Annotated in this window: 87 protein-coding genes, 1 tRNA gene and 1 rRNA gene (1 of these 89 running past the window's edge); 44 read left to right on the top strand and 45 right to left on the bottom strand. The window is 60.6% G+C overall.

Going from position 1 to position 115,343, the window contains the following annotated elements:
* Positions 1–215: 215 nt before the first annotated feature.
* The 4 genes from rrf to AC1Q9F_RS00020 all read left to right on the top strand — a co-directional run bounded on the left by rrf (position 216) and on the right by AC1Q9F_RS00020 (position 3,807).
* Positions 216–331: ribosomal RNA gene (gene rrf, locus AC1Q9F_RS00005) — 5S ribosomal RNA — on the top strand.
* 124 nt (positions 332–455) lie between these two features.
* Positions 456–911: a VOC family protein gene (locus AC1Q9F_RS00010; RefSeq protein ID WP_492619428.1), complete on the top strand. Its 456-nt coding sequence runs from the start codon at positions 456–458 to the stop codon at positions 909–911.
* A gap of 79 nt (positions 912–990) precedes the next feature.
* Positions 991–2,535, top strand: a complete 1,545-nt coding sequence (locus tag AC1Q9F_RS00015; RefSeq protein ID WP_492619427.1) for a methyltransferase regulatory domain-containing protein — start codon at positions 991–993, stop codon at positions 2,533–2,535.
* A gap of 129 nt (positions 2,536–2,664) precedes the next feature.
* Positions 2,665–3,807, top strand: a complete 1,143-nt coding sequence (locus AC1Q9F_RS00020; RefSeq protein WP_492619426.1) for a GGDEF domain-containing protein — start codon at positions 2,665–2,667, stop codon at positions 3,805–3,807.
* A 90-nt stretch (positions 3,808–3,897) separates the two neighbouring features.
* On the opposite strand, the gene AC1Q9F_RS00025 is transcribed toward AC1Q9F_RS00020, so the two are convergent.
* The 3 genes from AC1Q9F_RS00025 to AC1Q9F_RS00035 all read right to left on the bottom strand — a co-directional run bounded on the left by AC1Q9F_RS00025 (position 3,898) and on the right by AC1Q9F_RS00035 (position 7,279).
* Positions 3,898–5,343 carry a DUF2971 domain-containing protein gene (locus AC1Q9F_RS00025; RefSeq protein WP_492619425.1) on the bottom strand — a complete coding sequence of 482 codons (1,446 nt, stop codon included), beginning with the start codon at positions 5,341–5,343 and terminating at the stop codon, positions 3,898–3,900.
* 142 nt (positions 5,344–5,485) lie between these two features.
* Positions 5,486–6,424: an AraC family transcriptional regulator gene (locus tag AC1Q9F_RS00030; protein ID WP_207985840.1), complete on the bottom strand. Its 939-nt coding sequence runs from the start codon at positions 6,422–6,424 to the stop codon at positions 5,486–5,488.
* Positions 6,425–6,445: 21 nt separating this feature from the next.
* Positions 6,446–7,279: an oxidoreductase gene (locus AC1Q9F_RS00035; protein WP_492619424.1), complete on the bottom strand. Its 834-nt coding sequence runs from the start codon at positions 7,277–7,279 to the stop codon at positions 6,446–6,448.
* Between the two features lie 30 nt (positions 7,280–7,309).
* On the opposite strand from AC1Q9F_RS00035, the gene AC1Q9F_RS00040 reads away from it, so the two are divergent.
* Together AC1Q9F_RS00040 and AC1Q9F_RS00045 are read left to right on the top strand one after the other, a co-directional pair.
* Entirely contained in the window at positions 7,310–7,474 is a 165-nt protein-coding gene (locus tag AC1Q9F_RS00040) for a hypothetical protein (protein ID WP_273903676.1), read from the top strand.
* Positions 7,471–8,454, top strand: coding sequence for an alpha/beta hydrolase (locus tag AC1Q9F_RS00045; protein WP_492619423.1), 984 nt, complete (start codon positions 7,471–7,473; stop codon positions 8,452–8,454). Before AC1Q9F_RS00040 ends, AC1Q9F_RS00045 begins: the two co-directional genes overlap by 4 nt.
* Positions 8,455–8,621: 167 nt before the next feature.
* Here AC1Q9F_RS00045 and AC1Q9F_RS00050 read toward each other — a convergent pair whose 3' ends face one another.
* Positions 8,622–10,481 (bottom strand): ABC transporter ATP-binding protein, encoded by a 1,860-nt coding sequence (locus AC1Q9F_RS00050; RefSeq protein ID WP_492619422.1) that lies wholly within the window; start codon positions 10,479–10,481, stop codon positions 8,622–8,624.
* Between the two features lie 167 nt (positions 10,482–10,648).
* Here AC1Q9F_RS00050 and hchA point away from each other — a divergent pair, with 167 nt between their 5' ends.
* From hchA to AC1Q9F_RS00065, 3 genes are all read left to right on the top strand, one after another.
* Complete coding sequence (hchA, locus tag AC1Q9F_RS00055) at positions 10,649–11,527, top strand: glyoxalase III HchA (protein WP_492619421.1); 879 nt, start codon at positions 10,649–10,651, stop codon at positions 11,525–11,527.
* Positions 11,524–12,243, top strand: a complete 720-nt coding sequence (locus AC1Q9F_RS00060; protein ID WP_492619420.1) for a PA1136 family autoinducer-binding transcriptional regulator — start codon at positions 11,524–11,526, stop codon at positions 12,241–12,243. The genes hchA and AC1Q9F_RS00060 overlap by 4 nt, the downstream gene beginning before the upstream one ends.
* Before the next feature lie 121 nt (positions 12,244–12,364).
* Entirely contained in the window at positions 12,365–15,247 is a 2,883-nt protein-coding gene (locus AC1Q9F_RS00065) for an ATP-binding protein (RefSeq protein WP_492619419.1), read from the top strand.
* On the opposite strand, the gene AC1Q9F_RS00070 is transcribed toward AC1Q9F_RS00065, so the two are convergent.
* The 3 genes from AC1Q9F_RS00070 to AC1Q9F_RS00080 form a co-directional block, all read right to left on the bottom strand.
* Positions 15,234–15,848: a response regulator transcription factor gene (locus AC1Q9F_RS00070; RefSeq protein ID WP_492619418.1), complete on the bottom strand. Its 615-nt coding sequence runs from the start codon at positions 15,846–15,848 to the stop codon at positions 15,234–15,236. The two genes, AC1Q9F_RS00065 and AC1Q9F_RS00070, sit on opposite strands and share 14 nt — an antisense overlap.
* Before the next feature lie 78 nt (positions 15,849–15,926).
* Positions 15,927–16,298, bottom strand: coding sequence for a response regulator (locus tag AC1Q9F_RS00075; RefSeq protein WP_039771030.1), 372 nt, complete (start codon positions 16,296–16,298; stop codon positions 15,927–15,929).
* The gene (locus AC1Q9F_RS00080; protein WP_492619417.1) at positions 16,298–17,902 is read right to left on the bottom strand and encodes a PAS domain-containing sensor histidine kinase; all 1,605 of its coding nucleotides are present in this window, start codon (positions 17,900–17,902) and stop codon (positions 16,298–16,300) included. The genes AC1Q9F_RS00075 and AC1Q9F_RS00080 overlap by 1 nt, the downstream gene beginning before the upstream one ends.
* Positions 17,903–18,240: 338 nt before the next feature.
* Here AC1Q9F_RS00080 and AC1Q9F_RS00085 point away from each other — a divergent pair, with 338 nt between their 5' ends.
* Entirely contained in the window at positions 18,241–19,206 is a 966-nt protein-coding gene (locus tag AC1Q9F_RS00085) for a quinone oxidoreductase family protein (RefSeq protein WP_492619416.1), read from the top strand.
* Here the strand turns inward: AC1Q9F_RS00085 and AC1Q9F_RS00090 are convergent.
* Positions 19,193–20,422, bottom strand: a complete 1,230-nt coding sequence (locus AC1Q9F_RS00090; RefSeq protein WP_492619415.1) for an MFS transporter — start codon at positions 20,420–20,422, stop codon at positions 19,193–19,195. The genes AC1Q9F_RS00085 and AC1Q9F_RS00090 overlap by 14 nt on opposite strands.
* Before the next feature lie 216 nt (positions 20,423–20,638).
* Here AC1Q9F_RS00090 and AC1Q9F_RS00095 point away from each other — a divergent pair, with 216 nt between their 5' ends.
* From AC1Q9F_RS00095 to AC1Q9F_RS00110, 4 genes are all read left to right on the top strand, one after another.
* The gene (locus AC1Q9F_RS00095; protein ID WP_492619414.1) at positions 20,639–21,973 is read left to right on the top strand and encodes an epoxide hydrolase family protein; all 1,335 of its coding nucleotides are present in this window, start codon (positions 20,639–20,641) and stop codon (positions 21,971–21,973) included.
* 71 nt (positions 21,974–22,044) lie between these two features.
* Positions 22,045–23,088, top strand: a complete 1,044-nt coding sequence (locus tag AC1Q9F_RS00100) for an alpha/beta fold hydrolase (RefSeq protein WP_492619413.1) — start codon at positions 22,045–22,047, stop codon at positions 23,086–23,088.
* A 24-nt stretch (positions 23,089–23,112) separates the two neighbouring features.
* Complete coding sequence (locus AC1Q9F_RS00105; protein ID WP_492619412.1) at positions 23,113–23,622, top strand: cytochrome P460 family protein; 510 nt, start codon at positions 23,113–23,115, stop codon at positions 23,620–23,622.
* Positions 23,623–23,645: 23 nt separating this feature from the next.
* Complete coding sequence (locus AC1Q9F_RS00110) at positions 23,646–24,422, top strand: alpha/beta fold hydrolase (RefSeq protein ID WP_085688145.1); 777 nt, start codon at positions 23,646–23,648, stop codon at positions 24,420–24,422.
* Positions 24,423–24,468: 46 nt separating this feature from the next.
* Here the strand turns inward: AC1Q9F_RS00110 and AC1Q9F_RS00115 are convergent, their stop codons facing one another.
* Complete coding sequence (locus tag AC1Q9F_RS00115) at positions 24,469–25,683, bottom strand: MFS transporter (protein WP_492619411.1); 1,215 nt, start codon at positions 25,681–25,683, stop codon at positions 24,469–24,471.
* 134 nt (positions 25,684–25,817) lie between these two features.
* Here AC1Q9F_RS00115 and AC1Q9F_RS00120 point away from each other — a divergent pair, with 134 nt between their 5' ends.
* The 3 genes from AC1Q9F_RS00120 to AC1Q9F_RS00130 all read left to right on the top strand — a co-directional run bounded on the left by AC1Q9F_RS00120 (position 25,818) and on the right by AC1Q9F_RS00130 (position 29,002).
* On the top strand, positions 25,818–26,633 hold the full coding sequence (locus tag AC1Q9F_RS00120; RefSeq protein WP_492619410.1) for an AraC family transcriptional regulator: 816 nt from the start codon (positions 25,818–25,820) through the stop codon (positions 26,631–26,633).
* A 134-nt stretch (positions 26,634–26,767) separates the two neighbouring features.
* The gene (locus AC1Q9F_RS00125) at positions 26,768–27,517 is read left to right on the top strand and encodes a creatininase family protein (RefSeq protein ID WP_115077463.1); all 750 of its coding nucleotides are present in this window, start codon (positions 26,768–26,770) and stop codon (positions 27,515–27,517) included.
* Between the two features lie 66 nt (positions 27,518–27,583).
* On the top strand, positions 27,584–29,002 hold the full coding sequence (locus tag AC1Q9F_RS00130; protein WP_492619409.1) for an aldehyde dehydrogenase family protein: 1,419 nt from the start codon (positions 27,584–27,586) through the stop codon (positions 29,000–29,002).
* Between the two features lie 57 nt (positions 29,003–29,059).
* On the opposite strand, the gene AC1Q9F_RS00135 is transcribed toward AC1Q9F_RS00130, so the two are convergent.
* The 3 genes from AC1Q9F_RS00135 to AC1Q9F_RS00145 all read right to left on the bottom strand — a co-directional run bounded on the left by AC1Q9F_RS00135 (position 29,060) and on the right by AC1Q9F_RS00145 (position 31,491).
* On the bottom strand, positions 29,060–30,493 hold the full coding sequence (locus AC1Q9F_RS00135) for a catalase (RefSeq protein WP_492619408.1): 1,434 nt from the start codon (positions 30,491–30,493) through the stop codon (positions 29,060–29,062).
* A gap of 136 nt (positions 30,494–30,629) precedes the next feature.
* Complete coding sequence (locus AC1Q9F_RS00140; protein WP_492619407.1) at positions 30,630–31,046, bottom strand: organic hydroperoxide resistance protein; 417 nt, start codon at positions 31,044–31,046, stop codon at positions 30,630–30,632.
* Positions 31,047–31,086: 40 nt separating this feature from the next.
* Positions 31,087–31,491 carry a hypothetical protein gene (locus AC1Q9F_RS00145; RefSeq protein WP_492619406.1) on the bottom strand — a complete coding sequence of 135 codons (405 nt, stop codon included), beginning with the start codon at positions 31,489–31,491 and terminating at the stop codon, positions 31,087–31,089.
* 813 nt (positions 31,492–32,304) lie between these two features.
* On the opposite strand from AC1Q9F_RS00145, the gene AC1Q9F_RS00150 reads away from it, so the two are divergent.
* The 6 genes from AC1Q9F_RS00150 to AC1Q9F_RS00175 are packed head-to-tail and all read left to right on the top strand — an operon-like array spanning position 32,305 to position 56,296.
* Entirely contained in the window at positions 32,305–41,313 is a 9,009-nt protein-coding gene (locus AC1Q9F_RS00150; RefSeq protein WP_492619405.1) for a non-ribosomal peptide synthetase, read from the top strand.
* Positions 41,310–45,422 (top strand): non-ribosomal peptide synthetase, encoded by a 4,113-nt coding sequence (locus AC1Q9F_RS00155; protein ID WP_492619404.1) that lies wholly within the window; start codon positions 41,310–41,312, stop codon positions 45,420–45,422. The genes AC1Q9F_RS00150 and AC1Q9F_RS00155 overlap by 4 nt, the downstream gene beginning before the upstream one ends.
* Positions 45,422–54,526 (top strand): amino acid adenylation domain-containing protein, encoded by a 9,105-nt coding sequence (locus AC1Q9F_RS00160; RefSeq protein ID WP_492619403.1) that lies wholly within the window; start codon positions 45,422–45,424, stop codon positions 54,524–54,526. The genes AC1Q9F_RS00155 and AC1Q9F_RS00160 overlap by 1 nt, the downstream gene beginning before the upstream one ends.
* Positions 54,523–55,212: a hypothetical protein gene (locus tag AC1Q9F_RS00165; protein WP_492619402.1), complete on the top strand. Its 690-nt coding sequence runs from the start codon at positions 54,523–54,525 to the stop codon at positions 55,210–55,212. The genes AC1Q9F_RS00160 and AC1Q9F_RS00165 overlap by 4 nt, the downstream gene beginning before the upstream one ends.
* Positions 55,205–55,411 carry an MbtH family protein gene (locus AC1Q9F_RS00170; RefSeq protein WP_492619401.1) on the top strand — a complete coding sequence of 69 codons (207 nt, stop codon included), beginning with the start codon at positions 55,205–55,207 and terminating at the stop codon, positions 55,409–55,411. The genes AC1Q9F_RS00165 and AC1Q9F_RS00170 overlap by 8 nt, the downstream gene beginning before the upstream one ends.
* 15 nt (positions 55,412–55,426) lie before the next feature.
* Positions 55,427–56,296 (top strand): TauD/TfdA dioxygenase family protein, encoded by an 870-nt coding sequence (locus AC1Q9F_RS00175; RefSeq protein ID WP_492619400.1) that lies wholly within the window; start codon positions 55,427–55,429, stop codon positions 56,294–56,296.
* A 55-nt stretch (positions 56,297–56,351) separates the two neighbouring features.
* Here AC1Q9F_RS00175 and AC1Q9F_RS00180 read toward each other — a convergent pair whose 3' ends face one another.
* The 4 genes from AC1Q9F_RS00180 to AC1Q9F_RS00195 all read right to left on the bottom strand — a co-directional run bounded on the left by AC1Q9F_RS00180 (position 56,352) and on the right by AC1Q9F_RS00195 (position 59,346).
* Positions 56,352–57,041 (bottom strand): hypothetical protein, encoded by a 690-nt coding sequence (locus AC1Q9F_RS00180; protein WP_492619399.1) that lies wholly within the window; start codon positions 57,039–57,041, stop codon positions 56,352–56,354.
* Positions 57,010–58,050, bottom strand: a complete 1,041-nt coding sequence (locus tag AC1Q9F_RS00185) for a GSCFA domain-containing protein (protein ID WP_492619398.1) — start codon at positions 58,048–58,050, stop codon at positions 57,010–57,012. The genes AC1Q9F_RS00180 and AC1Q9F_RS00185 overlap by 32 nt, the downstream gene beginning before the upstream one ends.
* 37 nt (positions 58,051–58,087) lie before the next feature.
* On the bottom strand, positions 58,088–58,603 hold the full coding sequence (locus AC1Q9F_RS00190) for a GNAT family N-acetyltransferase (protein ID WP_492619397.1): 516 nt from the start codon (positions 58,601–58,603) through the stop codon (positions 58,088–58,090).
* A 164-nt stretch (positions 58,604–58,767) separates the two neighbouring features.
* Positions 58,768–59,346: a hypothetical protein gene (locus AC1Q9F_RS00195; RefSeq protein WP_492619396.1), complete on the bottom strand. Its 579-nt coding sequence runs from the start codon at positions 59,344–59,346 to the stop codon at positions 58,768–58,770.
* Positions 59,347–59,464: 118 nt separating this feature from the next.
* On the opposite strand from AC1Q9F_RS00195, the gene AC1Q9F_RS00200 reads away from it, so the two are divergent.
* Positions 59,465–60,313: a hypothetical protein gene (locus AC1Q9F_RS00200; RefSeq protein ID WP_207985868.1), complete on the top strand. Its 849-nt coding sequence runs from the start codon at positions 59,465–59,467 to the stop codon at positions 60,311–60,313.
* Positions 60,313–61,743 carry a hypothetical protein gene (locus AC1Q9F_RS00205; RefSeq protein ID WP_207985869.1) on the top strand — a complete coding sequence of 477 codons (1,431 nt, stop codon included), beginning with the start codon at positions 60,313–60,315 and terminating at the stop codon, positions 61,741–61,743. The genes AC1Q9F_RS00200 and AC1Q9F_RS00205 overlap by 1 nt, the downstream gene beginning before the upstream one ends.
* A 34-nt stretch (positions 61,744–61,777) precedes the next feature.
* Here AC1Q9F_RS00205 and AC1Q9F_RS00210 read toward each other — a convergent pair whose 3' ends face one another.
* The 4 genes from AC1Q9F_RS00210 to AC1Q9F_RS00225 form a co-directional block, all read right to left on the bottom strand.
* Complete coding sequence (locus AC1Q9F_RS00210) at positions 61,778–63,340, bottom strand: MFS transporter (RefSeq protein WP_492619395.1); 1,563 nt, start codon at positions 63,338–63,340, stop codon at positions 61,778–61,780.
* Positions 63,337–64,428 (bottom strand): HlyD family secretion protein, encoded by a 1,092-nt coding sequence (locus tag AC1Q9F_RS00215; protein WP_492619394.1) that lies wholly within the window; start codon positions 64,426–64,428, stop codon positions 63,337–63,339. The genes AC1Q9F_RS00210 and AC1Q9F_RS00215 overlap by 4 nt, the downstream gene beginning before the upstream one ends.
* Before the next feature lie 71 nt (positions 64,429–64,499).
* Positions 64,500–64,913: a cupin domain-containing protein gene (locus AC1Q9F_RS00220; protein WP_207985872.1), complete on the bottom strand. Its 414-nt coding sequence runs from the start codon at positions 64,911–64,913 to the stop codon at positions 64,500–64,502.
* Between the two features lie 31 nt (positions 64,914–64,944).
* The gene (locus AC1Q9F_RS00225; RefSeq protein ID WP_207985873.1) at positions 64,945–65,700 is read right to left on the bottom strand and encodes an SDR family oxidoreductase; all 756 of its coding nucleotides are present in this window, start codon (positions 65,698–65,700) and stop codon (positions 64,945–64,947) included.
* Positions 65,701–65,951: 251 nt separating this feature from the next.
* On the opposite strand from AC1Q9F_RS00225, the gene AC1Q9F_RS00230 reads away from it, so the two are divergent.
* Entirely contained in the window at positions 65,952–67,520 is a 1,569-nt protein-coding gene (locus tag AC1Q9F_RS00230) for a winged helix-turn-helix domain-containing tetratricopeptide repeat protein (RefSeq protein ID WP_492619393.1), read from the top strand.
* A gap of 4 nt (positions 67,521–67,524) precedes the next feature.
* Here AC1Q9F_RS00230 and AC1Q9F_RS00235 read toward each other — a convergent pair whose 3' ends face one another.
* From AC1Q9F_RS00235 to AC1Q9F_RS00255, 5 genes are all read right to left on the bottom strand, one after another.
* Positions 67,525–68,574 (bottom strand): NAD(P)-dependent alcohol dehydrogenase, encoded by a 1,050-nt coding sequence (locus AC1Q9F_RS00235; protein ID WP_492619392.1) that lies wholly within the window; start codon positions 68,572–68,574, stop codon positions 67,525–67,527.
* A 120-nt stretch (positions 68,575–68,694) separates the two neighbouring features.
* Complete coding sequence (locus AC1Q9F_RS00240) at positions 68,695–69,210, bottom strand: phage infection protein (protein WP_207985876.1); 516 nt, start codon at positions 69,208–69,210, stop codon at positions 68,695–68,697.
* An 82-nt stretch (positions 69,211–69,292) separates the two neighbouring features.
* Positions 69,293–69,547 carry a transmembrane sensor/regulator PpyR gene (locus tag AC1Q9F_RS00245; protein ID WP_207985877.1) on the bottom strand — a complete coding sequence of 85 codons (255 nt, stop codon included), beginning with the start codon at positions 69,545–69,547 and terminating at the stop codon, positions 69,293–69,295.
* A 227-nt stretch (positions 69,548–69,774) separates the two neighbouring features.
* Positions 69,775–70,413, bottom strand: a complete 639-nt coding sequence (locus AC1Q9F_RS00250; protein WP_492619391.1) for a response regulator transcription factor — start codon at positions 70,411–70,413, stop codon at positions 69,775–69,777.
* A 153-nt stretch (positions 70,414–70,566) separates the two neighbouring features.
* Positions 70,567–72,534, bottom strand: a complete 1,968-nt coding sequence (locus AC1Q9F_RS00255) for an alkyl/aryl-sulfatase (RefSeq protein ID WP_492619390.1) — start codon at positions 72,532–72,534, stop codon at positions 70,567–70,569.
* A gap of 104 nt (positions 72,535–72,638) precedes the next feature.
* Between AC1Q9F_RS00255 and AC1Q9F_RS00260 the strand changes: the two genes are divergently transcribed.
* The 5 genes from AC1Q9F_RS00260 to AC1Q9F_RS00280 all read left to right on the top strand — a co-directional run bounded on the left by AC1Q9F_RS00260 (position 72,639) and on the right by AC1Q9F_RS00280 (position 75,731).
* Positions 72,639–73,562 carry a LysR family transcriptional regulator gene (locus AC1Q9F_RS00260; protein WP_492619389.1) on the top strand — a complete coding sequence of 308 codons (924 nt, stop codon included), beginning with the start codon at positions 72,639–72,641 and terminating at the stop codon, positions 73,560–73,562.
* 91 nt (positions 73,563–73,653) lie between these two features.
* Positions 73,654–74,865, top strand: coding sequence for a colicin E3/pyocin S6 family cytotoxin (locus AC1Q9F_RS00265; protein ID WP_492619388.1), 1,212 nt, complete (start codon positions 73,654–73,656; stop codon positions 74,863–74,865).
* Positions 74,862–75,092: a DUF7683 domain-containing protein gene (locus AC1Q9F_RS00270; RefSeq protein WP_492619387.1), complete on the top strand. Its 231-nt coding sequence runs from the start codon at positions 74,862–74,864 to the stop codon at positions 75,090–75,092. Before AC1Q9F_RS00265 ends, AC1Q9F_RS00270 begins: the two co-directional genes overlap by 4 nt.
* Before the next feature lie 71 nt (positions 75,093–75,163).
* Positions 75,164–75,415 carry a pyocin S6 family toxin immunity protein gene (locus AC1Q9F_RS00275; RefSeq protein ID WP_492619386.1) on the top strand — a complete coding sequence of 84 codons (252 nt, stop codon included), beginning with the start codon at positions 75,164–75,166 and terminating at the stop codon, positions 75,413–75,415.
* A 70-nt stretch (positions 75,416–75,485) separates the two neighbouring features.
* Positions 75,486–75,731: a colicin E3-like toxin immunity protein gene (locus AC1Q9F_RS00280; protein ID WP_492619385.1), complete on the top strand. Its 246-nt coding sequence runs from the start codon at positions 75,486–75,488 to the stop codon at positions 75,729–75,731.
* 62 nt (positions 75,732–75,793) lie between these two features.
* Here the strand turns inward: AC1Q9F_RS00280 and AC1Q9F_RS00285 are convergent, their stop codons facing one another.
* On the bottom strand, positions 75,794–77,125 hold the full coding sequence (locus AC1Q9F_RS00285; RefSeq protein WP_492619384.1) for an amidohydrolase: 1,332 nt from the start codon (positions 77,123–77,125) through the stop codon (positions 75,794–75,796).
* Between the two features lie 193 nt (positions 77,126–77,318).
* Between AC1Q9F_RS00285 and solA the strand changes: the two genes are divergently transcribed.
* The 3 genes from solA (at position 77,319) to AC1Q9F_RS00300 (ending at position 82,795) form a co-directional block, all read left to right on the top strand.
* Positions 77,319–78,482 carry an N-methyl-L-tryptophan oxidase gene (gene solA, locus AC1Q9F_RS00290; RefSeq protein WP_492619383.1) on the top strand — a complete coding sequence of 388 codons (1,164 nt, stop codon included), beginning with the start codon at positions 77,319–77,321 and terminating at the stop codon, positions 78,480–78,482.
* A 400-nt stretch (positions 78,483–78,882) separates the two neighbouring features.
* Positions 78,883–80,493, top strand: a complete 1,611-nt coding sequence (locus AC1Q9F_RS00295) for a DUF6119 family protein (protein WP_492619382.1) — start codon at positions 78,883–78,885, stop codon at positions 80,491–80,493.
* Between the two features lie 466 nt (positions 80,494–80,959).
* Positions 80,960–82,795, top strand: a complete 1,836-nt coding sequence (locus AC1Q9F_RS00300) for an AAA family ATPase (protein WP_492619381.1) — start codon at positions 80,960–80,962, stop codon at positions 82,793–82,795.
* Between the two features lie 285 nt (positions 82,796–83,080).
* On the opposite strand, the gene AC1Q9F_RS00305 is transcribed toward AC1Q9F_RS00300, so the two are convergent.
* Together AC1Q9F_RS00305 and AC1Q9F_RS00310 are read right to left on the bottom strand one after the other, a co-directional pair.
* Positions 83,081–83,770, bottom strand: coding sequence for a hypothetical protein (locus AC1Q9F_RS00305; RefSeq protein WP_492619380.1), 690 nt, complete (start codon positions 83,768–83,770; stop codon positions 83,081–83,083).
* A gap of 386 nt (positions 83,771–84,156) precedes the next feature.
* A complete protein-coding gene (locus AC1Q9F_RS00310; RefSeq protein WP_007958158.1) occupies positions 84,157–84,519 on the bottom strand; it encodes a DUF6124 family protein in 363 nt (120 codons plus the stop codon).
* 572 nt (positions 84,520–85,091) lie between these two features.
* On the opposite strand from AC1Q9F_RS00310, the gene AC1Q9F_RS00315 reads away from it, so the two are divergent.
* The gene (locus tag AC1Q9F_RS00315) at positions 85,092–86,306 is read left to right on the top strand and encodes an aldose 1-epimerase family protein (protein ID WP_492619379.1); all 1,215 of its coding nucleotides are present in this window, start codon (positions 85,092–85,094) and stop codon (positions 86,304–86,306) included.
* 170 nt (positions 86,307–86,476) lie between these two features.
* On the opposite strand, the gene AC1Q9F_RS00320 is transcribed toward AC1Q9F_RS00315, so the two are convergent.
* Together AC1Q9F_RS00320 and AC1Q9F_RS00325 are read right to left on the bottom strand one after the other, a co-directional pair.
* On the bottom strand, positions 86,477–87,361 hold the full coding sequence (locus AC1Q9F_RS00320) for a PDZ domain-containing protein (RefSeq protein ID WP_492619378.1): 885 nt from the start codon (positions 87,359–87,361) through the stop codon (positions 86,477–86,479).
* 183 nt (positions 87,362–87,544) lie between these two features.
* Positions 87,545–88,093, bottom strand: a complete 549-nt coding sequence (locus tag AC1Q9F_RS00325) for a P-loop NTPase family protein (protein WP_492619377.1) — start codon at positions 88,091–88,093, stop codon at positions 87,545–87,547.
* A gap of 303 nt (positions 88,094–88,396) precedes the next feature.
* Here AC1Q9F_RS00325 and gabP point away from each other — a divergent pair, with 303 nt between their 5' ends.
* Together gabP and AC1Q9F_RS00335 are read left to right on the top strand one after the other, a co-directional pair.
* Positions 88,397–89,803: a GABA permease gene (gabP, locus tag AC1Q9F_RS00330; protein ID WP_492619376.1), complete on the top strand. Its 1,407-nt coding sequence runs from the start codon at positions 88,397–88,399 to the stop codon at positions 89,801–89,803.
* A 65-nt stretch (positions 89,804–89,868) separates the two neighbouring features.
* Entirely contained in the window at positions 89,869–90,315 is a 447-nt protein-coding gene (locus AC1Q9F_RS00335; RefSeq protein WP_492619375.1) for a GNAT family N-acetyltransferase, read from the top strand.
* A gap of 15 nt (positions 90,316–90,330) precedes the next feature.
* On the opposite strand, the gene AC1Q9F_RS00340 is transcribed toward AC1Q9F_RS00335, so the two are convergent.
* The 3 genes from AC1Q9F_RS00340 to AC1Q9F_RS00350 all read right to left on the bottom strand — a co-directional run bounded on the left by AC1Q9F_RS00340 (position 90,331) and on the right by AC1Q9F_RS00350 (position 93,208).
* Positions 90,331–90,906 carry an eCIS core domain-containing protein gene (locus AC1Q9F_RS00340; protein ID WP_492619374.1) on the bottom strand — a complete coding sequence of 192 codons (576 nt, stop codon included), beginning with the start codon at positions 90,904–90,906 and terminating at the stop codon, positions 90,331–90,333.
* An 88-nt stretch (positions 90,907–90,994) separates the two neighbouring features.
* Positions 90,995–91,501 (bottom strand): peptide-methionine (S)-S-oxide reductase MsrA, encoded by a 507-nt coding sequence (msrA, locus tag AC1Q9F_RS00345; RefSeq protein WP_085604879.1) that lies wholly within the window; start codon positions 91,499–91,501, stop codon positions 90,995–90,997.
* A 105-nt stretch (positions 91,502–91,606) separates the two neighbouring features.
* Entirely contained in the window at positions 91,607–93,208 is a 1,602-nt protein-coding gene (locus AC1Q9F_RS00350) for a sensor domain-containing diguanylate cyclase (protein ID WP_492619373.1), read from the bottom strand.
* A 220-nt stretch (positions 93,209–93,428) separates the two neighbouring features.
* On the opposite strand from AC1Q9F_RS00350, the gene ycaC reads away from it, so the two are divergent.
* Positions 93,429–94,061, top strand: a complete 633-nt coding sequence (gene ycaC, locus AC1Q9F_RS00355) for an isochorismate family cysteine hydrolase YcaC (RefSeq protein WP_007958138.1) — start codon at positions 93,429–93,431, stop codon at positions 94,059–94,061.
* Positions 94,062–94,149: 88 nt separating this feature from the next.
* On the opposite strand, the gene AC1Q9F_RS00360 is transcribed toward ycaC, so the two are convergent.
* Complete coding sequence (locus AC1Q9F_RS00360) at positions 94,150–95,139, bottom strand: zinc-dependent alcohol dehydrogenase family protein (protein WP_492619372.1); 990 nt, start codon at positions 95,137–95,139, stop codon at positions 94,150–94,152.
* 126 nt (positions 95,140–95,265) lie between these two features.
* On the opposite strand from AC1Q9F_RS00360, the gene AC1Q9F_RS00365 reads away from it, so the two are divergent.
* From AC1Q9F_RS00365 to AC1Q9F_RS00375, 3 genes are all read left to right on the top strand, one after another.
* Entirely contained in the window at positions 95,266–96,147 is an 882-nt protein-coding gene (locus AC1Q9F_RS00365) for a LysR family transcriptional regulator (protein ID WP_085604866.1), read from the top strand.
* A 107-nt stretch (positions 96,148–96,254) separates the two neighbouring features.
* Positions 96,255–96,329 (top strand) — tRNA-Arg (locus AC1Q9F_RS00370).
* Positions 96,330–96,353: 24 nt separating this feature from the next.
* On the top strand, positions 96,354–98,630 hold the full coding sequence (locus tag AC1Q9F_RS00375; RefSeq protein ID WP_492619371.1) for a hypothetical protein: 2,277 nt from the start codon (positions 96,354–96,356) through the stop codon (positions 98,628–98,630).
* Positions 98,631–98,690: 60 nt separating this feature from the next.
* On the opposite strand, the gene AC1Q9F_RS00380 is transcribed toward AC1Q9F_RS00375, so the two are convergent.
* From AC1Q9F_RS00380 to AC1Q9F_RS00400, 5 genes are all read right to left on the bottom strand, one after another.
* Positions 98,691–99,953, bottom strand: coding sequence for an NAD(P)/FAD-dependent oxidoreductase (locus tag AC1Q9F_RS00380; RefSeq protein ID WP_492619370.1), 1,263 nt, complete (start codon positions 99,951–99,953; stop codon positions 98,691–98,693).
* Complete coding sequence (locus AC1Q9F_RS00385; RefSeq protein ID WP_492619369.1) at positions 99,943–101,535, bottom strand: aldehyde dehydrogenase (NADP(+)); 1,593 nt, start codon at positions 101,533–101,535, stop codon at positions 99,943–99,945. The genes AC1Q9F_RS00380 and AC1Q9F_RS00385 overlap by 11 nt, the downstream gene beginning before the upstream one ends.
* A gap of 80 nt (positions 101,536–101,615) precedes the next feature.
* Positions 101,616–102,563: a dihydrodipicolinate synthase family protein gene (locus AC1Q9F_RS00390; protein ID WP_492619368.1), complete on the bottom strand. Its 948-nt coding sequence runs from the start codon at positions 102,561–102,563 to the stop codon at positions 101,616–101,618.
* Positions 102,564–102,618: 55 nt separating this feature from the next.
* The gene (locus AC1Q9F_RS00395) at positions 102,619–103,545 is read right to left on the bottom strand and encodes a 4-hydroxyproline epimerase (protein WP_492619367.1); all 927 of its coding nucleotides are present in this window, start codon (positions 103,543–103,545) and stop codon (positions 102,619–102,621) included.
* 22 nt (positions 103,546–103,567) lie between these two features.
* Positions 103,568–105,199, bottom strand: coding sequence for an APC family permease (locus AC1Q9F_RS00400; protein ID WP_492619366.1), 1,632 nt, complete (start codon positions 105,197–105,199; stop codon positions 103,568–103,570).
* A gap of 239 nt (positions 105,200–105,438) precedes the next feature.
* Here AC1Q9F_RS00400 and AC1Q9F_RS00405 point away from each other — a divergent pair, with 239 nt between their 5' ends.
* Both AC1Q9F_RS00405 and AC1Q9F_RS00410 read left to right on the top strand, forming a co-directional pair.
* Positions 105,439–106,209 (top strand): AraC family transcriptional regulator, encoded by a 771-nt coding sequence (locus tag AC1Q9F_RS00405; RefSeq protein WP_207985901.1) that lies wholly within the window; start codon positions 105,439–105,441, stop codon positions 106,207–106,209.
* 61 nt (positions 106,210–106,270) lie between these two features.
* Positions 106,271–106,552 (top strand): hypothetical protein, encoded by a 282-nt coding sequence (locus tag AC1Q9F_RS00410; RefSeq protein WP_492619365.1) that lies wholly within the window; start codon positions 106,271–106,273, stop codon positions 106,550–106,552.
* A gap of 56 nt (positions 106,553–106,608) precedes the next feature.
* Here the strand turns inward: AC1Q9F_RS00410 and AC1Q9F_RS00415 are convergent, their stop codons facing one another.
* Positions 106,609–107,037: a hypothetical protein gene (locus AC1Q9F_RS00415; RefSeq protein ID WP_207985903.1), complete on the bottom strand. Its 429-nt coding sequence runs from the start codon at positions 107,035–107,037 to the stop codon at positions 106,609–106,611.
* Positions 107,038–107,181: 144 nt separating this feature from the next.
* Here AC1Q9F_RS00415 and AC1Q9F_RS00420 point away from each other — a divergent pair, with 144 nt between their 5' ends.
* Positions 107,182–109,308, top strand: a complete 2,127-nt coding sequence (locus tag AC1Q9F_RS00420) for a TonB-dependent receptor family protein (protein WP_492619364.1) — start codon at positions 107,182–107,184, stop codon at positions 109,306–109,308.
* Positions 109,309–109,318: 10 nt separating this feature from the next.
* Here the strand turns inward: AC1Q9F_RS00420 and AC1Q9F_RS00425 are convergent, their stop codons facing one another.
* The 5 genes from AC1Q9F_RS00425 to AC1Q9F_RS00445 form a co-directional block, all read right to left on the bottom strand.
* Entirely contained in the window at positions 109,319–110,074 is a 756-nt protein-coding gene (locus tag AC1Q9F_RS00425; protein WP_207985905.1) for an ABC transporter ATP-binding protein, read from the bottom strand.
* Positions 110,068–111,129, bottom strand: coding sequence for a FecCD family ABC transporter permease (locus AC1Q9F_RS00430; protein ID WP_221533471.1), 1,062 nt, complete (start codon positions 111,127–111,129; stop codon positions 110,068–110,070). Before AC1Q9F_RS00430 ends, AC1Q9F_RS00425 begins: the two co-directional genes overlap by 7 nt.
* Entirely contained in the window at positions 111,126–112,313 is a 1,188-nt protein-coding gene (locus tag AC1Q9F_RS00435) for an ABC transporter substrate-binding protein (RefSeq protein ID WP_492619363.1), read from the bottom strand. The genes AC1Q9F_RS00430 and AC1Q9F_RS00435 overlap by 4 nt, the downstream gene beginning before the upstream one ends.
* A 64-nt stretch (positions 112,314–112,377) precedes the next feature.
* Positions 112,378–114,792 carry a TonB-dependent siderophore receptor gene (locus AC1Q9F_RS00440; RefSeq protein WP_492619362.1) on the bottom strand — a complete coding sequence of 805 codons (2,415 nt, stop codon included), beginning with the start codon at positions 114,790–114,792 and terminating at the stop codon, positions 112,378–112,380.
* 93 nt (positions 114,793–114,885) lie between these two features.
* Positions 114,886–115,343 carry the end of a FecR domain-containing protein gene (locus AC1Q9F_RS00445; protein WP_492619361.1) on the bottom strand. Its footprint extends 520 nt past the window's final position, so only the last 458 of its 978 coding nucleotides appear in the window; its start codon lies off the right edge, out of view — the gene reads right to left on this strand; the stop codon is at positions 114,886–114,888.

Raw genomic sequence — 115,343 nt, forward strand, 5'->3', positions numbered from 1 at the left:
TGTAAGCGCTGTGAGGCGTTGAGCTAACCAATACTAATTGCCCGTGAGGCTTGACCATATAACACCCAAGCAATTTGCGAACTCGAGAGAGACCAGATTGCGGTGTGTGAAGACGAAAATGAACCGAAAGTTCGACGCTCACAAAACACCGAAAGCTGTCACATACCCAATTTGCTGAAGCGAGGCCGTCTGGCCACGACTCAGTACCCGAATTTCTTGACGACCATAGAGCGTTGGAACCACCTGATCCCATCCCGAACTCAGAAGTGAAACGATGCATCGCCGATGGTAGTGTGGGGTTTCCCCATGTGAGAGTAGGTCATCGTCAAGATTAAATTCCGAAACCCCAATTGCGAAAGCAGTTGGGGTTTTGTTTTGCCCGCAGGAAAGTTTTTGCTCGCGTCAGAGAATACGTTGATGGTTACCATGAGCGTCCATTCGGCAGGAGGAAGACAATGCAACTCAAGTTCAGTCACGTCGATGTACTCGTCAATAACCTCGAAGAAGCCTGTGCGTACTACGCGCAGATATTGAAGGGAAGAATCTCCAGAACTCTGGTGTGGGAGCGGGGTGGCCTGCATGTGCATTATGCGATTGCGTTGATCGGGCAGGAGCGTTTCATGCTGGTTCAGCCATTGGCCGGGAATCTGCGGGAGCTCCTGGATAGCGCAGGCGAGGGCATGATCTACCGTCACTGCTATTCGACTCCCGACATCGAAAAAGCTTACGACGAACTGGTCGCCGAAGGCGTGCAGCCAGAAGATGAAAACGGTAAACCGCTGGCCCGCGAACACCTGCAGTCGCCGGCTGGGGCACGCATCATCTGGTTGCCCAAACGCTTCGGTCACTTCTCGATCGAAATCCTCGAAGAAAAAACGCTGGAGGCGTTTATCGAGGAGGCGTTTGTCTGACGTTTTTCCTCTTGTGATACGCCACGACTACCCCGTATAAGAGCGACTTTCACTTCCGATATAAGAAAAGGGTGCACGCATGAGCAATGCCTGGAACGAGGGATATTTCACGGACGAAGGCTACACCTACGGGTATAGCCGGGAAATCAATCCGGTTTTCCAGCGTTATTGTCTGTTGCTGCGCGGTTTCGCCACGCTGGAAAGCACTGACGCTTACCACTGCGAGCTGGGCTTCGGTCAGGGCGTCTCGATCAACATCCATGCCGCAGGCAATCCGGGTCCTTATGTCGGCACCGACTTTCACCCGGGCCAGGCGTCTCATGCCATCGCTCTGGCCAGAGACTGGGGCAGCGATGCGCGACTGTATGACGACAGCTTCGAGCAGTTGCTGGCCCGCCATGACTTGCCCCAGTTCGACAGCATCAGCCTGCATGGTATCTGGACCTGGGTCAGCCGCGACAACCATAAGCTGATCGTGGAATTCGTCCGTCGTCATCTCAAGCCTGGTGGTCTGCTCTACGTCAGCTACAACTGCTTCCCGGGCTGGTCGCCTCAAGCACCCCTGCGCCAACTGTTCAGCCTGCACGACCGTTTCGCCAGTCAGGCCTCTGCTCGTCCTGATCAGCGTATCGACGCTGCGCTGCAATTTTCGGAGGCGTTGCTGGCGGCAAATCCTAAATATGCCAACTCCGCATCGGGTCTGGACGCCAAGCTTCAGAGCATCAAAGGCCAGGATCGCCAGTACGTCGCTCATGAGTATTTCAACCGCGACTGGAACTGCATGTATTTCACCGACGTGGTTGATGCCCTGGCACCCGCCAAGCTCGATTACGCCACGACAGCCGTACCGCTGGACTCAGTCGACCCGCTCAACCTGAGCGCCGAAGGCATAGACTTTCTGGAAGGTATCGAGCACCCCGTCATGCGCGAGCAGGCGCGTGACTACTTCGTGAACCAGAGTTTCCGCCGGGATCTTTATGTCCGCGGCGCCAACAGACTGTCCGCCACCGAGCACCGCGAGCGCATGCTCAGCACGCGTTTCGTCCTGTTGCAGGCGGCTGAAAGCGTCCCGGTCAACGTCATCGGTCCAGCGGGTGCAGCCACGCTGCAGGCAGAGATCTATGGCCCGGTACTCGCCGCACTGTCGGATGCCGCCCATGTGCCAAAGACGTTGCGACATCTGCTGGATCTAGTGTCCCCGTTAACGTATGGCGACGTGGAGCAGGCTCTCAATGTTTTGATCGGCATGGGGGTCGTGGCGCCCTGTCAGAGCGAAGCGGCCGAAAAACTGGTGCAGGCCCGCTGCAACACGCTCAATCTGCAGTTGTGCAGGCGCTCTCTGTATGACCACAAGATTCAAGTGCTGGCGAGTCCGGTGACCGGTGGTGGCGTGACGGTCAGTCGCTTCCAGCAGTTGTTCCTGATATCGATCAAGCAAGGCAAAACACACCCGGCCGAATGGGCGCAACTGGCATGGAGCATCATCGGCGGCCAGGGCGAAGGTCTCCTCAAAGACGGCAAGGCCTTGACCACCGCTGAGGAAAACCTTGTCGAACTGACCGCGCAGGCTCAAGCATTTGCCGAGAGTGCGCTGGTCATTCTCAAGGCGCTGAAAATCGCTTAGGCAGGGTATTCGAAACAGGGCAGGCGGCAGGTCGGGATCCTGTCGCCTGTATTTGACGGCACTGCCAGGCGCGGTGCTGGCCAGGGGGCTTTTGTCGGGTTTTGTTGCAGTCAGGCTTGGATGGATCGAATGGAATTATCAGATCTTCGGCATGAGCAGGGCGCTTCGATCGACGAGCAGGTCAACACTGATCGATTGCATCAGTTGTTTCGCCAATCCGTTTCAGCCGTTGTCGGCAGCTACCTGGCCGCGCTCATGCTCTGCGGGCTGTGTTGGGATCGTTTTGAGCAGGCCTGTATTTTCTGGTGGCTCGGCCTGCTGACGGCGTCTACGTTGTTGCGCGTTTCGATGTTTGTCGCCTGGTTCCGCAGCGATGAGAGCGTGCGGACCCCCAAGCGCTGGGAGCGCAAATACTGGGCGACCCTGGTGCTGTCTGCCGGCATCTGGGGCGCGGGTGCGTTGATCATCATGCCGGCCGACGACCAGTTAGCGCAGGCATTGGTCATGCTCTTCACGGTCGGGATGTCGGTCAGCGCAGTGTCCTGTTATTCAGCCTATCGATACATGACGCTGGTCTCCATGGCGCTGGTATTGCTGCCGTGTACGTTCTGGCTGCTGTTTCAACCGACCACGCTTCAGGTTGGAATGGCGCTGGCGGTCCTTGTCTTCGCCTCGTTCGTCGCCCGTGCTACGCGCAAGATGTCCGAAGCGCTGGAGGCCGCCTTTCGCCTGACCCGGGAAATGGAGCAGGCACACAATATCTCAAGGCTTGCCGCGCGGACCGATGAGTTGACCGGCCTGAACAACCGGCGGGCATTTTTCGAGCGGGCGCAGCAACTGTTCGATGAATGCCGGCGGCGTCAGTCGAGCCTGTGTGCCGTCATGCTGGACATGGATCATTTCAAACACATCAATGACACCTACGGCCACCAGGTCGGGGATCGTGTTCTGCAGCAGATGGGAAGCATCATCTGTACGTACTTTCGGGACACTGATGTGCATGGTCGGTTGGGTGGCGAAGAGTTCGCGATCCTGCTTCCGGACACCTCGATCGAGGTGGCGGTGGAGCTGCTGGAAAACCTGATCGTAACCATGCCCAGGAGCATGACGGGCCCGGTTCATCGCATCACCGCCAGCCTCGGCGTTGCTTCGATGCAGAACGAAGACTCGGACCTGCACAGCCTGATGAACAATGCCGACAGGGCCTTGTATCGAGCCAAGGCCCTGGGACGAAATCAGATCGCGGTGGCCGAACAGGCCTGGTGTCGTTGAGATTGATCCGGCTCGACGCCAACCCTGCGCAGGCCAAGCATCCCGGACCTCAGTGTGATATCGGGATTTCAGGATTTGCTTGGGTGCAAACTATTTTTCGCTTTCGGGAGACTTGTCGATGAAGTCGGCAGGGCTTGAATTCAGCAGCGTAGAAAGAAGCTCCATTCTCTTGTGCCGGATGGTCTTTGTCTCTCTGTCGAAATAGGCTTGGTAGAAGTTGAAGTCTGTTCTTTGCGAACGGGCGATGTGTGGAGAAAACTTCTGAATCAAGGATTTCTTGTCTTCTTCGCTGGTTTTTATTCCAAAAATGATGCCGTCGAGTGCGTCGAAGCTGTAATGAAAAACTCTGTGTTTTGGGTCGGAAATGTTGGCGAAGGGCGTCAGAACAGCCCGATGTTCGTTTTCATGTTTCCAGGCGTTGAGCTTTTCTGTGACTGAGACATTGAAGGCTGAATTGTATTTTTGAATGGAAAATTTTTCCGGAATCATCCAGTTCTGGATGGGGCTGGTCTTTCCGTTATCCGTGTACCAGTCATTCAGTGACATCCGTTGAGGAATGTTTGCAATGCATTCGAAGAAATTGTATTCGGCAAATTCGGGTTCATAGGACACCGGCTGAAGTTTGAAAACCCAATCCTGAGCGGGTTCCGGGTAACCTTGCGGTGGCTTCAACTCCATTGTGAAGTTCTCTGCGGTTTTTCCCGGCTTGAATTTAAGGCAGACACTTTTGTGGTCTGCACCATACGTTCCCCAAATAGAAGAGTCTTCGCACTCGGACATGAAGCAGGCGACGTACCAGTCCGGATACATCAGTTGTTCGAGGGCCTTGACATAGGTGCGAGTGAAGTGGACCTGCAGGAAGTGAAGGGTTTTCTGAATGTTGTTGTCCAGCGCCTCCTTGTTCATGAAGCTGAAAAGATTGATCTGGTCGGCTGCGAATCTCATGTCGTCATAGCTTCCCCTGATAGATTCAGCTACTTCTTCGGACGCCGAGGAAAGGATGTTCAAGCCATCGATCAATTGATTCAGTCTGATCTTTCTTTCGCTTTGAAACGATTCGCCAGCGCTCAGATCAAGCACCAGGACACCTGCGTCGACATAGGCTTTGCAGCAACAGTGAAGTGCAAACTGGTGGCAGGCATAAAGATAGGTCAGTAACTCGTCTTCATAAATTTTCCTGTTTGAGGAAGACAGGAGCTTTATGAATTTCGAGGTGATTTCGTCATCGAAAAACATGGCCAGTGCACGTTGCTCTATCACTTTCATGTCGTCAGGCAGCCGACCCCAGTCGAGTGTCGTGGGAATGGTCGGCGAATACGACTCGGTAGTGATGTCGCGTAGTTTAAGCGCCAGGCATCTGATGTAGTGTTTGAAAAGGTTTTTCCATACGATCTCATCCCCCTGCCAGAAGATGTTTTTCCTTCCTTCAAGAGGGTCGTTCAGTTGATCGGGCGCTGCGAAATATAGGGTCAGGTGTTCAATTTCGGACTCGAGTAGTCTCTTGACGGGTCTGAATCGATACAGATATTCACTCATGAGGCAATCCTTGGCGGGAGATGATTGTCCTCTATCGGCATGTCGCGGGAAAAATGAAGGTCTGGCCCGGTGAACCATAAGCAAAGGTGGTGGGTGCACCAAGCCCGTCGTCAGTGCTCGCAAGAGCTCGCGTGATCAACGGCTAATGCGAAGAAACATAAACCGAGGGCGAAGTCGGCGCAGGCAACGCATACGTTGCCTTCATCCACTCAATCTCCGCCAGCGGTGTCCTGCCAAAGAACCGTTTGAACTCCCGACTGAACTGCGAAGCGCTTTCATAGCCGACACTGAACGCCGCCGCTGACGCAGTCATGGCGTGGCGCAACATCAAAAGTCGCGCCTGATGCAGGCGCGTCGACTTCAGGTATTGCATGGGCGAGGCGTCCGTCACGCTGCGAAAGTGCAGGTGAAAACTGGGCACGCTCATGCTCGCTTCGCGGGCCAGTTGCTCGACGTCCAGGCGTTCCTGATAGCTGCTGTGGATCTTGCGGATCGCCCGCGTCACCTTGCCGAAGTGTCCCTGTCGATTGAGTGCGGCGCGCATCGAGCCGCCTTGTTCGCCGGTCAGGATGCGGTAATAGATTTCCCGCAACAGCGACGGCCCCAATATCTGCGCCTCACCCGCATTGCTCATGGCTTCGAGAAAACGCAGCGTTGATGCGCGCAGGCGATTGTCCATCGGTGAGGCGAACATGCCTTTGGGTGGCGCATCACTCGGGCCGTGAACCTCATCCACCTGCTGCATCAACTCGCTGGCCACCTGGAAATCGAGCTGCATATAGATCGCGAGCATTGGCTCGTCTTCAGAGGCATCGGTCTCCATGGTGAAGGGGATCGGAACCGACACCACCAGGTAATGCTGGGCGTCATAGACGTAGACGTCATCGCCCAGATACCCTCGCTTCCGACCCTGACAGAGAATCACGATGCCGGGGTCGTACAGCACCGGCGTGCGGGTCAGTGGCCGGTTCGAGCGCAGGAAGCGCACGCCCTCCAGCGCGCTGAGGTTGTAGCCCTCGACCGGTGCCAGCGTCTCCATGAGCTGCACCATGCGCGAAGTGCTTGGGTCGGCCTGTTTCATTGCGTTCTCTCTGTGGGCCGTTCAATGGTCGGTGGAACGGGTCAGCGCTTCCCATTGGTCGATCTCGCTGGCGGCGCGTTTCAGCTTGTCGCGCACCAGGCTCAATGCATCGCTGCCCAGCAATAGATGCGCTGGCGGAGCAGGGCAGGCGATGATCTGCAACATCGCCTGCGCCGCTTTGCGCGGATCGCCGAGCTGCTTGCCGCTCTTGTCTTCGCGCGCCTTGCGCACCGGATCGAAGCTGGCGTCATAGTCGGCGATGCTGCGGGGCGTACGCTGCATCGAGCGCCCGGCCCAGTCGGTTCGAAATGAACCGGGTGCGACGGCGGTCACGAAGATATTGAACGGCGCCAGTTCCTTGCTCAGGGTATCGGAGATGCCTTCGAGCGCAAACTTGCTGCCGCAGTAGTACGCGATACCCGGCATCGTGATCGTGCCGCCCATCGACGTGATATTGAGAATATGACCCGCCCGCCGCTGGCGAAAGAACGGCACAAACGCCTTGGTCACGGCGACCGCGCCGAACACATTCACGTCGAACTGGCGGCGCATGTCCTCCAGCGGTGATTCTTCGAAAATGCCTTCGTGGCCGTAGCCGGCGTTGTTGACCAGCACATCGACCGGGCCGTGGGTCGCTTCGGCGGACGCCACGACGCTATCGATCCGCTCGAAGTCCGTGACGTCCAGCAGCACGCCGTACGCGTTGTCGATGGACAGCGCCTGAAAGGTTTGCAGGTCGGCTTCGTTGCGCACGGTGCCGATGACGCGGTGACCGGTAGCCAGCGCTTCCTTGGCCAGCGCGTGGCCGAAGCCGCTGCTCACGCCGGTGATGAAAAGGGTTTTGGTGGTGGTCATGACGGGCTCCAGTGAATGCGGTTTCAGCTCATGGTATCCATCGAAGAAACACTCACCTATGTCGGTTTGTCTTTGATCATTGCCTATTCCTATCACCGGGGCGGGATGACGGCCGATGAACTTTTTGCGTTGCTCCAGGCATCCAGGCTGGAACAGACCGCAACCGCTGATATCCTGCGCAACAACCGCCGATGAGCCAGGACGAAATGAAGACATCAACCCGTTGGCCCGCAGACGATAACGAGTTGGCGCAATTGCGCGCGTTCAACCGCAAGCTTGCCCGGCTGCCGCGCTTTCGCATCCGCAATCGCATTACGCCACGGGCGATTCAGTTGCTGTTGCGCCTAAGCCAATTGGGCGGCGCAAGAAAGTTGCTCAAGCACGGGCTCGAGGCCGAACGAAAAGTGGTGGGTGTCGACGGCGCGTCAGTGCCGGTGCGGATTATTCGGCCAAAGACAAAGGCCAAAGGCGTGGTGCTGGATTTCCATGGCGGCGGCTGGGTCATCGGCAACGCGCAGATGAACGACCCCCTCAATATCGCCATGGTGAAATCCTGCGACGTAGCAGTGATCTCGGTCGACTATCGGCTTGTGGTCTCGACTCCGATCGAGGGCGTCATGCAGGACTGTCTCACGGCTGCCCGCTGGCTGCTGAGCGATGACTGCCGCGAGTTTGCGAGCCTGCCCGTCATCGTCGTGGGCGAGTCGGCTGGCGGCCACCTTGCCGCCGCGACCCTGCTGCAACTCAAACAGTGGCCGGACCTGCTCGAACGGGTGAGCGGGGCGCTGCTGTATTACGGCGTCTACGACCTGACCGGAACCCCCAGCGTACGCACCGCCGGGCCCGATACCTTGCTGCTGGATGGGCCGGGGCTGGTTGAAGCGCTGCAAATGCTCACTCCGGGATTGAACGATGAAGAGCGCCGGCAGGCGCCCTTGTCTCCGCTGTACGGTGACTTCACCGGTTTTCCGCCAGCGTTGATGTTTGCTGCGGAACTGGATCCGCTCAGGGATGACACGCTTGAGTTGGCTGAGCGTTGGGGGCGGGCGGCGGAAGTGGAGGTACATCTGTTGCCGGAAACGGCTCATGGGGTGATTCATTTCCCGCTGGGGTTGGCGGGGAGGGTGCTTGGATATAGTCGTGCCTGGGTTGGGGGGCGGGTTGCTGAGGGGTAAGTGGCGGAGGGCGGATTTGGAGCTGATTGGAGGGTTTTATGGAGGGCTGTTTTCGGCCAGAAGCGGACGCTCGCGATTGTTGATGTTTCGGTTTGTCTTTGAGCCTTGCCTAATCCTCTCAGCGCCAATCAGCCCCGCAATCGTTATCGCGGGGCTGATCAAAGGACTCACGCCTGATCCATCGCCTCGGCCACGCCCTGATCCTCACCCAGAAACCCGCCACTCTGATGCTGCCACAGCCGCGCATAGGTGCCGTTTTTCGCCAGCAATTCAGTGTGAGTGCCTTGCTCGATGATGCGCCCTTCATCCATGACAATCAGTCGATCCATCGCGGCAATCGTCGACAGTCGATGGGCGATGGCGATCACGGTTTTGCCCTGCATCATTTCATCGAGGCTTTCCTGGATGGCGACTTCGACCTCGGAATCCAGTGCGCTGGTAGCTTCGTCCAATAGAAGGATCGGAGCGTTCTTGAGCATCACCCGGGCGATGGCGATACGTTGGCGCTGGCCACCGGAAAGCTTGATGCCGCGTTCGCCCACCAGCGTGTCGTAGCCAGTATGGCCTTGACGATCGCTGAGCTGGTTGATGAAACCGTCGGCCTGGGCGTTGGCCGCAGCGCGCTGGATCTGCGCGTCGGTCGCGTCCGGTCGGCCGTAGGCGATGTTGTCGCGAATCGACCGGTGCAGCAGGGACGTGTCCTGAGTGACCATGCCGATCGCGCTGCGCAGACTGTCCTGTGTCACCTGCGCGATGTTTTGTCCGTCGATGCGAATCTCGCCGCGATCGACGTCGTAGAAGCGCAGCAGCAGGTTGATCAGCGTGGATTTACCGGCACCGGAACGGCCCACCAGACCGATTTTTTCCCCCGGCTGGATGCTCAGGCTCAAGCCGTCGAGCACCTGGCGTTCGCCGTTGTAGTTGAAGCTCACGTTGTCGAATTCCACGGCGCCGCCGGAAGGCACCAATACGCCGGCGTCCGGTGCATCCTGCACCTTGGGGCCACGGGTCAGGGTGCCCATGCCGTCCTGCACGGTGCCGATGTTTTCGAACAGCGACGTCATCTGCCACATGATCCAGTGCGACATGCCATTGATGCGCAACGCCATGGCCGTGATTGCCGCCACCGCCCCGGTGCCGACTTCGCCCTGATGCCACAGCCACAAGGCGTAGCCGCCGGCGCCCATGATCAACCCGACGACCAGCGCCTGATTGACGATTTCGAACTGGCTGACCAGACGCATCTGGCGAAAACCGGTCTGCTTGAAGTCCTCCATTGCTGCCCGCGCAAAGTGCGCTTCACGTTTGGAGTGGGAGAACAGTTTCACCGTGGTGATGTTGGTGTATGCATCCGAAACCCGGCCCGTCATCGATGACCGTGCATGGGCCTGTTCCTGTCCGACCTGGCCCAGGCGTGGCACGAAATACAGCATCGCCAACCCGAACAGCGCGACCCAGGCAATGAACGGCAGCATGAGTTTCAGGGCGAAACCGCCGGCCAGGGCGATGATCGCAATGAAGTAGACGCCGATGCCCGGTGCGATTTCGATGACGGTGAACAGCACCTCGCGCACGGCCAGCGCCGTCTGCATAACCTTGGTCGTGACCCGGCCGGAAAACTCATCGGAAAAGAACGAAAGGCTCTGCCGCAGCATCAGTCGATGGAAGTCCCAGCGCAGGCGCAGCGGCAGATTGATCGCCAACACCTGGTGCTGAACCATAGTGCGCAGCGCCACCAGCCCGACGCTGGTCAGCAATACGATGCCGATGCCCCACAGCACGCGGCTCTCCTGGCCGTTCACATCGCCGCCGGCCTGCCAGGTCGAAAGCAGGTCCACAACCTGACCGAGAAAGGAAAACAACCAGGCTTCGTAGATCGACACACCGGCACTGAGCAGCGCCAGCGCGAGGATATAACCGCGGGCACCGCGGGTGCAGGCCCACAGGAATCGCGCCAGACCGACCGGCGGTGGCGGCGCTTCGTCGGGCGGGAAGGGGTCGAGCCGTTGTTCAAACAGGCGAAGCATTGTGGGTCTCCGAAATGATCAATTGCGGGGATTCTGCCATTTAACGACGCTCTTGAGGGTTTGCAGGTTCCCGGGGATGTCCTCGTTGAGGGAAAACCCTCATTGCCGGAACACCGTCGCGTTACTAGCATGGGTCTCGGCAATCGACCCATTCGATGGAGAGCACCATGGCTACCACGCAGACTGACGACAAGCGCCCGACCCCCGATCCGGCCGAGGACAACGCGTTTTTCCCCTCGCCGTATTCCCTCAGCCAGTTCACCTCGCCCAAATCCGATCTCAGTGATGCCGAGTACCCCAACTGTTACAAGGGCGGGCGCTGGAAGGTCCTGATGATCGGCGCGGACGAGCGCTATCTGTTGACCGACAACGGCACCATGTTCTCCACGGGCAATCATCCGGTTGAAACCTTGCTGCCGATGTATCACCTGGACAAGGCGGGTTTCGGCTTCGACGTCGCGACGCTGTCGGGCAATCCGGTCAAGTTCGAGTTCTGGGCCATGCCCTCCGAAGACGCTGAAGTGAAGGGCTTCTACGAGCAATATCGCGATCAGTTCAAGCGCCCACTCAAGCTGTCCCAGGTGATCGAAGAAGCGCTGGGCGAGGACTCGGACTATATCGGCGTGTTCATCCCCGGCGGCCACGGTGCGCTGATCGGCCTGCCGGAAAGCGAGGATGTGAAGAAAGTCCTGCAATGGGCCGTCGCCAAGGACAAATTCGTCATTACCCTGTGCCACGGCCCGGCGGCGTTGCTGGCGGCCGGTCTCGGTGAAACAAAAGATTCATGCATCTTCAACGGTTACCGGATCTGCGCGTTTCCCGATGCCCTGGACGCGACAACCCCTGACATCGGTTACATGCCCGGCCACCTGACCTGGAAGTTCGGCGAGCAGTTGCAGGCACTCGGTGTGGAAATCACCAACCAGGGCATTTCCGGGGCGACGCTTCAGGATCGCAAACTGCTGACCGGTGACAGTCCGCTGGCGGGCAACGCGCTAGGCAAACTGGCGGCGGCCGCGCTCCTGAAAGAGGTCACGTCGGGGTGAGCCCCGGACCTGCCGAAGCACTCTTGCGCGCCGCCCTCGACATTGAGGCGGCGCCCACGCTGGTGGCGATCCAGAAGGCCGTCCGCAGTTTCGCGGGGGCCTATGGTTACGATCGATTCGTCCTGTTCTCCGCGACCTCGGCGTCGGAGGACGTGGTCGAGCGCATTTACTGGGTGGAAGGCGACTGGTTCGGCGACGGCATCACTGTCGACGCCCAGACCTACGTTCAGCGCTGCCCCGTGACTCGCCACCTGCTGGACACCCGCGAATCCTTCTTCTGGAGCAAAGTGCAGGAGGAGAGCGGCGAACTCTATCGAGTCGTTCGTGTGCCAAGTGGCCCGGGCGTGCATGGCTTGCAGATTCCGGTCTTCGGTCCGCAGGGGCTTGAAGGCGCCATGAGTCTTGGGGGCGAGCAGATCGATTCGTCGGCTCGGATTCGTCTGGCACTGGGCATGCTCGCCACAGTGGCGTTTTCCTCTGCACGACGCTTGCTCGAAGCGCCGCTGGATGAGACTGCGGGAAAGCTCTCGACCCGCGAGCGCGAAGTGCTGGCGTGGGTCGCTGCCGGTCGGCGGCAGGCCGACATTGCCGCCACGCTCGGCTTGTCCGGCCGTACAGTGGAAAATCACCTGCGTTCGGCCCGTCGGCATCTCGGCGTGGCGACCACCGCTCAGGCCATCAAAATTGCCATTCGCAAGGGTGAAATAAAGGGGTGAGGTTCTCACTCTGCCGGTGCCGTGCTTGAACGTCGGTGCAAAACTCCTATGATGCAAAGGGCCCGCGCCGGCTGTCTGTAACCGGCGCCGCCCCCTACGTTTTTTAGAGAGATCGATCCTCGTGGAGTCTTTTCCGGACGCATTGCACGAATCCCTCACGACCCAATTCATTTTCGGTCCTTTCTGCGTCGTTCCGGGCAAACGGCTGCTGACCCGCAACGGGGTGGCGGTCGAGATCGGCGGTCGGGCGCTGGACCTGCTGATCGCCTTGCTCGAGCAGCCGGGCCGCGTGCTGTCCAAATACGACCTGATCGACAAGGTGTGGCCCGACAGCGTGGTGGCCGAAGGCAGCCTGCGCTTTCATATGACCGGCCTGCGGCGGATTCTCGGGGATGGCGAGGAGCAGGCGCGTTACATCGCAACCCAGGTGGGCGTGGGTTATGCCTTCGTCGCGCCGCTGGAAAGAAAACAGACCACTGTTCAACCGGCGCTCATCGCGCCCCGGGCCATCGAGGGCGTTTGCAGTCTGCCGCCACGGGCAAAACTGATCGGCCGAGAAACCGATCTGCAACTGGTCATCGACCACATGCAGCAACCGAGGCTGTTCACCATCGTCGGCCCCGGCGGCGTCGGCAAGACCAGCCTGGCCATCGAAGTGGCGCACCGCATCGCCGCCCAAGGCTACGAGCGCGTCAGTTTCGTCGATCTGGCGCAAGTGGAGGACTGCGCGCTGGTGCCGTCGGCACTGGCCCGGTCACTGGATATCCCGGTGCAGGCCGAAGACCCGATGTTTGTCCTGCTGGCGCATTTGCGTGAACAGCGGCTGATGCTGGTGATCGACAACTGCGAACACCTGATCGACGCGGTGTCGACCCTGCTGGAGCAGATCACCGATACGGCGCCGGATGTCGGGGTTCTGGCGACCAGTCGCGAGCCGCTGCGGGTGCGTGGCGAATACGTGCACTGGCTCAATCCGCTGGAATTTCCCCGTGAGCGGCAACACCTCTCCGTTGAAGAACTGCTGGCATTTCCGGCCATCAAGCTGTTTGTCGAGCGCGCGTCGTCGAGCAATGCTGCGTTGCTGCTGGAAGCGGACGGAGGGCAAATGATTGCGGACATTTGCCAGCGGCTGGAGGGCATGGCGCTGCCGATCGAACTGGCGGCGATGCGAGTCGCCAGCCACGGACTGAAGGCCACCCACGCACTGCTCGGCGAGCGTTTCTCGCTGGGCTGGTCGGGGCGCAGAACTGCCGTGCCGCGCCATCAGACCCTGCGCGCCATGCTCGACTGGAGTTATGACCTGCTGTCGCCGCAAGAGCGTCTGGCGCTGGAGCGGTTTTCGGTCTTCGTCGGGCCGTTTTCCCAGGAAGCCGCCGCACAGGTGGTTGCCGAATCGCAACACGAAAGCGCCACGGCGGCCGCGATCCTTGATGATCTGGTGTGCAAGGGACTGGTCACGGTCGATCACAGCGACTCGACGGATTCGTATCGATTGCTGGAGATGACGCGCGCATACGCCCGGGAGAAATTGACCGCGCGGGGAGAGGCCGAGGTCAATGCGCTGGCGTTCCGGCATGCGGCGTTTTACATGGACCTGCTCGGCCATCTGGGGACTTCCCCCGACGAGATTTTCCGTTATTCGGCGCGTCTGGCCAGCCAGTTGGGTAACGTTCGCGGTGCGCTGGAATGGAGCTTCGGCCCCCACGGCGATCCGGGGTTGGCGTTGCCGCTGGCGGCCGCGAGCGCGCCGTTGTTCCTGCATTTTTCATTGCTGGTCGAGTGCCGCACCTGGTGTTCCCGGGCGGTGGAACTGCTGGAGCTGGGGTACTACGGCACGCCCACCGAAATGGAACTGCAAGCCGCGCTCGGTCTGGTGCTGATGTTCACCCGAGGCAACAGTGAGGCCGCCGAAAAAGCCTTGCTCCGGGCGCAGGATATTGCCGTCGCGCTGAACGACTACGGCTCTCAGCTGAGGTTGCTGGGCCGCTTGCAGATCTTCTACGAGCGCATCGGTGATTTCCCTTCCTCGCTGGCCTGGGCGGAGCAGGCAGCCGTGGTCGGCAACACTCTCAACGAGCCCGCCGCCATCGCGATTGCCGCATCGCTGACCGGCATCTCCCATCATCTGCTCGGTAACCAGCGTCTGGCCCGCCAGGAACTGGAAAGCTCGTTGCGCAACAGCTTGCCGTCCCATCCCAGCAACACGATTTATTACGGCTTCGATCACCGCAATCGCACGGGGCTGGCGCTGGCGCGTTCGCTCTGGCTACAGGGCTATCCCGATCAGGCGCGGCGCTGGGCCGAGCAGATAGAGGCCGAAGCCTCGGCGCTGCAGCATCCGGTCACCTACTGCATCGCCATGGTCTGGATCTTGTGCATCTATATCTGGACCGGTGATCTGGCGAAGGCCACTGCGAGCCTCGAGCGGTTCAGCGCTATCGCCGAAACCAACGCACTCGGCCCCTACATTGCCGCCTGTCACGGGTTGCGTGCGGCGATCGCCATCCGCGCCGAAGAGCCGGGGGATGCGGTCGTCATGCTGGAAGAAAGTCTGGCGCGGTTGCGTAGCATGCGTTACGAACTGCTCACGACTTCGTTCGAAATCGCACTGGCCGAAGGCCTGATGCTGGTGGGCCAACACCCCAAGGCGCTGACCCTGGTCGACGGCACCATCGATCACTGCCGCCGAAGCGGTGATGCCTTTGCGCTGCCGGAACTGCTGCGAATCAAGGCCGGTATTCTCAAGGTCATCCACACCGACGATGTTCAGGCCATGCTGACGGTTCTTGAGGAGTCCATTGCGCTGAGCCGAGAGCAGGGCGCCTGGGCGTGGGAGTTGCGGTCATCGATGGATCTGGCCCGGTTCTGGCTTGAACAGGGTCAACCGGATCAGGCCCAAACGTTGCTCGGTGCCTGCCGCGAGCGGGCTTCGGAAGGCTTCGACAGCCTTGATCTGCGTCGGCTGGAAAGCTTCTGGCAGAGCCTGCCGGTCACGCCGGCGTAATCAGGGCGGCCATTTTCACCAGGTCCGCCAGCGAGCGGGCCTTCATCTTGCGCATCACCTTGCCGCGATGGGCCTTGACGGTGATTTCGCTGATGTTGAGGTCGGCGGCAATCAGTTTGTTCAGCCGCCCGCTGACCACCGAAGCCATGATCTCCTGCTCGCGGGGCGTCAGGGTCTTGTAGGCCTCGAGCAGTGAGCGCAGGTTCTTTTCTCCCTCCAGCGCCACACGACTGCTTTGCAGCGCATCGGTCATGGCGGCGAGGATCACATCGTCATTGAACGGTTTGGTCAGAAACTCCACCGCGCCGGCCTTCAAGGCCCGCACCGTGCGCGGAATATCGCCGTAGCCGGTGATGAAGATGATCGGCATGTTGTGGCGTTCATCGGCAAGGGCGGTCTGCAGATCCAGGCCGCTGAGGTCGGGCAGGTTGATGTCCAGTACCAGACAACTGGGCACCAGCGCCCGGGGCGCGTCGAGAAAATCCTGCGCGGACTCGAACAGCCGTGGCTGCCATCCGGCGAAGCGGATCATCAGTTCCAGCGACTCGCGCACGGAAATGTCGTCATCGACAACGAATACGACGGGCGTGAGATCACTCATCGGTAATGCTCCACGGGAAGGGGCGATTGCGTTGTTCGCGTTCAACATGTCGATTCCTTGTTCTGTTCGGCTTCACACTCAGTCGAGGGGCAGGGCGGCGCTCAGGGCCTTGAGCAATTGGGCTTCGCTGAAGGGCTTGAACAGGCACTCCACCGCGCCACTGTTCAGCAGCTTTGCCTGTTCGCTTGCGTCGCCGTGAGCAGTGATGAAAATCACCGGAATGCGATAGTCACGGCGCAGCAGCTCCCGCTGCAGATCCGGGCCCGACATGCCGGGCATGGCCACGTCGAGAATCAGGCAATGAGTCAGGTCCAGATAGGGCGATGCCAGAAACGCCTGCGCCGAGGCAAACGCCTGGACGGCAAAACCGAATTCCTTGATCAGGTCCGGCAGTGATTCGCGAACCGATTCGTCGTCATCGACCACCGATACGAGCAAATGCGTACCCATCAATCATTCTCCACGGTGCGATCGGCGAGGTCGCGGTTATCGGTTTGCGGCAAGTCCGTCGAATTCGGGATGGCAAAGGTAAACGTCGCTCCCGGGCCGTCGTTGGCGGTGGCCCAGAGTTTGCCGTCGTGGCGCTCGATGATCGAGCGACTGATGGACAGACCGACGCCCATGCCCGAGCTTTTGGTGGTGTAGAACGCATTGAAAATGCGCTCGATGTCCTGCGGATCGACCCCGTTGCCGCTGTCTTTCACCGCCAGGTAAACGCTCTCGTCCGCCCCAAGCCCGGTGCTGACGATCAATTGCCGGGGTCGGCCGTGGATCGCACACATGGCCTCGGCGGCATTCATGATCAGGTTGAGGATCACTTGCTGGAGCTGGACCCGGTCACCCCTGACCAGCGGCAGCGCTTCGGCAAATTGCGGATGCAGCACCACGCCGTTGCGCTGCAGCTCGCCCAGCAGCATGGCGATAACTTCCCGTGCCGCGTCATTCAGATTGACGTCTTCAATGGTGATGCTTTTCTTCGAGAACAGCGCCCGCAGTCGATTGATCACATCGGCCGCGCGATTGCCGTCGCGAATGGTGCGGCGCGCGGTTTCCCTGGCGCCGTCGACATTCGGCGGATCCGCACCCAGCATACGCAGGCAGGTGCTGGCGTTGGTGATGATGCCGGCCAGCGGTTGATTGACCTCGTGGGCAATCGACGCCGTGACCGCGCCAAGGCTGGCGACTCTGGCCAGGTGCGTCAGTTCCGAGCGCGCCTTGCTCAAGAGGACCTCCGCCCGCTTGCGGTCTTCGATGTCGGTGTTCTCGCCGTACCAGCGCACGAGCCGCCCGGTGTCATCGCGCTGGGGCACGGCGCGGATCAGAAACCAGCGGTAAATGCCGTCGAAGCGCTTCAGCCGGGCCTCGTACTCACCGGCGCTGCCCGATTGCAGAATCCCTTGCCAATAGACTGCCAGGCCCGGTGCGTCGTCCGGGTGGATGGACGCCGTCCAGCCATGGCCGCAGGCCTGTTCGAGGGACATGCCGGTGTAGTCGCACCAGCGTCGATTGACGAAGCCGACGCTGCCTTCCGGCGAAGCACTCCAGACAAAACCGGGAACGGCATCGATGATCCCTCGCAGACGTTCTTCCGACGCGCTGACTTCGGCGAGGGCATTGGCGATCAGCACCTTGTCCCGCCGGCGCTCATCGATATCGACCTGCAGCACGCACCAGCGTGTGATGGTGCCTTCGCTGTCTCTGATCGGCAGGCCGCGCACATGGAACCAGCGATAGACACCGTCGGCGCGACGGATGCGGTGCTCGATCTCATAGGGTGTGCCGGTGCCGACCGAATGCATCCACGCGGCGATGACCGAGGGCAGGTCGTCCGGGTGCACGGTTTCGCCGGCTTGCCATTTTTTCAGTTCATGAAGCGGGGCGCCGATGTAATCCAGGATGGGCCGGTTGACCTGTTCCAGCTCACCGGAAGGCGTCATGAAGGCGACCATGGCCGGGATGCTGTCGATGATGGCTTCGACCCCGGGCATGGGCATGATTGCGTCACTGGCGCGGTCTGGACCGTCCTCGATGACGCGCTCCTGCTCGTTCGTCATACCGATTCTCATTGTGTGCAGTCACCGTTGAACAAAGATGCGCCTTCTGCTGGCACTCGCCCATCATACTTTGGTGTCGCTCGTAGCGAATATCGGCCGTCATCGCACACTGCGACGGGCATCACAGTGGCGCTTTTGTAAGCCACTGTATCTACGGCCGCTTGAGCCATACAAGCATGCAAACCAGCCTGTTCGCGAAACGGCGCGGATACACCACCCGCTCACTATTGGCCCTGGTTTCAACGTCCTTCGATGTTGATTGAAGACAACGTGACGTCTGCGCGCCTGCCACCAGAATGGCAGTAAGGCAGGCCTCCCCTGTGACAGGGCAGAACATTATGAAAGCAGTGGTGATCGAGGCTTTTGGCGGGCCTGAAGTCTTGACGGTGCAAGACATTCAACTGGCAGAACCTGGGCCCGGACAAGTCCTGGTCAAGGTCATGGCGGCGGGCATCAATTTCATGGACACCGGTGTCCGGCGCGGTCTTGGCGCCGCCTGGGAGTTGCCGCTGACGCCGGGTGCCGAAGGTGCCGGCATCGTCATCGCCACCGGTCCGCAGGTGACGGAGTTCGGAGTCGGTGACCGCGTGGCCTGGCATTACGTGCCGGGCAGCTACGCCGAGCAGGTGATCGCCCCGGTCAGCCAGTTGGTGCCGTTGCCCGACGAGATCGACTTCACCACCGCCGCCAGCCTGATGATGCAGGGCCTGACCGCCAGCAATCTGGTGGACAAGGTGCATGCGATCCAGCCGGGCGACGTGGCCTTCGTGCACGCGGCGGCGGGTGGCGTGGGCCTGATGCTGACCCAGTTGATCAAGCTGCGGGGCGGCAGGGTCATTGGCCGGGTGTCTCACGCCGACAAGGTGGAGGCTGTGCTCGCGGCCGGGGCTGACTATGTGGTGATCGGGCGGGCGCACAATATTGCCAGGCAGGTCATGCGCCTGACCGACGGGCAGCGCGTGAATGCGGTGTACGACGGCACCGGCGCGGAAGGGTTCGCCGACTCGCTGGAGATGCTGGATTACTTCGGCACCCTGGCCTTGTACGGGCCGTTCATGAACCCGATCCCGCCGATCGATATCTTCAGCGTGCCGCGCAGCATCAAGCTGACGTATCCCTCGGTCATGCATTACGTGCGCAACCGCGAAGTGCTGCTGGAAAAGTCCCGGCAACTGTTCACGTGGGTCAGCACCGGCAAGCTGAAAACCTTTATCGGCCAGCGTTATTCACTGGACGACGCGCAACAGGCCCATCGCGATATCGAGTCGCGCAACACCACGGGCAAGCTGATCATTGTTCCTTAGTGCCACGCCAGATCAGCAGGGCCGCCAAGAGCTGACTACCGGCGAAAAAGGTGAACAGCTCTTGTGCGGTCCATCGGGCATCCAGCAGAAAACCGGCAACCACCGGCGAAATGATCGCCCCGAGACGCCCCATCGCCAGCACCAGGCCGACGCCGGTCGTGCGAACCGAAGTGCAGAACGCCTGGGGGGCCAGAACATACAGCGCGGCGACCGCACCATTGAGCATCAGGCCCAGTGTGACGGCGACGAGTGCCGCCAGACCGGGTACGTGCGAGGCTGGAACCATCAGCGGCAGCAGGGCGGCGTTGAGCAGCAGGAAACCCGACAACAATCGTCGGCAGCCGAAGCGATTGGCCGTCAGTCCCAGCAGCAGGGCACCGAGCATGCCGCCAAACGCCAGTAACACCCCGATCCGGGCACCTTGCTGATCGGTAAAACCGTTGTGGACCAGCAGGCTCGGGGTCCAGCTCATGACGAAGTAAAAGCAGAACATCAGCAGAAAGAGTGCCAGCGCCAGCGATGTGGTCTGTTGCCGATGACCGGGCGCAAACGGTCGGCTGGCGTTGTCAGGCGACGCAGGAGCGACAGGCGCGCGGTGTTCGAGTGCCAGAAATGACGGCGACTCTCGCAGCCAGAAAACACCCGCCAACGCTGCCGCCAGCGTGATGCAGCCACCAGCGAGAAAGACATACCGCCAGCCCATCAAATCATTCAGTACATGCGCCAGCACTCCGCCCAGACTCGCGCCCATGGCAAAAGCGAGGGATTGCAACGCGATGGCCAGATTGCGCCGCTGCGGGCTGGCGTGCTCGAACGTCAGCACGTTCGCCCCCACCAGCACCGCCCCCGTGCCGATGCCGGTCAACAAACGCAGGAACATCAATACGTGATGATCAGGGCTCCAGAACGACAGCAACATGCTCAGGCCGCTGAGCAGCAATCCGGCGAGCAATAAAGGCCTGCGCCCGAAGCGGTCGGCCCTGGGCGCGGCCAGCAGCGAACCGAGCGCCATCCCGACCAGACTTGCGCTCAATAGCAGGCCCAGTTGCGCGCCGCTCAACGCCCATTCCGCCGCAACCCGGCTGGCGGTGAAAGCCATCGCCATGACGTCCAGCCCGTCGATCACGTTGAACAGCATGCACAACCCGATCACCCACCACGGCGAAGTGGTCGATGGCGTACTGCTCAGGCGTTCGAGCGCTGTCTCCCCACGCATCCGCAATCCTTGTTCCGATCTGTCATTCAAATGGGCCGTTTCCCCGCCGCATTCTGCCCGTTAACCGCTGCTGAATTCGAGTGCGATTTTGCGCACCGGGCCAGCGGGTCATACCAAGGTATCGACCGACACCATCGTGTAATCGCCCCGGTGCCAGCGCAGTGGTCTGATCCGATTGGCGATGCCTTTCGAATAATGACTACAAGGAGATCCATCATGGTTGCGGTTTCGTCCGGTCTTACCTGGCGCCATTGCCTGGCGTCTTCCATCAGGGGCGGCGCGCTCGGCCTCGCCGTACTCGCTGGCAGCAGCGGCGCCTGGGCCGCGGATCCGTCGCAAGCCATTCGCCCGTACACAATCCATGTGGACGAAGCGAAGTTGAGCGATCTGCGCAAACGCATCGCCGACACCCGCTGGCCGGACAAGGAAACGGTCAGCGACGTGTCTCAGGGTGTGCAACTGGCGCAGGTCGAAGCACTGGTCAAGTACTGGGGCAATGGCTACGACTGGCGCAAGGCCGAAGCGAAGCTCAATGCTTTGCCGGAGTTCGTGACCACCATCGACGGCGTCGACATCCAGTTCATCCATGTGCGCTCGCGCAATCCCAATGCGATGCCGCTGATCCTCACCCACGGCTGGCCGGGTTCGCAGTTCGAATTCCTCAAGACCATCGGCCCGCTAACCGATCCTGTGGCGTACGGCGGCAAGGTCGAGGACTCGTTCGATGTGGTAATCCCGTCGATTCCCGGTCATGGTTTTTCCGGCAAGCCGACCGAACTCGGCTGGGGCCCAGACCGGGTGGCGAAGGCCTGGGATGTGTTGATGAAGCGTCTGGGCTACAGCCATTACGTGTCCCAGGGTGGCGATCACGGTTCGGTGATTTCCGATGCACTGGGTCGTCTGGCGCCACCCGGTTTGCTGGGCATCCACCTGAACATGCCGGCCACCGTGCCGCCGGAACTGGTCAAGCCGATCAACAGCGGCGACCCGGCCCCGGCCGGGCTGACCGCGCCGGAGGTGACGGCCTTCAACTCGCTCAGCCAGTTCTTCGGTCGCAACGCCGCCTACGGCGCAATGATGGTGACCCGGCCGCAGACCATCGGTTATCTGCTGGCCGATTCGCCTGCCGGCACGGCAGCGTGGATGTATGAAAAATTCGCCGCGTGGACCGACAGCGACGGTCAGCCCGAGAAAGTCCTGAGCCGCGATGAAATGCTCGACGACATCAGCCTGTACTGGCTGACCGACAGCGGGGCGTCGTCCTCCCGTTTCTACTGGGAGAACAACAACAATAACTTCAGCGCCGCCGCGCAGAAGACTGCCGACATCAAGGTGCCGGTGGCGATCACCGTGTTCCCGCACGAAATCTACCGCGCGCCGAAAGTCTGGTCGCAACGCGCCTATCCGTCGCTGGCCTACTTCAGCGAAGTCAGCAAGGGCGGTCACTTTGCGGCATGGGAACAACCGCAACTGTTCAGCGAAGAACTGCGCGAAGCCTTCCGTCCACTGCGTGCTGATGCGCAGAAAACCGCTGCGCAGGCAGCCCGCTAGCCCTGCAATCCGCAAACCCTTCAACCCCAAGCCCGGAACCGCCGCCCGGCGGTTCACGAGGGAGACTCGGCATGACTGACTCTAACGCTGTAACTCCATCCCGGCGCGTGCTCGCCGTTTCGATGCTGGCGCTTGCGCTGGGCATTGCCTCGGCACACGCCAGCGCCGCCGAAGTGCCCGCCGGCAAGATCGACGCCATTACCGCTGGCACCAACGTTTCCTTCGGCGCGCTGAAACACGTCAAGGCCGGATTGCTGGACGTGTCCTACGCCGAAGTCGGGCCCGTCGACGGTCCGGTGGTCATCCTGCTGCACGGCTGGCCCTACGACATTCACAGCTACACCGACGTAGCGCCGGCACTGGCGCAGAAGGGCTATCGGGTGCTGATTCCTTACGCGCGCGGCTATGGCGACACGCGTTTCCTGTCTGCCAAAACCGTGCGCAACGGTCAGCCGGCGGCGCTGGCGAAAGATCTGATCGACTTCATGGATGCCCTGAAGATCAAGCAGGCCGTGCTCGGCGGCTACGACTGGGGCGCGCGCACCGCCGACATCGTCGCAGCGCTCTGGCCCGAGCGAGTGAAGGCACTGGTGGCGGTGAGCGGTTACCTGATCGGCAGCCAGGACGCCGGCAAGACGCCGTTGCCGCCGGCGGCGGAGTTGCAGTGGTGGTATCAGTTCTACTTTGCGACCGAGCGCGGCCGTCTGGGCTACGAAAAGAACACCCACGACTTCGCCAAGCTGATCTGGCAACTGGCCTCGCCGAAGTGGACCTTCGACGACGCGACCTACGACCGCAGCGCCGCCGCGTTGCAGAACCCGGATCACGTCGCCGTGTCGATCTTCAACTACCGCTGGCGCCTGGGGCTGATCAAAGGGGAAGCGCAATACGATCCGCTGGAGAAAAAGCTGGCGGCATTTCCCTCGATCGGCGTGCCGACCATCACCCTCGAAGGCGACGCCAACGGTGCGCCGCACCCACCGGCCGAGGCCTACGCCAAACGCTTCACCGGCAAGTACGAGTATCGGCTGATCAGCGGCGGTATCGGCCACAACCTGCCGCAGGAAGCGCCGCAGGCGTTCGCTCAGGCGGTGATCGATGCCGATCATCTCTGATTGCTGGCCTGAGGGGATCCGACGATGAAACTCAACCATTGGGCCGTGTTGCCGGCGGCCATTGCGCTCGCGGCACTGGCGGCCACCGGTGTCGCGTTGGGCGAGGCCGATGACGGCGACGCCTCGCCGATCTACGGCGTGAAACTGCCGAAAAACTATCGCCAGTGGGCGCTGATTGCCCCGGCTCAGGAAGCTGCGCCGCTGGATGAACTGCGCGCGGTGCTGGGTAATGACCGGGCGATCAAGGCTTACCAGAGCGCAACGCTGCCGTTTCCCGACGGCACGGTGCTGGTGAAGTTGGCGTGGAAACACGTGCAGTCGCCGGAGTTCGAGCCGGCCTCGATTCCGGGGGCGGCCACCACCGTTCAGGTGATGGTCAAGGACTCGCGCAAATACGCCTCGACCGGTGGCTGGGGATTCGGCCGGTTCATCAACGGCAAACCCGCCGATGAAACCCAGCACCAGACCTGCTTTGCCTGCCATCAGGCGCGAGTGCAGAACCACGATTTTGTCTTCACCCGATACGCCCCCTGAATCCGTCATACGAGGAAATCCAAATGAAAAAAACACTGACTGCACTGAGCATTGCCGTTGGCCTGTGCCTGGGCGCCAATGCCTTTGCCCAAACCGCCAAACCCACGGTCGTGCTGGTGCACGGCGCGTTTGCCGACGCATCGAGCTGGAACGGCGTGGCGAAGATTCTCGAAAAGGATGGCTACACGGTGATCGCCGCCGCCAACCCGTTGCGCGGCGTCAAGAGCGATGGCGCAGCGGTATCGGCATTGCTGAGCAGTATCCAGTCGCCGGTGGTGCTGGTTGGCCACTCCTATGGCGGCAACGTCATCAGTGATGCGGCCAACGATCATGCCAATGTCAAAGCGCTGGTCTATGTCAGCGCCTTTGCCCCCGAGGCCGGTGAAACCGTTGCCGGGCTGGCCGGCAAGTTTCCCGGCAGCACCCTCGGGCCAACGCTGGCGCCACCCGTTGCGCTGGCCGATGGCGGCAAGGACTTGTACATCCAGCAGAGCAAGTTCCACGATCAGTTCGCCGCCGACGTCCCGGCAGCACAAGCGGCCCTGATGGCCGCGACCCAGCGCCCGGTCACCGAAGCGGCGCTGAACGAGCAGGCCGGAACGCCGGCCTGGAAGCACATTCCGTCGTGGTACATCTACGGCGACAAGGACAAGAACATCCCGCCCCAGGCGATGGCGTTCATGGCCAAGCGTGCGGATGCCAAGGCAGTCGAGGTGGTCAAGGGCGGCTCTCACGTAGTGATGGTGTCGAACCCGGCACCGGTGGCGCGGCTGATTGAAAAAGCCGCTGCGGCCAACTGAAAACCTGCGACGTGCCGAGGCGCGTCGCAGAGTTGTCATCCTCTGCTCAGGCAGCGGACACCTGCGGCGAAGTTGCCGGTGCCAGCCTGAGCAGAGGGGTGATGCCGAGCATCAACAGCAGTACCGCGAACAGCAAGGTGTACGCCGGGCCATAGTGTCCGGCGTATTCGCGCAGGGCACCGAACAACAGCGGCCCGAGCGCGGCGATCAGGTAACCGATGAACAACATGAACACCGTCCACAATCCGGCCTGTTCGCTGGTGCTGGCGTGATCCAGCGGCAAGGTCATGGCCACGGTGAAACCCATGCCCAGGCCGATGGCCGCGAGCACCACATACAGCATCGGCCAGTACGCCGGCAGGAACGCCATGCCGCCCACCCCCAGCAGGGCCAGCAACGCCGACAACCCGAGCAGACCGCGCCGGTCGTGGGCCTTGCCCGGAATCAATCCCGCACCCACGCTGGCCACGGCGAACACCGCCGTAAAAATGCCCAGCAGGACGCCCGGGGAAACACTCGATGTGGCCGCTTCCACCGACGCTGGCGCCATCCAGGCGAAGAGGGCGTAGACCACGAATTGACCGGCACCGAAATTCAACGCGATCAACCACGCTTGCGGATTACCCCAGGGCAGGCGTTTGTTCGGGTTCGACGGCGATTTCACCGCTGGCACCGGTGTCGTAAAACGCCGCGCCATCCACACCCAACTGGCGATGGCGGTGAGGCACAGCACGCTCCAGAACCCGGCGCTGACCCGCCAGTCCTGCGCCAGCTCGGCAATCGGTGCGCTGAGCACTGCCGCGAGGGTAGCGCCCAGGCTCAGGCCGCCGGCGTAGATGCCCATGAACAGCGCCGGCCGTTGCGCAAAGTGGGTCTTGATCCACGCGCCGGTCATCGCGCCGGCAACCGCAATGCCGATGCTGGCGAAGAACGTGCTGCCGAGCAGGAAGAATGCATTCGGCGAGATTGCCCGCAGCAAGGTGGAAGCGCCCAACAGCGTCAGTGCGATCACCACACTGCGATCGATCCCGAAGCGCCTGGCCAGGCTCGGAACCACCAGCGCGAACACGCCCATGCACACGTCTGGAATCGAAGTCAGCAGCGCGGCCTGGGTGTAGCTCAACTGGAAGTGCTGCTGGATCAACAGCAGAATCGGCCCCACCGAAATGATCGGCGGACGCAGGGCGATGGACAGGATCAGCAGGCCGATCACCGCCGTGACGCTCTGCTGGTGGCCGGAGAGATTGCGAGTGATTGCCATGGGAAAAGCCTCATTGATGAACAATGAGCGCAAGGCTAACAATGGGCCGGCCATGGCAAATGCCAGGGTTTGTCGCCAAAGTGACAATCGCCGCTTTAACACGATCAAGGTGTGTTTTCAGGAGACGCCAGCCGATGAAACGAGAGGTGCGCAAGGTCATCGCCCAGCGTGAGTCCGCGCCGCGCAGCGAACGTTATCCCGACTATCAGGATGTGCCGCGCGTGATGACCGTGCTGGTGCGCGATCAGGCCACCGGTGAATACAACGAACCACACGTGCATCGACACGGGCAGTTGCTTTACGCCTCGAACGGCGTGATGCGGGTCGCTACCGAGCGCGGGTTATGGATCCTGCCGCCGAAGCGGGCGCTGTGGATTCCGCCCGGGATGATCCACGACCAGTTGATGCTGAGCGCAGTCAAGATGCGCTCGATCTACATCGAGCCGCAGGTCTGCGCAGGGCTGGGCGATCACTGCAAAGTGCTGGAGATCCCCGGACTGCTGCGCGAGTTGATTCTGGCCCTGGCCGAGCAGCCGATCGAGTATCCGCAGGAAGGTCGTAACGCACACATTGTGGCGTTGATACTCAGTGAATTACAGGGAGCCCGGACGTTGCCGATCGAAGTGCCGTGGCCGGTCGACCGGCGACTGGTCACGGTGTGCGAGGCGATTCTGCAGGATCCCGGACAGGACCATTCAATCGGCTATTGGGCCGACCGGGTCGGCGCCAGTTCGCGCACGCTGATTCGCCTGTTCGTCAATGAAACCGGCCTGAATTTCCGCCACTGGTTGCAGCAGGTGCGGCTGGCAACCGCCATCGATCGGCTCGACAAGGGACAGTCCGTCGGGGTGATTGCCCGGGGTCTGGGCTACGCCAGTCAAAGTGCCTTCAGCGCAATGTTCAGGCGGGTGATGGGCGAATCGCCCCGTGAATTTCTCGTCCGCGATTAGGACGTTCCGGCGATTCCGATACCTTCGTATTCTGTCGTCGAAGGGAGGCGGGTGGTATCAATGACGCTGCTGTTGCAGGTGCACTGAACACCCACCCTCGTTCCGCGAGGAACCTTCGAAGAGTGAGAATCCTGATGCTTTTATACCTATCGACCTGGTCCGAAATAGCCCAATTCCTGGAACGCAGCCGCACCATCGTCATCCCGATCGGTTCCAACGAACAGCACGGGCCGACCGGCCTGCTGGGCACCGACTGGATGTGCCCGGAAATCATCGCCCATGAAGCGCAGAAAAGCGCGGACATCCTGATTGCCCCGACCTTCAACATCGGCATGGCGCAGCATCACCTCGGTTTCCCCGGCACCATCTCGCTCCGGCCCTCGACCTTCATCGCCGCCATCGCCGACTGGACCCGTTCGCTGGCCGCCCACGGCTTTGAAAAGATCTTTTTCCTCAATGGCCACGGCGGCAATATCGCGTCAATCGAAGCGGCGTTTTCGGAGCTGTACGCCGAAGCGAGTTTCGCCCGGCGCAAGGCCGGCTTCGCCCTGAAGCTGTGCAACTGGTGGGACCTGGAAGGGGTGAACGAGCTGGCCCGTGATCAGTTCCCGACCGGCCACGGCATTCATGCGACCCCTTCGGAAATCGCCGTGACCCAATGGGCGTACCCCGACTCCATCAAGTCGGCGGACTACTCGCCGCAGATCGCCAACTGGGGCCCGATCCGTGAAGCGGCGGATTTCCGTGCCCGTCACCCGGACGGCCGCATGGGCTCGGACCCGGCCCAGGCTTCGCCGGAAAAAGGCCGGCAACTGGTGGAAATGGCCGCTCGCGGCCTGGTGCAGGAGGTGCAAGCCTTCAGCCGCGAATCTTTACCCGACTGAACCGTCGCCCTGATCAACGCCCGGATTTTCCGGGCGTTGCTGTTTCAATACCTTGGGAATATCGCCATGTGGACTATCCGTCACAGCTACATCGATGGCGCGTTCGTGCCCGTTCACGGCCGCGAAACGATCGACTGCATCAACCCGGCGACGGAGTCCGTCATCGGGACGGTCACTCTGGCCAATCGCGACGATGCCAGGCAAGCCATCGCCGCCGCCAAGCGTGCGCAAGTCACGATGGGCCGCACCTCGAAAGCCGAGCGCATCGACATGCTCAGGCGCCTTCAGGCCGCGGTGCTGGAGAGCACCGAAGACATACGCGACACCGCCATCGAGGAATACGGCGCACCGTTGGCCCGTGCGCAATGGGTCAGCCAGTACGCGTCGCAGTCTTTCGCCAACGCGGCGCAGGTGCTGGAGAACTACGAACTGGTCCGGCCTGTGGGCCGTGCAAGGGTGGTCATGGAACCGGTCGGGGTATCGGCGTTGTTCGCCCCCTGGAACAGCACCGCCGGTACGGTGTGCAGCAAACTGGCAGCGGCGATTGCCGGCGGTTGCGCCTCAGTTATCAAACCGAGTGAGCTCAGCCCGTTGCAGACCCAGGTGCTCGCGCTCGCCTTGCACCGTGCGGAACTGCCCAACGGGGTGATCAATATTGTCTCGGGCCGTGGCGGCGAAGTGGGCGATGAGATCAGCACCAGCCCGCACGTCGCGAAGGTCTCGTTTACCGGCTCCACTGCCACCGGAAAACTCATCGCCCGCGCCGGTATCGAGACGATGAAACGGGTGAGCCTGTCGCTCACCGGCAAATCGGCATCCATCGTGCTCGACGACGCAGATCTCGAAACGGTCATCCCCATGGCACTGAATGCCGCGTTCATGAACAACGGTCAGGCCTGTGTTGCCGGCACGCGGCTGTTGGTGCCGCGCAGGTGCTTGCTGCAGGTGATCGATCGGGTGAAAACCCTGGTCGACGCGACCGTGGTCGGCGATCCCCGGGACCCGGCTACCGCCATCGGCCCGTTGGTCAACCAGGCGCAGTTTGATCGCGTGCAGGGCTTTATCCGGCGCGGTCTGGAGCAGGGCGCGCGATTGATCGTCGGCGGGGAGGGCCGGCCTGCCGGGTTGAACCATGGCTATTTCGTGAAGCCCACGGTGTTTGCCGATGTCAGCAACGACATGGACATCGCCCGGGAGGAGATTTTCGGCCCGGTGCTGTCGATCATCGCCTATGACGATGAGGAAGACGCCATCCGCCTCGCCAATGCCAGCGTCTACGGTTTGCAGGCGTATGTGTTCACTCGCGTGGTGGAACGTGGCCGACGCATCGCTGCGCGGCTGGAGGCCGGTTCGGTGCTGATCAACCGGATCGCACCGGAGTTGCTCGCGCCGTTTGGCGGAGTCAAGCAGTCGGGGATCGGCCGGGAATTCGGGGTGTCGGGACTGGAAGCGTTTCTTGAAGCGAAAAGCATCGTAGAGGACTGACAACGGCAGCAGGGCAAACAGGATCAATCCTGCTTGCCCTGCTTACGTCATTGCGGATCAGCCCAGCGCTTCGATGGCCTGCGCAACGCCTGCACCGTAAGCCGGATCGGCGCGGGTGCAGTTATCGATGTGGCGTTGTCGGGTCTGGGCGCTGGCGCCATGAATCGAGCGCGCGGTGTTCTCGAACAAGACCTGTTGCTGGGCGGGCGACATGGCCCGGAACAGCGCGCCCGGTTGCGAGAAGTAGTCGTCGTCCTCGCGGTGATTCCAGTGCCCGGCGCTGCCTTTGAGGGCCAGCGGCGGTTCGCTGAAATCCGGTTGCTCGGCCCACTCGCCATAGCTGTTGGGCTCGTAGCCGATGGTGCTGCCCGCGTTCGCATCGGTGCGCATCTGGCCGTCCCGGTGATAGCTGTTGACCGGGCAGCGCGGCGCGTTCACCGGGATCTGATGATGGTTGACGCCGACCCGATAGCGCTGGGCATCGCCGTAGGAGAACAGGCGCGCCTGGAGCATTTTGTCCGGTGAGAAGCTGATGCCGGGCACCACGTTGGCCGGGTTGAAAGCCGCCTGTTCGACGTCGGCGAAGTAGTTGTCAGGGTTGCGGTTGAGTTCCAGCACACCGACTTCGATCACCGGGTAATCCGCGTGGGGCCAGACTTTGGTCAGGTCGAACGGGTTGATCGGGTAAGTCTCGGCATCCAGCTCCGGCATCACCTGCACGTAGAGCTTCCATTGCGGGAAGTGACCTTCCTCGATGGCGTTGTACAGGTCGCGCTGGGCGCTTTCGCGGTCATCGCCGATCAGGGTCGCGGCTTGTTGATCGGTCAGGTTTTCGATGCCTTGCTGGGTCTTCCAGGTGAATTTCACCCAGAAACGTTCGTTCGCCGGGCTGATGAAACTGAAGGTGTGGCTGCCGAAACCGTGCATGTGGCGGTAGGTGCGCGGCAGTCCGCGGTCGCTCATGACAATCGTGACCTGGTGCAGCGCCTCCGGCAGCAAGGTCCAGAAATCCCAATTGTTGCGGGCGCTGCGCATGTTGGTGCGCGGGTCGCGTTTGACCGCACGGTTGAGGTCGGGGAATTTCAACGGGTCGCGCAGAAAGAACACTGGCGTGTTGTTGCCCACCAGGTCCCAGTTGCCTTGCTCGGTATAGAACTTGATAGCGAATCCGCGGATGTCACGCTCGGCATCCGCCGCGCCACGCTCACCGGCCACGGTCGAGAAGCGGACGAACACATCGGTGGTCTTGCCCACGCTGGAAAACAGCCTGGCCTTGGTGAAACGGCTGATGTCGTGGGTAACGGTGAAGGTGCCGAACGCGCCGGAACCCTTGGCGTGCATGCGCCGCTCGGGGATGACTTCCCGATCGAAGTGCGCCAGTTTTTCCAGCAACCAGACGTCCTGCAACAGCATCGGGCCTCTCGGGCCGGCTGTCTGTACGTTGTTGTTATCAACCACGGGCGCGCCCGCAGCAGTTGTCAGCTTGTTCATGCGCAACTCCTGGCTTCTGTCGGTTTCCTGCCATCACATCAAAAGCCCCGGGCGCGATCTATTGCACCATGGTGTCGCCGGATAGCACCAAGGTGTGGTTGGAATGGATTGCGTTTTGGTGTCGGCAAAAGACGGATCAGGCGAGGGTGATGCTGACCTTGATGTTGTTGCGCGTGGCCTTGGAGTAGGGGCAATTCTGGTGCGCTGCGTCGATCAGTTGGTGCGCCACTTGCGGTTCGATATCCGGCAGCGACACCGCCAGTTGGGCCTGCAGGAAGAACCCCTGTTCCCCATGAGCCAGATCGACTTGCGCATCAACCATGGCTTGTGCAGGAAAACCGATCTTGCGCGCGTTGCAGGCGTGGCGCAGCGAGCCAAGGAAACAGGCCGACCAGCACACGGCGAACAATTGCTCGGGGTTGGTTCCGGTGCCGGGCGCGCCGGGTGGAGAAAGCTTGAGATCCAGTCGGCCATCGTGACTGCGTCCTGTGCCCTCGCGGCCTCCTGTGGTGCAGGTATGCGCGGAGTAGAGGGTTTTTTCGATATCGATCATGGGCATTCCCTGAAGAGCATTTCACAGCGAAAAGGGCGGTTCATGTTGCCCGTGTGGGTTCATGACATTCACGTGCAGACGCACCCGCCAGCGCGTCGGCCGTGGCCACGGCGTCAGTGCCGCGATGGCCCAGGTTGTCGAGTAGGATCGTGCGGGCGATCTCGATCAGCCAGGCGCGAAACGGAAAGCTCGGGTCATGGGCGGCCTGTTCCTGATAGAGCGCCCTGAAGGCTTGCTGAACGAGGCTGCCGGTGTCTTCGCGACGGATCCGCCCGGCCTGCACCTGACCTTCGTAGAAGGCGATGAGCAATGGGGTCACGGTCGCGAACAGCTGTTGCGCGTCACACCGGCCATGCCTGACGGCGCCCGCGACCAAGGCATACAGTTCGTCGTTGCCGAGCCGGTCGGCCTCGCACAGGCAATTGTCGCGATAACCTTCAGCCATGGTCGAATCCCTCGCAAAACCATCGTTCGACTGAGCGAGGCGACCGAAAAGGTTCGCAGGTGGCCTGGCGTTCAGCGGTGAGATTCAAGCCTGCCTTCACACCCGAATGACTGCCAGTTATGCGTTGTTAGCGCTTGTTAGCGCCAGGCTATTGCAGCGTGTGGCGCGGTGACTTTTTCGCTGGCCGGTCAAGACTCTGCACGGGTTTTCGATGACCGTTTCCTGGAGGAAACGGCAGAGCGGAGTTCGAGCATTTTTGACATCTCTGTCTCTTTGCCATCGTCACAATGACGTAGGAAACAGCTGATATTTATTTCACCGAATTCCTACATTTCGTTTGCTTCACCAGCAAAAAACGTGGTTATTATCCGCCGGCGCTCCGGGTCACAAACCCGGCGCCAGAAGATTGCCGTGCGTCCACAGACCCGGCAGTCGCAGCCGATCGGGACCACCCTGGCGCTGTCATCCCCGCGCAGGTTGTTCCTCGTCGTTGACCCTCAAATGGAAGTCGAGGTTTCAATTGGTCACGCGGTTTGCAATCGACGATGCAATGAACGGTGCGACGGATGTCGCCAGTGATTCAGCCCACTTTCCCGCTGCCTGCGCCGACCGCGCGGCGGTGTTCTTCTCCAGCCTGTCTCCCCCCGGATTTCTGCGTGTGCCCGCATTCAACGCGAGTCTGCATGCGCGCGCCGCGCCATCCTCCTGAATTCGAATGACCGTGCCGGCACCTGATGCCGGGGCCTGACTGGCAGGGCGCGTGCTGTCCCTGCCTGATCACAAAAATAATGTAGTCATGGACGGTAGCCTCCGATGCTCGACAACACTTCCTTGCGTGGGACGAATCCCGCGCAGCCCGACGTTTCCTCTTTGAAACCGTTCGATGCGGACCTGTGCGTGCACGGTCTGTTTGAAGCGCAGGTGCTGCGTAACCCCGACGCGATCGCCGCGCGCTGGCAAGAGGAGGTGCTCAGTTACCGTGAACTGAACACCCGCGCTAATCGCTTGGCCCATCAACTGCGCAGCCTCGGGGTCGGGCCGGACGTGCGGGTCGGGCTGTGTCTTGAGCGTTCGCTGGAGATGTTGGTGGGCGTGCTCGCGGTGCTCAAGGCCGGCGGCGCCTATGTGCCGCTGGACCCGGCGTATCCGCAGGCGCGGCTGGCGCACATGCTGGCCGACAGCGCACCGCCGGTGGTGCTGACTCACGGCCAGGCGCGCGATGTTTTGCGGGCGGTGCTCGAACAGTCGACGACTGCACCCGCGGTATTGGATCTGGCCGACGACAGTGATTGGGCTTCGCGCTCGGCAGACAACCTCGAGCCTCACTCAATCGGCCTGACACCCCGTCACCTGGCCTACGTGATCTACACCTCAGGCTCCACCGGCACCCCGAAAGGCGTGATGGTCGAGCATCGCGGACTGGTCGCCGTGAGCGCCGACTGGGCGCAGCTCTATGCTCTGGGCGAGCCGATCAATCATCTGCAAATGGCCGGTTTTTCCTTCGACGTGTTCAGCGCCGACCTGATCCGTGCGCTGGGTTTTGGCGGCACGCTGGTGCTCTGCCCACGGGACACCCTGATGGACCCGCCGGCCCTGTATCGCCTGATGCGCGAGGCGCAGATTGGCTTTGCCGACTTCGTGCCGGCGCTGCTCAATCCGCTGCTGGCTTGGGTCGAAGAGACCGGCCACGATCTGTCGTTCCTGCGCACCGTGGTCTGCGGCTCGGACATCTGGACCGCCCACAGCGCGCGGCAATTGCGCAGGCTGTGCGGTGATCGCGTGCAGATCGTCCAGGCCTATGGCGTGACCGAAGCGAGCATCGACAGCACCTGTTTCGAATTCACCGACAGCAGCCAGATCGACGCGGTACTGCCCATCGGTCGGGCACTGCCCCATACCCGGATTTACCTGCTTGATGCTGGCGGCGCACCGGTTGCCGAGGGTGTCGCGGGTGAGTTGTACATCGGTGGCGTCGGCGTGGCGCGCGGTTATCTGAATCTGCCGCAACTGACCGCCGAGCGTTTCCTCGACAGCCCGTTCGTGGCGGGCGAACGCCTTTACCGCACTGGGGATATGGCGCGTTACTGGGCCGACGGCCAACTGGAATTCCTCGGCCGCAACGATTCCCAGGCCAAGTTACGCGGCCTGCGCCTGGAACTGGGGGAAATCGAAACCCGGCTGGCGGACATCCCGGGCGTGCGGGAAAGCGTGGTGCTGTTGCGTCAGGACAGTCCCGGTGAACCACGCCTGGTTGCTTACTACTGCGAGAAACCAGAATCAACGCTGAGCCCGCGTTCCCTGCGTGAACAGCTGCATATCAGCCTGCCGGATTACATGGTGCCGACCGCCTTCGTGCGTCTCGATGCACTGCCGCTGACTGCCAACGGCAAGGTTGACCGGCCAAATCTGCCGGCGCCGAACGCCGAGGCATTCGATCAGCAGGAATACCTGGCACCCCAAGGCTCGCTGGAAACCGCAATCGCCGCGATCTGGGCCGACGTACTCGGCGTCGAGCGGGTCGGGCGTCAGGATCAGTTCTTCGCCCTCGGTGGTCACTCGCTGCTGGTGATGCGCGTGCTGGCGCGGGTTCGTCACACGCTGGGTCTGGAAGTGGCGCCTTCGACGCTGTTTGCCGCGCCGGTTCTGGCAGCGTTCGCCGAACAGCTGCAAGCCAGTCAGGCCGCGGCTCGCCCGGCCATCACAGCCCTTGAACGCACGGGCGCGCAAACGTTGTCGTCTGCCCAGCAGCGCCTGTGGTTTCTGGCGCAAATAGAGGGTGGCAACGCGGCGTATCACATGCCGCTGAACCTGCGTTTGCGCGGTTCGCTGGACGTGCCGGCACTGGAGCGCAGTTTCAATCAACTGGTGGCGCGCCATGCTGCGCTGCGCACGACGTTCATCGCCGTTGAAGGGGAAGGGCGTCAACTGGTTTCGCCGCCGGCGCACAGCGTCCGGCTGACGGTGACTGAGATGCAGGGGCACGATGCGCAAGAGCGCCTGACCCGCTTGATCGACGAAGAGGGTGCCCGACCGTTCGACCTGAGCCGGGGCCCGCTGATGCGCGTCAGCCTGCTGCGGCTGGCGGCGGATGACCATGTGTTGCTGCTGACCCAGCATCACATCATCTCCGACGGCTGGTCGATGGGCGTGCTCACCCGCGAGCTGGGGCAGCTGTACGCGGCGGCGTTGCTGGATCGCGACGATCCGCTGCCGCCCTTGCCGGTTCAGTACGTGGATTACGCGGTGTGGCAAAAGCAGTGGCTGTCCGGCGACGTGCTGGAGCAGCAGAGCCGTTACTGGCGCGAAACCCTCACCGGCGCGCCGGTGCTGCTGGAATTGCCGACCGATCACAAGCGTCCGCCCGTGCAGGACTACCTCGGCGGTTTTGTCCCGCTGGTCTTCGACGCCGCCCTGACCGCACGCCTGAAAGCCCTGGGCATGCAGCAAGGCACCACGCTGTTCATGAATCTGCTGGCCGGTTTTTCGCTGCTGCTGTCGCGCCTGTCGGGGCAGAGCGATGTGGTGATCGGCGTGCCATCGGCCAACCGCCCGCAGCAGGAACTGGAAGGGCTGATCGGTTTCTTCGTCAACACCCTGGCGCTGCGCATGACTCAGTCGGGTACGCCGTCGGTGGCGCAATGGCTGCAACAGGCGCGGCGGGTGGCGCTGGAGGCTCAGGAACATCAGGACCTGCCGTTCGAGCAAGTGGTGGAATTGCTAAACCCGCCGCGCAGTCTGGCCCACAGTCCGCTGTTCCAAGTGCTGTTTGCCTGGGAGCAGGATCAGGATTCCGATCTGCTGCTGACCGGGCTGGATGTCACGCCGGTCGAGAGCAGTCATCACGTGGCCAAGTTCGATCTGCAACTGGCGCTCCATGAGCATGACGGAAAGATCGTCGGCGGTCTGGAATACGCCTCGGGCCTGTTCGAGCGCGGCACCGTCGAGCAGTTCGGCGAGTACCTGCGTCGGGTGCTGACGCAGATGGTCGAGGACGGCCAACAGTCGCTGGCGAGGATCAAGCTGCTGAGCGCCGAGCAACACCAGCAGATCGTTCATGACTGGAACCGTACTGCGCGGGATACCGCGTCGTTGCCCGGTTGCGTGGCGCGCTTCGAAACCCTCGCCCGGCAAACGCCCGATGCTGTGGCGCTGCTCGCCGACCGTGAGCAACTGAGCTACGGCGACCTGAATCGCGCCGCCAACCGACTCGCGCATTACCTGATCGAACAAGGCGTCGGCCCCGAGCATCGCGTCGGCCTGTGCCTGGAACGCTCGCCGCAAATGGTCATCGGTCTGCTGGCGATCCTCAAGGCTGGCGCGGCGTACGTGCCGTTCGACCCGGCTTACCCGAGCGAGCGGCTGGCGTTCATGTTCAGTGATGCCGCGCCAACCTTGCTGCTGACGCAATCGAGCCTGATGGCCGGGCTGCCGGCCAACGAGGTGAAGATCTGCAGCCTGGACACCGACGCAGCGCAATGGGCGCACCACCCGACGGATGATCCGCACGTCACGGTGAGCCCGGACAATCTCGGCTACGTGCTCTACACCTCGGGCTCCACCGGACGCCCGAAAGGCGTGGCCCACAGCCGCCGCGCGCTGGACAATCTGATTGCTTGGCAACTCGATCAAGCCGCAGCACCGCAGCGCGTGCTGCAATTCGCCTCGCTGAATTTCGACGTCTCGTTCCAGGAAATTTGCAGCACGCTCTGCCAGGGCGGCAGCCTGTTGCTGATGACCGAAGACAGCCGCAAGGACCTTGCCGCGCTGCGCCCGACGCTGGTGGCCGAAGGCGTGCAGCGGGCGTTCCTGCCGTTCGCCGTGTTGCAGCAACTCGCCGGCCTGACCGAGGCTGATGCACCGATGCCGCTTGGTGGGTGCGAAATCATCACCGCCGGTGAAGCCCTGCAAATCAACGACGAGCTGCGCGGTTTTGTCCGTGGGCTCGGTGGCGCGCAACTGCACAACCAGTACGGGCCGACCGAAACCCATGTGGTCAGCCAGTTCAGCCTTGACTGCAACGAGGCCGAATTTTGGCCGGACGCGCCGCCCATCGGTCGTCCCATCGCCAATGCGCGGCTCTACGTGCTGGACGAGCATCTGAATCCGGTCCCGGTCGGTGTGGCGGGCGAGTTGTACATCGCCGGCGCCTGCCTGGCCCGTGGCTATCTGAACCGCCCGGACCTGACCGCCGAACGTTTCCTGCCGGACCCGTTCAGCGCCGAGCCGGGCGCGCGGATGTACCGCAGCGGCGACCTCGCGAAATTCCAGGCCGACGGCAACGTGCAATACCTGGGACGCATCGACCAACAGGTGAAACTGCGCGGCTTCCGCATCGAACTCGGCGAGATCGACAGCCTGCTGCATCAACAACCCGGCGTGCAGGAAGCCACCGTGTTGCTGCGTGAGGACGTGGCTGGCGACAAACGTCTTGTGGCTTACGTGGTCGGCAGCGCGACCAGTGAATTCCTGCGAGCCGAACTGCAACGCCAGTTGCCCGAACACATGATCCCGAGTGCCTGGGTGCGGCTCTCGCAACTGCCGCTGACCCGCAACGGCAAGCTCGACCGCCAGGCGCTGCCGGCGCCGGAACGCAGCGCCGGGGCGACTTACGAGGCGCCGCGCAACGACACCGAACGGCAGATGGCCGAAATCTGGGCCGAAGTGCTCAAGTGCGAGCGGGTCGGCATCCACGACAACTTCTTCGACCTCGGCGGCCACTCATTGCTGGCGACGCGGATGATCTACGCGATCAACCAGCGCATGGGCGCGCAACTGTCCCTGAGCAGTCTGTTCCAGACTCCGGTGTTGCTGGATCTGGCGGCGCAGGTTTCGCGTGAAGAGCAGAGCATCGAACCGGCGTTCATCCAGATCGAGCCTGATCGCGCTAATCGACATGAACCTTTCCCCCTGACCGATATCCAGCAGGCCTACTGGTTTGGTCGCGAAGCCACGGTCAGCCTCGGCGGCGTCAGTGCCCACGGTTACGAAGAACTGCGCATTCCCGACTTCGACGCCGAGCGTTTCGAACACGCCTTGAATCGCATGATCCAGCGCCACGACATGCTGCGCGTGGTGTTCCTCAGCGACGGCACGCAACAGGTGCTGGCGCAGGTGCCAACCTATCGCATGCCGCGCAGCGATCTGCGCGGTTTACCCGCCGACGTGGCGCAACGCATTCTTGAGGCGACCCGCGAACGCCAGTCCCATCAGGTGCTGGACGCCAGCCGCTGGCCGCTGTTCGAGTTCAGCCTGTCGTTGCTCGATGACGGCATCACTCATCTGCACATCAGCCTCGACGCGCTGATCGTCGACGCCGCGAGCACGCAGATTCTCGCGCGCGAACTCATGGCCTTCTACGTCGACCCGGCGTTGGAATTGGCAGAGCCGGGCCTGACCTTCCGCGACTATGTGCTCGCCGAACAGCAACTGCGCAACGGCCGCCGCTACGAGCAGGCGCTGGGTTACTGGCGCGAGCGGGTGACTACTCTGGCCCCTGCACCGGACCTGCCGTTGGTGCGCCAACCCGAAAGCATCGCCAACCCGCACTTCACCCGCCGCGACCGCGACATGTCGGCGGCGCAGTGGGCGCAACTCAAATCCGTCGCCAAACAGTTTGCCGTGACGCCGTCAGTGATGCTGCTGACTGCGTTCAGCGAAGTGCTGGCGCTGTGGAGCCGCACGCCGCGTTTCACCCTGAGCCTGCCGCTGTTCAACCGTATGCCGCTGCACACCGATGTCGACGAAATCATCGGTGATTTCACTTCGCTGGTGCTGCTGGAAGTCGGCATTGACGGAACACAAACCTTTACCGACAAGGCCCGCGCCGTGCAGGCGCAACTGTGGCGTGACATCGACCATTCGGTGGTCAGCGGCGTGCGGGTGCTGCGCGAATTGTCCCAGGCCCGGGGCGTGCAGCAGACGGCGATGCCGATCGTGTTCAACAGCACGCTGTCGGAAGCGGCGCCGGAGCTGGCCGAATTCAATCTTGCCGATGCGTTGAACGCCAGGCACATGCACAGCATCACCCAGACCCCGCAGGTGTGGCTCGACCACACGTTGCTGGAGCTGGAAGGGCGTCTGTTGTTCAACTGGGACAGCATCGACGAACTGTTCCCGCAAGGCATGATCGAGCAGATGTTCGTCGCCTATAACACGATGCTCGACAGTCTCTGCGAGCCAGCAGCATGGGGCGCGAACACGCCACAACTTCTGCCACAGGCGCGGTTGCCGGCACCGGTCGACCATCAGCAAACGCTGCCGTTGATGCACGAACTGTTCGAACGCCAAGCCCTTGCCACACCGGACGCACTGGCGGTGATCGGCACGCGACAGCTGACGTACGCCCAGTTGCGCAATGAAGCCCGACAACTCGGCGCCCGACTGCAAACGCAGGGTGTGCTGCCGAACCGGTTGGTCGCGGTGGTGATGGAGCGTGGTTGGGAGCAAGTGGTCGCGACCCTGGCGATTCTGTATGCCGGCGGCGCTTACCTGCCCATCGAACCGACACAGCCGGCGGAAAGGCTGCGGCATATTCTGGAGCGGGCCGAGGCGAGTCTGGCGCTGACCCAACCGGCGCTGCTCGACAAGATCGAATGGCCGGCGCAGGTCACGGCCATCGCGGTGACCGATGAAGTCTCGAACGATGGACTGCCGCTGCAACCGGTGCAGGTGAGCGAAAGCGACCTCGCTTACGTGATCTACACCTCCGGTTCCACTGGCCAGCCGAAAGGCGTGGTGATCGACCATCGCGGCGCGGTCAACACCTTGCTCGACATCAACCGCCGTTTTGCCGTCGGCCCGAACGACCGCGTATTGGCGATCTCGTCGCTGAGCTTCGACCTGTCGGTCTATGACTTCTTCGGCACGCTGGCGGTGGGCGCGGCGGTGGTCATCCTCGACCCGCAACTGACCCTCGATCCGGCGCACTGGCTCGAATTGATCAAGCATCATCACGTCAGCCTGTGGAACTCGGTGCCGGCACTGCTCGGCATGCTGGTCGAGTACGTGGAGGGCGAGGGCGGCGCGTTGCCTGCAAGCCTGCGGGTGGCGATGCTGTCCGGCGACTGGATTCCGCTGACCCTGCCCGAGCGGGCCTGGGCCTTGCAGTCGGAGTTGCAGTTGATCAGCCTCGGTGGCGCCACCGAAGCGTCGATCTGGTCGATCTATTATCCGGTGAAGCACGTCGAGCCGGCCTGGCGCAGCATTCCCTACGGCAAGGCCCTCGATCATCAGCGCTTCTACGTGCTGGATGAAGCGCTGCAAGTGCGCCCGACCTGGGTCGCGGGGCAGCTGTACATCGGCGGCATCGGTCTGGCGAAAGGTTACTGGCGCGATGAAAAGCTCAGCGCAGGCAGTTTCTTCGCCCATCCACTGACCGGCGAGCGGCTGTATCGCACCGGTGACCTTGGCCGCTTGCTGCCCGATGGCAACATCGAATTCCTCGGCCGCGAAGACAATCAGGTCAAAGTCCAGGGCTATCGCATCGAGCTGGGCGAGATCGAAGCTGCGCTCAATCGCCACCCCGGTGTGCAGAGCGCGGTGGTGCGGATTCTTGGCAGCACGCTGGGCGAGAAGCGTCTGGCGGGTTATGTGCTCAAGGCCGATCCGGCGTTGCAGGCCAGCGATTTCAGCGCGTACCTGAGCGACAAACTGCCGGCCTACATGATTCCGGCCTCGTTCACGTTCGTCGAGGCCTGGCCGTTGTCGTCCAACGGCAAGGTCGACAAGAAACGCCTGCCGGAACCGGAGCAAATCGAGGAGCAAGGTCCGGCTCTGGAAGTCGACGGCCCGCAGGAACAGCGACTGGTGGAGATCGTGCAGGACGTGCTCAAGCGCGAATCCATCGCCGCCAACGCCAACCTGCTGAATTTGGGCGCGACCTCGATCGATATCGTGCGGATCAGCAACGCCTTGTCCGGCGCCTTGCAGTTCCGCCCGCACGTGGCGCAACTGCTGGCCCAGCCGACGTTGCTGCATCTGCTTGGCATGTATCGACAGAACCGGGCGCGTCAGGGTCTGCTCGGCAACGTGCAGCAGGCTCCGGAGCCCGCGCAGGACATCATCGAAGATCCGCAGCAGCGGGCGCAGTTCAAAGCCGACCAGCGTGGGCGCCGCAACTTCGCTCAAGCCTTGCCGGCAGTGGCACTGGACCTGCCGCAAGACCCGGCCTTCGCCCGGCGTTTGAGCGATTACCGCTCGGTGCGTCAATACGATCTGCAACCGATCGCCACCCAGGCCTTCGCCCATGTACTGGCGGCGCTGGCCCAGGGGCAACTCGACGGCGAAGTGAAATACCAGTTCCCGTCGGCGGGCGGGCTGTACCCGATTCAGGCGTACCTCTACGTCAAAGCGGATCGCGTGCTCGGCGTGCCCGGCGGCGCGTATTACTACGATCCCCGCCAGCATCGTTTGCTGGCGCTCCAGAGCGGATTGCTCGACCCGGACACCTACGACTATTTCGTCAATCGCCCGGTATACGAGAACGCCGCGTTCTCGCTGTTCTTCATCGCTGACATGGCCGCGATCCGCCCGTTGTACGGCGAGCGCAGCCGTGATTTCTGCCACATCGAAAGCGGTGCCATGGCCCAGTTGCTGAGCATGACTGCCGTCGAACACGGCCTGGGTCTGTGCGGCATCGGCTCGGTCGAGGAACAACAACTGACGACGCTGTTCGATCTGGGGCCAAGCCATGAATTGATCTACTCGATGATCGGCGGCCAGCGCACGGCCGATGAACAACACCGCGCGCCGGTCGAGGCGTTTGCCATCGAGCCTGTGACCGCAAGCCTGGACGACGAAGACATGGAGGAGTTCGAAGTATGAATGCCGATCAATTGCTGGCGTTGTTCGCTCGCCATGGCGTGGTGCTCGAAGTGGACGGTGACAGGCTGCGCTGCAAGGCGCCGCGCGGGTTTCTCACCGAAGAACTGACCCAGGCGCTCAAGACTCACAAACAGGAACTGATCGCCTTGCTCGGCGGGCACGATGACGCGGCGATTCCCCGCCGCGCAGGCGCGCACGCGTCCTGGCCGTTGTCGTTCTCGCAGCGGCAACTGTGGTTTCTCGATCAACTGGAACCCGGCAACCCGTTCTACAACGTGCCCACGGCGGTGATGCTCAAAGGGCAGTTGAACGTTGCGCAACTGGAACGAGCACTGAACCAACTGGTGGCTCGCCACGAAGTCCTGCGCACGACGTTTTGCAGCGTGGACGGTGAACCGCGACAGGTGGTACACCCGTCGATGCCGCTGTCGTTGTCGGTCACGGATCTGCGCCAGTTGTCTGCCGACGAGCGTGAGCAGCAAGTGCGATTCGCCGTCGAACAGGATGCCCGGGCGCCATTCGATCTGGCCACCGGGCCGTTGCTGCGGGCGTCCTTACTGCGTGTGGCCGACGATGAATACCTGTGGCTGTACAGCGTGCATCACATCATCGCGGACGGCTGGTCGATGGGCGTGATCCTGCATGAAGTCGCCACGCTGTACGGCGATTATCTGCGTGGCGAAACCCCGACGCTTGCGCCGCTGCCGGTGCAATACGCCGACTACGCCTGCTGGCAGCAACAGCGCGTCGGCGGTGCGGTGTTGGAGGCTCAGCTCGATTACTGGCGTCGCACCCTGGACGACGCGCCGCTGCTGTCGACCTTGCCCACCGACCGACCGCGACCGCTGGTGCAGCGTTATGTCGGCGCCACGTTCAGTTCCTCCGTCGATGGCGGCACCTTGCGCGAACTCACGGCGCTGGGCCGGCAGACGCAAGGCACGCTGTTCAACGTGCTGCTGGGCGCATTGGCGGTGCTGCTGTGGCGCCACATCGGTCAGCCGGATCTTTGTATCGGCACGCCGTTCGCCAACCGCAATCGCCCGGAAGTCGAGCCGCTGATTGGCCATTTCGTCAACACGCTGGTGCTGCGTCAGCGCCTGAATCCGCAGCAGACCTTCGCCGAACTGCTGCGTGAAGTGCGTGGCCAGATGCTCGACGTCCACGCCCATCAGGACGTACCGTTCGACCGCGTGGTCGAAGCCGTCAACCCGCAGCGCGATCCCGGTCATTCGCCGTTGTTCCAGGTGATGCTGGTGTTGCAGAACACGCCGGGCAACACAGTGCGGATGCCTGGCCTGGAACTGGCGCCGTACGGCACCAGCAGTGCCACGGCCAAGTTCGATCTGGCGTTCGAATGGGTCGAGCGGGCAGGGCGGCTGGACTTGCTGGTGGAATACAACACCGACCTCTACGACGTTGCGACCATCGAGCGCCTGAGCGGGCACTACCGTCATCTGCTCGAACAGATCGCCGCCGACGCCAAGCAACCGATCAATGCCTTGCCGTTGATGAACGAGGCGGAGCGTCAGCAGGTGCTGGTCGACTTCAACCGCGCCGCGCCGCTGACGCAAGCGGCGCCCTGCGTGCATCAACTGGTTGAAGCGCAGGCCGCGAGCAACCCTCAGGCCTGCGCAGTGGTGTTCGAGAGTGAATTCCTGTGTTACGCCGAACTCAATGCCCGGGCCAACCGACTCGCGCGGCATTTGCGCACGTTGGGCGTCGGCCCGGACGTGCGCGTGGCGGTGTGCATCGAGCGTTCGCTGGAATTGCCGGTGGCGCTGCTGGCAGTGCTCAAGGCCGGCGGCGCCTACGTGCCGCTGGATCCGGATTATCCGTTGGGTCGCTTGAGCCATATGCTCGGCGACAGCACGCCGGCGGTGCTGCTGACCCTCGGTTCGGCGCACGGGATTTTGCGTCAGGCCGTGCAAGGGTCGAACTGGGAAGCGCCAATCCTCGACCTCGAACAAGATGCCGCGAGCTGGGCGTCGTTGCCGGCCGACAATCTCGATCCACGCAATGTCGGCGTCACTCCTGACCATCTCGCCTACGTGATCTACACCTCCGGCACCACCGGTTTGCCCAAGGGCGCGATGGTCGCGCACCGTGGCCTGAGCAACCTGCTGCTGTGGTGTTTGCAGGTCTGCGGCGAAGCGGGGGCGATGCTGCACAAGATCCCGTTCGGTTTTGATGCCTCGGCCTGGGAGACGTTCTGGCCGCTGGCAACCGGCGGAAGGCTGGTGATCGCGCGGCCCGGCGGGCATTACGAACCGGCGTATCTGGCCCACGAGGTGCGCGAGCAGCAGGTCACGGCGCTGGTGTTCGTGCCGGCGATGTTGCAGCTGTTTCTGGAGGTCGACGAGGTCGGCCAGTGTGCGTCGCTGACCGATGTGTTCAGCGGCGGCGGTGAGCTGTCGCCAGCGCTGGCGCGGCGCTTTCAGGAACGTCTGCCCCATGCGCGGCTGCACAACGTCTACGGCCCGACCGAAACCACGGTGATCAACAGCATCTGGACCCTGGAGCCGGGTGCCGAAGTGCCGGCCCGGCAATTGCCGATCGGTCGGCCGATTTCCAACAACCGCTTTTACGTACTCGATGACCGCGACGAGCCGGTGCCGGTGGGCGTGACCGGGCATCTGCACATTGGCGGCGTCGGCGTGGCCCGGGGTTATCTGGGGCTGGCGCAGCTCAGTGCCGAGCGCTTTATCGACAACCCGTTTGTCACAGGTGATCGGCTCTATCGCAGCGGCGATCTGGCGCGATATCGCCCGGACGGTCAGCTGGAATTTCTCGGGCGCAACGACTTCCAGGTCAAATTGCGCGGCGTGCGCCTGGAGCTGGGCGAGATCGAAGCCCGGCTCGAAGCGTTTCCCGGTATCCGCAGCGCCGTGGTGCTGATGGTGGGCGAAGCAGCGCAGGACCAGCGGCTGGTGGCTTGTTGCGTGGTGGCAGAGCCCGTGGACGAAGCAGCGGTGCACGCACATCTGGCAACAACCCTGCCCAGAGCGGTGATCCCCGGCAGCTATCTGTGGCTCGAAGTCTTGCCGCTGACTGCCAATGGCAAGGTCGACCGTGCGGCGCTGACAGCGTTGGCGGACGAAGAAATGGTCAACCGTCAGGTCAACCTGAGCAGCCCGCGCGATCACATCGAACTGGCGCTGTACCAGATCTGGAAAAGCCTGTTGCTGGCGCCGCAGATCGGCATTCGCGACAACTTCTTCAACGTCGGCGGCACTTCGATCGCCGCGATCAAAATGGCCCATGAAATCAGCCAGCAGTTTGCGGTCGAAGTGCCGGTGCGCGTGGTGCTCAGCTACCCGACCATCGAGGCGCTGGGCGGCTGGCTGCGGGTCGGGGCGAATCCGGCGCTGGCCCAGAGCAACCTGATCGAATTCTGTCGCGGCAGCGGCCAGTACAACGTGGTGTGCATTCACCCGGCGGGCGGTACGGCGTTCTGTTACCTGTCGCTGGCCAAGGTGCTGCCGGATGAAACCGGCGTGTACGGGGTGCAATCGCCGGGGCTGAATCCGGGTGAGAGCACCGAGCCGACGGTCGAAACGATGGCCGAGGCTTACTTGCGCCAGATCGAACCGCTGACACAGCAACCGCTGATCCTCACCGGGCTGTCGTTCGGTGGCCTCGTGGCCTATGAAATGGCGCGGCGGTTGACGGCGGCGGGGCATCGGCAGGTGACGGTGGTGCTGCTCGATACCCAGGGCAGCGACGATCCGGGTTTCCGCGAGCAGATCGGCACCGTGGACATGGCCGAGTTCCGCGACAAACTGGTGCGTTTCAACGGCATGTACCCCGGCATCGAAGACGCCCAGGTCGAACGCTACTTCAACATCTACAACCATAACCGGCTGGCCATGGCCGCCTATGAGTGCGCGCCGCGCGCCGGTCGCGTGGTGCTGATTCAGGCGCGGGAAGATTTCAGCCGCCATCAATTGCATGAACTGCGCGGTTTCTGGCGTCGCCGCGCAGGCAGCGGTTATCTGGCGAAACTGGTCAGCGGCGGGCACTGGGACATGCTCGAAAGCGCGGAAATCCACCGGGTCTCGCAAATCATCCGTCGGGAGCTGCAACGCTTCGACGCGCAGGAGGCGAAATGATGAGTGCGTCCAAAGACATGCCGTTGCTCGCGCGTTTTGCCGAGCAAGTGCGGCGCAATCCGCACGCACCAGCGGTGATCGATCAGTCGGTCACGCTGACTTACGCCGAACTGGCCAGCGCCAGTGAGCGCATCGCCCGAGGATTGCTGGCGCGCGGCGTCGAGCCCGGTCAGTCGCTGGCATTGTGCATGCCGCGTTGCTGGCAATGGTTGGCGGCGATCCTTGGCGCGCTGAAAGTCGGCGCGGTGGTGGTGCCGCTGGATCGGGTCAGCCCGCGTAAACGCCGGGAGTTGATGCTGACGGATGCGGCGTGTGTCGGCCTGATTACCCTGGATGAAGAGCCGCTGTGGTCGCCTTCACTGTGGCAAATAAACGTCGAGGCCTTGCTCGATCAACCAGAAGCTCCACCGCAAGCACAGGCCGAAGACTTTGCCGAGGTGATGTTCCTGTTCTACACCTCGGGCACTACCGGCACGCCGAAGGCGGTCGAGGTTGGCGAGCGCGGTTTGTTGCGGCTGGCGCACACCGACGGCTATATCGAAATTCGCCCGATGGACCGGTTCGCCTGCCTGTCCAACCCGGCGTTTGATGCGTGCAGTTTCGAACTGTGGGCGCCGCTGCTCAACGGTGGCTGCTGCGTGATGATCGCCGATGAGGACGTGCTGGACGCGCGACGTCTGGCCCAAGTGCTGGAGCGGACTCAGGTCGACAACCTGTTCATGACGGTGTCGTTGTTCAACACGTTGATTGCCGAGTGGCCGTCGTGCTTTTCCAGCGTGCGTCAGGTGCTGATTGGCGGTGAGCAAATCAGTGCCGCCGCCGTGCGCGGATGGTATCGGGACAATCCTGAGAGCCGCTGCCGGATTTTCAACGTCTATGGCCCCACCGAGTGCACCACGTTTGCCCTGTGCTGGCCGATCAGCCGCGGCTTTGCCGGTGACTCGGCGCCGATTGGCCGACCGTTGCCGGACACTGGCGTGTTGGTGCTGGATGAACAGCAACGGCCGATGCCGGCGGGCGAGGTGGGCGAGCTGTATTTGAGTGGCAGCGGCGTCGCCCGTGGCTATCGCAACCGGCCCGAAGAAACTGCCCGCCAGTTCGTTCGTTTGCCCGACCTCGACGGCGGTACGCAGGTGCATTACCGCACCGGCGATCTGGTGCGGCGAAATGCCGAAGGCTTGATCGAGTACCTGGGGCGGGTCGACCGGCAGGTGAAGATTCGCGGCTTCCGGATCGAGCCGGGGGAGGTGGAGCAACGGCTGCTGGAGTATCCGGGCGTGGCGCAGGTGTACGTCTGCACCCGGCGTCAGGCGGCGGAGGATCATCAGTTGCTGGCGTTCATCGTGCCGCGCGGGGATCTGGACTATCACGCCTTCGAAACCCATCTGCGGGCACAACTGGCGCCGTATATGCGGCCGCATCAGTTGTTTCTGCTGGAGCGCCTGCCGTTGACGGCCAATGGCAAGATCGATCGTGATGGGTTGCTGGCGCAGGGGTTGAAGCCGTGGCATCCAGTCCTGGCGGTTACGGATAACGAAAGCGTTTCACCGGCGCTGGAATGGTTGTTGAGTCAGGCCCGCTCGCTGCTCGGCCAACCGGCCCTGAGTGCGCAGGATGACTGGCTGGGCAGCGGCGGCGATTCGCTCAAGGTCATGCGTCTGCGGTCGGCGATCCGTGTCCGTTGGCAGCGCGAGATCGCTCTCGACACGTTGCTCAACGAGCCTTTCTCGTCACTGGCCGAACAACTGACCGGTGAGCGCAATTGCGATTCGATCTACCCACCTGCGCCCCCGATCAGTAGCGCCAAACGCCTGCCGGCCACCGCTGAACAACGCCGGTTGTGGCTGTTGCAACAACGCTCGCCGACTTCGACCGCCTACAGCGTGCCGCTGATTCTGCATCTGGCTTCAGGTATCGAAGTCGTGGCACTGGCCGAAGCCGTGGGGCGATTGGTGCAGCGTCATCCTGGATTGCGCACGGCTTTTGCACCCGGTGCCGATGGACTCGATCAGGTAATCGCCGAGCAGGGTACGGGCTGTCGCACCTTCGCGGTCGGGCATTTCACCGAGGACAACTGGCAGGCCTTCGCGGAGCTGGTGTTCGCCGCGCCGTTCGACCTGGCCACGCCCAACCTGTTTCAGGCCTGGCTGTTGCCGTTCGCCGATGGCAGCTGCCGGCTGTTGCTGAATCTGCATCACATCATCGTCGATGGCTGGTCGGTGAATCTGCTGTTCGACGACCTGACGCAGCTTTACGCTGATGTCCTGCAAGGCCACGACAGCCCGCAGCCGGCAGCCCGATTGACGACGCTGGAGTTTGGCCAGTGGCAACGCCAGTGGGGCGTTGATCCGCATTATCGCGACCAGCGCCGCACACTCGCTGAGTTGCATCGCCGTCAGGAAGAACCACCGCCCGCATTGATGCCAATGCGCGAAATCAGCCCGGACGCCCGGTTGCACCGGGAACCCTTGGGCGCCATCCGCAGCGCGGCCCTCGAACGTTTTTGCACGCAACAACGACTGACCCGTTTCGAAGTGCTGTTCAGTGTTTTCGCCTGGAGCCTTTACGCCCTGACCGGCTGCGAGCGGCCGCGGATCGCCAGCCCGGTGTCGAACCGGCCGCTGGCGGAGTTCGAAGACACGGTCGGCATGTTTGCCAACACCGTGCTGATCCCCACCGCCGTGGAAAACGTATTGACCCTGAGCGAGCAGTTGCGCAAGCAGACCGCCACCATGCGCGAGGTGTTGGCGTTGCAGGACGTGGCGCTGGCGGATCTGGTGGAAGACCTGCGGCTGTCGTCGAGCCCGTTGCTGTTCGATTTCATGTTTGTGCTGGAAAACACCGATTACGCCGCATTGGCCGACTCGAACCTGCGCGCCACGCTGGAATTCAACGAGCAGTTGCACGCCAAGTGCCCGTTGACGTTGTTGATGGTGGGGAGCGGTTCGCAGCTGGAATGCTGGTGGGAATATCAGTGCAGCTATTTTGATGCCGAACAGGTGCGGGCGGTGAACGCACTGTTCCGCCGAGGCTTGGATCTGTTGCTGGAAAGACCGGCGGCCAGGCTCGACGATTTGCTCGCCCCGTATCGACTTGGTTTGCCACCGGCCAGTGAAGGTCCGCAGGTTGTGCTGCCGTTCAACACATTGGCGGACGGATTCGAGCACCAAGTGCATTCCACGCCTGAGGTGGTTGCGCTGGTTCAAGGTCAGCGCCGTCTCACCTACAGCGAGCTGAATGCGCAGGCCGATGCTCTGGCGGCCACCCTGATGGAGCGTCATCCCTTGCCGACCGGGAACGCGCCGCTGCATGTCGTGCTGTTCCTCGATGCCTCGGTGGAACACATCGTTGCCTTGCTGGCCCTGGCCAAGATCAACCTGACCGCTGTGCCGCTGGACCCAGGTTATCCGGTGGCGATCCAGCGCCAGGTGCTGGAGCAGGCGCAACCGCACTGTGTGCTGTTCAGTGACACGACGGCGGCCGCACTGGATGACCTGAACGCCGGACGATTCGCCACGCATCGGGTCGATCTTCACACCGATGCCGGATCGTTCGAACGTCCACACCACGCCGGCGAACGGCCGCTGTACACGCTGTTCACCTCCGGATCCACCGGCACACCCAAAGGTGTGCAAGTGTCCGAGCGCACCCTGTGCAACCTGCTGCAATGGCAACGCACAGAAGGGCAGTTGCCGGCGAAAGCGGTGACCCTGCAATTCTCGATGTTGTCGTTCGATGTGTCGTTCCAGGAGATTTTCAGCACCCTGTGCGGTGGCGGTTGTTATCACCTGATCACGCCGCGCTGGCGCCAGGACGCCGAGGCGCTGCTGGGTTACATGGTCGAGGCGCGGATCGAGCGCCTGTTCCTGCCATACGTGGCCTTGCAGCATCTGGCGCAAACCGCCGTGGCACGGGGCGTTTACCCGTCAGCGTTGCGTGAGGTGATCACGGCCGGCGAGCAGCTGCTTTGCACGGAGGCGCTGCGCAACTGGTTCGGCGGCATGCCGCAGGCCTCGCTGTTCAACCACTATGGCCCGACTGAAACCCATGTGGTCAGCGCCTTGCGCCTGCCGTCCGTGGCGCGGGGCTGGCCATTGCGCGCGCCGATCGGCCATGCCGTCGGCAATGCCCGGTTGCTGCTGGTGGATGAGCACGACCGCCCGGTGCCGATCGGCAGTCGCGGTTATCTGTTGGTAGCCGGGCCGATGGTTGCCCGCTGTTATCTGGCTGATGCTGATCTGAATGCCGCGCGGTTTGTCGAGCTGGCAGACGGCTGTTTGTACTACCGCACCGGCGATCTGGCGTGGGCCGATGCCCAAGGCAGCCTGCATTACCTGGGGCGTGACGATCAGCAAATCAAACTCAGCGGCCATCGTCTGGAACTGGGGCAAATCGAGGCGGCGCTGATGCAGGTGCCGGAAGTGGTCAACGCGGTGGTGGCGGTGCAGGCCGATCCGCCACGGTTGATCGCCTGGCTGCAACTCGATGGCCAGCCTGCGACGTCGCAATCGCTGGATCGTCAGGTCGCGCGGCGGCTGCCGGCCCATGTGCGAATCGACGAGTATCGACGGATCAACCACTGGCCACGCACCCCCAGCGGCAAGATCGACCGCAAGGCCTTGCCGAATCTGGGCGAGGCTTTGGAGCGGCGCAACACGCCACAACCGGTTGTTCAATTGAGTGCGCTGGAGCGGCAACTGAGCGAGTTGTTCCAGGCCGTGATCGGCCGTGATATCGAGCCGGAACAAACCTTCTTCGAGGCCGGCGCCACCAGCCTCGGCCTGATGCGTTTGCATGGTCGTTACGCCGAAGAGCTGCCGCACAAGGTGTCGATGGCCGATCTGTTCGAGCACGTCACGGTGCGGCGTCTGGCGGCGCATCTGTCCACCGCGCCGGTGGACGTGGCGGAGCGTGTACGGCAGACCGATGCAGGCCATCAGCCGATGGCGATCATCGGCATGTCGGTCAATGTGGCCGGGGCGCAGAACCTGTCCGAGTTCTGGGCGATGGTGCAAGGCAATAAGTTGGGCATCGAGCACTTCGCCGCTGAAGAAGGCCTGGTCGGCGCCCGCAGCCAACTGGCGGGCATGCTCGATTTCGATCCCGAGTACTTCGGTATCAGCCGCCAGGAAGCGCGGCTGATGGACCCGCAACAGCGGCACCTGTTGATGGCGTGCGTGCAGGCCCTGCAACACGCGGCCATCGTTCCGTCGGCGAACGGCCCGCGTATCGGGCTGATCGCCAGTTGCGGCGAAACCACGTACTTCCAGCAGATGCTGCGCGAAACCGCCGAAGGCGATCTGCCGGATGGCTTTCAATTGGCGCTGCACCACGATAAGGATTTTCTGGCGACCAAAGCCGCGTATCACCTGGACCTCAACGGCCCGGCCCTGAGCGTGCAGGCGGCTTGCGGCAGTTCGCTGATCGCCGTGCACCTGGCCAGTTCGATGCTGCGTCAGGGCGACAGTGACGTGATGCTCGCGGCCGGGGTGCTGATCGACCCGACCCTGACCGAGGGCTATCGGCATCGTTCGCAGCACATCTTCTCCGCCGACGGTCTGTGCCGTCCGTTCAGCGACGACGCCAGCGGCACTCTTGGTGCCAGTGGTTACGGCGTAGTGGTGCTCAAACCGTTGGCCAAGGCGCGGGCCGATGGTGACCGGATCTATGCGTTGGTCGAGGGCTCGGCGTTGAACAACGATGGCCGGGCCAAGATGAGTTACACCGCACCGTCGGTGGCCGGGCAGAGCGCGGTTATCCGCGAAGCCCTGAGTCGGGCCGGGTTGACCGGTGCCGACATCGGCTACATCGAGGCCCACGGTACCGGCACTTTGCTGGGCGATCCGATTGAAGTCGCGGCGTTGACCAAGGCCTTCGGGGAGGCGCCGGTCGGAAGTTGCGCGCTGGCTTCGGTGAAAAGCCAGATCGGTCATCTGGGCGCGGCGGCGGGGGTGGTCGGGCTGATTCGCGCCAGCCTCGCGGTGTTCCATGGCGTGCTGCCGCCGAACCTCGGTTTTGGCCGGATCAACCCGCAGATCGATCTGGAGCATTCACCGTTCTATGTGCCGACCACGTCCCGGCCATGGCCGGAGGGGCGGCGGCGACTGGCGGGTGTCAGCAGTTTCGGGATCGGCGGCACCAATGCGCATGTCATCGTTGGTGCTGCGCCCACGGCGCAGGAAGGGGGCGAGGAAACGTTACCGTTGCTGATGATTTCGGCTCACAGCCGGGTGGAGTTGCTGCGCGATATCGCGGTGATTCGCGAATATATGCAAACGAATCCTGGGAAGCACACCGCGTTGTTGCGGCACTTGCAGTCGGGTCGTCGGCAGCTGCGCTGGCGCTTCGCGATGGTCCTCCGGCCGGGTGACGACATTTCGTTGCAGCCGACCTCGATCAAGGAAATCACCGGTTCGGGCGCGCTACTTAAAATCGTTGATCAATCGCCGCAGGAGCTGCTGGACGCCTGGTACGAGGGCGCGAATATCCAATGGCCGCAGCGCTCGGCACCGCCGCCCTGGGATCTGCCGCCGTCGTCGTTCGATCTTCAGCCGTATCGTTTCCAGACGCCCGTGGCGGCTCAGCCTGATTCGGCAATGCCGTCAGCTCTTGAGCGACAACCACTGGCGGACTGGTTCCACCAACGACAGTGGGTGCGCACCCGGCGCCTCAGCGTTACGCCGACGGTGGGAACCCGTGAGGTGCTGATCCTGTGCAGCCATGAGGCACCGGAATCGACCTTGCTGGCGAGCCTGAACGCCGTGTATCGACGCGTGATTCAAGTGCGCGCCGGTAATGGCTTCAAGCGCTTGAGCCCGGACCGTTTCGAGCTTGATCCGCTGGACACCGAAGCCCTGAACCGGTTGCTCGCCGAGGTTGAAGAACCTGAACTTGGCGAACTCGACTGGCTGCATGCCTTGCCGCTGGCGGTGTCGGGCGCGGTCAACGAGCAATCGCTGGATCTGGCGCAATGGGCCTGTCTGGACACGGTCAGCGCGTTGATGCAGGCCTGGGGGCAGACCGCGCGCACGACACGTCTGCGCTTGTGGTTGATGTCATGGCAGGCATGCCCGGTGGATGGCGAAGTTCAGCGGCCCGAGCTGGCAGCACTGGCCGGCATCACCGAAGTGGTACCGCAGGAATACCCGGTGCGTTGTCACTGGCTGGACTGGCCGTCGCCACGAATCGAAGCGCAGGCCGGCGAGTTGGCAGCGTTGCTTGCCGATCCGGCTTCATTGCCTCGGCGAATGGCGGTGCGCGACGGTTACCTCTGGCAGCCACGCTTGATGCCTCAGCCATTGACCGGCCCAACAACGACATCAGGACTTCTGCCGGAAGACGGTACTTTTCTGGTGCTGGGCGGTAGCGGCGGCATCGGCCGGACTTTGTGCGAACACCTGCTACAGGCCCCCGCGCGCCGTGTGGTGCTGATCTCGCGCCAAGGGCAATTGCCTGAGTCACTGGCGGCGTACGCGTCGCGTATCGACTGCATCAAAGCTGACATCGCCGACCTGCCGCGCTGGCCGCAGATCCTCGATCAACTAGCCGTTCGTTACGGTCGCCTGAGCGGCGTGATTCATGCGGCGGGTGTCGGTGCGGGCAGTCTGATTCGCCACCGCGATGCCCGGCAACTGGCCGAGGCCATGGCCGCCAAGACTCGCGGCATGCTGGCGGTCGAAGCCTTGATCGAGCACCTGACCCCGGGGTTTGTCCTGTACTGCTCGTCGATGTCGGCACTGTTCGGCGGCGCGGGCCATCTGGATTACGCGGCGGCCAGCGGAGTGCTCGACGGCTTCACCCACTATCGTCCGAACCCGGCCGACACATGCCTGCGTTTGGGGATCAACTGGGACATCTGGCGCGACATCGGCATGGCCACCACCAGCAACGGTGGAGACGCCGCGCATCTGGAGCATCTGACGGTGGGGTTGTCGGCCGAAGAGGGCTGTCGGGTGTTCGATCTGGCGATGGCGACGCAGTTGCCGCAGCTGCTGATCTCCACCACCGGCATCGACACGGCGCGGCGGTTTTATCCGGTTCGCCATGGTGCTGTGGCCGCGCCGGTCGAGGCGCCGAAGGGTGTGGATCTGTCGGCGCGCTTGCGTGAATGCCTGTGCAAGTGGCTCGGTGTGGCCGAGCTGGAGGACGACGATTCGCTGTACGACCTGGGCGCAGATTCGCTGACGCTGCTCGACCTGATCGACGAACTGCAAGCGGCTACTGGCGAGGTGTTCCAGCTGTCGCAATTCAGCCACAAGGTCAGCCTGAACGAGGTGCTGGGGCTGGTCTCGACCGCCACGGTTGAAGAGGCGTCCGGCTTAACACAGCAGGGCTGGCGCGATGCAGTGCGGATCGATCAATGGCATGCCGGTGCCGGCCGTGAATGGCTGTACCTGATCCACCCGGTGGGCGGCGATGTTCAGGCTTATCGGGAGCTGGTGTCGGCGCTGCCGGCGGAACTGGGCGTGTGCGTGATCGCCGATCCTGCGTTGCGTTTGCCGCAGTTGCCGAACATCAGCGTGGAAGAACGTGCACGCTGTTATCTGGAGGCGATCAAAACCCATCTTCCGCACGGCTGCACTTGGCGTCTGGCAGGCTGGTCGTTTGGTGCATGGGTGGCGCAGGCGCTGTGTCATCAGGCCCTGGCTGACGGGTTCAGGCAACCGTTGTTGTACCTGATCGACCCACCCGCGCCGGATTCCGGTGCGGAACTGGCCGGGATCGACGAACAGACCATCGAGCAGGTGTTCCAGCGTGAGTTTGCCCAGCGCTGGCCGGCGGTCGAAGGGCAGGGCATGGCTGAAGAGCGTCAGGCGTATCTGCAACGGTTGACGGTGTGCTGCCGCAACAACATGACCAGCATGATCGACTTCCAGCCGCCGGCGCTGGCGACCACAGCGGTGCGGCTGTTTATCGCCGGGCGCGCCAATCCTTACGGGCTGGGCAACGCCTGGAACCCGGATGACCTGCAACGCAACTGGCAGGACTTGCTGCCGCAGTTGCGCAGCTGGCAAACCCTGGACACCGATCACTACGGCATCGTGGCGGGCCGCTGGGCGCGGTTGCTGGCTGAAGTCATCGGTATGGATGAGCCTGCGCCATGAATCAACCAATCTCGATGCCGCCATGGTGGCTGACCCTGACCAAGGTGTTGTGTGAAGCCGAACCGGACGAGGCCTTGCGTCTGCGCTTGAGCCGATACCAAGGACAGGTGCCGTTTCAGCTGTTTCATCTCTGGCAGGCCGACGTGGTCATGCCGATGCTCTGCGAAGCCGTGCCGGGACATCAGCAGGCGTTGATCGCGTTGCAAAGCCTGCATCAGCGGGCGGCGCTCGGTGTGATCGGGCGTCAGGGCGAATGGCGGGCGGCGCTCAAACCGGTGTTGCTGGCGCTGTATCGCAAGGCCTATGCCTACGACGCGGCTTACGCCAAGGCCCACGCCAGTGCGCTGACCTACGGCCTCGCACCGGCCAACAGCGCCATGATTGCCGAGCACTTCGGCGATGCCGAGGCGTTCGCCGAGTACTACGCGCAACTGAATACCGAGGCCGCCGCCAACGCGTTTGCCCAGGCTCATGCCAGCGCCAACGCCGAGGTGTCGGCCCGGGCCTACGCGGACGACGACGCAGACACCTGCGCGCAGATTTGCTGGGCATCCGTGCGCGTTTACGTCGGGGCTTGTGCGCAGGCCGATGAACAAAGAAATGCCGTATTCAACCATCTCGCCGCCGGACTCGACCGAAATCTGGCTTCGCTGAAATCCCGTTCAACAGGAGAACGACATGAATGACGCAGAACTGCAATTCGATGTGGTGATCAACGCTCAGGGCCAGTATTCCCTGTGGCCGGCGGGCAAGCCGATGGCCAGCGGCTGGAGCGAAGCGGGGATGCGCGGCGAACGCCAAATCTGTCTGGATTACATCAACGAACACTGGATCGACATGCGCCCGCGCTCGCTACGCGAGCAGTCATCAGCGTCGTTCCAATAAAAAGGGTGAGGGAACATGGATCAGTTGGCACTCAAGGCAATCGAGCGCATCGCCGCAGAACGGCGCGCGCCGTATCAGCACATCACGGTCGAGCGAATCACGCCGATCATCGGCGCCGAGATCGGCGGCGTCGACCTGTCGCAACCCCTGAGCGATGAGCAGCTCGCGGAAATCCGCCGCGCCTTTCTGGAGAACCACGTGGTGGTGTTCCGCGATCAGCATCTGACGGTGGACGAGCACAAGGCGTTTGGCCGGCTGTTCGGTGAGCTGCGGGCGCTGCCGGTGGAAGACATCGACGGCGATGACCCGGAACTGGTGGTGATCCGCGCCAATGCGCAATCGCGCTACGTGGCCGGCGAAACCTGGCACACCGACGGCACCGCCGACCTGGCGCCGTCCATGGGCTCGATGCTCTACGTCAAGGAAACCCCGGCCATCGGCACCGGCGGCGATACGCTGTTCGCCAACATGCACCTGGCGCTGGAAATGCTGTCGCCGACGATGCAGCAGTTTCTCGGCGAACTGACGGCGATCCACGACGGCGCGATTCCGTGGAAGGGCTATGAGGCGCCGGCCAACCTGCCGAAAACCGAACACCCGGTGGTGGTTCGCCATCCGGACACCGGGCGCAAATCGCTGTTCGTCAATTCCGGGTTCACGTCGCACATCGTCCAGTTGTCCGGCGGGGAAAGCCAGGTGCTGTTGAACATGCTGTTCGATCTGGTGGCGCGGGAGCCGTCCCTCAGCTGTCGCGTGCGCTGGGCGCCGAATACCCTGGTGTTCTGGGACAACCGCTGCACCCAGCACCATGCGGTCTGGGATTACTTCCCGCATTCGCGGTATGGCGAGCGGGTGACGATTCTGGGGACGCAGCCGAAGGCTTGATGAACCTGAAAATCCCTCAGTGGGAGCGAGCAAGCTCGCTCCCACAGGTCCGGGTCTAAATTCCTTGTTTGAGCAGTTGCTCGACGATCAGCTCGCCGAACGCCAGATTCCCGTGCAGCGGGTCATCCACTTCGCAATATGCCGAACGCTGAAAACCCTGCTCATCATTCGCCGCTGCGCGCACGTCGATCAGCTCAATGCCAAGCCCTTGCAATCGCTCGATCAGCAGCGCCTGCGCAGCCATGAACACTCGTGAGTCGGACAACTCAGGAACCCGCTGCGGCGGCAATACGGCGAACACCTTGAGGTTCATCGCCCGAGCTTGCTCATAGAACGTCAGCGCAGGCCGGGACAAGGTGTCGACAATGGATTCGAACAGCGGCCCGGCGAAAAAACCTTCGTCGAATTCGCCGTCCGGCGTCTGGTAGCACGTCCAGTTCGGCGCGGTGGCGAGGTAGTGCAGGCTCAGGCCTATGGTGCTGACCAGCGGCACCCCGACCTTCGCCAGTTGTGGCACTTCGAACGGCTCAAGGGCCTGGCGATACAGACGCTCCATCTCGGCCTCTCGAAACACCACGTCATGGCGGGTCAGGCTGAAAAAGTCAACCGCAAAATCCCGGCCGGTGCCCAGCGGCCCGCCACTGAAAGGCAACTCGCGGGCCTGCGCCGCCTTGCCGATGACCCCGGCATGGGAATCGCCCAGCAGCAGAAACCTAGGCGTAGTAATCGAGCACGGCGTCTTCACAGACAAGCTCCTCGCTGGACACGCAGGTGGAGGGCACGCTGGCTGGCGTCTGAATTGGTTGAACCGCATCGAGCCCGGCGAAAAACTGCTGCATGACGTACGCCACGCCTTCGGGTGTGACCTCGCGCTGGTTGAGTTGGTAGAACGCGCCCTTGAACGGTGTGCCGGTGATGATTTCGTAAGAGGGAAAATAGTCGACGTCGTGCAGGTCTTCACACAGCTGCCCGGCGACGGCGCGCAGGACCGATTTGGAATAGGTGGTGGCGCTCAGCACATGCTCGCCCGTGGCGGTCGCCGTCAGGGGCACCGGTGACACGGTGAGCAGCAGGCGCAGTTGCGGGTTGATCGAACGCATCAACTCCAGCGCCCGAACCATGTCGCCATAGGTGTCCATGAAGCCGAAATTGCAGAAGCGGTGCAGCTGCGGATCGAAGGTGCCGCGCACGGTGCCGGGGCACACGGGATACACCAGCCCCGTCTGGCGGTTCTGCCAGGCTTCGGTCAGGCCGAGGGTAAACACGAACACTTTGGCCCGACGCAGGGCGGTGCGAATGGCGTCGAGGGTGGCTTCGCGCGATGCGAACAGCGCGTCCTCGCTGGCAAAACCGTCGGGCTCCACGGCGGGGCGGAACGGGTCGAAGAAACGCCCGTCATGGGCCCAGGTTTCGTCGGGCGGCAGGCTCACGCCCAGCGCCCATTCGAGCCATTGGCACAGCATCGCCGGGGTGTACAGATTGCCGGTGCGGAACGAGAACGCCCCGTAGTTGTGGGCCTTCCAGTCGGTTTCGGGCAGTTCGGCCGGGGCCGGTTCCGCATCCAGCCAGTTCATGCCGCGCTCCACCAGCGCCCGGCCGATGTGCTGGGCGAAACACGAACCGGCGGTGACGATGGCGTCCTTGTTGCCGATCTCGAATTGCGGCGTCCACAGTTGATCGATGTTCAGCGCGGGCTTGTCAGCCACGGCGGTGCGCCAGAAAGCGCGGGGTGGCAGGCATTGATAAGGATTCACGACGAGGGCCTCCTTGGCGGTCGCTGATAAAACGGGGTCAGCTGATTTGATAGCGGTAGATCAGGTCGTCAAACCACCGATCTCCAATCTGATAGGCCTGCGGCACGCGGCGCTCGAATACAAAACCGCATTTCTCCAACACCTTGCAGGACGCGATATTACCGTCGGTCACGGTCGACTCCAACGAGTCCAGCCCGATGGCGGCGGCATAGTCGATGATCGCCTGCCGCGACTCGGTGCCAAAGCCTTTGCCCTGATGTTCGGGTAACAGCAGGCAACCCACCTCGGCATGCCCCGGCGACAGGATGCGGAATCCGGTCACGCCCAGTTCCTGCGCGCTGGCCCTGTCGGTCACCACCAGACACAACCAGTGATCCGATTGCGGCCCCCAGGCCGGAAGCCGATGTTCAAAGCCTTTGCGCACCTGGTCCTCGGCAATTTCACCGAACACGTACTGCATGGTCTGCGGCTCGCAATGCAGCCTGAGGAACAGCGGCCAGTCGGATTCGACCATCGTGCGCAGTTCCAGGCGTTGCGTGGTGAGCTCGAGCATCCGCGGCTCCTTGCAAGGGCGGAGAACAAAGAGGGTTTTTACTTGGTGCGAGGGGAAAGATCAATGATCTGAAAGGACGCCGACGAGTGAGAGATGAACACCTTGGTCCGACAAGTCTCGCTCGCCGGACTTCGTTATTCGGCGTTGATGATTCGTCGTCCGGATCATGCTTCGGGGGACGTAGAGCCCACCCAGCTGGCGAAGCGCTTCTGCATGAATTCTTCGCAACCCATTTCCAGTTGTTCCAGGCGAGTCGAAGTCTTCGGCGCGCGAATCCGATCCATCAACCAGCCTCCCACAGCACCCAATGCAGCCTTCTGCAAGATCGAGGAATCCAGACTTTCTATTGAAGCCTGGCCGTTGCTGGAGCGGGTATTGCCTGCAGTGTCGCTGTAGAAATGCGTTGTCCCGTCCATTCTGATCCGACTTTCCGAGGCCTGATCCGTCGAGTAGATCAGCGCTTTTGAACCGGCTATGGCGTAGCAGCAGCCGCAAGCTTTTTCCATGGAGTCGAACACTTTCGCGTAGGCGGCTGCCGCCGGATTTTCGTCGAATCCACCCAGGAAGAGCACTCGATGGTCGCTATCGAGCGTGGCTTTGTTTGCAGCATAGAAACTGATGTCCCACAGGCGGCTGGTATGGCCAGGAAAAGCTTGAATTCGTGCCTCGATAATGTTTGCGGCACTTTCGTATTCGTTGGGGTAAACCACGGTTATCTGCTTTGTGGGCACACTGAAACTCATCTGTTTCTCTCCCTGTGAAATCCAGTAGTGAGAAATGCATTCCCACTAAAGGCTAATTGCTATCACTGCTGAGTTGATTGAATATATGGCACTTTGCTATGCATCGAGATGGAATTCAATGTTCAATGGTGATCTGAAGAAAAATGCGCTGGAGCAACTCGAAAAAGCCCGCAAGCGTTACACGCTGGTCGCGGCCGATGTTGAAAAGGGTTGTACCGAGCTTCACACCGTGCGCCATCGCGCCAGCACGGAATTGATGCAGACCGTCGAGTCTTTTGTCAGCCATTTGGCCAACAGCCCAAAAGAATTCGAAAAGTCCTACGGTACATTCAAGGCTGAAACCCAATCGTTCTGCGGCCTGGTCAACACACTCAGAATCGAAGCCGGCCAGGTCGAATTCACGGCGGGCTCATCGGCAGCCGCTGGCGTGGCGGCGGGTGTAGGCACCGCGGCGTTCGCCCCGACTGCGGCAATGGCTGTTGCCACCACGTTCGGGACTGCTTCCACCGGGGCTGCGATCTCGGGTCTGTCGGGTGCGGCGGCAACCAATGCCGCCCTTGCCTGGTTAGGCGGTGGAGCCTTGGCAGCGGGGGGAGGCGGCATGTCTGCGGGTTCGGCATTGCTGGCGTTGGCCGGCCCTATTGGCTGGGGGATCGGCGGCGCCGCGATTCTGGGTGGTGGCCTGTACGCGCGAAGCAAGAATAAAAAGATCGCAGAAGAGGCGATGGAGCATCGCTCGCAGATCGAGACATCTACCCGCACATTGAACGTCGCCAAGAGTTGGGTTGCACGCATGATCGGTACCACAGTCCAGCATGCCGACGGCATGACTGAACTTCTGGGCGTCCTGATGCGTACCGCACCCGGCAACTACCTCCTGTTCAATGCGGGGCAGAAAGAGATGCTCGGCGCGCTCATCAACCACATGAATGCGTTGTCGTCGCTCCTGAACAAGGCGCCGGAATGATGGCTGGCGATCAGACTGGCTCTGTCCGCGACCAGATCAGCGCGCAGGTAGTTGAAGGGATCAACAGTATTCGCATCAACACCGTTACGCAGCTGCTGAACGGTCAGGATGCAGCCCTGCGCAATGCGGTCGAGCAGATTGACCTGGTCCGCGACTTTCTCGGGGCGCCAGAAAAAATCCTGGGCAACCCGCTGACCAAGCACGGTGAGATTGCCGAGCAAGTGGAGGTGGGGATTCGCAATGCCCGCTCATTGATTGAACAACAGGGCTTCGTTGCAACGTTTGACGGGGTGCACCGCACGGCTCGGGAAGATTTCCTCCTGAATGGCGTCGAGGTCCAGTCGAAGTTCATCAACGGTGCCAATAATGGTCTCAGCCATGTGCTGGAACACATGGACAAGTACAAGGATTTTGGCAGAGGGGATTCGTACTATCAGATCCCCAAGGACCAGTACGAAACCATTACCCGGGTGATGAATGGTGAATCCGGTGATCTGAATGGCAAGTCTGTCCGGGCCATTCTGGCGAAGGTCAAGGAGATTGAGCAGGAGTCTGGCAAGCCTTTTCAGGATGTGGTCAAACCCAGCGTGCAGAACTACGCGGATCCACAGCAGGGCAAGGTACTGGAAACGCTGTCGAAGGAAGAGGACAGACTGACCGAGCGTAACGAGCAGCGCAAGGATCAGATTTCCAGCGAAAACGGGCCCTCACTGGCTGGTGCAGCCCAGGCTGCCGCGATCGCGGGCGCTGTGGGGGGCGCAGTAGGGCTGACGACCGCTTTGTACGCCAAGTACAAGGAGGGCAAGAACGTTTTCAAAGGAGACTTCAGCGCTGATGATTGGCTAGAAGTGGGCATCGACACGGGAACGGCGGCTGTCGGTGGCGCGATCGCTGGCGGCTCGATCTACCTCATGACCAACTACGCGAGCATGGCTGCGCCATTCGCGGGGGCCGTGGTCAGTGCTGCAAAGGGCGTCAGTGCGCTGATCGTCGATTACAACGCCAACAGGATTGATCTGGATGAGCTTGTCAGTCTGGGAACCGTTGTTTGCGCCGAATCCGCTATCGTCGGTATCGCCACAGCAGCCGGCCAGACGCTGATTCCCATTCCGGTAGTGGGAGCCATCGTGGGATCCGTCGCCGGCAAAATGTTCAGCGAACTGCTCAAGGGGCAATCGGCTCAACTTCGGGCGACGATGGACGCACGCCTGAATGAGTATCTGGGGGCGGTTGATCGCCAATGTCAGGCTGTGCTGGAAGAGATCCTCGAAGCGTTCGACCGCCTGGGGGATCTGATGACGGCCGCGTTCGACATCGAGCGTAACACCCAATTGCTGCAGAGCAGTGTGGTGCTGGCATTATCCCTGGGGGTTTCTGCTGACGTCCTGATCACCAATCATCAGGAGCTTGATGCGTTCATGATGGGATAAAGGCCGTTCGTAGCGTCATCAATCGGAACGTGATTCAAGGCGCGCTTGATTTTGCGTGTTTCGCAAAGCCGATCTTGATCGCCACCAGCAGCGGTGCAGCCACCGCAAACAGCAACGTCACCGCCATGAACGCACTTTCGAAGGCAATCACCAGTGACTGCTCCGAGACCGTTCGCCCCAGCAGACTGGTCGCGGCACGGGCCGCCGCCGAAGCTTCCATGCCTTTACTCGTCAGCCAGGCGCCAGTGCTTGTCAGCCGTTCGATGAGTGCCGGGCTGCCCGGCGTGACGCTGCTGCCCAGGATCACGGCGTTGGCCGCATGCCCGTGCTCGATCAGCGTTTGCAGCCCGGCCACGCCGATCAGGCCACCCAACTGGCGGCCGGTATTGAACAGACCGATGCCGGCCGCCAGGTTGCGGCTGTTGAGGTGAGTGAACGCGATCAGGGTGATCGACAGAAACAGAAAGCCCAGCCCGAGCCCGCGCAGGAGGATGGCGCCCATCATGTCTGCGCTGCCGCTTTCGCGGGTCGAACCGGACAGCAGCCACATGGCAATCATGATCATCAGGATTCCGAACGGCACCGTGGCAAACGGCGCCACGCCGCGCGATTGCATCAGCCAGGCCGCGATCAGCAGCGCGCCGACAAACAGCGCGCCGCTGGGCAACAACAGCAGGCCGGCCTCGGTCAGGGTGAAACCGAGCACCGACACGGCAAAGGCTGGAATCAGGTAGGCACTGCCGAAAAGCGCTGCACCCGCGACGAAGCTGACGATGAAGGCGAACGAGAAATCGCTCGACCTGAACAGGCTGAAGTCGAGCATGCCTCTGCCGCTGATCAACAGTTGCTGGCCCAGAAACCCCAGCAGGGCTGCGCTGCCGATCAGCGTCAGCCAGACGATGCGTGGCGCCTCGAACCAGTCCCAGCGCTCGCCCTGGCTGAGCACGTAGGTGAAGCAGAGCAGGGCGGTGGCGCTCAGCAACACCCCCAGACCATCGAATGGACGCTGGCTGGCTCGGGCGGGTGTCGGTGTGACGGTGACGAGTAAAAGTCCGCTGGCAATCATGGCCAGCGGCACGACGCTGAGGAAAATCCACGTCCAGGACTGGCTGTCGACCAGCCAGCCTTGCAGGGCGGGCGTCAACGTGGCGGAAGCGACGACCGCGCCGATGGCGAACAGCGCTTGCAGCGCGGGTTGCAGGTGGCGCCGGTAACTGTGAAAGATCAGCACCTGACCGGCCACCAGCAGCGTGCCGCCGGCAAAACCCTGCAGGATGCGCAGCGCTATCAGCAGGTCGAGCCGCGTGCTGAAGGCAGCGATGGCGCAGGCCAACCCCATGGCCAGGGTCGCAGCGACGATCACGTTGCGCGGGGCGAAGCGCGCCAGTAGCGACGACGCAGTGATGAAACCAATCAACTTGAACCCGGTGTAGCCGATGTCCAGCCAGGCAAATTCGTCGGGTGTGGCGGCGGTGTCGCCGATGATGTCGTTACGGCCCAGCACCAGCGCGGTGCCGGCGATCGCTTCGGTGAGGCTGGCCAGCAGAATGCCGATCATCAACAACACGCCGGGCCGGTCTGCGTCAGACCGGTTCATGAGCCGTCTCCACGCTCCACATCGACCCGCGCCGACAGCCCCGGCACGATGCGCCCCGGCAGGGGGTTATTGGCCAGACGGATTTTCACTGGCACCCGCTGCACCACGCGGACGAAATTGCCCGTGGCGTTGTCGGTCGGCAACAGGCTGAAGGCCGATCCGCTGCCCGGGGCAAAGCTGTCGACCACGCCCTCCAGCGCGTCGTCGGGGTAGCCGTCGACGGTGATCCGCACCGGCTGACCTAGTTGGATATGCTCCAGCTGAGTCTCCTTGAAGTTGGCCACGACCCACACGTCCTGCACCGGAACGATGTCGAGCAAGGCCACCCCCGGCGTGACATAACGGCCGACCCGCACCTGACGGTTGCCGACCACCCCGGTCACGGGCGCGCGCACCACGGTGCTGTCCAGGTCGATCCGTGCCAAATCGCGTGATGCCTCGGCTTGGGCCATGGCGGCGAGGGCAGCGCCACGCTGGGCCAGCAGCACGGCGAGGCGTTGGCGCTGTGCCTCGACCGACGCCGAAGCAGCGTCCACCGCCGCAGAGGCGCGCGTCTGGGCTGCCGCCGTCTCATCGACCAGTGCCATGCTCACGGCATTGCTGGCGATCAGTTTGCGGTTGCGGTCGTGGGTCTTGCCGGCGAGGTTCATCTGCGCGGCGGCAGAGCGGCGTTCGGCCTCGGCCTGGCGAATCTGCGCATGTTGCAGTTGAGTCTGGGCATCGACATCGCTGAGGCGCGCCTGTGCCGATTTGAAGTTGGCTTCGGCCTGGGCGAGGCGGGCGCGATAGTCCTGATCGTCGATGCGAAACAGCACGTCGCCGCTCTGCACCGACTGGTTGTCGCGCACCTCGACGCTGGTGACATAGCCGGCAACCTTGGCCGCCAGGGACGTGACATCGCCACGCACATAGGCGTTGTCGGTCGAAATACTTTTGCCGCCGTACAGCACGGCATAACCGCCCGCCACAATCGCCAGAGCGGCGGCGCACAACAGCAGTCCTGCCGCCTTGCGCTTGCCTTGGCGCGGTGTCGCGGGCGTCGTTTCGGATTGCACCGTGCTGGCGGTGGTGGGCTGGGGCGCGTTCATGTTCGAGGTCCTGCGCAAGGCCGACACCTCCGGCAGACGGGCCGCCGGAGGTGTATTGGCGAATGGATCGTTTACGGCTTGACCGGCTTGACCAGGTCGGTCTCGCTGCTGTCGAGCACGAACACCGCCAGCAGACGGGACGGTTCAGTGGTGCTGGCATTGGCGCTCACGGCGTGGAAATCACCCGGTTGCTCGACGAAGTTTTCCCCGGCCTTGTAGACCTTCTCCGGCGCGTCGCCGACCTTGCTGCGTACGGCGCCCTCTAGCACCGTGGCGTAGATGAACGCGGACTTCGGATGAAAGTGCGCCGGCGACGATCCACCAGGCGCGTATTCCACCAGCACGCCCCTCATGGATTTGCCGGGAACGTTGGGCAGGGCGCGGTCGAACACCACGGTGACCTTGCCCCCCTGCGGCTCGGCGGCCGAGGCGGATGAAATCGACAGGGCCGCAAACGTGGCGGCCAGCAGGATTCGGCTGAACATGGCGATACTCCTTCAAATTAGGGGGGGTGTTTCAGCGCTGGGTCGATTTCGCCAGCCAGTCTTCAAAGCGCGTCGGACCCAGGCGCGGGTTGCTGCTGCCGGGGGTAAGCGACTGGTCGTCGAGCACGTCGCCGAAGTAGCGGGCGTGGACGTCCGGGATCACTTTGCGGGTGTCGTGGGTGGCGCGGAAAAAACGCCGGACCAGCTCGTCGAGCGGCATGGCTTCGGGGCCGGCTATTTCCTGCGTGCCGTTGATCGGCGCTGCCAGTGCCACGTCGGTGAGTGCAGCAGCGACGTCGTCAGAAGCCATGGGCTGAATCAGCGCCGGTGACAGGCGCACTTCCTCGCCGACGGTGGCGGACTGGGCAATGCCGCCGACAAATTCGAAGAACTGCGTGGCCCGCAGCAGGGTGTACGGAATGCTCGACGCCTTGATCAGGTTCTCTTGCGCGACCTTGGCGCGGAAGTAGCCGTTGGCAGGCGAGCGCTCACTGGCGACGATTGACAGCGCCACGTGGTGGCGAACCCCGGCGGCGGCTTCGGCGGCGAGCAGGTTGCGGGTGGAGGTCTCGAAGAAATCGAGTACGGCCTGGTCTTCCCACGACGGCGCGTTGGACACATCGACCACCACCTGGGCGCCGTCCATCGCTTCGGCCAGGCCTTCGCGGGTGATGCTGTTGACGCCGGTGTTAGGGGAGGCGGCGCGGGCATCGTGGCCGCGTTCGCGCAGATTGTTCACAAGTTTCGATCCGATGAGGCCGGTGCCTCCGATAACGACGATCTTCATGGCATCTCTCCACTTGCCGACGGCAACGGTTGCTGTCGATGTGGGTTGAGCATGCCTGCGGCACTCGGGTAAATCCTTGTGGCGACCTTGGATTTGCCTTGGTTTTCTGTCCAGACAGGCCAATCCGTCGGCAGATGCGTAGACCAGCGTGCAGACCGGTGCGGTGGCCCAGGGTCTGCCGTATCATTGAGCGCACGACAATCGCCCGCTCGGACACGGAGTCGGGGGCGCCAGACCAGAGAACAGCCACCGTGCAATTCGTGTTTGAAGACTACGTGCTCGACCAGCAGCGCCGGGAACTGACCTGGCGCGGGCAAGTCGTGACTGTCGGGCCGCAGGTCTTCGACTTGTTGCTGCTACTGGTCAGCAACCGCGAGCGAGTGGTGAGCAAGGACGAATTGTTGAGCGCCGTGTGGAGTGGCCGGATCGTTTCCGAATCGACCATCACCAGCCACATCAACGCTGTGCGCAAGGCCATCGGCGACACGGGTGAGCAACAGCGTCTGGTGCGCACGGTGCCGCGCAAGGGCTATCGCTTTGTCGGTGAAATCATCCCGTGCGACAGCCCCGTCAGTACGCCTGAAGCCCCTGCGAAACCCGAGGTGGCCGCGACACTCGTCCTGCCGGAAAAACCTTCGATCACCGTCCTGCCATTCCAGAACCTAAGCGGCGACCCCGAGCAGGACTACTTCGCCGACGGCATCGTCGAAGACATCATCACCGCGTTATCGCGCCTGCGCTGGCTGTTCGTCATCGCTCGCAACTCGAGCTTCACCTACAAGGGCAGGGCGGTGGATGCGCGAGGTGTCGGTCAGGAACTGGGTGTGCGTTATGTGCTGGAAGGCAGCGTGCGCAAGTGCGGCAACAAGATCCGCATCACCGGCCAGTTGATCGATACCTGCAGCGGGACGCACCTGTGGGCCGAACGCTTCGAAGGCCTGCTCGACGATATATTCGAACTCCAGGACCAAGTGGCCGAAAGCGTTGTGGGCGCCATCGCGCCGCAGCTCGAACGCGCGGAAATCGAGCGGGCCAAACGCAAGCCCACTGACAGCCTCGATGCCTACGATTACTACCTGCGGGGGACGGCCAAGCTGCACATCGGCACCCGTGAGGCGATCGAGCAGTCGCTGGCGCTGTTCTACCGGGCGCTTGAACTGGATCCGGAATTTGCCTCGGCGTATGGAATGGCTGCGTGGTGCCACTTCTGGCGCAAGCTCAACGGCTGGATGACCGACCGGCCGCGGGAAATCGCCGAAGGTGCGCGACTGGCGCGAATGGGGGTGGAACTGGGGCGCGATGACGCCGTGGCATTGACCCGCAGCGGTCATGCCTTGGCCCATCTGACCGGGGATGTCGACTGTGGCATTGCTTTGCTTGATCGGGCTCGACTGCTCAACCCCAACCTGGCGCCGGCCTGGTATCTCGGCGGCATCCTGCGTGCCTTGCGTGGCGAAACCGACGCCGCCATCGCCAACCTTGAGCACGCCGTGCGCCTGAGCCCGCTGGATCCGGAAATGTTCCGCATGCAGGTCGGGATGGCGCTGGCGCACTTCTTTGCGGGTCGCTTCGAACTCTCGGCTTCCTGGGCCGAAAAAGCGCAGGGGAATCTGCCCAGTCTGCTGGCTGCGGCGGCCTTGATCGCCGCAAGCCACGCGCTGGGCGGGCGAGCCGACAAAGCCGGGCAGGCCATGGAACGGGTGCGCCGGCTGGACCCGACCTTGCGGGTGTCGAGCCTGAGCGCGTGGCTGCCCATTCAACGGCCTGAAGACATTGCCCGATTTGCCGAGGGTTTGCGGTTGGCGGGGTTGCCGGAGTAACGGTTCAGCCAGCCAGCGTCGCGTTATCAATCACAAAACGATATTTCACATCGCCCTGCAGCATCCGCTCGTAGGACGCGTTGATCTGATCGGCGCGAATCAGCTCGATGTCGGAAACGATGCCGTGCTCGGCACAGAAATCCAGCATCTCCTGGGTTTCCGGAATACCGCCGATCATCGAACCGGCGATGGTCCGGCGCTTCATGATCAGGTTGAACACGTTCGGTGACGGATGCGGCGAGGCGGGCGCACCCACCAGCGTCAGGGCGCCGTCGCGTTTGAGCAGCACCAGAAACGCGTCGAGATCGTGAGGCGCGGCGACGGTGTTGAGGATCAAGTCGAAGCTCTTGGTGTGCGCAGCCATTTCCTCGGCGTTGCGCGACACCACGACCTCATCGGCGCCCAGTGCCTTGGCGGCTTCGCGTTTGGACTCGGAAGTCGTGAACGCCACAACATGCGCACCCATCGCATGGGCCAGTTTGATACCCATGTGGCCCAAGCCACCGATACCGACCACACCAACCTTTTTGCCCGGCCCGGCATTCCACTGACGCAGCGGCGAGTAAGTGGTGATGCCTGCACACAGCAACGGTGCGACGGCGGCCAGTTGAGCTTCCGGATGACGGATGCGCAGCACGTAACGCTCATGCACCACGATGTTTTGCGAGTAGCCGCCAAGGGTCCAGCCCGGTGCGTCCGGGGTCGGGAAGTTGTAGGTGCCGATCATGCCGTCACAGTAGTTTTCCAGACCGGTTTCGCAGTCGTCGCAGTGTTTGCAGCTGTCGACGATGCAGCCGACACCCACCAGATCACCGACCTTGTAGTCGGACACATGGGCGCCGACCGCCGACACGCGGCCGACAATCTCGTGCCCGGGTACGCACGGGAATTGCGTCCCGGCCCATTCGGCGCGCACCTGGTGCAGGTCGGAGTGGCAGATGCCGCAGAAGGCGATATCGATCTGCACATCATGGGCGGCCGGCGCGCGGCGATTGATCTGCATCGGCTCAAGGGGTTTATCGCCGGCGTGGGCACCGTAGGCGTGTACGAGCATGGGAGTAGTCCTTGATGAATGTGTCGAAGGACCATTCTTCCCGGATTGCTCGCACAGGCTGTAGTGCATTTCTACCGATTACTTGCCTGATCCTGCGGGATCGATTTCGGTGAAATCACGTCAGTCCATCGAGAAATGCATTCGCATGTTCATCGCGGCGTCGTATTGATTGCTGGCTACCCGGCGTTCGAGCAGGCGATCGGATCCGCCCTCGGCAACGCGGCGTTCGAGCAGGCGATCGGAGCCGCCTTCAGCAACGCGGCGTTCGAGCAGGCGATCGGAGCCGCCTTCAGCAACACGGCGTTCGATCAGGCGGTCAGATCCGCCCTCGGCAACGCGGCGTTCGATCAGGCGATCGGATCCGCCCTCGGCGACGCGGCGTTCGAGCAGGCGATCGGATCCGCCCTCGGCGACGCGGCGTTCGATCAGCCGATCCGACCCCCCTTCGGCAATCTGGGTAGGCGCCTTTCTGGCCCGGTGTTGTTGCACCGATGAAGTTTCTGATTCCGGAGCACTGGTTTCCTGCCTGTTGGCCACCGGCATATCGGGCAGGCAACTTGCGCCGAATGCATGTGTGGCAACTATCCAGGTGGCTGAAACAATGGCGACGGGTAATACCAATCCAATAGTTTTCATCGTGATCATCCTGAGTCGTGGTGGGATTTCGTTAATGAACTTCCGGTTGCAACCAGACAGGTTTTAATTCAATCGATTACTTCTAATGAGGAATGCCGTGTTCCTGCGCGGCGAGGCGAATGCGGTTGTACGCAATCAGGCGCATCACATAGCCCAGCTTGATCGCGGTCGGCCCGAGGATCGTCATCCCGTGTGCGCCGACCAGCGCGGGCAAGGCCAAGTGAGCGTCAAACACATAAGCCAGGAAAATCCCCGCCATCAACATGCCCAGACCGCCGATCAGCAATACGTGGGACAACTTCAGCACGCGATGCGAGTCTTCAAAAAAGTCATACATGTTGAACAGCCATCCCTGAGTTAATGAGTGGGTGGACAAGTGTCGGCGCGAACGGAAGCCGCGAAGTCAATGACTTTGCCGGTCGTTGCATTTGATGGAGGGATTTTACTGTTGGCGGTAGGGATCAACCATGTTGCATAAGTGTGGTTTTATCCTGCCCGCGTATGGAGAAGTCATACCAACGTATATAAACAACTTTCAATGTGCGCTGAACAAGAGCGTTACATCTAATGGTTGATACCCAGACTTTCGGCCATTCGAACCAGATCGGCGAACGACTGCGCGCGCATCTTGCGCATGGCCTGGCTGCGATGGATTTTCACGGTGATCTCGCTCAGGCCGATCTCACTGGCGATCTGCTTGTTCATCAAGCCCGAGACGGCCAGCGCCATTACCGATTGCTCTCTGGCTGTCAGTGTCGCGTGACGTGTGCGCAACTCATGATGGCGGCGTTCGCACTCGCGGCGCGACCTGTCCCGCGTATGCGCGGCGACTACGGCATCGATCATTGCCTGCTCGCGAAACGGCTTTTCCAGGAAATCGATGGCGCCGGCTTTCATGGCGCGAACGGTCATGGCGATGTCGCCGTACCCGGTCATGAAAATGATCGGCAGACCGATTTTGGCGTCGGCGAGCGCCTGCTGAAAAACCAGCCCGCTGGTGCCTTGCAATCGCACATCGAGCACCAGGCAACTGGGCAGGTCAGGTCGCTCGTATTGCATGAAGTCGGCGACCGATCCGAACAGCTCGACCTGCAGGCCGATGGAGCGCAACAGGCTGCCAAGAGCTTCGCGCAGAGGGGCGTCATCATCGATGATGAACACGATGGGTTCCGGGTTGCGGTCGGGTGCTGATTCTACGTCCATACGCTGGATGGCTTCGCGGCGATCGGGTTGCGCAGGATGCTGAACAATTCAACGGAAAGCTTTGCCCGAGCCTCCGGTTTTCATTGGATTTTTCTTGGGTAAGCGTCCAGAGGCCATCGACCGCGTGTTCCGTCAGTCAATGGCCTCCGTGGGTCAGTTTGCTGCCCGGGCGACGATTGCAAAATTGCCCGGCGCCTTTTCCAGAAGCCCCAGAAATCTCACCAGATCGATCTTGCTGCCATCCACCTTCAGATCATCGGAGGTAAGCGTTTCCTTCAGCCCGGCGGTGCCGCCCAGCAACTGGACGAACAGATCCTTGGTGACGGTCAGCGTTGCGTTGGCATTCGCTGCGGTCGGGCCTTTTCGGTAGTGAAGCACGGCGTTCTCGATCCACAGCACGAACGATTCATTCGTATCGGTCAGGACCAGATTGAACGTCCAGTTCTTGCCATCCGCCGCCGGCCCGTCGAGGCTTGCGGCCATGGCTTCGAGGAAGCGTTCGGTGGGTGTCTGCTTCATCAGCTCGATCAGGTCGGAGCGTTTGACGCCCTTGGCCGGCGGGCCGTTGCGCAGCTCCATGGCCGCCGTCAGGTAGCTGTTGCGCCAGGTCGCCGACTCCGCCTGATAGCCCATCTGTTCGTACGCGCGGGCCAGCAGTTCCTTGGCGGCCGTGTCGTCGGGTTTGGCGAGCACGGCCTGATCCAGTAGCTCGGCGACCCAGCGGTATTCGCCCTTGTCATAGGCCACGCGGGCGGCTTCGACCACTTTGGCGTTACCTCCCATCAATTCGACGTAGCGCTTTGCCGATTCTTTGGGCACCAGCGGATTCAAGTGTGCGGGGTTGCCGTCGTAGGCGCCCAGATACATCTGGTAGATCGCCTTGACGTTGTGGCGCAGGTCGCCGTAATAGCCACGGGTGCCGAAGTACGACGCCAGCGAATCCGGCAACTGGATCTTGTCGGCGATCTCGTTGGGGGTGTAGCCGGCGTTCATCAGGCGCACGGTCTGGTCGTGCAAGTATTTGTAGACGTCGCGGTGTTTGGTGATGAATTCGCGGATCCGCTCGTTGCCCCAGATCGGCCAGTTGTGCTGACCGAAATAGACCTCCGTGTCGCCCAACTCGTCGAGGGCGATTTGCGTGTATTCGGACCAGCGCAGCGCATCACGCACCTTGGCGCCACGGATCGGCAGCAGGTTGTGCATGGTCTGCGCCAGCAGCTCCGCGCCGCCGTAGGCCTTGAGCGCGGGGATCGAAAAGGTCAACTCGGCCGGGGCTTCCGCGCCGGGCATGTTGTGGAACACGAAGCTGACGCCGTCGAGCACCAGCGGCTGGATCGGCTGGTCGATGATCTGCGTCGGCGGCAGGATGCCCATGCTGCCGTAGGCGACGTTTTTGCCCAGCCCGGTGTCGACAATGCCGGTAGCGCCCGGCGTCAGGTTCTTGCCGAACTGATACATCGAACGCCGCGCCATCGCCGGCCCCGCCAGGATGTTTTCGCTGGTGGCTTCCTCCATGAACCCGGCGGGCGCGACGATTGGAATGTTGCGCTGGGCCACTTCGCTGCTCGAGGTGATGCCCAGCACACCGCCGAAATGGTCGGCATGGTCATGGGTGAAAATGATCGCAGTGACAGGCTTGTTGCCCAGATGCTCACGGGCAAATGCCAGCGCCACTGCGGCGGATTCCCGGGAGGTCAGCGGGTCGACCACGATCCAGCCGGTCTGCCCGTCGATCAGTGTCATGTTGGCGATGTCGAAGCCGCGCAACTGGTAAATCCCCTCGCGAACCTTGAACAGACCGATCTGCGCGTTGAGCATCGCGTGCCGCCACAGGCTCGGGTTGACGGTGGCCGGCGTCTGGCCTTCGATGAAACGGTATGCATCGAAATCGATCAGGACATTGCCGTCAGCGCCGAGGATCTTGCCGGTGGGCCGGGCGATGAAGCCGCGCTGGGCATCTTCCATGTCCCGGTTGTCGCTGAGGTCCAGGCCCTTGATCGACGCCTGGATCACCGCTGCCGTGGCGGGCGTGGCGTCTCCGGCTGCGACGTTGGGCTTGTTGTCACAGCCGCCGAGGGACACCAGCGTCAGGGCGATGATCGTGTAGAGGGTCGGTTTCATTCTTGTTGTTCTCCGAGGTCGAATGCGCTCCAGCCTAGGGGCAGGGCGGCGATGTATCCAATGCATTGTTTACATCCGGATAATGCGTCGCTAGCATCGGGCGAATGGACCTCAAACGACTGTCACACCTTCTCGCGCTGGCCGATGAACGCCATTTCGGTCGCGCGGCCGAACGCGTGCACCTCAGCCAGCCGGCCTTGAGCCGCAGCATTCAGGCGCTGGAGAGCGAAACCGGGCAGCGCCTGTTCGATCGCGATAGCGGCGACGTCCGCCCGACGCCGGCGGGGGAGTTCCTGATCGAGCGGGCGCGGCGGCTGCTGTTCGATGCCCGGTCGCTGGAGCGGGACATGGCGCTCTACAGCGACCGCCAACTGGGCAGCCTCGCTTTTGGCGTCGGCCCGTTCCCGGCGGCCATGTTGATGCATCAAGTGGTGCCGCGACTGCGCCTGGATCACCCGGCGGTTACCCTGCGCGTGGAAGTGAACAACTGGCAGATTCTCGAAGCGCGGCTGCGCGCTGAAGCGATCGAATTCTTCGTTGCCGACATCCGTAACTTCACGGCGGAATCCGATCTGCTGATCCGCTCGCTGGGCCAGGTCTCGGCAGGTTTCTTCGTACGTCCGGAGCACCCGCTGGCCGGGCGTAAAGTGCAGATGGGCGAACTGGAAGGCTACGGCATCGCCACGACGCGCCTGCCCGAAGTGGTGAAACTCGAAACCGCCCGAACCCTCGGCATCTCCACCCGCCAGACGCTGCCCATCGTGCTGGAGTGTGATGATGTGGCGTTGCTCAAGACCGTCGCTGGTTCAACCGACACCATCCTCGGCGTCATCCATGGCGCCGTGGCTGAAGATATTCGGGAGGGACGCTTGATCGAGCTTCATGTTGTCGACAGGCCGGGATTTCATTCTGAAATTGGCGTGGTGAGTTTGCAGGGCAGAAGCCTGTCGCCGACGGCTTTGTGTGTGATTGAGGCGGTCGTTGCCGAGATGCAATCCGTTCACGTCGAACAATCCCCACGTCTTTAGAGATACGTCCTACAGCCACGATTTTCCTGCTTCGTTAACGTCGTGCAGCCCCTTGCGAGGGGCTGCCGATGCATGAACGAAAGGACAATCAGTGGCTGGTCAAAAGGACATTCCCCGGGTTCCCAACCCACCGGCGGGCGACGGGCATCACGTCACTTACCGCTACATGACGGCTACCGAACTGGCCGATCAGCAAGAACGACAAGACAAGTACGACGCCATGCTGGCGAGACAGGACGCCTTCGAGCGCAGCCGTGAGGTGGCGGCGAACAAGCCTGAGCCGGTGCGCGCGGGCTGCGTGTTTGCCAAGTCGTGCAAGTTGCCGGATGCGATCATCGATTACTCGAATCCTTCGGGGATGGTACCGACTGACAGCCTGAAGGATTACGGCGAGCTGATTTTGCTCGGTGGCCGTGAGGCCGATGACAGCGGCGGGGTTGAACTCAAGAAAATCAGCGGCACGGCAATTCCTGCGGGTCTGGGCACTTTCGCCCTTGCCGGGGAGGCGTTCAAGGCATTGCCCGCGATGGCCTCTGCTGCTGTCATCAGTCCGTTGCTCGGTTTGGTGGCGATGTTCATGCCCTCGAACCTGGGCGACAGCGCGCTCTATACCGAAGATCAGTTGCTCGCCCTCAAACAGGCCCGAACCCGCGTGCGCTTGCGCGTTGAACAGCAGGACGACGGGAGCCTCAAGGGTTACGGCTTCTACACCGGCAAGAATCGCGATTGGGAGATGGTTGATGTCGTGCAGTTTGCTGCACGCGGTAGCCGGTTTATTGCGGACCTTGGTGAAGGTGTTGAGCTGATCTGGACGCCTGCCGTGGATGGTTCCGACATCCTCGGTATTCCTGCACTGGAGGCTGCTCCGCAGGCACCGCATATTTGGGTGTACCCGCCGACGAAAGCGGCGGACGGGATTCTGGTGAATCCGGTTTATCCGCCGGAGTATCGGGATTTTATTCTGGTGTTTCCGGTGGGGTCGGGGGTTAAGCCGGTTTACATTGTTGTCAGCACCCGCGCGGGGGACCACGAGTACCATCCGGCTCCCGACGTGCTCCCAGCCTTTCCTGATGCAAGAATCGTAGGCCGTAAAACGGCTGTACAAGGTGGTGGGGCGAAGCGCAAAAGATGGAAAACTGCAAAGGGTTTGATTCTTGAATGGGACTCTATGCACGGTACAGTCGAAAAATATGATGCGAGAGGTAAACACCTCGGGGAGTTCGATCCGAACACTGGCGAGCCGACATCTACAAAAAAGAATAAAAAATCTAAAAAAGGCAAGAAATGGAGCATTGAACCTTGAGATTTTTAGTAGAAGCTTTTGACATCGAGACAGACTTTCAGGCTTTCGTTATCGAGTTGCCACAGGGATGTGATGAGCAAATCAAAGCCATCATGGGTTGGAAAGAAGAACCGCAGGGGTGGGAGGGCTATGATTTGAGCCAGCCACAAATGCAAGCAATCGAAAAGCTTATCGGTAGGTCGATTGCGGATCGAAGTTTTTATTTCCAACTGACATGCAACGTATAGAAAGAAGAAGTAAAGCGGGCGGATCTATTCACGAAAATATATCCGCCCCTTTTTGCATGAAGGAACAAGCCATGCTCTTCCTTTCAATAACCGGCTTTTACCCCGATCACGACCAAGACGACACGCTGCAGTTCGAGTTGGATATCGAGGGTAGCGAAATGAATGAAAAAGTTGTACAGCTCATTGAGTCCAAGCGCCTGAGCGAACTGGAACCAGGTGAGTTGTTACTGCGCGAGGATCAGGTAGCGGCACTGGGAGCCCTGCTGAATGTCAGCTTCCCGGACGGTCTGGAGTATTTCATGGGCACCTGTGTGAAGTACTGATACTGCGGAGAGCAAAGGGGACGGGGCCACCGTCCCTTTTTTCGTCAAAAAAGATATTTGTGAGAAAGAGATGGGACTGGAACTTAGACTGGAGTGGTACGACACAGCAACCCTGCAATTCCAGGGCGAGGAGTCGTCAAGAGATCTGGGGGATGATGAATCAGTATTGAATGCCTTAGGCATTCCAGTAGAGGACAACATCAATAATGGCAGCTTCAACGTCGTCGAGAAGTGGGTCGCGACTATTCAGCCGTACTTTCAACATCAGATCGCTCTGAGTACCAACGACTATCAAATTTCGTTTGACTACAGTTAGTACCCGCAAAGGGGGCGGATGTATTTACGAAAATACATCCGCCCCCTTTTCACATAAGCCAATCAGCCCCGCTGACCCCGCCCCGGATAATTGAGCACAAACTGCACATGCGCTTTCACCCCGGTGGCCAGTGTCGCGTCATCGGCGGTGAAGTAGGGGCTGTGGTTGTTCGGCGCCTTGCTCATGTCCTGACCTTCCGGTGTTGCGCCGAGAAACACGAACAACCCCGGCACCTTGCGTGCGTAGTAGGAGAAGTCTTCGCTCGGCGACAGCGAGGCGGGCAGGCGCTCGACCTTGCCCGGTGCTGCCAGTTCGAGGGCGGGGATCATGGCTTCGGTCAGGGCGGGATCGTTGGTGGTCACGGGCGCATTGTTCACCAGCAACAGGTTGGCCTGGGTCTCGTAGGCGCTGGCGATGCTGTTCACCAGCGGCGGCATCTTTTTCAGGATCGTGTCGCGGATGTCGGCGTTGTTGGTGCGAATGGTCCCGGTCATTTCCACGGTCTCGGGAATGATGTTGGCCGCCGAACCGCCATTGATCGTACCGACACTGATCACGCCCATGCCCTGGGTCAGGTCGACGCGCCGACTGACCAGCGTCTGCAATCCACTGATGATGCCTTGGCTGGCGACAATCGGATCGACACCGCTCCAGGGCGCCGAACCGTGAGTCTGCTGGCCCTTGACCGTGATGCGAAACGAGTCGCTGCTGTTGAGCACGGTTCCGGATTTGTAGAACAGATGCCCGGTCGGATAACCCGCCATCACATGCACCCCGAACACCGCCTCGACCTTGGGTGAATCGAGAGCACCATCGCGGATCATCGCTTGTGCGCCGATCAGGGTATCAGTCTGGAATTCATCGACATCAGCCGCGCCTTCTTCAGCTGGCTGAAACAGAAACACCACCGTCCCGGGCACCTGATCGCGATGCTCGGCCAGCACTTTCGCGGCACCCAGCAACATCGCGGTGTGGGTGTCGTGGCCACAGGCGTGCATCACCGGCACGCTCTTGCCGAGCCGCGTGCTGGTGGCCTGACTGGCGAACGGCAGGTTCGTCATCTCCTTGACCGGCAGTGCGTCCATGTCCGCGCGCAACGCCACCACCGGCCCCGGCAATCCGCCTTTCAGAACCCCCACAACACCCGTCTTGCCGACCCCGGTGCGCACTTCAATGTTAGACGCCTTCAGCCGCTCGGCCACCAGCGCGGCAGTCTTGAATTCAAGATTGCCCAGCTCTGGGTGTTGATGAATCGTGTGGCGCAGGTCGACGACCTCCTGATTGACCGCGCTCACGGCGCCATCGACCCAGGGCGCATCGGCGGCATGGCTGGCAGTGGCAACGAACGAGGACAGAACGGCGAGGCAGAGTGTGGTTTTGCAGAAACGAATCAAGGCGGGACTCTCTCTTATGGTTTTTATTGGCGTCAGAGGGTATGCCGCGATGCAAGACGGAACAAACGAGTCTGGCCGGTAATCGCACGGCTTTTGGTTTTTCGCGTTTTTGCCCGAGCGCGGCTTTCAGCGGATTGTTTTCCATCGCCTGATCCGCTTCACTGTGGCTCTTTTGCCTCAGCGGAAATCAATCATGGAACGATGCGAAGCACTGGTCATCGGCCTCGGCGCCATGGGCGCGGCCACGGTGTATCAACTGGCGAAAGCCGGGGTCAACGTGGTCGGCATCGACCGCCATCATCCGCCGCACACATTCGGCTCCAGCCATGGCGACACCCGCATCACCCGGCTGTCCGTGGGCGAGGGCGCGCAATACGTGCCCATCGTGCGCAACTCACACCGCATCTGGCGCGAGCTGGAAGCGCTGTCAGGCGAGGCCCTGTTCGAACAGTCCGGCCTGCTGGTGCTGACCTCAAGCCCCGACTTCGATCCCGCCGACGAAACCGACTTCACCCTGCGCACCATCGCCCTGGCGAAGACCTACGGCATCGAACACGAAGTCCTCGACGCTGCCCAGATCCGCCAGCGCTTTCCGCAGTTTGCCCAGGTGCGCGACGACGCCATCGGCTACTTCGAGCCCGAAGGCGGTTTTGTACGGCCCGAACGCTGCATCGACGTACAACTGAGACTGGCCGAACAACATGGCGCCACGCTGTACAAGGGCGAGACCGTGACCCACATCAGCTCGGACGAACAGGGCGTCACCGTCACCACCGACCAACGCACCGTGCGGGCGGACAAACTGGTGGTCACCGCCGGCAACTGGGCGGGCGGCTTGCTGGGCGCGCCGTTCGACAGACTGCTCAGCGTCTATCGGCAAAAACTGTTCTGGTTCGAAACCGAGCCCGACGCAGGACTGGTCGGACACTCACCCACTTTCATCTTCACTCACGGCCCGGACGACGATTTCTACGGCTTTCCCGCGTTGCCGGGGGAGGGCAGTTTGAAAGTGGCTACGGCGCAGTATCACAGCGCATCCACGCCTGAAACTCTGGATCGCACAGTCTCGGCCGAGGAAGAACGCGAGATGTACGAGCAGCAGGTGAAGGGGCGGATTGCCGGGCTGACAGATCGGGTAGTGAAGTCAGCGGTTTGCGCCTACACCGTCACGCCGGATCGGCATTTCATCATTGATGAGCATCCGCGGTTGCAGCACACGTTGGTGGTGTCGGCGTGCTCCGGGCACGGGTTCAAACACTCGGCGGCGCTGGGGGAGGCGTTTGCGCAGTGGTGTTTGCGGGGGGAGAGTGAGTTGGATCTTTCGTTGTTTTCGGTGGGGCGGTTTGGGAGGGAGTGACGGTGCTTGGGAGTGACTGCTATTGGCCAGAAGCAGACATTTGCGATTTATTTTATGGGCCCCAGCATAGTCATCGTGGTCGACTACCATGCCCAACTGGTTCGTCTCTGGTTCTTTCAACCCAAGATTCAATTCCACTTTAAGAGGCTTCCGCTGAATTTGACGGGCAAAGGCACCCGGCCGGGTTTAGTTTTGTCAGCTCCCTATCCGGCACTTCCGCATATCGCCTCGCTGGTGGGGGCGCGCAGTGAGCGCTCCGGTTCGGAGTAGGTGATGTATTGAAAACTTCTAAATCACTGATTCTATTGAAGAATATACTTTCAGAAAATAAGGTGTTGCAGTCCATGCTGGCAAATGGCAACTTCTAATTCGGATCCGGCCATCTTCGAATGGAAACGACATGCCAAACACTTATAATATCTATAAAATTAAACATCATAAGATAAAAGAACTTAAAGAGAAGCTTAAATCCGTAGGGCTAGTTGAGCAAAAGACTCTTCCGGCTTTCAATTATTCTAAAACTTTTTATTTCTCAGAAAATATCAAAGGGAATGATGTTTGGTGGTGGGAAACCTATAAAGAGTTTTTCAACGATAATGTAAAAGAACCAAAAAACACTTTTAATTTTGGCGTTCTGCTGTGCCAAAATCTAGAGGACGAAGAAAAGATTTATGCTGTAAGCTTAGGAAAGTCCCACTTTTATCTCTCGAAATTTATTCACCTCGATTTTGGAATCGATCTTGCATTACATGTTGCAGACGAGAGCTCGATATTGCTGAAAAAAAGCCGCTACTTCACGGGCACAAAACGACAAGACGTGTCCTCCTATCAACGCTTTCAGAAAGATAGCTATGAGGCAGGCGAATCGGTCGACCACTTAAAGCTCAAGGCAGCTAACAAGGAAATATGGGGCGATCGCAATATAATTTTTGCCGATTCCATTCAGATGGATATGGATAAACAACCTTTGGAGTTGTCCGCAATTTTCCAGCTGATTGATGAAAGTTTCTGTGGTGAAAAGATTATACATTTACCCAAGCTTGAATCAGTTGGAGCCGAGGCAACAAGTGAACTTGACAAGCGACTACTTGAACACCTCACCAATGCAAGCGGTGAAGTTCTAATTGAAGAGTTTCAGGTACATGGCATAGCCATTTGCTTTAGCTTTCATGATTATGATTATGAAATTAAAGCGAAGGGAGAAAGCAGTAACCATCGCAAGACTTTGGGTAATAATATAGATATCCAGTCCATCTCGGATTTCTTGGCAGAATATCCCGATATAACTGATATTAACAACGTTACTATTCAATTCAAAAACGAAGATACAGGACGTTTTACGCGATCACTGAAGGAAATTCTTGACTGCCCAATCGAATACGAAGAGCAACAATATTTTTTGAAGAATGGAGAATGGTTTCTCTTTAATCAAACGTTCATGGAGTACCTGAAGCGATCGTTAGGCAGTATTGAAATCAAGCTAGAAGAGCCATTGGTTGAATCCGCATTCATTGCTTGGCAAAAAGAGAAAAAGAAAAATTCTAAGCCGGAAGATGACAAAGTTGACTATCGAGAGGCCTATTTTAATCAGAAAATATGTGTCGAGCGAGGTTATCAGCTTTTAGATCGAGTTCTGACAAATATCAAATCACTTGAACAAAAAAGACGTAGCTATCAAGTAGAGATTGCCGACATCTACAACGATGGAGAAATTATATCGGTAAAAATCTCAAAGAAAAAACCGGAACTAATCTACAATATTGAGCAGTCCAGAGATGCCATTACACTGATAAAAAACAAAACAATAAAATTTGATGAAAAACTAGATATTGCCGCACTGTGGTTTGTATTTGAGGATGATGTTAAAAAAATCACCGACATTAATTCCATTCAATTCCTTTTGGCTGTGGAGTCTTGGCACAAATTAGTCACGAGTCACGGGCTTATACCCAGGATCTATATATCTAAACACGAAAGAGATATCGACAAGGAAGAAAAGGAAAAGACATAGGCCTCAAGCAAATGAGTGTACTGTAGTTGGACTTAATCTTTAGACTTTACAGCACGCAATGCATTGGATTGCCGAGTGGCGAAGTCTTAAGAAGTCACTAGTAGATTACGACCTTTTTGTAGGTGTAATCATCGTTTTGAAAGGGTGGTGAACAACTGTAACTTATGGGGGAAACAAGAGTTAAGACACGTAAAGTTGGTGAGCTCGCCGGGCGTCTATACTCTAGCGTGTTTTTCGACATTAAAGTTTTCGCGTGCTCCCACGCTTGATCGGTGAATGATCGTTTGGCCTCAAGCGCTCGTTTGTGGGTGAATGCTTTCGACTAGGAGCTGACCTTTGCAGAGACCGCAACCGGCCGGAGCCTGCAGTCCACGCTTAGTAATAATCCGCCAGGAGCATGCGCTTGTTTAATAACTTCGATGCCTATCGATAGTGACTTCATTGATTTGTACTTTGAGTATATATAATGTCTATTAGCAAAATTTGGTCAAGTGACATAAAAGGGTATCGCACTGATATTGAGCCTGAGAAGCATCTAAGACTTCAAAGGATGAACTTCTTAATTGGCCCAAACAATAGTGGAAAAAGTAGACTTCTTCGCACTTTATTTTCAAGCCCTGTAAAGAATTTAAGCATCGGGTTGGGTTGGCAATTTCAAGAGGCTTGCCACCAGCTTGGCGAAATTTTCGATATCATTTCAAGAGGCGGAGCAATTGTTGGATTAAGTTGCAGTAGATTTATGGAGCTTTATTCTGGATCATGTAAAAGTGTAGAAGAAATAAAATCTATAATGAATGACCTGTCGAAGGTTTTGAGTGACGCGGCTAACCCTAACCTAGTCTATTCCGGCGGCGGGGACTTGAGTGCCTATTACGAGCTTCAGAGAATAGTTGGACATGGCTTACCTATTGAAGAGCTTAATAGGGTTATAAGCGTGAGCAGCAAGGTTGCCGATTCCAAGCGACATTATATCCCGATACTTAGAGGGATGAGGCCGCTAGGGGATGCCGCAGATCTTTATTTTGATCGGACAATTAAGGACTATTTTTACTCATCACCAAAAGATGCCTTAAATATTGTGACGGGATTTAATCTATATGATTTATTGGCTCGATTTTTGTTGGGAGAGCCAGAAGAGCGCGAGAGAATTAAAGAGTATGAGCGCATATTGGGTAATGAGTTTTTTGGCGGGAGGGATATTACATTAATTCCTCAGTATGGAAAAGATACAGTAGCTGTTAAAATTGGAACTGACAATCAATTTCCCATATACGATTTGGGGGATGGGCTTCAGCAGGTAATTATCATAACTTCGGCCGCGTATCTAGAGAAGAGTACCTCAATTTTTTTTATTGAAGAGCCTGAAGCATGTCTTCATCCTGGCCTACTTAGAAAACTAGCGTTATTTTTAATAAATCATACAGATCATCAATATTTAGCTACCACTCATTCAAATCATTTACTTGACCTTGCCGAAAATAGTAAGGATGTCATGATTCACAAAGTCTATAAATTTGAGGATGATGGGCGCGCTTGCTTTCAAATTCAAGAGTGTACCAGGGATAGGGATTTATTAGCAGAACTAGGAGTGCTAGCTTCTTCTGTTTATCTCGCTAATTCTACAATTTGGGTTGAAGGTATAACTGATCGGCTTTATTTGAAAGCTTTCCTGGCTAAATATTTGGAAGGTTTGAATGACTCTGTTTTTAAAGTGAAGTTAGAGGGGATGTTGGAAAATTTCCACTATGCCTTTGTTGAATATCAAGGTGGCACCCTCGGTCATTGGGGGTTTGATGATGGAGAAAACACGGATAGGCTAAATGCATCTAAACTTTGTGCTGCAGCCTTTCTTATTGCCGATGGGGATATCATAAATAAAGGCGTCCGGTCTGAGGTGTTGAGTAGAGAATTACAAGACCGTTATCACTTATTGCCGTGCAAGGAGATTGAGAATTTACTACCACTGAATATTATTGAAGAGGTTTCAAAAAATATATTTTTGCGAAAAAAATCTAAGACCACAGTTGGGTTAGAGATTTCAAACCTAAGTAAAATATCGAGCAAGGCAGTATCTGTATCTGAGCACGGTATCGGTTATCACTTAGATAAATGTCTGGGCTTGAAAGGACGGGGAGCCACCGCTCGGCGTGTATTTGCAGATGAAAGTGGGACTATAAGTGAAAAAGTCAAATTTTGCCGAGAGGCAGTCGAGATTATGAGGACAACAGATTGGAGTTTGTCCGACGGGGCTAAAGATTTGTGCGCAAAGATTTTTGCGCACATCGTAGCATTCAATCATTAATTTTTTGTAGGTTACTGAATCGTTATTAGAAATCTTGCTTTCGATGTTATTCAAATGAAATGCTAGAAGACCTATCGACCGCGAGCACTCGGTTAATTGGTGTCTGCTTCTGGTCGTTAGCGGCTATGTACGAACGTTCGATTTGGCCGATTTCTGCCTGTCGCGAGGGTGGGCGGACTGACCTTAACTAACCATAGATCAGGGCAAGCAAAAATACAGTATTACAGCACCAACTCCATCAGCTCCTGCACACAAATCAAGGGTTCGAACGACTCGATCGTATCGCTACAGTCCGTTATTGCCGCCTAGCACCAATTGAAAGCTCCTGAGTTGCTCCGTGCTTAGCTTTTCTTCAAACGAACTTCGACCAACAATTCGCACCATGCGCGAGCAAATTGCCGAGTATTTTTCAATCCAATAACTTTTTTCCAAGTCGCCTAGCCAGTGGTTGTCGTTTTCGGTAGATGGATGCGCACCTAAGAGTCCAATATAATATCTTATGGATTCAGTCATTATTGCTATGTTGTGTAGCAATGACAATATTCCTTTATTTACCCCCTCATCTGTCGCCACATCATGGTTTGAAAGAGCGTAAATGACGACCCTAAGCGGCTGACCGCGATACTCTGCACCGAGGCAATCATTATTAAAGGGCGCCTCCAGTTTTTTCTCAAGCACTGAATCCAGTCTTGAAATTGACTCTCGCGCCAACAACAGTTTTTGTTGATGCGCGTTTGAAGAAAAACTTTTATAAACCAAGTACCCTGCTAAAAGCGACGCTGCTGGCGCTACGATTCCGCCGATATATGAACCGAAACCACCCCAATCCTGATTGTTTGAGCTGATGTTGACGTTTCCTGCTGCATACATCGAAAAAAAATATGGTACTACAGCGACTGTCGATGCAGTAATAAAGACTAGAAGGGCAAGTTTAAATTCTTTCAATGCTAATCCTTGGCTTATGACCAAAGTCATGTGAGATATTCGTCGCCTCTAAAAGCGCAAGAGTTGCCGCATAAAACCGTTGCTATTTAGATTTCATAGTTCATTACCAATGTGCTTTTGACATAAGCAGCGAACCCTTCCGTGTCTAAACAATAGCCTACCGTTTCGTTAGTAAGACGTCCATCCACCGCTTTTGGCCGGAAGCACTCGTTCCTGAACGTCCGCTTTTGGCAGATAGGGATAGCTTTCCGATGTCCGCTTCTGGCCGGTAGCGGTCGCTTGTGAACGTCCGCTAATGGCCGGAAGCAGTAGTTCCCGGATGTCCGCTACTGGCCGATAGCTGCCATTCACTATGGCAGCTTCGGTTATTTGCTCAGGTGTTCCTTACTAATCAGTCGCGACAGAGGGCTAGCGTTTTAGGTCTTCACCTCAACATGATCCAACGCCTGATTCACCGCCAACTCACTCAACATCACCAACTGCGCAATTCCGATCGCAGTCTTGCGGTGGGCAGGCTCCAGCGTGGCCGCAAAGTTATTAAGCATTTCACTGGCCGATCCTAATGATTCGCTGGCGTTGGCCAGGAGGGATTCGGTGTTGTAGGCAGGGTTGGCCATGTACATGGGGTCGTGTTTGTGGTGGCTGCCCATGATGCGTTGTTGCGGAGTGAGGTAGTGATCGAGCGCGCGTTCGGCCGCTTCGTTCAGGGTTCGGGAATCGGGGAATTTGTAGGGCGATACCGGATCGGTTTCCGGTGGGTTCGGTGTTGGTTTGAACATAGATGAATCTCCAGCACTTATTTAAATGGGAGTCATCCACTCTCGCTACCAAACGAGGGGTGGCGACCATACGCAGGTTGGTAGACCGGAGCACTGGAACCGGCGCTTCCGAAGAAGCCCTGAGCATGGCCACCATAAATCCAGTCGCATGAATGCAACTGCATGAGGTGACGCGATGCGTCAGCGCTGCGGGCTACCAAACCCGATCACTGTTTTTCAGTGACCCGGAAACGATAAAACCCGCACCCCAGACGCACAAGCCGGCGGATTCTGGCGTAGTCGTAGGCAATGACGCAAGACGCTGTAGCCGTGGGGAAGTAATGCCGGGCGTTTCTAAACACCATTCATAAAACGCTTAAACACGTCGCCCTCGCCATGTCGAAATCAGACGTCCATGCCGCTCCTAAAAAAAGCGGACTCCCGTCTGCGGGATAACCCCATCACATCGTTTTCAATTTTCCTGTCCGTACCCATTCTTTCTTGGCACCTACCAACACGCGTCACTTTTTAAGCTTGATGAAACGTTTCAGCAGGTTTATAAAAACGGCACAACTCCAAGAAAGGCTGCTCCCATGACCCCGCTCAAACTCGTTGTTGCCCTCAGCGCACTGTCCGCTGCCTCCCACGCCATGGCCTGGGATTACGTTCTTCTCGACACTGACAAAGCCGCTCAGAACTGGCAGATCACCAGCCAGCAACTCGGCGTGAAAACCGACAAGCCCTTCAGCGTCAGCCTGCGCACCTTGCACGGCGGGCGGCAGGAGGGCGTCAGCATTGTCGACATCGATAACGGCACGATGAAACTCTCGGTGGTGCCGACGCGGGGAATGAACGTCTTGCAGGCCTCGGTCGGCGACGTGCGCATGGGTTGGGATTCGCCGGTCAAGGAAGTGGTCAATCCGTCCTTCATCGAACTCAATGGCCGCGGTGGTCTGGGCTGGCTGGAGGGTTTCAATGAGCTGGTGACCCGCTGCGGATACGAATGGGTCGGCCACCCCGGCGTCGACAACGGCGAACTGCTGACCCTGCACGGCCGGGCCGCCAACATTCCTGCGAACAAAGTCACCCTGCACATCGATGAAACGCCACCGTACGCCATCACCCTGCGCGGTGAGCTGAAAGAGCAGGCGTTCAAGAAAGTCGACTTCTCCGTCGCCACCGAACTGGTCACCGAACCCGGCAGCGTAGTGTTCGCTCTTAACGACACCCTGACCAACAACGGCGACTATCCGAAGGAATACCAGGCGCTGTACCACAGCAACTTCAGCACCCCGTTCCTGGAGCAGGGCGCTCGTTTCGTCGCGCCGGTGAAACAGGTGTCGCCGTTCAACGACAAAGCCAAGGGCGATTTGGCTGAATGGCAAACCTATCGCGCACCGACCAAAGACTACGACGAAACGGTTTACAACGTGGTGCCCTATGCCGATGCCAAGGGCGATACGTTGACCGTGTTGCATAACAAGGCCGGCAGCCTGGGTGTTTCGGTTGGCTTCAATACGCAGACATTGCCGGTATTTTCCCTGTGGAAGAACACCGATACCCAAGGTCAGGGTTATGTCACCGGACTGGAGCCGGGGACGAGTTTTTCTTACAACCGCCGTTATCAGCGGCCACTGAACCTGGTACCCACCATCGGGCCGAAGGAACACAAACAGTTCCGCATCAGCTACAGCTTGTTGGCGGATAAGGCGGCGGTGCATAAGGCGTTGAAGCAGGTGAGCGACATTCAGGGCGGGCGGGAGACCGAGGTGCGGCAGGCACCGTTGGTTGATCTGACCAAGGGGTGAAACCGGCCAGAAAAAGAGCAGAAAAAGGGGGCTGATTTATTTTTCCTAAATAAATCAGCCCCCCCTTTTATAAGAAGCAACAAAATCCCGAATGATCGGGGCTTTGTTTTGTATGAAGTAGCGGTGATACGAGGGTTTCGGATTCAATGTCCGCCAAGTTCGAATGCGCTTCAGGATTGTTTGTTGAACTGAACGCTTTTCGTAATGACCTTCCCGTTACGGGTGAGAGTGACATCCACTTTCTTGCCCGATCTTGTGCCAATCATGTCGCCTAGCTGGCTGGCAGCTTTAATTTTTTCGCCATCAAGCGCTTCAAGGATGTCTCCTACCAAGATGTCTGCGTTGTAAGCAGGAGAGTCCTCAGTGAGCATGGTTACTTTAACGCCAAAGTTTGACTGTCGCTCTTGGCGCTCCTTGTCCGTCAGGTCTGCAGTCCGCGCTCCAAATATAGCGACCTGTTTTATGAAATAGACAGCGGCGTAATCTGCGCGGTGCTCTGTCGTCGGAACATAATCTGTGGTTGTGGTAAGTGTTGTCCCCGACCCTTTAACAACGGCATTGGTGCGGCCGTTAGCGCCCATCAGCAGCGCCGATCCTTCTGTTGTGCTTATAGTGGGCTTCACAACAGCGGTCGAAGTTGTATAGCTGCCCGTATATTCAGGGCTTCTGATTACGACCAGATCGGCCTTGACGGCTTTCGCTTGGTCGACTGCAAATTTTTCAGGAATAGGTTGTGCGCTGTTGAATGACGCTATGCCTATCGGCAAGTAACCTCTGCGTGCCCACATATCCAGGCGTCCCTGTCCCTGCGCAGGGCTAACGTTATCGACTAGCGGAGTTTCTAACGGAGGGGCAGCTCGAAATTCAGCTATGTTTTCTGGTGTAGATCCGTTCAGGGCGGAATAGTAATTTGTATAGGGGTTGTTATTTGCACAGCCAGATAGTGCGGCATAAAAAAAAGCTGACGCAATAAATTTGGTTGCGTGTTTCTTCACTTTTCTCTTCCCTTTGTTTGGTCTGATATTCCAATTTTTCCAGCGATGGCAATTTAGCATGATTTGAACTCGCTCCGTATAAAGGGCTGCCCGTCGACGCGGGCAGCAAAACGCAGATCCTTGCGGGTTAGCGCACCCGCTAATCACGCCTGCCGATGACCCGTTGTTGCGGCGTGAGGTAACACCGGGCGTTTCTAAACACAAATCAAAAAAGCCCTTAAACACGTCGGTGTTTTGGCCGGTCTATTCGTTACCGGAAACCAGCACAGCGTTGCCTGTTACCGGTAGCCGTTCGACAAAATCCGCAATCTCCCGCGCCCCACGCAAATGCACCACCGGAATCTCCGGCCCAATGGCCTGGCGCACTCCGTCGATTCCCGGCCGATAGCCCCGGTCGAAATTCCATACAAATTTCAGAAAGGTCAAAAACGCCCGATCGATTTTTTCTCGACAACCCGCAGCAAGATCCGGGCGAGGGCGGTTCATCACGCTGCGTTTGATCACGCGGACGAGGCAGGTCAGGCGTGGAGTATCGAGCCAGATAATCAGGTCGGCGCGAGGCAGACGCAGGTCGAAGGTTCGTCGGGCGTAGTTGCCTTCACAGACCCAGGTGTCCGCCGCGATGGCTTGGCGTACGCGGACGCGAAACTGCTCGGCGTCGGGCTCGACCCAGCCGGGTTCCCAGAACAGCTTGTCGAGGTGGATCACCGGCAGGCCGAGGCGTTCGCCGAGGGTGCGGGCGAGGGTGGATTTACCGCTGCCGGCATTGCCCAGAATGACGATCCGTTGCATGGGGGACTTCCTGTCGCGAAAAAAGCCGGCGATTGTGCAGGAATCGGCTCTCCGACAGAAGTCCGAACGCCACTCACCATGTCGAAATCAGACGCCCCCATGCCGCTCCCAGGCTATTTACCATCAACGCCGGGCACGTAAGGTGACGCATCATTTCATCGCCCTGCGTCGTCGTCCGACCGATTTGTAACGCTGCAGCGCTTGAGGTGCGCCGCTCTGGAGCAGGGCAACAGGAAGAAATGATGATCGCCTGACACGTCGTCAGTACGCCCAAACGTCGATCACCAGAGAACAACAAAAACAATGAATAGCCTGAACTCGAAGGACTCGAACGGTCAGTTGGCGCAGGGCTTCAAGCCGCGTCATGTCACCATGCTTTCCATTGCCGGCATCATCGGTGCGGGGCTGTTTGTCGGCTCCGGCCACGCCATTGCCGCCGCCGGCCCGGCCGTCTTGCTCGCTTATCTCTTCTCCGGTCTGCTGGTCGTGCTGGTCATGCGCATGCTCGGCGAAATGGCCGTGGCCCATCCGGACACGGGATCGTTTTCCACCTATGCCGATCAAGCCATCGGGCGCTGGGCGGGGTTCACTATTGGTTGGTTGTATTGGTGGTTCTGGGTGCTGGTCATTCCGATCGAAGCGCTGGCCGCCGGGCATGTCTTGAATCAGTGGTTTCCCCAGGTCGATGCGTGGTTGTTCGCACTGTTGTCGATCATTTTGCTGGTGGTGACCAACCTGTTCAGCGTATCAAAGTACGGTGAGTTCGAGTTCTGGTTCGCGATGGCCAAGGTGGTGGCGATTATCGGGTTCATCGGACTGGGTTTTGCGGTGTTGATGGGCTGGATTCCGGAGCGTGAGGCCAGCGGCTTGAGTCGGTTGATGGAAGAGCACGGCGGGTTTGCGCCCAATGGCTTGTCGGCGGTGGTCGGTGCTTTCATCACCATCATGTTCAGTTTCATCGGGACGGAAGCGGTGACCATCGCGGCCGCCGAATCGAGCAACCCGGCGCAGAACATCGCCAAGGCCACGCGCTCGGTGATCTGGCGCATCGGCGTGTTTTATCTGCTGTCGATTTTCGTGGTGATTTCGGTGGTGCCCTGGAACGATCCGCTGCTGGCGTCCGTCGGCTCCTACCAGCGCGCGCTTGAGCTTATGAACGTTCCCAACGCCAAATTCCTGGTCGATGTGGTCGTGCTGATCGCCGTGGCTAGTTGCATGAACTCCTCGATCTACATTTCCTCGCGGATGCTGTTCTCGCTGGGTCGTCGCGGCGATGCACCGCAACCGTTAAAGGTGACCTCCGCTGCGGGCGTGCCGAGGGCGGCGGTGATTGCCAGCACCGTGATCGGTGCCGGGGTGACGCTGTTCAGCTATTTCATGCCGGCCGGGCTGTTCCAGTTTCTGCTCGCCAGCTCCGGTGCGATCGCGTTGCTGGTGTATCTGGTGATCGCGGTTTCGCAATTGCGCATGCGACGGATGTTGCGTCGGCAGAACGTCGAGCTGACGTTTCGCATGTGGCTGTTTCCATGGCTGACGTGGCTGGTGATCGCGTTCATCTGCGCCGCGCTCGCGGTGATGATGGTGACGCCCGAGCATCGTCTGGAAGTGACGTCGACCATTGGCCTGGCGCTGGCGATTTCCTTTATCGGGCTGGTGACCACGCGGCAGCATGGGCAGGCGAGGGCGGCGGTTTCGGTAGGCAAGGCCTAGGTGTGTTGGGGACTTGAACTGTGGGACTATCGCCGGCATGCCTGACATTCGACCGGAGCCCCATCGTGCAAACCATTCGCCGCGCTCAACCTCAGGATGCCGAGTGCATCGCCGCACTCGTCACTGAGGCCTACACTCCGTACATCGCCAGAATCGGCAAGAAACCTGCGCCGATGCTGGAGGATTACCGGCAGGTGTTGCAGGCCAACGAGACGTTTGTCCTGACCGACCTTGACGAGGTTGTCGGTGTGCTGGTGATGAGCCCTGAAGATACCGAACTGCTTCTGGTCAACGTCGCCGTTTCACCTCGGCACAAGGGCAAGGGCCTGGGAAAAGTGCTGATGGCGTTCTGTGAAAAACACGCGCGTGGCAAAGGGCTGGCGGCGGTGCGGTTGTATACCCACGAACGGATGACCGAAAACATCGAGATCTACAAAAAGCTCGGCTATCTCGAAACCCATCGCGCCACGGAAGACGGCTTTGCTCGGGTGTTCATGCGCAAGGCACTTTGACCAGAGAATGCTCGATCATTTTTCAGTACCTGCTCGCAACCATCGCCTGACTTCGCCCTGAATCGCATACGCCGGCGCCTCGACCGCATTGAAATCCTGCGTGTAGCGCTGCGCAAAACCGTCGACTCCCCATTCCTGAAACTGTTGCACATGCTTCAGTTCATGCGCCCAGAGCGTCACGTTCTGTTCTGCAGTCTCAGCATCGCGGAACAGGATGATGTCGATCAGCGTCACCGCACCGACATCCGGGTTTTGCAGGATGGCCGTGGCGGCGTTGTATTGGCCGTCGTCGGTGATTTTGTAGTGCACGGCATCGAGGACGCCGGGGTCATACCAGCGCAGCAGTTGCTCCCGAATGTGCGGGGGAATCGGTTTGATGCCGGTGCTGGCGACTTCGGCGTGGGCCTGGGTCAATCCCATGGCCAAAGCTGGGGCCGCGATCCGGAAGAGGTCCTCAGACAGGCGCCCCGGATCCGGCAGGCAAATGCAGCTGTCGAGGCACACTTGTTTTTCGCCGGCAGGGCAGGTGTCAGCCTGGGCCGGCGTTACAAGGGCAAGCCAGGTGACGAGGCTGAGGAGAGTGGAGGGCATGGGCGCTATTCGATCGTAAGGCCGCACCAAAGAAAGGGATCAGGCACAACGCGATGAACACCGCGTTGCGCACCGACCCCGCAGCACCTCAACCGCGTTTCGGCAGCTTCCAGTTCGGGCGAATGAAGTGGCAGGTGTAGCCGTTCGGAATGCGCTCGAGGTAATCCTGATGCTCCGGTTCCGCTTCCCAGAAAGGTCCCGCCGGTTCGATTTCGGTGACCACCCGGCCTGGCCAGAGGCCTGACGCGTCGACATCGGCAGCGGTGTCTTCGGCGACATCGCGTTGCTGCTCGTTCAGGTAGTAGATCGCGGAACGATAGCTCGGACCGAGGTCGTTACCCTGACGGTTGGGCGTGCTCGGATCGTGGATCTGGAAGAAGAACTCGAGGATCTGCCGATAGCTGATCACAGCAGGGTCGAAGACGATTTCGATGGCTTCGGCGTGATTGCCATGATTGCGGTAAGTGGCGTTCGGCACGTCACCGCCGGAATAACCGACCCGTGTCTGCAGCACACCGGGGTAGCGGCGTAACAGATCCTGCATGCCCCAGAAGCAGCCGCCGGCGAGAATGGCAGTTTCGGTTTGAGTGGTCATGGCATGTCCTTCCTCTCGAATGGGTCGCAGATGTTCCTTGATATGAGGGAGTGTGGGCCGATTCCAAGGTTGAGCCGGTAAATAAATCGTGAAGCGCGGGCTCGCTCAGCGATCCGTGCGCGGCATCGCCGCAATCGGCTGTATTTGCCGGGATGCCTGCGCCGAACACCAGCGATTCCTCCCTTGCTGCTTGGCCTGATACAGACAAGTATCGGCCGACTTGAGCAAAGTGGCCGGGGTCACTGCATCGTCAACCGGGTAGCGCGTGGTAATCCCCGCACTCGCGGTGACATACCCCAGCGGATGCCCGGCATGTTCAAGCTCCAGCGAGCGAATGGTCTGCAGAATATCTTCAGCCACCTGAATCGCCCCGGCGTTGTCGGTGTTGGGCAGCAGCACGGTGAACTCCTCGCCGCCGTAGCGCACGGCCAGGTCCGAAGGCCGCTTGACCGCTTTCCGTATACCGTCGCCGACCGCGATCAGGCAGTCGTCGCCGGCGGCGTGGCCGTACTGGTCGTTGTAGCGCTTGAAGTAGTCGACATCGAGCATGATCAACGACAGCGACGAGCCCTGACGCCGGGCCAGGCGAATCTCGTCCGCCAGCGCCGCGTCCAGACGACGGCGATTGCCCAGACCGGTGAGGCTGTCAGTCAGCGCCATGTCGCGCATCGTTTTGTGCGCCGAGCGGATCTCCCGTTCCATCGCGATCCGCTGGCGCAACTGGCTCAGCACGATGAGCCCGAAACAGGCGAGCACCAGAATCAGGAACACCAGCACGAAGCCGTTTTTCAGCAGATCCTGGCGCCACGGCGCGATGATGGAATCCCGGGACAAACCGGCCTCGACCACCAGCGGGTAAGTGGTCAGTGCGCGATAGCCGTAAAGGCGCTCGGTGTCGTCGACCACCGCCCTGATCTGGGCGATGCCCTGGTTGGAGCTGGGCAGGTAGGTCTTGAAGATCTCGCTGTTCGCCAGGCTTTTGCCGACCACCGAGGCAATGAACGGTCGGCGCACGAGGATCGTGCCGTCGCGCATCGCCAGCACCAGCGCGCCTTTATCATCGATGCGGAAGTCTCCGTAATAGTCGACGAAATAACTGACCTTGACCGTCCCCAGCAGTACGCCGGCGAACGAGCCGTCGGGGTTGTTCAAACGCCGCGAGATCGGAATGATCAGGTCGTGGGTGGAGCGACTTTCCACCACCTGGCCGATGCGCACGCGCCGGTCTTCATGGGTGCGGTGGTACTGGAAATAATCGCGGTCGGCGTTGTTGGCCGTCTCGGGCGTGACCTCTTTGTCGGTCACGATCCAATGGCCGTCCGGGCCGTAGATGAACAGGCCGTGCAGCTGCGGCATGATTTTCGACTGCTGGATGAGCAGCTTGTGAATCCGCGCCACATCCAGGTTCTGCAGCCCATCGCCTTCGACCCGCTCGGCCAGCCCCGCAGTCAGCACATCGACCTGGCGGATGGTGTCCTCGGCATGTTGCGCCGTGGCGCGGGCGAGGTTGGTCACCGAATCGCGCGCGGAAGCAAAGACCGAACGATAGTCGCGCCACGTCCGCCAGCTCTCGACCGCCAGAAAGGCCACGACCACCATCAGCATGAAACTGACGGTCAGCCGAAAGGTCGAGCCGGCCTTCACCCCTTTGCGGGGCGCGCGCGGTGCTTCATCTGGCGTGGGCGCTTGTGTGTTGCGTCCGGGCATCAACATTTCCCTGGAGGTCGTTCTGAGCGGGTGAGCATTATGACAAGGATAGGCGCGAAGGTCGGGGTGGCTGTGTGAACTGCCTGGCAGTTTGAGTGGATTGTCCGTTTTGGGTTGACGGTGAAACGCTTTTCAGACGATTTATCGCTTTCAGGCGAGTCAGTAATCTGTGCCCATCTTGAACGCAAACGCACTTCCACAACTAAAAAGGGATTCACACATGAGCACTCCAACCTACAACCGCCTGAACAAAGACGACGCCGTGGTTCTGCTGGTCGACCACCAGACCGGTCTGATTTCTCTGGTTCAGGACTTCTCGCCAAACGAGTTCAAGAACAACGTGCTGGCGCTGGCCGATCTGGCCAAATTCTTCGAGTTGCCGACCATCCTCACCACCAGCTTCGAACAAGGCCCGAACGGCCCGCTGGTGCCGGAACTCAAGGAAATGTTCCCGGACGCGCCGTACATCGCCCGCCCAGGCCAGATCAACGCCTGGGACAACGAAGACTTCGTCAAGGCGATCAAGGCCACCGGCCGCAAGCAGATCATCATTGCCGGTGTCGTGACCGACGTGTGCGTAGCGTTCCCGACCCTGTCGGCGCTGGCGGAAGGGTTTGATGTGTTCGTGGTGACCGACGCTTCCGGCACCTTCAACACAACCGTGCAGCAAGCCGCGTGGAACCGCATGACCCAGGCCGGCGCACAGATGATGAACTGGTTCTCGGTAGCCTGCGAACTGCACCGCGACTGGCGCAACGACATCGAAGGCCTGGGCAACCTGCTGTCCCAGCGCATCCCGAACTACCGCAACTTGATGAATGGTTATGCGGCACTGACGGCGCATCAGAAATAACAGGATGCTGGATGGACGAAAGCCTGCTTTGAAAAAAGCAGGCTTTCGTCGTTTCTACCGCAAACAGCAGAGCAGGGGATTCATCACCTCAAACCGTGACGACAATCTTCCCGACCTGCTGATTGGCCTCAAGAAAGCGATGCGCTTCCTGAATGTCATCCAGGGCAAAAGTCCTGGCAATGATCGGTTGCAGCGCACCCGATGCCAGCCCGTCGCCGATGAAAGTCTTGGCGCGTGCCAGGATGGCCGGGTCGGAGACGATCTCCGTGTAGAGGTAACCCTTGAGGGTCAGGCATTTGCCGAGCACGGTGAACAGCGGGAACGGCGTTGGTTCCGGGCTCAGTGCGCCGTACTCCAGCAGGATGCCGCCGCGCGCCATGCTTTGGGTCAGCGGCTCGAACGACGGGCCGCCCACCGGATCAAACACCACCCGCGCGCCGTTGCCGTCGGTCAGCGCCATGACGGCTGCAACCATGTCTTCTTCATCGCTGACGATCACATGCGCGGCGCCGGCGTCGAGCAGGGCCTGTTTCTTGGCGCGGGTTCGGGTGACGGCAATCGAGGTGGCGCCAACCATTTTGGCGATCTGGAACGCTGCCAAGCCGACGCTGCTGGAGGCGGCGGTGACGATCACGAAATCGTCCTTTTGCAATTTGGCCTGTTCGACCAGCGCACCCCACGCGGTGACGTATTGCATCCAGGACGCCGCCGCTTGTTCAAACGACAGGTTCTGCGGGTGCTTGACGGTGAGGTGGGCGGGCACGTTGGCCAGCTCGCCGTAAGTGCCCCAGCGCGCGATGTCCAGCGGCGGAATCAGGCTGACGGCATCACCGATCTTGAACTCGCTGGCGTTGGCGCCAACCGCCACCACCACGCCTGCAGCTTCGTAGCCGAGACGGCTGGGAAACTCTGCTTCCTGCAGATAGGCGTGGTTGCGGAACATCACTTCGGCGCGATTCAGGCCAAAGGCTTTGACCTCGATCTGCACTTCGTCCGCTGCGGGTGCCGGGACGTCGACGTTTTCCAGTTTCAGGACGCTCGCGTCACCGTATTCATGAATCCTGACAATGCGTGCCATCTGTACTTCCTCGGTTGTCGATGAATTTGCACCGGCGTGATCCGGTGCCATGGACGCCAATTTAGGCTTTGGCCTGCTCCGGATAAAGGCCTAGGATGGCGCAACACTAGAAACAACGAGTTTCCAATGGATCGCCTCACACTCATGGCCACCTTCGTCAAAGCGGTGGAGCTGGGTTCCTTCAGCGCGGTGGCGGACGAACTCAACCTGTCCCCGCAAATGGTCGGCAAGCAAGTGAAGATGCTCGAGCAGCATCTGGGCGTTTCGCTGCTCAACCGCACCACTCGTAAACAGAGCCTCACGGATTTCGGCCGCACGTTCTATCAGCGGGCCAAGCTGATTCTGGCCGACATGGACGCCGCCGAAGAAATGGCCGCCGTGACCCGGGGCGTGCCCAGCGGCCGACTACGGATCAACGCGCCCGTCACGTTCGGCGTCAGTTCGCTGTCGCCGAAGCTGCTGGAGTACATGGTCCGTTATCCGCAAGTGTCGGTGGACCTGACACTGTCGAACGAACTGGTCGACCTGGTGGACGGCGGTTACGACGCAGTGTTCCGCATCGGCGAACTCGCCGACTGCGGCCTGAAGGCACTGCCGCTGATGCCCTATCAAATGGTGCTGTGCGCAGCGCCATCTTACCTCGCACGCCGCCCACCCATCACCACGCCTTGGGATCTTCAGGAACATGAATGCCTGGCGTTCGCCTATTCGGACGGCCGCTCACACCTGCGATTCGAAGGCCCGGAAGGCTGCATCGACGTGCCGATTAAAAGCCGATTGACGATTAATCAGGGTGATCCGTTGCTGTCCGGGGCCGTGGCGGGGCTGGGGGTGGTGATGTTGCCGCTGGAACTGGTCAAGGACTCGCTGAGGAGCGGGACGCTGGTGAGTCTGCTGCCGCAGTACAAGGTGCCGGTTTCGCCGATGAATCTGTTGTATGCGCCGGATCCGAGGCTGACGCCGAAGTTGAGGAGTTTTATTGATTTTGTGCGTGTAGCGTTTGGATAAGAGCTGCATTGAGTGACGAAGGCTGAACGATCAGAGAACTGTCGCAACAAATTCTCTGAAACCGAGCTTCACATACTTTCGCCACTCATCGACAATGCGCGCTCTGTTCCGGGGTAGTTCAGCGGTAGAACACTCGGCTCCTAACCGGGTGGGCGCTGGTTCGAATCCAGCCCCCGGACCCACTACATAGTAGGTCACAAGGAAGTATGTCCAGGCCTGAGGGTGAATCGGGTGCGCTCGGCGGAATTAACGCCGGTTATGCGCACTTTCAACTGTCTCGCGCGCTCACTGCACGCGACAACGACGCCAGTCCGCAAGCACTTGCCCGGATCGAACGCTGGCAAAAGGTTCTCGAAAACCTGATGCATGGCCGTGCGCTGTATGGCTCGCGGACGCCGTTTGCCGACCTGCCAGAATGGATCACGCTGGAAGTGGCCCCTGGTGGCTTTGCAACTGGCAACCTTCTGGCCGGTGGCGAGTTGACCGCTCATGAGCGCCTGTTGGCGTCATCGATTCCCGGCATTCGAGCGGGTTACGAACGACTCGATTTGAATAGGTGGCATCTTTCAGACGAAGGCGTCAGAACGCTGCAAGAGCGATTGACGAACGAAGACTATCGGATCGATGTACCGGAAGAGACCGCGTTGCTGACAGTGGCCTGGTTTCTGGGGCAACAACGCGTCGAAGAAGCCAGGACGTTGATCGAGCAGATCGCGCCTTTCTTCGAACGAGTGCGTTTCTTTCCCGCGGCAGCCAATGAGCGCCCGCTCTCGATGGCTGAAGTTGAAGTTTTCAACGCTGGCCAAATCAGCCTGCGCCTTTCCGTCCTCTCCCCCCAGCCTCGTCTTACGGTTCAAAAGCACGTTGTTGAACGCAGGTTGCCTCTGTACGACGCGGCGGTCTCGCTTTTCCTGCTGACGTACAACGATGGTTGGCCTTGCAGGCATTACCCTGAAGGCTGGCTCGAGAGCGCTTCGGTGCTTGGTACAGAATTTGATAACGCCACTGAGGCTGATCCCCGCCGCGCGGGTAACTCCAATGATCGGGTGGCGGAGTTGCTTGCATTGCTCAAGCAATGCTCTATCGATCCTGCATCGCTAACGGGGCGCCAGGTTGGGCGCATTCGCAGAATCGTCGACGACTTTGTAGCCAAGCATGGACATCCTGAGTCCGAAGCTCATTCCAGCAAGCGCGTACAGCAGCGTCATCACGTATCAGCTTCGGCACACCATATGATTGCCAAGGCTGCTTCCGCGCGACTTGCGAGATATCCAGTCTCGGAAGGCATCTCTGATTTCGCCCCGTTACTGACGCCCATCACTGACGAAGAGGCTAAGGCTTACTCATTGAAGGTAGGAGAGACTATTCCTCCTTCGATTCGTCGACGCCTCGAACGTTGCCGAAAGGGAACGGTTGCAGAGTTGATTGAACATGGGGTCATTACATCCGCAGATACAGTGGCGAAAGTGCTGCCGGCGATGACGGCGCAAATCTGTAGCGCCGGATATCGAGACGAAGCGTTGCGGGCACTGTCTGTCGCTACCTATCGTGCGTTCAGGCGTCGACGCTCTCTATTGTTGCTGAACATGCAGCGTCAGGTGAGAGTCGATGACTTGCCTTGGGTGAAAGCCCTGGAGACCGAGTACGAGGCTGGCGCTCTTGCGATTGAAGGTGCCAGACAGGCTTTGGTCGAGGCTTCCGCATTGACCCTTGTTGCATTTCCTCAGGCCATTCTGCCAAACAAGTTGCTTCAGGAATTTTCCTCGCTTGCCGAATCGGCCAAGCTCGATCTTCCCTTCGTGGAGGAGATCGCGGCTGACATTTTCATGGGCGCTTTCTCCGGCAAGTTCGTGAAGGCTGCCAAGCGTTCAGTCCGGCTGATGGCCGGATCTCTTTACGCACGCTATTACGATATCGATATGGATCAGTTGGCTGCACTACCCAAGCAGCGGAATTCACGAAACAACAGTGGCGTGCTGTCTGCTTTGTGCGCGCGACGGGCGAATGCCGAAATCGGTAGATGGAGTCCAGCGAACAACGGCACGATCATCGAACAGCAACAGATATTGACCACGCAAAACCTGGCAATCCTGTTTGATGATCTGGACCTGAAGACGCTGTTACATGATCGTTTGGGTTCAATGGCCGAGGCATGTTTCAAATGGATATGCAGTCGGCAGCAGATGCAGATCAAGTTCCACCATGCACGTCTGGTCATGTTGAAAAACACCGCGTATGCGTGGCGCCAGATGATGTTTTACCTGTCGATGCTGGATCAGTCTCGATTGGAGAGCGTGCTTGGAAACATTGAAGTGCACTTCGCCGCTCAATCCGGTGCATTTCGGGAAAGGTTTACTCCGGTCATGATCGGACTGCGTCTGGCAGCTTCCGGACGTACCTTGACCCTGGATTGCCAAAAGAGTGAGCAGGGCAAGGTTTTTCTCGGATGGGCCACCGAACGCCATTGGCTGATGCCCTCCTGAACATCTGGAAGTCCGCTGAGAAGTGAAAGGCCTGCCCTTGAAAGCAGGCTTTTTGCATTTTCAGAATCGACTCAACCTGTAAGACTCGGCCGTTGGTAGAGCATGGGTGCGCGTCGTGGCTCCGGTCGAAACCATCCCCCCAACCATCTCAGCCGTCACCGCCGCCTGCGTCAGCCCAAGATGCTGATGCCCAAACGCAAGCAACACCCTCCCGTCACACACCCGATCAATCACCGGCAACGAATCCGGCAGCGACGGCCGAAACCCCATCCACGGCGTGGCTGCCTCGACACTCAGCTCCTCACGAAACAACCCCTTGCTCAACCGATGCAACTGCCACGCGCGAGCCATGGTCGGTGGCGCTTCGAGGCCGGCGAATTCGACGGTGCCGGCCAGGCGCAGACCTTCGGACATCGGGGTCATGATGAATTTGCGTTCCAGCGAGGTGACGGGGAAGGGCAGTCGGTTGTGTTCGTGAGGCAGCATCAGGTGGTAGCCGCGCTCGGTGTCCAGCGGGACGTTTTTGCCGGTCAGTGCGGCGGTGAGTTTTGCCGAGTGGGCGCCGCAGGCGATCAGTACCTGGCGAGCTGACAGGGTGCCTGTCCCGGTTATCAGATTGACGCCATGCTCATGCAGTTGCCCGCCCTGAACCGCCTGCTTCAAAAACTGCACGCCGCTGGCTTTCGCCGCCTCGACCAACTCACGGATGACGCGGTAGGGATCGATGAAGTGCCCGGTGTTCGGGAAAAACAGGCCGCCCTGAATCTGTTCGCTGAGTTGCGGCGCGGTCTCGCGTACCGCACCGGCCTGCCACCAATCGACCTGCACCTGTTGCTGTTGCATGCGTTGCTGTAATGCTTCGAGGGCCGGGCGCGAGTCGGGGCGTTCGAACACCAGCAGCGAACCTTCCATCTTCAGCAGATCGGGGCGCTGGATGTCATTGAGCAAGCGGTGCCAGGCGTCGAGCGAGCTTTCATTCAGCGCCCGTAACCCGGCAACGGTGCGCTGGAATGGCGCCGAGCGCAGGTTCAGCAACAACCGCGTAAACCAGGGCAGGGCGCGGGGCAGGTATTTCCAGTCCAGGCGCAGCGGGCCCATCGGGTCCATGAGCATGGCCGGCAGGCGTTTGAGGATCGAGCTGTCGGCAATCGGAAATACTTGCTCGGTCGCCAGGTGCCCGGCGTTGCCGAACGAGGCACCGTGGCCCGGTTCCTGCGGGTCGATCACCACCACCCGCAAGCCCTGACGGGCCAGGCGCAGGGCACTGGCGACGCCGATGATGCCGGCGCCGACCACGGCGATGTCGTGCGGGTTATTCGGCATTTTTCGCGGTTTCCCTTTGACCATCGAGCAAGCGATGCAACGACAGTGGGTTGGCGTGTTTGAGTGCGGTCGGCAGCAAGCTGTCGGGGAAATCCTGGTAGCAGACCGGGCGCAGGAAACGCAGGATCGCCGCGGTGCCCACCGAGGTGGTGCGCGAATCGGAAGTCGCCGGGAACGGCCCGCCATGCACCATCGCATCGCAGACTTCAACGCCGGTCGGCCAGCCGTTGACCAACAGGCGCCCGGCCTTGCGTTCCAGAGTTGGCAGCAATGCGCGGGCTTGTTGCAGATCCTCGTCATCGAGATGCAACGTGGCGGTCAGTTGGCCTTCCAGCTGTTCGAGCACCTGACGGATTTCAGCGTCGCTGGCGCATTGCACGACCAAGGACGCGGCGCCGAAGGCTTCGGCCTGCAACGAATGATCGGCGAGAAAGTCGGCGGCGTCGGTGACGAACACATGGGCCTGGCCCTGATTCGGATCCGTTGCTCGCTGGCCGACAGCGGCAATGCGCGCCCGGGCATTTTCCGCGAGGGCATTCACGCTCGACTCATAGGCATTGAAAATCCCCGGCGTCAGCATGGTCTGCGCGGGGCTGCGCTGGATGAGTTCGGTGGTGGCGCCAATAAAGTCGTCCAGCGCCGGCCCCTTGTGGGCGATGACCAGACCGGGATTGGTGCAGAACTGGCCGGCACCCAATGTCAGCGAAGCCACAAAACCTTGGGCCAATGCCTCGGCGCGATTCTGCAACGCTGCCGGAAACAGCAACACCGGGTTGATCGAACTCATTTCCGCATACACCGGAATCGGCTCGGGCCGTGCCTGAGCCGCTTTGATCAGCGCGAGGCCGCCACTGCGCGAACCGGTGAAGCCCACAGCCTTGATCCGTGGATCGCTGACCAGCGCGATCCCCACTTCACGCCCGGAGCCGTACAACAACGAGAACACACCTTCCGGCAAACCACAGGCCTTGACCGCCCGCGCTACGGCGCGACCAACCAGTTCGCTGGTGCCGGGATGGGCGCCGTGGGCCTTGACGATCACCGGGCAACCGGCGGCCAGGGCCGAAGCGGTATCGCCACCGGCCACCGAGAACGCCAGTGGAAAGTTGCTCGCGCCAAACACGGCCACCGGGCCCAGTGGAATCTGCCGCTGACGCAGATCCGAACGTGGCAGCGGCTGGCGCTGCGGTTGGGCGGTGTCTACTCGCACATCCAGCCATTCACCGGCCAGCACGGTGCGGGCAAACAGCCGCAGTTGCTGGCAAGTACGGCCCCGTTCACCCACAAGGCGCGGGCGCGGCAGGCCGGTTTCGGTCATGGCGCGGTCGATCAGTTCGTCGCCGAGCGCTTCGATTTCGCCAGCGATGGTTTCAATGAATTCGGCCCGTGCCTCGAGCGATGTCTCGCGATAACCGTCGAGCGCCGTCCAGGCCAGTGCGCAGGCCTGCTCGACATGCTCGGCAGAGCCGCCGGCGTAGCCCGGTTCTAATGGCGTGTTGGTGGCGGGGTTGATCCCGTAGATGACGTCGCGGTCGCCGGTGAGGGTTTGCTGACCGATCAGCAGTTGGCCCGTCAGAGTCATGGCGCATTCCTTATCAATAAAACAGGTCACGAATAAGGCCCGCCGCCGCGGGTGGCGGCGGGCTTGAGCGCAGCGGCAGGTCAGACGAAGTTCTGTTCCGCCGACCAGTTTTCGTACCAGTGACGGAACAGCGTGTACTGGGCTTCCGCGTAACGACGCTGCGAGTCACTGAGCGCATCGGTTTCGTTGAAATGCAGGGTGTATTCCTTGTCGCCGTTGAGCACCATCAGGTGTTTGTAATACAGCACCAGATCCGTGCCTTCGTCGAAGGACGACAGCACCGCCAGCGCCGATTCCAGCTCGCGGGCCTGACGCCGGGCCTTGGCGTCACCCTTGGCGGCCTGCTTGCTCAGGGCCACCAGTTGCAGCACTTCGCGGGGCAGGGCGTTGCCGATGCCGGTGATGGCGCCGGTGGCGTTGCAGTTGACGAAGCCGTGCACGACCTGGGTGTCGACACCGACCATCAAGGTCACGTCATCGTCCTTGGAGGTGATGTTTTCAGCGGCGTAGCGCAGGTCGGCGCCACCGCCAAATTCCTTGAAGCCGATCAGGTTCGGGTATTCACGGCGCAGTTCGAAGAACAGGTCGGCGCGGGTGGCGAAGCCGTAGTAAGGGCTGTTGTAGATCACCGCCGGCAGGTTCGGCGCGGCTTGCAGAATCGCGGAGAAGTGCGCCTTTTGCGCGGCGAGCGAAGCGCCACGGGACAGCACCCGAGGAATCACCATCAAACCCTGAGCGCCGACTTTGGCCGCATGGGCGGCGTGGGACACCGCTTCACGGGTGTTGATGGCGCCAGTACCGACGATGGTCGGAATCCCGGCAGCCACCAGACGCGCCACGCCTTCCTGACGCTCGGCTTCAGTGAGCAGCGGCCAGTCACCCATGGAGCCGCAGTACACGACGGCGCTCATGCCGATGTCGATCAGCTCGCGCCCCTTGGCCACCAGAGCATCGAAGTCCGGTTTGCGCGCGGTGGTGCATGGGGTCATCAGGGCGGGCATGCAGCCGGTGAAGATGTTGTCGCTCATTATTGTTCTCCTTGGAACGGTCATTCAGAGAGGTTTGAAAAAACAGCGCAGCGGCTCAGATGCCCCACGCGAACGGATCGGTTTCGTCGATCAGCAACGTGCTGTCGGCGGTCATGTGGGCGCGGCCGGTGATGTAGGGGCGGATGCGTTCGCCTTCCCGTTCAAAGCGGCCTTCGAACTGGCTGCCGGTGATGCTCGCCTGCACCCAGCGCTCGCCCGGCGCGAGTTTTTCGTCGGCGGCCAGGCATGCCAGTTTGGCGCTGGTGCCGGTGCCGCACGGTGAGCGGTCGTAGGCTTTGCCGGGGCACATGACGAAGTTGCGGCTGTCGGCCTCGGCGTCATCGGCGAACAGTTCGATGTGGTCGATGACCGCGCCGTCCTCGCCATGGATGCCTTGGTCTTCGAGGGCCTTGAGCATTTTCCAGGTGAGGTCGGTCAGGGTTTCGACGTTGTCCATCGTCAGCGTCTGGCCGTGTTCGGAGACCAGGAAAAACCAGTTGCCGCCGTAGGCCACGTCGCCAAGGAAGCGACCGTATCCCGGCACTTCCACCGCCACCTGTTTGCGTGAGCGATAGGCGGGCACGTTGCCCAGAGTCACGGCACCGTCTTCATGCAGCGTTGCGCTGACCGGGCCGACCGGGGTGTCGATCTTGTGCACGCCCGGCGCGATCAGCCCCAGGTGTTGCAGCGATGCAACGAGGCCGATGGTGCCGTGGCCGCACATGCCGAGGTAACCGGCATTGTTGAAGAAGATCACGCCGCAGGTGGCGTCCGGCGACACCGGCTCGCAACACAGCGCGCCCACCAGTACATCGTTGCCGCGCGGTTCCAGCAGGCAGGCGCGGCGCCACTGGTCATGCTGGTTGCGCAGGGCGTCGCGTTTCTCGGCCATGGTGCGGCCGGGCAGATCGGGAAAACCTTTCATCACCAGACGCGTGGGTTCGCCGCCGGTGTGGGAATCAATGACGTGTACTCGTTTCATGGACAGGTCCCGTTGAGTGATTTCAGTAAGCGCCGGCAGCGCGCGGGTTGGCAGCGGAGGTAGGGGACGGCGAAGCGACTTCGCTCTCATCCTCTTCGGACTCCAGGCGCAGCAGGTGTGCTGGCACACCGGTGGCCGCGCCCCAGTAATAAATGCCCATCGCACAGGCCGCGACGACCAGGGTGTCGAACGGATGGGTGAGGATGCCCAGGCCGCCGAAGGTGCCGAGTTTCGACAGGACGATGGTCACGGCGTAGAAGGCGATCAGCCACGCGGACGAGCGCACTTGGCGGGAGAGGCTGAGGTGGGCGGTCGGCACGAAGCGGCCGCAGAGCAGATAGACGACGAACATCAGGATTTGCAGGCCGAGCAGCCAGGACACGGTGTTCCAGCCCGACCAGTAAACGATCAGCGCAGCGATGATGAACGACACCGGCCCCAGCACGCCCATGCACTTGACCCGGAACGGGCGCGGCATGTCGGGTGCATTGCGACGCAGGGCGGCGACGGTCACTGGAGCGACGGCGTAGCTCAGCACCAGCGCGGCGGACACCACGTTGATCAGCGCTTCCCACGATGGGAACGGCAGGGTCCAGAACACCGACAGTGCGAAGGTCAGCCACAGCGCCGGACGCGGGATGCCGGACTTCGCGTCGATGTGGGTGAAGACCTTGAAGAACGTGCCGGTCTGCGCCCAGCCGTAGATCACCCGAGGCGTGGCGTTCATGTAGATGTTGCCGCAGCCGCTGGGCGAGATCACTGCGTCGGCGACCACCAGATACGCCAGCCAGCCCACGCCCAGCGCCAGAGCGATGTCGCGATACGGCAGGGCGAATTCCTTGGAAACCCCGGCCCAGCCATTGGCGAGCAATTCGGTCGGGATGCCGCCGAGGAAAGCCGTTTGCAGCAACACGTAGATCGCGGTGGAAAGCAGCACCGACAGGATCAGCGCAATCGGGATTGTGCGCTGGGGATTTTTCACTTCACTGGCCACCGAAATGATCGGGGTCAGGCCGAGGTAGGCGAAGATCACGCCGCCGGCGGAGACGGCCATCTCGATGCCCGAAAGCCCGAAAGGGGCGAAGCCTTGAATCTGAAAGTTCTCCGGTTTGAAGAAGGTGAACAGCACGCCGATCACCAGCAGCGGCACGATGAACTTGAACACGCTGACCAGGTTGTTGGCCTTGGCGAAGGTCTTCACGCTGCGGTAGTTGAGCAGGAAGAACACGCACAGCAGGCCGAACTGCACCAGCCAGCCGAGCAGGGTCGGATCACCGCTGCCAGCCTTGGTCAAACTCGGAAACCAGGCTGCCGCGTATTGGCGCGAAGCAACCACCTCGATCGCCACGAGGCTGGAAAACGCGATCAGCGTAATGAAACCCATCAGGTAACCGAGCAGCGGCCCGTGGCTGTAAACCGGGTAGCGCACCACACCGCCAGCGCGGGGCAATGCCGCGCCCAGTTCGCAGTAGACGATGCCCAGCAGCAACACGGCGAACCCGCCCAGCAACCAGGAAAAAATCCCCGCCGGCCCGGCAATCGCCGACACGTGACTGGCCGCGAACAACCAGCCGGAACCGAAGATCGCCCCCAGTCCGATAAAGGTGAGGTCGATCAATGAAAGTTGTTTTTTGAACTTGCCTTGGCCTGACATGGCATCGCCTTTTTGTGAGTTATTGGATAGGCAGGTGTGAGTCACTGGAACGGCTAAACAGTGAACTCATCAGGCGTCGGGCGATTGATGTTTTGCGCAGCTGCGGATGACGAAATCAGCACAGCTGCGAAGAAAGACAGCGGCGCTCGACACGCCGCAAACGTTGCTGCAATCTGCACGCGAACGCCTCAGGGCGGGCACGTTTTCAGGCCGATCCACTCACCGGGGAAGACCTTCACATGCAGAACGCGTTTGCGATCCTCTGTCAGGGCGATGAGCGCCATCGGCCGCATACCCTCGACGCGTTGCTGGGCGGCGTGGCACCGCTGTTGCCGATGCTGGACGTGATTCCGAACGCGGCGATTTTCATCAAGGACATGCAGGCGCGGTACGTCCTGGCCAATCGCACGCTGGTGCAGCGCTGCGGCCTGAAAGACCTGAAGCCACTGCTCGGGAAAACCAGTGCGCAGGTGTTTCCGGCGCAACTGGGGCCGGGTTATACCGAGCAGGATCGGCGGGTGCTGGAAGAGGGATTGGTGCTGGAGGATCAGCTGGAACTGCACCTGTACGGCAGTCGCGAACCGGGCTGGTGCCTGACGCACAAGCGTCCGCTGTACAACCGTGACGGCGAGATCATCGGCCTCGCGGGGATTTCGGTGGATCTGCAATCGGCCAGCGAAACACATCCAGCGTTTCAGCGCCTGGCGGCGGTCGACGAACACATCCGCGCGCATTTCAATCGTCGGGTGACATTGGGCGAGCTGACACGGATCGCCGGTATTTCGGTGGCGCAACTGGAACGCTACTGCAAACGGGTTTTTCACTTGACGCCGAGGCAGATGATCCAGAAAGTGCGGCTGGAACATGCCCATCGCCTGTTGCACACCGAGCTGCCGATCACCGAGGTGGCGCTGCAATGCGGCTACACCGATCACAGCGCTTTCACTCGCCAGTTCAAGGCGTCGACCGGTTTTACCCCGCGCCAGTACCGCCAGGCAACCACCCAGTGAATGTCCGGCCGCAGCGACTAGACTCCATGGATCACGGTTGTCTTTCGAGGGGTGAAACGGGATGAGCAGACCAGTCGCGCTTCGCTGCTCGTCGTGGCTCTTGATTGCCTTCAGTGTGATGCTGGCTTCGGGATGCTCAAACAGAACGCATTACCCGGCATCAGGCGTTGGCGACAGCTGTTACGCCAAGGCGTTGCCGACGGTTGGGGAGGGCGGTCTGGCCTGGGGTTCCAGCCTGAACATGGCCCGGCAAAAATCCATGGCCAACTGCATGCGTTACGCCGGGCGCTCCGGGGGAACGCCGGACACCTGTCAGGTGGTGTTGGCCAAGTGCAAGAATTGACGGGGTGATCCAGGCGCCACCTCAAAGACCGGTGGCGCTGTTGTCTTGCGACAAAACTACCGCGAGCGTCTCAATGATTGCGAAAGGGCCTGTTTGGCGATCAGTGAGGCGACGTCCTTGGCACCATAGCAACGGAATTTGACACTGTAGGCGTCTGTGTCGAGACGGACGATCTTCGTCACGAAACCGCCTTCGACGGTGACCTTGCGGATCGCCGGCATCGGTATCTCGACATCCAGTGTCCCGTCTTGAGCCATGCGGTTCATGGCATTGGCATTCAAGTGAACGGCGTTTTCGGTGACGGTGACTCTGCCGCCCACCCACAATCCGCCATAGTGATTTCTGAATCCCTCGAGCACCCCGGCCAGTATGCCGACATTGCCGCTCCCCACGACCTCGTAGAACTCGCCCACATCTTCGTAGTTCAACTCAGCATCGGTCACCAGAAAGTTGACCATCTTCGACTTCAGAACTTCTTCGGCCATCCCTGCATCTCCCTTGTTCAAATCAATGTCCCGAATTTCAGCCGCCTGTTTACCTGACAAAAAACAAAATCGCCATGTGTTTCCTTCGTTCTTTCATACGTCGCAGTTGTCACTGTCCGTTCCCGCCTGTCTGGAGTTCACCCGATGCCTTCGCTCAAAACCCTGCCCGCTGCCTTGCTGGGGCTGGCCCTTGTCTGTCCGGTCAAGGCGCAATCCCAGGGGCTGGAACTGGGGCAAGTGCTGATCGGGGCCGAGGATCAGAGCGGTGATGATGCGTCGGTGGAAGAGGCGAAGGCTCGTCTGGCCCAGGTGCCGGGTGGCAGCAACGTGGTCGATATGCGCCAGCCATTGCAGGGCCGGGTTGCCAGCAATCAGGACGTGCTGGCGTATCAGCCCGGTGTCTATGCCCAGTCGGCGGGCAACGAAGGGACGAAGATCTCGATCCGTGGCTCGGGCATCAACCGTGCTCCCGGCGCCCACGCCTCGGGGCTGTACACGATGCTCGACGGCCTGCCGCTGACCGGCCCGGGCGGCACACCTTACGAATTATTGGAGCCGCTGTGGCTCGACCATGTGGAAGTGCTGCGCGGTGCCAACGGTTTTGATCGCGGTGCGCTGGCACTGGGCGGCGCCGTCGATTACGTCAGTCACACCGGCTACAACGCGCCGCGGCTGAATGTGCGTTACGTCATGGGTAGCCATGGGTATGCCCAACGACAAGTCAGCTCCGGCCAGGTGCTGGGCGATTTCGATTACTACCTGTCGATGACCGATGCGCATTCCGACGGTTATCAGGATCACACCGCCAGCAAGAGCCAGGGCGTGATCGCCAACTTCGGTTATCGCTTCAATCCGAATCTGGAAACCCGCTTCTACATCCGTCACCGCGAGACCGACAACGACCTTGCCGGGCGAGTGACCAAGCACTCCATCGAACACGATCCACGCGCGGCCAATCCGGCCTACGTGACGCGCAACGACAGCCGCGATCAGCCCGGCAGTACCTTCATCGGCAACAAGACCACGTACTACATCGATGACGATTCGAGCATCCAGGCCGGTCTGGTTTATCACGATTACCCGATGGACCTGCGCGAAGGCCCCAACCGCCTGAAGGTGGCGTACACCGATGTCAGCGGCACGTTCGACTACAAGCGCCGCGACACGCTCTGGGGGCTCGAAAGCCATAGCACGGTTGGCTTACGGGTAACCAAGCATCTGCCAAACGACGGTGCCAGTGAGCTGGTTCGGATTCCGACCGGCAACACCGCCGGTTATACGCCGGGCACCCACATGCGCAACTTCACTTATCAGGGTTCGGATTCTGTCCTGCACGTGGGCAACGACCTGGAAATCGCCGACGACCTGTGGCTGACCACCGGCCTCGCCGCGATCTATACCCGCCGCGAAAGCGCGGTGACCTACCCGGAAGGTGGCGGCAAGACCAGCCTCGGCGACTGGGATTACGCGCCACGTCTGGGCCTGCGCTATCAGGTGACGCCGGATCTGCAACTGTTCGGCAACCTCAGCCGCTCGGTCGAAGCGCCGCATCCGTGGTCGCTGATTTACAGCTCCAACGTCCGATTCCCGGCCGGTAGCGGCGCAGCGACCGGCACCCAGCGCGATCCGGTCAAACTGCAAAACCAGACCGCGACCACCCTGGAGCTCGGCGGTCGTGGCGACAGCGCACTCGGTGAGTGGAGCCTGGCCTGGTACTACGCCCAGGTGCGTCACGAATTGCTTTCGGTGTTGCCGGACGCCAACGCCACCACGCCTTATGAACTCAACGCCAGCCCGACCGTGCACCAGGGCGTGGAAGCCAGCCTGAACAGCAATCTGTGGTCAGCGAACGATGGCGGCAAGTTGAGCCTGCGTCAGGCCTACACTTTCAGCGATTTCCACTACCGCGATGACGACCGCTTCGGCGACAACCGCCTGCCGGGCTTGCCGATGCATTACTACCAGGGCGAGCTGCGCTACGACTTTCCACAAGGTTTCTTCGCAGCGGTCAACACGCAACTGGTCTCGAAAACCGCAGTGGATTACGCCAACAGCTACTACGCCGATCCTTACGCCACCTTCGGCGCCACACTGGGCTACAACGCACCGAAAGGCGACTGGCAGACCTGGCTGGACATGCGCAACCTGACCGACAAGCACTACGCCGCTACCGTTACGCCGGGCTATGACGATAAAGGGCTGGACGCCGCACGCTCCACACCGGGCGAGGGCATGGCGATGTATGTCGGGGTGTCGTGGAGTCTGCTCTGAGGGTCACCCCTCAGACAATGTCGTCGATCAGAATATGGTGCTGCCCGCGACTGCATTGCTCGATCCGCGCCTCGACCTTGTAGACCGTGCGCAGCATCGGCTCGGTGATGACTTCATGGCTCGGCCCGCTGCCATGGGACGTGCCACCCGCGATGACCAGCACCTGATCGGCAAAACGCAGCGCCTGATTCAGGTCGTGGATGGCGATGAACACGATCACCTCGCGACGGCGCGCCAGGGCCTTCATGAAGTTCAACACCTGAACCTGCCGGTGCATGTCGAGTGCGCTGGTGGGTTCGTCCATCAGCAGGATTTCCGGTTCGCGCACCAGGGTCTGGGCGATTGACACCAATTGCTGCTGACCGCCGCTCAATTCCCCGAGGTTGCGGAATGACAGTTCGGTGATCCCGAGCGCATCGAGAATCTCGTCCACCAGTTGCAACTCATCATCGTGAACCGACCAGTTGGGTGTCAGTTGCTTGCGCGCCAGCAGCACTGATTCGTACACCGTCAGCCGGGCGCTGGCGTTCAGGCCTTGCGGCATGTAGCTGATGCCCTGCGTGCCTTTTTTCGAACCTTCCAGAATCACTTCGCCCGGGCCATCGATCAGCCCGGCCATGCGTTTGAACAACGTCGATTTGCCCGCCGCGTTGGGGCCGACAACCGCCACGACCTGGCCACCGGTAAACGTCGCGGTGCTGACACCGGAAATGATCTCGCGCTGCCCGTAGCGGGCGCCGAGGTTGTCGAGCCGGATCTTCACCATGAGTTTTTCTTACCGTTGAGAATCAGAGAAATGAAGAACGGCACGCCGATCAGTGACGTGACCACGCCGATGGGGAATATCGCCCCCGGGATCAGGGTCTTGCTGACCACCGAACTGGCGGACAGGATCAGCGCGCCAGTCAGCAACGAGGCCGGCAGGAAAAACCGCTGATCCTCGCCGATCAGCATCCGTGCGATGTGCGGCCCGACCAGCCCGATAAAGCCGATCGTGCCGACGAACGCCACCGGAAACGAAGCGAGCAGGCTGACCATGATCAGCGTCTGAAAACGCAGGCTGCGCACGTTGATGCCGAAGCTGGCAGCCTTGTCATCACCCAGGCGCAGGGCCGTCATTGCCCACGCTCGTTTGGCGAAGATCGGCAGGGTGATGAGGATCACCACGCAGATCACCCCGAGTTTCGGCCACGTGGCTTTGGTCAGGCTGCCCATGGTCCAGAACACCACGGCCGCCACGGCTTGTTCGGTGGCGAAGAACTGCACCAGCGCCAGCAGCGCATTGAAGGTAAACACCAGCGCAATGCCGAGCAGCACGATGGTTTCGGCAGTGACGCCACGACGCATGCTCATGAAGTGAATCAGCAGTGCCGAGAGCATCGCCATGATGAACGCGTTGAGCGGCACCATGTATTGCGCCGCCAACGGAAACAGCGCCACGCCGAAAGCCAGCCCCAGCGCAGCGCCAAAACCGGCCGCCGCAGAAATGCCGAGGGTGAAAGGGCTGGCGAGCGGATTGTTGAGGATGGTCTGCATCTGCGCGCCGGCCAGTGAAAGCGCCGCGCCGACAGCGACCGCCATCAACGCCACCGGCAGACGGATGTCCCACATCACCACTCGAACCTGGGCCGATGCGGTGTCCGGCGAGAACAATGCACCGAGCACTTCGCTGAGGCTGTAGCGAGCCGGGCCGAGTGCCAGATCGAGCAGCACGCTGAAGATCAGCAGCACGGCCAGCCCGAGCAGAATCAGCCGTTTGCGCAGCACCAGCCGGCGGTAAGTGACGCTCTGCACAATCGGTGCTTCGCCCAGCGAACTCATGGTTTGGCCTCGGTTTTTTGCAGGCTGACGAAATAGCCCGGCTCATACGGCACTGGCAGGAAGCGCTCGTGCATCTCGCGAAATGCGGCGTCGGGATCAAGATCGGCGAACAGTTCCGGGTGGAACCATTTGGCCAATTGCTGAATGGCGACGAACTGGTAAGGGCTGTTGTAGAACTGGTGCCAGATCGCATGAAACGCCTGAGTGTCCTGCGCCTTGATGCCGGCATAGGCCGGGCGTTGGGTGTACCAGGCCAGTTTGCGCCGGGCCTCGGTCAAGTCCGCGCCCGGGCCGACGCCGACCCAGTGGCCGCCCGGCGCAAAGGCTTCCCAGTCGGCGCTGGTAACCACGACATGGTCGGGGTTGGCGACGATCACTTGCTCAGGGTTCAGCTGTCCGAACGTACTCGGAATGATCCGCCGAGCAATGTTGTTGCCGCCGGCCATGTCGACGAACAGACCGAAGTTCTCGTTACCGAAACTCAGGCAGCAATCGTCGGTGTAGCCGCCGATGCGCTCGATGAACACGCTGGGGCGGGCAGGGTGGCGCTTCTCGATCACGTCGGTGACGCGGTGGATCTGCTGGTTACGAAAATCGATGAAGGCTTCGGCGCGCTCCTCCTTGCCGAACAACTTGCCGAACAGGCGCATGGTCGGCTCGGTGTTTTGCATGGGGTTGTTGCGAAAGTCGACGTACACCACCGGGATGCCCAAGGCGTCGAGTTTCTCGATGTAGCGGGCATCCTCGGTCGCGTGCTGCGCTTCGATGTTGAGGATGATCACGTCAGGCTTCTGCGAGATCGCCTGCTCGATGTCGAAGGTGCCGCTCTCGAAGCCGCCGAAGGTCGGGATTTTCGCGATGTCGGGGAATTTGCGCAGGTAGGCGTTGTAGGTGTCCGGGTCGGACTGGATCAGATCCTTGCGCCAGCCGACGATGCGTTCGATGGGGTTTTGCGTATCCAGCGCGGCCACCAGATACAACTGGCGACCTTCACCCAGGATCACCCGGCGCACCGGCAAGTGAACCTTGACCGTGCGGCCCTGCAAATCAGTCACGGTGCCCAGTGCCGGATCCGTTTCGGCGGCCTGTGCGTGGTTCGGCATCAAGGAAGACAACGACAGACCCAGCAGCCCGGCGAACAGCAGGGCGGCGAAGGTCTGGTGGCGGCGAAAAACATTAACCATGGTGTATGCCTTTGCAAAAGCCGGATCGGACCACGACGCCAGGCGCCGCACCGGGCCGGACGTTTCAGAAATCGACAGTGGCCGAGAGCAACAAGGTACGAGGCGCGCCCTGGGAGAACGCGCCGTAGGAGGCGACGCCCGACCAGTATTCACGGTCGAACACGTTCTGCACGGTGGCGCGGAAAGTGGTCGGGCGTTCGGCAATGCGCGTGGCGTAGCGGGCGCCGACATCGAAGCGGGTCCAGGCGTCCAGTTGTTGGGTGTTGGCCTGATTGACGTACTGGCTGCCGGTGTAGATCGCGCCACTGGTCAGCGTCAGGCCTTCGACCTGCGGGACGTCCCATTCGGCCCAGAGGTTGGCTTGCACCTCGGGAACCCCGACTGGTTTGTTGCCACGGTTGGCGGCGACACCGGTGCGGGTCAGTTCGCCGTCGAGCAGCGTCACGCCACCGATCAGGCGCGTGCCCGGTGCAATCTCGCCGGCCATGTTCAGTTCGACGCCACGGTTGCGTTGTTCGCCATTGACCGCGAACACCCCGGATGCGAGTTCACCGCTGGGCTTTTCAAGCTGAAACAGGGCGATGGTGGACATGAAACGGCCGTAGTCGAGCTTGACCCCGACTTCCTGCTGGCGGGACACGTAAGGGGAAAAAATCTCGCCTGCGTTGGAAGCGGCGGACGGCGCGATGTCACCCTTGCTCAGGCCTTCGACGTAGTTGTAGTAGAACGAGACATGATCCCAGGGTTTGACGACGACCCCGAACAGCGGCGTGGATTTGCTTTTGTCGTAGTGGGTGGTGAGGTAGCCGGCCGCGTTGTAGTTATCCGACGTGATGTTCTGCTGACGCACGCCGAGTGTGACTTGCAGGCGTTCGTCGAGCACCGACAGGGTGTCGGCAAGGGCCACGCCCGACAGTTCGCTTTCGGAGACCTTTGGTGTATCCGGTTTGGCGATCGCGGGTTTCGGGCGGTCGACCGGGTGGTAGATGTTCGACAGGATCGCCGGGCCGGAAATAATTCCCCGAGACAAATGATCGCGGTAACGGGTGACTTGCAGCGCGGTGCTGTGGCTGATCGGGCCGGTGTCGAAACGCAGGCGCGCACCGGCATCGACGGTGTAGCGCTGGACTTCGAATTTGTAATAACCGGGGATCGACGAGGTGTCGCCCGCTTCGTTGATGATGGTCGGGGTCTGGTCGGACATGCGCGCGACATCCGACTTTCCGCCACCCGCGTGGGCGAACACGGTCAGGTTGTCGTTGAGGTCGTACTCGCCGCCGAGCAACGCCGATTTGTCGCGGGTTTCCGACCAGCCCCATTCCTGGCTGACGCTGGTGCGGCCGTTGGCTGCGGATGGAATCTCCACGCCGGAGGCGATCAGAAAGGGGCGGGATGCGGCGTCGAAGCTCTCTTTCTGATTGATCAGGTCCAGGGTGGTGCGCAGGCGTTCGCCCTGATAGTCGAGGGCAATTGCGCCGATGCCGACCTCTCGGGATTGCTTGTCGATGGCGGTATCGCCTTGCTGGACGCTGCCATTGACCCGCACGCCAAAGCGGCGTTCTTCGCCGAAACGCCGGCTGACATCGAGGTGACCGCCGAGCTGAGTATTTAAGGCGTAACTGGTGGTGAAGCGGGTCAGGTCTTCGTCCAGCGAACGCTTGGGCACCACGTTGATCACGCCGCCAACGCCGCTGTTGGGTGACATGCCGTAGAGCAGGGCGCCGGGGCCTTTGACCAGTTCGATCCGTTCAGCGTATTCGGTGAACACCCGGTAGTTGGAAGCCACGCCGTACACGCCGTCGAAGGCCAGTTCGCCGAGATTGCCTTCACCGACGGGAAAGCCGCGAATGAAGAACGAGTCGACAATCCCGCCCGTCTGCCCCGTGGAGCGCACCGAAGAATCACGCTCCAGCAAATCCCCGACCGTGACAGCCTGCTGGTCCTTGATCAGCGTCGAGGTGTAGCTGCTGACACTGAACGGCGCGTCCATCGCATCGCGGTTGCCCAGAATGCCGAGGCGTCCGCCACGCGCGACCTGACCGCCCGCCAGCACCGGCGGCAAGCTGTCGGCGCGCTTGTCGATGCCTTCGACCGTGGTGTCCGACAACGTGACCCGGCGCACCACCAGCGTCCACGTTCCGTCACTGCGGGCGACCATTTCCAGACCACTGCCTTCGAGCAGTCGGGACACCGCTTCCTGCACCGAGTAACTGCCGGACAATCCCGGGCTGACGAGGCCTTCGGTGATCGACGGTTGAAACGACAGCGCAATCCCGGCGTCCACGGCGAAGCTCGACAGGGTCACGCCCAGCGGGCCGGGCGCGATGTTGTAGGCTCGAACAGTGACCGCGTCCAGTTGCGTCGGCCCGGCTGCCTCGGCGAGCGCGCTGCTGCCCAGGCCCAGTACAACGCTGAGCAGCACACTGCGCATAACGGGCTTTAGCAGACGATCCGCAAACAAGGGTCGTGCAACGAGCATGAAGGGGTGACCCTATGGACGAGGTGGAATGGTTGTTCCTTTCATTGCCAGCCGAGATCAAAAAAAGTATCACCCGTGTGGTGATTTTTTTGCTCAGGCGGGTGAGAGCGTCACCCAGTAACCGCTCAAGTGCCCGGAGACGAGCACGGGATAGGTCTGCGCCAGCATGTTCAGCGAACGTTGGGTGTCGCTGATGGGAAAGGCCCCGGAAATGCGCAGATCGGCAATGGCCGGGTCGCAGCGCACAAAGCCCCGGCGGTAGCGCGCCAGTTCGACGACGAAATCTGCCAGCCGCATCTTGTCGGCCATCAACATGCCTTGGGTCCAGGCGCCGACGTTGCGGTCGGTCGGATTCATTGCGCCAAAGGCTTGTGATGAAAAATCGGTACGTTGTCCGGCGTTGACGATGATCGGCGGGCTCTGGGGACTGTCGGCCAACTCGACCTGAACGGCGCCTTCAAGCACGGCGAGTTGGGTGCGCGGCTGCCATTCACGAACAGTGAAACGCGTACCCAGCGCCTGCATCCGGCCCTGACGGGTGCTGACCAGAA

Source organism: Pseudomonas sp. GW823-FHT04A03 (genome assembly GCF_058796615.1).

Coding starts and splice junctions, on each gene's coding strand:
- AC1Q9F_RS00010 (WP_492619428.1), top strand. CDS start 456: ATGCAACTCAAGTTCAGTCACGTCGATGTACTCGTCAATAACCTCGAA.
- AC1Q9F_RS00015 (WP_492619427.1), top strand. CDS start 991: ATGAGCAATGCCTGGAACGAGGGATATTTCACGGACGAAGGCTACACC.
- AC1Q9F_RS00020 (WP_492619426.1), top strand. CDS start 2,665: ATGGAATTATCAGATCTTCGGCATGAGCAGGGCGCTTCGATCGACGAG.
- AC1Q9F_RS00025 (WP_492619425.1), bottom strand. CDS start 5,343: ATGAGTGAATATCTGTATCGATTCAGACCCGTCAAGAGACTACTCGAG.
- AC1Q9F_RS00030 (WP_207985840.1), bottom strand. CDS start 6,424: ATGAAACAGGCCGACCCAAGCACTTCGCGCATGGTGCAGCTCATGGAG.
- AC1Q9F_RS00035 (WP_492619424.1), bottom strand. CDS start 7,279: ATGACCACCACCAAAACCCTTTTCATCACCGGCGTGAGCAGCGGCTTC.
- AC1Q9F_RS00040 (WP_273903676.1), top strand. CDS start 7,310: ATGGTATCCATCGAAGAAACACTCACCTATGTCGGTTTGTCTTTGATC.
- AC1Q9F_RS00045 (WP_492619423.1), top strand. CDS start 7,471: ATGAGCCAGGACGAAATGAAGACATCAACCCGTTGGCCCGCAGACGAT.
- AC1Q9F_RS00050 (WP_492619422.1), bottom strand. CDS start 10,481: ATGCTTCGCCTGTTTGAACAACGGCTCGACCCCTTCCCGCCCGACGAA.
- hchA (WP_492619421.1), top strand. CDS start 10,649: ATGGCTACCACGCAGACTGACGACAAGCGCCCGACCCCCGATCCGGCC.
- AC1Q9F_RS00070 (WP_492619418.1), bottom strand. CDS start 15,848: ATGAGTGATCTCACGCCCGTCGTATTCGTTGTCGATGACGACATTTCC.
- AC1Q9F_RS00075 (WP_039771030.1), bottom strand. CDS start 16,298: ATGGGTACGCATTTGCTCGTATCGGTGGTCGATGACGACGAATCGGTT.
- AC1Q9F_RS00080 (WP_492619417.1), bottom strand. CDS start 17,902: ATGACGAACGAGCAGGAGCGCGTCATCGAGGACGGTCCAGACCGCGCC.
- AC1Q9F_RS00085 (WP_492619416.1), top strand. CDS start 18,241: ATGAAAGCAGTGGTGATCGAGGCTTTTGGCGGGCCTGAAGTCTTGACG.
- AC1Q9F_RS00090 (WP_492619415.1), bottom strand. CDS start 20,422: ATGCGTGGGGAGACAGCGCTCGAACGCCTGAGCAGTACGCCATCGACC.
- AC1Q9F_RS00095 (WP_492619414.1), top strand. CDS start 20,639: ATGGTTGCGGTTTCGTCCGGTCTTACCTGGCGCCATTGCCTGGCGTCT.
- AC1Q9F_RS00100 (WP_492619413.1), top strand. CDS start 22,045: ATGACTGACTCTAACGCTGTAACTCCATCCCGGCGCGTGCTCGCCGTT.
- AC1Q9F_RS00105 (WP_492619412.1), top strand. CDS start 23,113: ATGAAACTCAACCATTGGGCCGTGTTGCCGGCGGCCATTGCGCTCGCG.
- AC1Q9F_RS00110 (WP_085688145.1), top strand. CDS start 23,646: ATGAAAAAAACACTGACTGCACTGAGCATTGCCGTTGGCCTGTGCCTG.
- AC1Q9F_RS00115 (WP_492619411.1), bottom strand. CDS start 25,683: ATGGCAATCACTCGCAATCTCTCCGGCCACCAGCAGAGCGTCACGGCG.
- AC1Q9F_RS00120 (WP_492619410.1), top strand. CDS start 25,818: ATGAAACGAGAGGTGCGCAAGGTCATCGCCCAGCGTGAGTCCGCGCCG.
- AC1Q9F_RS00125 (WP_115077463.1), top strand. CDS start 26,768: ATGCTTTTATACCTATCGACCTGGTCCGAAATAGCCCAATTCCTGGAA.
- AC1Q9F_RS00130 (WP_492619409.1), top strand. CDS start 27,584: ATGTGGACTATCCGTCACAGCTACATCGATGGCGCGTTCGTGCCCGTT.
- AC1Q9F_RS00135 (WP_492619408.1), bottom strand. CDS start 30,493: ATGAACAAGCTGACAACTGCTGCGGGCGCGCCCGTGGTTGATAACAAC.
- AC1Q9F_RS00140 (WP_492619407.1), bottom strand. CDS start 31,046: ATGATCGATATCGAAAAAACCCTCTACTCCGCGCATACCTGCACCACA.
- AC1Q9F_RS00145 (WP_492619406.1), bottom strand. CDS start 31,491: ATGGCTGAAGGTTATCGCGACAATTGCCTGTGCGAGGCCGACCGGCTC.
- AC1Q9F_RS00150 (WP_492619405.1), top strand. CDS start 32,305: ATGCTCGACAACACTTCCTTGCGTGGGACGAATCCCGCGCAGCCCGAC.
- AC1Q9F_RS00155 (WP_492619404.1), top strand. CDS start 41,310: ATGAATGCCGATCAATTGCTGGCGTTGTTCGCTCGCCATGGCGTGGTG.
- AC1Q9F_RS00160 (WP_492619403.1), top strand. CDS start 45,422: ATGAGTGCGTCCAAAGACATGCCGTTGCTCGCGCGTTTTGCCGAGCAA.
- AC1Q9F_RS00165 (WP_492619402.1), top strand. CDS start 54,523: ATGAATCAACCAATCTCGATGCCGCCATGGTGGCTGACCCTGACCAAG.
- AC1Q9F_RS00170 (WP_492619401.1), top strand. CDS start 55,205: ATGAATGACGCAGAACTGCAATTCGATGTGGTGATCAACGCTCAGGGC.
- AC1Q9F_RS00175 (WP_492619400.1), top strand. CDS start 55,427: ATGGATCAGTTGGCACTCAAGGCAATCGAGCGCATCGCCGCAGAACGG.
- AC1Q9F_RS00190 (WP_492619397.1), bottom strand. CDS start 58,603: ATGCTCGAGCTCACCACGCAACGCCTGGAACTGCGCACGATGGTCGAA.
- AC1Q9F_RS00195 (WP_492619396.1), bottom strand. CDS start 59,346: ATGAGTTTCAGTGTGCCCACAAAGCAGATAACCGTGGTTTACCCCAAC.
- AC1Q9F_RS00200 (WP_207985868.1), top strand. CDS start 59,465: ATGTTCAATGGTGATCTGAAGAAAAATGCGCTGGAGCAACTCGAAAAA.
- AC1Q9F_RS00205 (WP_207985869.1), top strand. CDS start 60,313: ATGGCTGGCGATCAGACTGGCTCTGTCCGCGACCAGATCAGCGCGCAG.
- AC1Q9F_RS00210 (WP_492619395.1), bottom strand. CDS start 63,340: ATGAACCGGTCTGACGCAGACCGGCCCGGCGTGTTGTTGATGATCGGC.
- AC1Q9F_RS00215 (WP_492619394.1), bottom strand. CDS start 64,428: ATGAACGCGCCCCAGCCCACCACCGCCAGCACGGTGCAATCCGAAACG.
- AC1Q9F_RS00220 (WP_207985872.1), bottom strand. CDS start 64,913: ATGTTCAGCCGAATCCTGCTGGCCGCCACGTTTGCGGCCCTGTCGATT.
- AC1Q9F_RS00225 (WP_207985873.1), bottom strand. CDS start 65,700: ATGAAGATCGTCGTTATCGGAGGCACCGGCCTCATCGGATCGAAACTT.
- AC1Q9F_RS00235 (WP_492619392.1), bottom strand. CDS start 68,574: ATGCTCGTACACGCCTACGGTGCCCACGCCGGCGATAAACCCCTTGAG.
- AC1Q9F_RS00240 (WP_207985876.1), bottom strand. CDS start 69,210: ATGAAAACTATTGGATTGGTATTACCCGTCGCCATTGTTTCAGCCACC.
- AC1Q9F_RS00245 (WP_207985877.1), bottom strand. CDS start 69,547: ATGTATGACTTTTTTGAAGACTCGCATCGCGTGCTGAAGTTGTCCCAC.
- AC1Q9F_RS00250 (WP_492619391.1), bottom strand. CDS start 70,413: ATGGACGTAGAATCAGCACCCGACCGCAACCCGGAACCCATCGTGTTC.
- AC1Q9F_RS00255 (WP_492619390.1), bottom strand. CDS start 72,534: ATGAAACCGACCCTCTACACGATCATCGCCCTGACGCTGGTGTCCCTC.
- AC1Q9F_RS00260 (WP_492619389.1), top strand. CDS start 72,639: ATGGACCTCAAACGACTGTCACACCTTCTCGCGCTGGCCGATGAACGC.
- AC1Q9F_RS00275 (WP_492619386.1), top strand. CDS start 75,164: ATGCTCTTCCTTTCAATAACCGGCTTTTACCCCGATCACGACCAAGAC.
- AC1Q9F_RS00280 (WP_492619385.1), top strand. CDS start 75,486: ATGGGACTGGAACTTAGACTGGAGTGGTACGACACAGCAACCCTGCAA.
- solA (WP_492619383.1), top strand. CDS start 77,319: ATGGAACGATGCGAAGCACTGGTCATCGGCCTCGGCGCCATGGGCGCG.
- AC1Q9F_RS00295 (WP_492619382.1), top strand. CDS start 78,883: ATGCCAAACACTTATAATATCTATAAAATTAAACATCATAAGATAAAA.
- AC1Q9F_RS00300 (WP_492619381.1), top strand. CDS start 80,960: ATGTCTATTAGCAAAATTTGGTCAAGTGACATAAAAGGGTATCGCACT.
- AC1Q9F_RS00305 (WP_492619380.1), bottom strand. CDS start 83,770: ATGACTTTGGTCATAAGCCAAGGATTAGCATTGAAAGAATTTAAACTT.
- AC1Q9F_RS00310 (WP_007958158.1), bottom strand. CDS start 84,519: ATGTTCAAACCAACACCGAACCCACCGGAAACCGATCCGGTATCGCCC.
- AC1Q9F_RS00315 (WP_492619379.1), top strand. CDS start 85,092: ATGACCCCGCTCAAACTCGTTGTTGCCCTCAGCGCACTGTCCGCTGCC.
- AC1Q9F_RS00320 (WP_492619378.1), bottom strand. CDS start 87,361: ATGCTAAATTGCCATCGCTGGAAAAATTGGAATATCAGACCAAACAAA.
- AC1Q9F_RS00325 (WP_492619377.1), bottom strand. CDS start 88,093: ATGCAACGGATCGTCATTCTGGGCAATGCCGGCAGCGGTAAATCCACC.
- gabP (WP_492619376.1), top strand. CDS start 88,397: ATGAATAGCCTGAACTCGAAGGACTCGAACGGTCAGTTGGCGCAGGGC.
- AC1Q9F_RS00340 (WP_492619374.1), bottom strand. CDS start 90,906: ATGCCCTCCACTCTCCTCAGCCTCGTCACCTGGCTTGCCCTTGTAACG.
- msrA (WP_085604879.1), bottom strand. CDS start 91,501: ATGACCACTCAAACCGAAACTGCCATTCTCGCCGGCGGCTGCTTCTGG.
- AC1Q9F_RS00350 (WP_492619373.1), bottom strand. CDS start 93,208: ATGCCCGGACGCAACACACAAGCGCCCACGCCAGATGAAGCACCGCGC.
- ycaC (WP_007958138.1), top strand. CDS start 93,429: ATGAGCACTCCAACCTACAACCGCCTGAACAAAGACGACGCCGTGGTT.
- AC1Q9F_RS00360 (WP_492619372.1), bottom strand. CDS start 95,139: ATGGCACGCATTGTCAGGATTCATGAATACGGTGACGCGAGCGTCCTG.
- AC1Q9F_RS00365 (WP_085604866.1), top strand. CDS start 95,266: ATGGATCGCCTCACACTCATGGCCACCTTCGTCAAAGCGGTGGAGCTG.
- AC1Q9F_RS00375 (WP_492619371.1), top strand. CDS start 96,354: ATGTCCAGGCCTGAGGGTGAATCGGGTGCGCTCGGCGGAATTAACGCC.
- AC1Q9F_RS00380 (WP_492619370.1), bottom strand. CDS start 99,953: ATGCCGAATAACCCGCACGACATCGCCGTGGTCGGCGCCGGCATCATC.
- AC1Q9F_RS00385 (WP_492619369.1), bottom strand. CDS start 101,535: ATGACTCTGACGGGCCAACTGCTGATCGGTCAGCAAACCCTCACCGGC.
- AC1Q9F_RS00390 (WP_492619368.1), bottom strand. CDS start 102,563: ATGAGCGACAACATCTTCACCGGCTGCATGCCCGCCCTGATGACCCCA.
- AC1Q9F_RS00395 (WP_492619367.1), bottom strand. CDS start 103,545: ATGAAACGAGTACACGTCATTGATTCCCACACCGGCGGCGAACCCACG.
- AC1Q9F_RS00400 (WP_492619366.1), bottom strand. CDS start 105,199: ATGTCAGGCCAAGGCAAGTTCAAAAAACAACTTTCATTGATCGACCTC.
- AC1Q9F_RS00405 (WP_207985901.1), top strand. CDS start 105,439: ATGCAGAACGCGTTTGCGATCCTCTGTCAGGGCGATGAGCGCCATCGG.
- AC1Q9F_RS00410 (WP_492619365.1), top strand. CDS start 106,271: ATGAGCAGACCAGTCGCGCTTCGCTGCTCGTCGTGGCTCTTGATTGCC.
- AC1Q9F_RS00415 (WP_207985903.1), bottom strand. CDS start 107,037: ATGGCCGAAGAAGTTCTGAAGTCGAAGATGGTCAACTTTCTGGTGACC.
- AC1Q9F_RS00420 (WP_492619364.1), top strand. CDS start 107,182: ATGCCTTCGCTCAAAACCCTGCCCGCTGCCTTGCTGGGGCTGGCCCTT.
- AC1Q9F_RS00425 (WP_207985905.1), bottom strand. CDS start 110,074: ATGGTGAAGATCCGGCTCGACAACCTCGGCGCCCGCTACGGGCAGCGC.
- AC1Q9F_RS00430 (WP_221533471.1), bottom strand. CDS start 111,129: ATGAGTTCGCTGGGCGAAGCACCGATTGTGCAGAGCGTCACTTACCGC.
- AC1Q9F_RS00435 (WP_492619363.1), bottom strand. CDS start 112,313: ATGGTTAATGTTTTTCGCCGCCACCAGACCTTCGCCGCCCTGCTGTTC.
- AC1Q9F_RS00440 (WP_492619362.1), bottom strand. CDS start 114,792: ATGCTCGTTGCACGACCCTTGTTTGCGGATCGTCTGCTAAAGCCCGTT.